This window comes from Pantoea sp. MQR6 (assembly GCF_022761075.1).
GTDB lineage: Bacteria > Pseudomonadota > Gammaproteobacteria > Enterobacterales > Enterobacteriaceae > Pantoea > Pantoea phytostimulans.
In genome coordinates this window covers 1,493,866-1,607,850 of the sequence record NZ_JAKYXB010000001.1, presented here as the reverse complement: position 1 = coordinate 1,607,850, position 113,985 = coordinate 1,493,866, and the positions used below count along the sequence as shown (strand labels likewise).

Annotated in this window: 118 protein-coding genes and 3 tRNA genes (2 of these 121 cut by a window edge); 83 read left to right on the top strand and 38 right to left on the bottom strand. The window is 51.5% G+C overall.

The genetic code is table 11. The features are described 5' to 3' along the window. On the top strand, positions 1-379 hold the 3' portion of the coding sequence (locus MUG06_RS07530; protein WP_243078204.1) for an extensin family protein. Its footprint begins 317 nt before the window's first position; only the last 379 of its 696 coding nucleotides appear in the window; its start codon lies off the left edge, out of view; it ends in the stop codon at positions 377-379. A 27-nt stretch (positions 380-406) separates the two neighbouring features. Here MUG06_RS07530 and MUG06_RS07525 read toward each other — a convergent pair whose 3' ends face one another. After that, positions 407-1,081: a DUF4396 domain-containing protein gene (locus MUG06_RS07525; RefSeq protein WP_243078203.1), complete on the bottom strand. Its 675-nt coding sequence runs from the start codon at positions 1,079-1,081 to the stop codon at positions 407-409. A gap of 555 nt (positions 1,082-1,636) precedes the next feature. Here MUG06_RS07525 and sdiA point away from each other — a divergent pair. Both sdiA and MUG06_RS07515 read left to right on the top strand, forming a co-directional pair. Then, the gene (gene sdiA, locus MUG06_RS07520; protein WP_243078202.1) at positions 1,637-2,359 is read left to right on the top strand and encodes a transcriptional regulator SdiA; all 723 of its coding nucleotides are present in this window, start codon (positions 1,637-1,639) and stop codon (positions 2,357-2,359) included. Positions 2,360-2,481: 122 nt separating this feature from the next. Further along, entirely contained in the window at positions 2,482-3,093 is a 612-nt protein-coding gene (locus tag MUG06_RS07515; protein ID WP_215848303.1) for an acyl-homoserine-lactone synthase, read from the top strand. Between the two features lie 33 nt (positions 3,094-3,126). On the opposite strand, the gene MUG06_RS07510 is transcribed toward MUG06_RS07515, so the two are convergent. After that, positions 3,127-3,351 (bottom strand): DUF2594 family protein, encoded by a 225-nt coding sequence (locus MUG06_RS07510; RefSeq protein ID WP_215847136.1) that lies wholly within the window; start codon positions 3,349-3,351, stop codon positions 3,127-3,129. 431 nt (positions 3,352-3,782) lie between these two features. Here MUG06_RS07510 and uvrY point away from each other — a divergent pair, with 431 nt between their 5' ends. The 6 genes from uvrY to MUG06_RS07480 all read left to right on the top strand — a co-directional run bounded on the left by uvrY (position 3,783) and on the right by MUG06_RS07480 (position 7,323). Then, positions 3,783-4,442 carry a UvrY/SirA/GacA family response regulator transcription factor gene (uvrY, locus tag MUG06_RS07505; RefSeq protein WP_215847135.1) on the top strand — a complete coding sequence of 220 codons (660 nt, stop codon included), beginning with the start codon at positions 3,783-3,785 and terminating at the stop codon, positions 4,440-4,442. Continuing rightward, the gene (gene uvrC / locus MUG06_RS07500; protein ID WP_243078201.1) at positions 4,435-6,267 is read left to right on the top strand and encodes an excinuclease ABC subunit UvrC; all 1,833 of its coding nucleotides are present in this window, start codon (positions 4,435-4,437) and stop codon (positions 6,265-6,267) included. Before uvrY ends, uvrC begins: the two co-directional genes overlap by 8 nt. A 68-nt stretch (positions 6,268-6,335) precedes the next feature. Continuing rightward, positions 6,336-6,884 carry a CDP-diacylglycerol--glycerol-3-phosphate 3-phosphatidyltransferase gene (gene pgsA, locus MUG06_RS07495; protein WP_243078200.1) on the top strand — a complete coding sequence of 183 codons (549 nt, stop codon included), beginning with the start codon at positions 6,336-6,338 and terminating at the stop codon, positions 6,882-6,884. Between the two features lie 152 nt (positions 6,885-7,036). Further along, positions 7,037-7,112 (top strand) — tRNA-Gly (locus MUG06_RS07490). A 40-nt stretch (positions 7,113-7,152) separates the two neighbouring features. Further along, a tRNA-Cys gene (locus MUG06_RS07485) sits at positions 7,153-7,226 on the top strand. A 10-nt stretch (positions 7,227-7,236) separates the two neighbouring features. Further along, positions 7,237-7,323, top strand: a tRNA-Leu gene (locus MUG06_RS07480). 176 nt (positions 7,324-7,499) lie between these two features. Here MUG06_RS07480 and MUG06_RS07475 read toward each other — a convergent pair. Both MUG06_RS07475 and MUG06_RS07470 read right to left on the bottom strand, forming a co-directional pair. Then, positions 7,500-8,231 (bottom strand): YetF domain-containing protein, encoded by a 732-nt coding sequence (locus tag MUG06_RS07475; protein WP_215847132.1) that lies wholly within the window; start codon positions 8,229-8,231, stop codon positions 7,500-7,502. A gap of 2 nt (positions 8,232-8,233) precedes the next feature. Next, the gene (locus tag MUG06_RS07470; protein ID WP_243078199.1) at positions 8,234-8,932 is read right to left on the bottom strand and encodes a YetF domain-containing protein; all 699 of its coding nucleotides are present in this window, start codon (positions 8,930-8,932) and stop codon (positions 8,234-8,236) included. Positions 8,933-9,232: 300 nt separating this feature from the next. Here MUG06_RS07470 and MUG06_RS07465 point away from each other — a divergent pair, with 300 nt between their 5' ends. Then, on the top strand, positions 9,233-10,117 hold the full coding sequence (locus MUG06_RS07465; protein WP_243078198.1) for a substrate-binding domain-containing protein: 885 nt from the start codon (positions 9,233-9,235) through the stop codon (positions 10,115-10,117). Positions 10,118-10,211: 94 nt separating this feature from the next. Here MUG06_RS07465 and MUG06_RS07460 read toward each other — a convergent pair whose 3' ends face one another. Then, a complete protein-coding gene (locus MUG06_RS07460) occupies positions 10,212-10,376 on the bottom strand; it encodes a hypothetical protein (RefSeq protein WP_243078197.1) in 165 nt (54 codons plus the stop codon). Between the two features lie 146 nt (positions 10,377-10,522). Here MUG06_RS07460 and MUG06_RS07455 point away from each other — a divergent pair, with 146 nt between their 5' ends. Further along, positions 10,523-10,774: a DUF6404 family protein gene (locus MUG06_RS07455; protein WP_256449291.1), complete on the top strand. Its 252-nt coding sequence runs from the start codon at positions 10,523-10,525 to the stop codon at positions 10,772-10,774. A 37-nt stretch (positions 10,775-10,811) separates the two neighbouring features. Here MUG06_RS07455 and MUG06_RS07450 read toward each other — a convergent pair whose 3' ends face one another. The 4 genes from MUG06_RS07450 to MUG06_RS07435 form a co-directional block, all read right to left on the bottom strand. Then, positions 10,812-12,317 carry a SulP family inorganic anion transporter gene (locus MUG06_RS07450; protein WP_243078196.1) on the bottom strand — a complete coding sequence of 502 codons (1,506 nt, stop codon included), beginning with the start codon at positions 12,315-12,317 and terminating at the stop codon, positions 10,812-10,814. Positions 12,318-12,456: 139 nt separating this feature from the next. Then, positions 12,457-12,717 (bottom strand): biofilm/acid-resistance regulator YmgB/AriR, encoded by a 261-nt coding sequence (locus MUG06_RS07445; protein ID WP_243078195.1) that lies wholly within the window; start codon positions 12,715-12,717, stop codon positions 12,457-12,459. Positions 12,718-13,109: 392 nt separating this feature from the next. Continuing rightward, positions 13,110-13,517 (bottom strand): DUF2000 domain-containing protein, encoded by a 408-nt coding sequence (locus MUG06_RS07440; protein ID WP_243078194.1) that lies wholly within the window; start codon positions 13,515-13,517, stop codon positions 13,110-13,112. Positions 13,518-13,556: 39 nt separating this feature from the next. Then, positions 13,557-14,405 carry an AraC family transcriptional regulator gene (locus MUG06_RS07435; RefSeq protein WP_243078193.1) on the bottom strand — a complete coding sequence of 283 codons (849 nt, stop codon included), beginning with the start codon at positions 14,403-14,405 and terminating at the stop codon, positions 13,557-13,559. Between the two features lie 146 nt (positions 14,406-14,551). Here MUG06_RS07435 and MUG06_RS07430 point away from each other — a divergent pair, with 146 nt between their 5' ends. From MUG06_RS07430 to MUG06_RS07315, 24 genes are all read left to right on the top strand, one after another. Beyond that, on the top strand, positions 14,552-14,983 hold the full coding sequence (locus tag MUG06_RS07430; RefSeq protein ID WP_215847125.1) for a MarR family transcriptional regulator: 432 nt from the start codon (positions 14,552-14,554) through the stop codon (positions 14,981-14,983). Between the two features lie 2 nt (positions 14,984-14,985). Continuing rightward, entirely contained in the window at positions 14,986-16,668 is a 1,683-nt protein-coding gene (locus MUG06_RS07425) for an MFS transporter (protein ID WP_243078192.1), read from the top strand. Next, positions 16,665-17,759 (top strand): HlyD family secretion protein, encoded by a 1,095-nt coding sequence (locus tag MUG06_RS07420; RefSeq protein ID WP_243078191.1) that lies wholly within the window; start codon positions 16,665-16,667, stop codon positions 17,757-17,759. The genes MUG06_RS07425 and MUG06_RS07420 overlap by 4 nt, the downstream gene beginning before the upstream one ends. Beyond that, entirely contained in the window at positions 17,759-19,144 is a 1,386-nt protein-coding gene (locus MUG06_RS07415) for an efflux transporter outer membrane subunit (RefSeq protein WP_243078513.1), read from the top strand. Before MUG06_RS07420 ends, MUG06_RS07415 begins: the two co-directional genes overlap by 1 nt. A 403-nt stretch (positions 19,145-19,547) precedes the next feature. Further along, positions 19,548-19,934, top strand: a complete 387-nt coding sequence (locus tag MUG06_RS07410; protein ID WP_215847122.1) for a hypothetical protein — start codon at positions 19,548-19,550, stop codon at positions 19,932-19,934. A 243-nt stretch (positions 19,935-20,177) separates the two neighbouring features. Beyond that, on the top strand, positions 20,178-20,909 hold the full coding sequence (locus MUG06_RS07405) for a beta-ketoacyl synthase chain length factor (protein ID WP_243078190.1): 732 nt from the start codon (positions 20,178-20,180) through the stop codon (positions 20,907-20,909). Then, positions 20,902-21,702 carry a lysophospholipid acyltransferase family protein gene (locus tag MUG06_RS07400; RefSeq protein WP_243078189.1) on the top strand — a complete coding sequence of 267 codons (801 nt, stop codon included), beginning with the start codon at positions 20,902-20,904 and terminating at the stop codon, positions 21,700-21,702. Before MUG06_RS07405 ends, MUG06_RS07400 begins: the two co-directional genes overlap by 8 nt. 13 nt (positions 21,703-21,715) lie before the next feature. Further along, positions 21,716-21,973, top strand: coding sequence for a phosphopantetheine-binding protein (locus tag MUG06_RS07395; RefSeq protein WP_243078188.1), 258 nt, complete (start codon positions 21,716-21,718; stop codon positions 21,971-21,973). A gap of 16 nt (positions 21,974-21,989) precedes the next feature. Beyond that, entirely contained in the window at positions 21,990-22,244 is a 255-nt protein-coding gene (locus tag MUG06_RS07390) for an acyl carrier protein (RefSeq protein ID WP_243078187.1), read from the top strand. Positions 22,245-22,251: 7 nt separating this feature from the next. Continuing rightward, positions 22,252-22,812 (top strand): hypothetical protein, encoded by a 561-nt coding sequence (locus MUG06_RS07385; RefSeq protein WP_243078186.1) that lies wholly within the window; start codon positions 22,252-22,254, stop codon positions 22,810-22,812. Further along, positions 22,776-24,143 (top strand): AMP-binding protein, encoded by a 1,368-nt coding sequence (locus tag MUG06_RS07380; RefSeq protein WP_243078185.1) that lies wholly within the window; start codon positions 22,776-22,778, stop codon positions 24,141-24,143. Before MUG06_RS07385 ends, MUG06_RS07380 begins: the two co-directional genes overlap by 37 nt. Continuing rightward, on the top strand, positions 24,130-24,477 hold the full coding sequence (locus tag MUG06_RS07375; RefSeq protein WP_243078184.1) for a hydroxymyristoyl-ACP dehydratase: 348 nt from the start codon (positions 24,130-24,132) through the stop codon (positions 24,475-24,477). The genes MUG06_RS07380 and MUG06_RS07375 overlap by 14 nt, the downstream gene beginning before the upstream one ends. Next, the gene (locus MUG06_RS07370) at positions 24,471-26,192 is read left to right on the top strand and encodes a glycosyltransferase (RefSeq protein ID WP_347568897.1); all 1,722 of its coding nucleotides are present in this window, start codon (positions 24,471-24,473) and stop codon (positions 26,190-26,192) included. Before MUG06_RS07375 ends, MUG06_RS07370 begins: the two co-directional genes overlap by 7 nt. Then, complete coding sequence (locus MUG06_RS07365; RefSeq protein WP_215847116.1) at positions 26,185-26,604, top strand: thioesterase family protein; 420 nt, start codon at positions 26,185-26,187, stop codon at positions 26,602-26,604. Before MUG06_RS07370 ends, MUG06_RS07365 begins: the two co-directional genes overlap by 8 nt. Next, a complete protein-coding gene (locus MUG06_RS07360) occupies positions 26,598-27,206 on the top strand; it encodes an outer membrane lipoprotein carrier protein LolA (protein ID WP_243078183.1) in 609 nt (202 codons plus the stop codon). Before MUG06_RS07365 ends, MUG06_RS07360 begins: the two co-directional genes overlap by 7 nt. After that, positions 27,193-29,499: an MMPL family transporter gene (locus tag MUG06_RS07355; RefSeq protein WP_243078182.1), complete on the top strand. Its 2,307-nt coding sequence runs from the start codon at positions 27,193-27,195 to the stop codon at positions 29,497-29,499. The genes MUG06_RS07360 and MUG06_RS07355 overlap by 14 nt, the downstream gene beginning before the upstream one ends. Next, complete coding sequence (locus MUG06_RS07350; protein ID WP_243078181.1) at positions 29,496-30,068, top strand: DUF3261 domain-containing protein; 573 nt, start codon at positions 29,496-29,498, stop codon at positions 30,066-30,068. Before MUG06_RS07355 ends, MUG06_RS07350 begins: the two co-directional genes overlap by 4 nt. Then, positions 30,065-31,225 (top strand): beta-ketoacyl-[acyl-carrier-protein] synthase family protein, encoded by a 1,161-nt coding sequence (locus MUG06_RS07345; RefSeq protein ID WP_243078180.1) that lies wholly within the window; start codon positions 30,065-30,067, stop codon positions 31,223-31,225. Before MUG06_RS07350 ends, MUG06_RS07345 begins: the two co-directional genes overlap by 4 nt. Continuing rightward, the gene (locus MUG06_RS07340; protein ID WP_243078179.1) at positions 31,215-31,691 is read left to right on the top strand and encodes a hotdog family protein; all 477 of its coding nucleotides are present in this window, start codon (positions 31,215-31,217) and stop codon (positions 31,689-31,691) included. Before MUG06_RS07345 ends, MUG06_RS07340 begins: the two co-directional genes overlap by 11 nt. After that, positions 31,688-32,419: a 3-ketoacyl-ACP reductase FabG2 gene (locus MUG06_RS07335; RefSeq protein WP_243078178.1), complete on the top strand. Its 732-nt coding sequence runs from the start codon at positions 31,688-31,690 to the stop codon at positions 32,417-32,419. Before MUG06_RS07340 ends, MUG06_RS07335 begins: the two co-directional genes overlap by 4 nt. Next, positions 32,416-33,651, top strand: coding sequence for a beta-ketoacyl-ACP synthase (locus tag MUG06_RS07330; protein ID WP_215847109.1), 1,236 nt, complete (start codon positions 32,416-32,418; stop codon positions 33,649-33,651). Before MUG06_RS07335 ends, MUG06_RS07330 begins: the two co-directional genes overlap by 4 nt. Positions 33,652-33,816: 165 nt before the next feature. After that, the gene (locus MUG06_RS07325; RefSeq protein ID WP_215847108.1) at positions 33,817-36,027 is read left to right on the top strand and encodes a TonB-dependent siderophore receptor; all 2,211 of its coding nucleotides are present in this window, start codon (positions 33,817-33,819) and stop codon (positions 36,025-36,027) included. 137 nt (positions 36,028-36,164) lie between these two features. Further along, positions 36,165-36,308, top strand: coding sequence for a hypothetical protein (locus MUG06_RS07320; protein ID WP_215847107.1), 144 nt, complete (start codon positions 36,165-36,167; stop codon positions 36,306-36,308). A 39-nt stretch (positions 36,309-36,347) separates the two neighbouring features. Further along, positions 36,348-36,527 (top strand): hypothetical protein, encoded by a 180-nt coding sequence (locus tag MUG06_RS07315; protein WP_243078177.1) that lies wholly within the window; start codon positions 36,348-36,350, stop codon positions 36,525-36,527. Here the strand turns inward: MUG06_RS07315 and MUG06_RS07310 are convergent. Beyond that, a complete protein-coding gene (locus tag MUG06_RS07310; RefSeq protein WP_243078176.1) occupies positions 36,515-37,678 on the bottom strand; it encodes a beta-glucosidase in 1,164 nt (387 codons plus the stop codon). The two genes, MUG06_RS07315 and MUG06_RS07310, sit on opposite strands and share 13 nt — an antisense overlap. Positions 37,679-37,833: 155 nt before the next feature. On the opposite strand from MUG06_RS07310, the gene MUG06_RS07305 reads away from it, so the two are divergent. After that, positions 37,834-39,294 carry a phospholipase D family protein gene (locus MUG06_RS07305; RefSeq protein ID WP_243078175.1) on the top strand — a complete coding sequence of 487 codons (1,461 nt, stop codon included), beginning with the start codon at positions 37,834-37,836 and terminating at the stop codon, positions 39,292-39,294. 32 nt (positions 39,295-39,326) lie between these two features. Here the strand turns inward: MUG06_RS07305 and mdoC are convergent, their stop codons facing one another. Next, complete coding sequence (gene mdoC / locus MUG06_RS07300; RefSeq protein WP_243078174.1) at positions 39,327-40,451, bottom strand: glucans biosynthesis protein MdoC; 1,125 nt, start codon at positions 40,449-40,451, stop codon at positions 39,327-39,329. A gap of 280 nt (positions 40,452-40,731) precedes the next feature. Between mdoC and MUG06_RS07295 the strand changes: the two genes are divergently transcribed. The 3 genes from MUG06_RS07295 (at position 40,732) to MUG06_RS07285 (ending at position 45,206) form a co-directional block, all read left to right on the top strand. Continuing rightward, positions 40,732-42,267 carry a glucan biosynthesis protein G gene (locus MUG06_RS07295; RefSeq protein WP_243078511.1) on the top strand — a complete coding sequence of 512 codons (1,536 nt, stop codon included), beginning with the start codon at positions 40,732-40,734 and terminating at the stop codon, positions 42,265-42,267. After that, entirely contained in the window at positions 42,260-44,812 is a 2,553-nt protein-coding gene (gene mdoH, locus MUG06_RS07290) for a glucans biosynthesis glucosyltransferase MdoH (protein WP_243078173.1), read from the top strand. Before MUG06_RS07295 ends, mdoH begins: the two co-directional genes overlap by 8 nt. 154 nt (positions 44,813-44,966) lie before the next feature. Then, a complete protein-coding gene (locus MUG06_RS07285; protein ID WP_243078172.1) occupies positions 44,967-45,206 on the top strand; it encodes a YceK/YidQ family lipoprotein in 240 nt (79 codons plus the stop codon). Here MUG06_RS07285 and MUG06_RS07280 read toward each other — a convergent pair. From MUG06_RS07280 to MUG06_RS07270, 3 genes are all read right to left on the bottom strand, one after another. Continuing rightward, complete coding sequence (locus MUG06_RS07280) at positions 45,197-45,598, bottom strand: MysB family protein (RefSeq protein ID WP_243078171.1); 402 nt, start codon at positions 45,596-45,598, stop codon at positions 45,197-45,199. The two genes, MUG06_RS07285 and MUG06_RS07280, sit on opposite strands and share 10 nt — an antisense overlap. Positions 45,599-45,715: 117 nt before the next feature. Beyond that, complete coding sequence (locus MUG06_RS07275) at positions 45,716-45,982, bottom strand: hypothetical protein (RefSeq protein ID WP_243078170.1); 267 nt, start codon at positions 45,980-45,982, stop codon at positions 45,716-45,718. 564 nt (positions 45,983-46,546) lie between these two features. Further along, positions 46,547-47,470, bottom strand: coding sequence for a Kdo(2)-lipid IV(A) acyltransferase (locus MUG06_RS07270; protein ID WP_243078169.1), 924 nt, complete (start codon positions 47,468-47,470; stop codon positions 46,547-46,549). A gap of 255 nt (positions 47,471-47,725) precedes the next feature. Between MUG06_RS07270 and MUG06_RS07265 the strand changes: the two genes are divergently transcribed. After that, entirely contained in the window at positions 47,726-48,775 is a 1,050-nt protein-coding gene (locus tag MUG06_RS07265) for a rhodanese-related sulfurtransferase (RefSeq protein WP_215847101.1), read from the top strand. A gap of 42 nt (positions 48,776-48,817) precedes the next feature. Here MUG06_RS07265 and MUG06_RS07260 read toward each other — a convergent pair whose 3' ends face one another. From MUG06_RS07260 to mdtH, 10 genes are all read right to left on the bottom strand, one after another. Beyond that, positions 48,818-49,390, bottom strand: coding sequence for a YceI family protein (locus MUG06_RS07260; RefSeq protein WP_215848299.1), 573 nt, complete (start codon positions 49,388-49,390; stop codon positions 48,818-48,820). Positions 49,391-49,394: 4 nt separating this feature from the next. Continuing rightward, entirely contained in the window at positions 49,395-49,970 is a 576-nt protein-coding gene (locus tag MUG06_RS07255) for a cytochrome b (protein ID WP_243078168.1), read from the bottom strand. 310 nt (positions 49,971-50,280) lie between these two features. Further along, the gene (gene solA / locus MUG06_RS07250) at positions 50,281-51,399 is read right to left on the bottom strand and encodes an N-methyl-L-tryptophan oxidase (RefSeq protein ID WP_243078167.1); all 1,119 of its coding nucleotides are present in this window, start codon (positions 51,397-51,399) and stop codon (positions 50,281-50,283) included. Positions 51,400-51,495: 96 nt separating this feature from the next. Next, the gene (bssS, locus tag MUG06_RS07245) at positions 51,496-51,750 is read right to left on the bottom strand and encodes a biofilm formation regulator BssS (RefSeq protein WP_215847098.1); all 255 of its coding nucleotides are present in this window, start codon (positions 51,748-51,750) and stop codon (positions 51,496-51,498) included. Positions 51,751-52,009: 259 nt separating this feature from the next. After that, a complete protein-coding gene (locus MUG06_RS07240) occupies positions 52,010-52,279 on the bottom strand; it encodes a hypothetical protein (RefSeq protein ID WP_215847097.1) in 270 nt (89 codons plus the stop codon). Positions 52,280-52,426: 147 nt separating this feature from the next. After that, positions 52,427-52,672, bottom strand: a complete 246-nt coding sequence (gene dinI / locus MUG06_RS07235) for a DNA damage-inducible protein I (protein ID WP_215847096.1) — start codon at positions 52,670-52,672, stop codon at positions 52,427-52,429. A 62-nt stretch (positions 52,673-52,734) separates the two neighbouring features. Further along, the gene (gene pyrC / locus MUG06_RS07230; protein WP_243078166.1) at positions 52,735-53,781 is read right to left on the bottom strand and encodes a dihydroorotase; all 1,047 of its coding nucleotides are present in this window, start codon (positions 53,779-53,781) and stop codon (positions 52,735-52,737) included. A 134-nt stretch (positions 53,782-53,915) separates the two neighbouring features. Next, complete coding sequence (locus tag MUG06_RS07225; protein ID WP_215847094.1) at positions 53,916-54,479, bottom strand: lipoprotein; 564 nt, start codon at positions 54,477-54,479, stop codon at positions 53,916-53,918. A 116-nt stretch (positions 54,480-54,595) separates the two neighbouring features. Continuing rightward, a complete protein-coding gene (gene grxB, locus MUG06_RS07220) occupies positions 54,596-55,243 on the bottom strand; it encodes a glutaredoxin 2 (RefSeq protein WP_215847093.1) in 648 nt (215 codons plus the stop codon). 90 nt (positions 55,244-55,333) lie between these two features. Then, a complete protein-coding gene (gene mdtH / locus MUG06_RS07215) occupies positions 55,334-56,536 on the bottom strand; it encodes a multidrug efflux MFS transporter MdtH (RefSeq protein WP_243078165.1) in 1,203 nt (400 codons plus the stop codon). Between the two features lie 257 nt (positions 56,537-56,793). On the opposite strand from mdtH, the gene rimJ reads away from it, so the two are divergent. The 4 genes from rimJ to murJ all read left to right on the top strand — a co-directional run bounded on the left by rimJ (position 56,794) and on the right by murJ (position 60,624). Next, positions 56,794-57,384, top strand: coding sequence for a ribosomal protein S5-alanine N-acetyltransferase (rimJ, locus tag MUG06_RS07210; RefSeq protein ID WP_215847092.1), 591 nt, complete (start codon positions 56,794-56,796; stop codon positions 57,382-57,384). 16 nt (positions 57,385-57,400) lie between these two features. Beyond that, positions 57,401-58,042: a DUF480 domain-containing protein gene (locus MUG06_RS07205; protein WP_243078164.1), complete on the top strand. Its 642-nt coding sequence runs from the start codon at positions 57,401-57,403 to the stop codon at positions 58,040-58,042. Between the two features lies 1 nt (position 58,043). Further along, complete coding sequence (locus MUG06_RS07200) at positions 58,044-58,964, top strand: Gfo/Idh/MocA family oxidoreductase (RefSeq protein WP_243078163.1); 921 nt, start codon at positions 58,044-58,046, stop codon at positions 58,962-58,964. A gap of 121 nt (positions 58,965-59,085) precedes the next feature. Next, the gene (gene murJ, locus MUG06_RS07195) at positions 59,086-60,624 is read left to right on the top strand and encodes a murein biosynthesis integral membrane protein MurJ (RefSeq protein WP_243078162.1); all 1,539 of its coding nucleotides are present in this window, start codon (positions 59,086-59,088) and stop codon (positions 60,622-60,624) included. An 88-nt stretch (positions 60,625-60,712) separates the two neighbouring features. Here the strand turns inward: murJ and flgN are convergent, their stop codons facing one another. The 3 genes from flgN to flgA form a co-directional block, all read right to left on the bottom strand. Further along, positions 60,713-61,144, bottom strand: a complete 432-nt coding sequence (flgN, locus tag MUG06_RS07190) for a flagellar export chaperone FlgN (RefSeq protein ID WP_243078161.1) — start codon at positions 61,142-61,144, stop codon at positions 60,713-60,715. 6 nt (positions 61,145-61,150) lie between these two features. Continuing rightward, positions 61,151-61,453: a flagellar biosynthesis anti-sigma factor FlgM gene (flgM, locus tag MUG06_RS07185; protein ID WP_215847089.1), complete on the bottom strand. Its 303-nt coding sequence runs from the start codon at positions 61,451-61,453 to the stop codon at positions 61,151-61,153. Between the two features lie 103 nt (positions 61,454-61,556). After that, positions 61,557-62,216 (bottom strand): flagellar basal body P-ring formation chaperone FlgA, encoded by a 660-nt coding sequence (gene flgA / locus MUG06_RS07180; protein ID WP_243078160.1) that lies wholly within the window; start codon positions 62,214-62,216, stop codon positions 61,557-61,559. A 154-nt stretch (positions 62,217-62,370) separates the two neighbouring features. Here flgA and flgB point away from each other — a divergent pair, with 154 nt between their 5' ends. From flgB to flgL, 11 genes are all read left to right on the top strand, one after another. Then, entirely contained in the window at positions 62,371-62,784 is a 414-nt protein-coding gene (gene flgB / locus MUG06_RS07175) for a flagellar basal body rod protein FlgB (protein ID WP_215847087.1), read from the top strand. Between the two features lie 2 nt (positions 62,785-62,786). Beyond that, positions 62,787-63,191 (top strand): flagellar basal body rod protein FlgC, encoded by a 405-nt coding sequence (gene flgC, locus MUG06_RS07170; RefSeq protein WP_215847086.1) that lies wholly within the window; start codon positions 62,787-62,789, stop codon positions 63,189-63,191. A 12-nt stretch (positions 63,192-63,203) separates the two neighbouring features. Next, positions 63,204-63,875 (top strand): flagellar hook assembly protein FlgD, encoded by a 672-nt coding sequence (flgD, locus tag MUG06_RS07165; protein WP_215847085.1) that lies wholly within the window; start codon positions 63,204-63,206, stop codon positions 63,873-63,875. 26 nt (positions 63,876-63,901) lie between these two features. Then, positions 63,902-65,158: a flagellar hook protein FlgE gene (flgE, locus tag MUG06_RS07160; protein ID WP_215847084.1), complete on the top strand. Its 1,257-nt coding sequence runs from the start codon at positions 63,902-63,904 to the stop codon at positions 65,156-65,158. Between the two features lie 20 nt (positions 65,159-65,178). Then, a complete protein-coding gene (locus MUG06_RS07155; RefSeq protein WP_215847083.1) occupies positions 65,179-65,937 on the top strand; it encodes a flagellar basal body rod protein FlgF in 759 nt (252 codons plus the stop codon). A gap of 17 nt (positions 65,938-65,954) precedes the next feature. Continuing rightward, positions 65,955-66,737: a flagellar basal-body rod protein FlgG gene (flgG, locus tag MUG06_RS07150; RefSeq protein ID WP_215847082.1), complete on the top strand. Its 783-nt coding sequence runs from the start codon at positions 65,955-65,957 to the stop codon at positions 66,735-66,737. A 63-nt stretch (positions 66,738-66,800) separates the two neighbouring features. Next, complete coding sequence (locus MUG06_RS07145) at positions 66,801-67,511, top strand: flagellar basal body L-ring protein FlgH (protein ID WP_215847081.1); 711 nt, start codon at positions 66,801-66,803, stop codon at positions 67,509-67,511. A gap of 9 nt (positions 67,512-67,520) precedes the next feature. Beyond that, positions 67,521-68,630, top strand: a complete 1,110-nt coding sequence (locus tag MUG06_RS07140; RefSeq protein ID WP_215847080.1) for a flagellar basal body P-ring protein FlgI — start codon at positions 67,521-67,523, stop codon at positions 68,628-68,630. Then, positions 68,630-69,574 (top strand): flagellar assembly peptidoglycan hydrolase FlgJ, encoded by a 945-nt coding sequence (gene flgJ, locus MUG06_RS07135; RefSeq protein ID WP_215847079.1) that lies wholly within the window; start codon positions 68,630-68,632, stop codon positions 69,572-69,574. The genes MUG06_RS07140 and flgJ overlap by 1 nt, the downstream gene beginning before the upstream one ends. Before the next feature lie 124 nt (positions 69,575-69,698). Beyond that, the gene (gene flgK, locus MUG06_RS07130; RefSeq protein WP_215847078.1) at positions 69,699-71,342 is read left to right on the top strand and encodes a flagellar hook-associated protein FlgK; all 1,644 of its coding nucleotides are present in this window, start codon (positions 69,699-69,701) and stop codon (positions 71,340-71,342) included. A 14-nt stretch (positions 71,343-71,356) separates the two neighbouring features. Continuing rightward, positions 71,357-72,322 (top strand): flagellar hook-associated protein FlgL, encoded by a 966-nt coding sequence (gene flgL / locus MUG06_RS07125; RefSeq protein WP_215847077.1) that lies wholly within the window; start codon positions 71,357-71,359, stop codon positions 72,320-72,322. 170 nt (positions 72,323-72,492) lie between these two features. Here the strand turns inward: flgL and rne are convergent, their stop codons facing one another. Continuing rightward, the gene (rne, locus tag MUG06_RS07120) at positions 72,493-75,858 is read right to left on the bottom strand and encodes a ribonuclease E (protein ID WP_243078159.1); all 3,366 of its coding nucleotides are present in this window, start codon (positions 75,856-75,858) and stop codon (positions 72,493-72,495) included. Between the two features lie 571 nt (positions 75,859-76,429). On the opposite strand from rne, the gene rluC reads away from it, so the two are divergent. Then, a complete protein-coding gene (gene rluC / locus MUG06_RS07115; RefSeq protein ID WP_215847075.1) occupies positions 76,430-77,386 on the top strand; it encodes a 23S rRNA pseudouridine(955/2504/2580) synthase RluC in 957 nt (318 codons plus the stop codon). A gap of 11 nt (positions 77,387-77,397) precedes the next feature. Here rluC and MUG06_RS07110 read toward each other — a convergent pair whose 3' ends face one another. Then, entirely contained in the window at positions 77,398-77,985 is a 588-nt protein-coding gene (locus tag MUG06_RS07110) for a nucleoside triphosphate pyrophosphatase (protein ID WP_215847074.1), read from the bottom strand. A 140-nt stretch (positions 77,986-78,125) separates the two neighbouring features. On the opposite strand from MUG06_RS07110, the gene yceD reads away from it, so the two are divergent. The 14 genes from yceD (at position 78,126) to ptsG (ending at position 90,354) form a co-directional block, all read left to right on the top strand. Then, the gene (yceD, locus tag MUG06_RS07105; protein WP_215847073.1) at positions 78,126-78,647 is read left to right on the top strand and encodes a 23S rRNA accumulation protein YceD; all 522 of its coding nucleotides are present in this window, start codon (positions 78,126-78,128) and stop codon (positions 78,645-78,647) included. A 14-nt stretch (positions 78,648-78,661) separates the two neighbouring features. Continuing rightward, positions 78,662-78,832: a 50S ribosomal protein L32 gene (rpmF, locus tag MUG06_RS07100; protein ID WP_013025362.1), complete on the top strand. Its 171-nt coding sequence runs from the start codon at positions 78,662-78,664 to the stop codon at positions 78,830-78,832. Between the two features lie 25 nt (positions 78,833-78,857). Next, positions 78,858-79,898, top strand: a complete 1,041-nt coding sequence (gene plsX, locus MUG06_RS07095) for a phosphate acyltransferase PlsX (protein ID WP_243078158.1) — start codon at positions 78,858-78,860, stop codon at positions 79,896-79,898. Next, positions 79,899-80,852 carry a beta-ketoacyl-ACP synthase III gene (locus tag MUG06_RS07090; RefSeq protein ID WP_215847071.1) on the top strand — a complete coding sequence of 318 codons (954 nt, stop codon included), beginning with the start codon at positions 79,899-79,901 and terminating at the stop codon, positions 80,850-80,852. A gap of 16 nt (positions 80,853-80,868) precedes the next feature. Beyond that, positions 80,869-81,801, top strand: a complete 933-nt coding sequence (fabD, locus tag MUG06_RS07085; protein ID WP_215847070.1) for an ACP S-malonyltransferase — start codon at positions 80,869-80,871, stop codon at positions 81,799-81,801. 10 nt (positions 81,802-81,811) lie between these two features. Continuing rightward, a complete protein-coding gene (gene fabG / locus MUG06_RS07080; protein ID WP_215847069.1) occupies positions 81,812-82,546 on the top strand; it encodes a 3-oxoacyl-ACP reductase FabG in 735 nt (244 codons plus the stop codon). Between the two features lie 152 nt (positions 82,547-82,698). Continuing rightward, the gene (acpP, locus tag MUG06_RS07075; RefSeq protein ID WP_215847068.1) at positions 82,699-82,935 is read left to right on the top strand and encodes an acyl carrier protein; all 237 of its coding nucleotides are present in this window, start codon (positions 82,699-82,701) and stop codon (positions 82,933-82,935) included. An 84-nt stretch (positions 82,936-83,019) separates the two neighbouring features. Beyond that, on the top strand, positions 83,020-84,261 hold the full coding sequence (gene fabF / locus MUG06_RS07070) for a beta-ketoacyl-ACP synthase II (protein WP_215847067.1): 1,242 nt from the start codon (positions 83,020-83,022) through the stop codon (positions 84,259-84,261). A gap of 123 nt (positions 84,262-84,384) precedes the next feature. Continuing rightward, entirely contained in the window at positions 84,385-85,197 is an 813-nt protein-coding gene (pabC, locus tag MUG06_RS07065) for an aminodeoxychorismate lyase (protein WP_243078157.1), read from the top strand. Further along, positions 85,194-86,213: an endolytic transglycosylase MltG gene (gene mltG / locus MUG06_RS07060; protein WP_243078156.1), complete on the top strand. Its 1,020-nt coding sequence runs from the start codon at positions 85,194-85,196 to the stop codon at positions 86,211-86,213. Before pabC ends, mltG begins: the two co-directional genes overlap by 4 nt. Next, complete coding sequence (gene tmk / locus MUG06_RS07055) at positions 86,203-86,838, top strand: dTMP kinase (RefSeq protein ID WP_243078155.1); 636 nt, start codon at positions 86,203-86,205, stop codon at positions 86,836-86,838. The genes mltG and tmk overlap by 11 nt, the downstream gene beginning before the upstream one ends. After that, the gene (holB, locus tag MUG06_RS07050; RefSeq protein WP_243078154.1) at positions 86,835-87,824 is read left to right on the top strand and encodes a DNA polymerase III subunit delta'; all 990 of its coding nucleotides are present in this window, start codon (positions 86,835-86,837) and stop codon (positions 87,822-87,824) included. The genes tmk and holB overlap by 4 nt, the downstream gene beginning before the upstream one ends. A gap of 18 nt (positions 87,825-87,842) precedes the next feature. Beyond that, entirely contained in the window at positions 87,843-88,634 is a 792-nt protein-coding gene (locus tag MUG06_RS07045; protein ID WP_243078153.1) for a metal-dependent hydrolase, read from the top strand. Positions 88,635-88,920: 286 nt separating this feature from the next. After that, positions 88,921-90,354 (top strand): PTS glucose transporter subunit IIBC, encoded by a 1,434-nt coding sequence (gene ptsG, locus MUG06_RS07040; RefSeq protein ID WP_243078152.1) that lies wholly within the window; start codon positions 88,921-88,923, stop codon positions 90,352-90,354. A gap of 50 nt (positions 90,355-90,404) precedes the next feature. Here the strand turns inward: ptsG and MUG06_RS07035 are convergent, their stop codons facing one another. Continuing rightward, positions 90,405-91,544, bottom strand: a complete 1,140-nt coding sequence (locus MUG06_RS07035; protein WP_215847062.1) for a glycoside hydrolase family 88 protein — start codon at positions 91,542-91,544, stop codon at positions 90,405-90,407. 9 nt (positions 91,545-91,553) lie between these two features. Next, positions 91,554-93,146 (bottom strand): MFS transporter, encoded by a 1,593-nt coding sequence (locus tag MUG06_RS07030; protein ID WP_243078151.1) that lies wholly within the window; start codon positions 93,144-93,146, stop codon positions 91,554-91,556. A gap of 359 nt (positions 93,147-93,505) precedes the next feature. Here MUG06_RS07030 and hinT point away from each other — a divergent pair, with 359 nt between their 5' ends. The 8 genes from hinT to MUG06_RS06990 all read left to right on the top strand — a co-directional run bounded on the left by hinT (position 93,506) and on the right by MUG06_RS06990 (position 99,662). Beyond that, the gene (gene hinT, locus MUG06_RS07025) at positions 93,506-93,856 is read left to right on the top strand and encodes a purine nucleoside phosphoramidase (protein WP_215847060.1); all 351 of its coding nucleotides are present in this window, start codon (positions 93,506-93,508) and stop codon (positions 93,854-93,856) included. Positions 93,857-93,877: 21 nt separating this feature from the next. Further along, positions 93,878-94,246 carry a DUF1425 domain-containing protein gene (locus tag MUG06_RS07020; protein ID WP_215847059.1) on the top strand — a complete coding sequence of 123 codons (369 nt, stop codon included), beginning with the start codon at positions 93,878-93,880 and terminating at the stop codon, positions 94,244-94,246. A 10-nt stretch (positions 94,247-94,256) separates the two neighbouring features. Next, positions 94,257-94,850: a penicillin-binding protein activator LpoB gene (lpoB, locus tag MUG06_RS07015; RefSeq protein WP_215847058.1), complete on the top strand. Its 594-nt coding sequence runs from the start codon at positions 94,257-94,259 to the stop codon at positions 94,848-94,850. A gap of 7 nt (positions 94,851-94,857) precedes the next feature. Further along, positions 94,858-95,649 carry a thiamine kinase gene (gene thiK, locus MUG06_RS07010; protein WP_243078150.1) on the top strand — a complete coding sequence of 264 codons (792 nt, stop codon included), beginning with the start codon at positions 94,858-94,860 and terminating at the stop codon, positions 95,647-95,649. 40 nt (positions 95,650-95,689) lie between these two features. Then, the gene (gene nagZ, locus MUG06_RS07005; RefSeq protein WP_243078149.1) at positions 95,690-96,730 is read left to right on the top strand and encodes a beta-N-acetylhexosaminidase; all 1,041 of its coding nucleotides are present in this window, start codon (positions 95,690-95,692) and stop codon (positions 96,728-96,730) included. 37 nt (positions 96,731-96,767) lie between these two features. Further along, positions 96,768-97,310: an alpha/beta hydrolase YcfP gene (gene ycfP, locus MUG06_RS07000; RefSeq protein ID WP_243078148.1), complete on the top strand. Its 543-nt coding sequence runs from the start codon at positions 96,768-96,770 to the stop codon at positions 97,308-97,310. Between the two features lie 212 nt (positions 97,311-97,522). Then, positions 97,523-98,827, top strand: a complete 1,305-nt coding sequence (locus MUG06_RS06995) for an NAD(P)/FAD-dependent oxidoreductase (protein WP_215847056.1) — start codon at positions 97,523-97,525, stop codon at positions 98,825-98,827. Positions 98,828-99,119: 292 nt separating this feature from the next. Continuing rightward, positions 99,120-99,662 (top strand): glycine zipper 2TM domain-containing protein, encoded by a 543-nt coding sequence (locus MUG06_RS06990; RefSeq protein ID WP_243078147.1) that lies wholly within the window; start codon positions 99,120-99,122, stop codon positions 99,660-99,662. 128 nt (positions 99,663-99,790) lie between these two features. Here the strand turns inward: MUG06_RS06990 and mfd are convergent, their stop codons facing one another. Together mfd and MUG06_RS06980 are read right to left on the bottom strand one after the other, a co-directional pair. Then, the gene (gene mfd, locus MUG06_RS06985; RefSeq protein ID WP_243078146.1) at positions 99,791-103,234 is read right to left on the bottom strand and encodes a transcription-repair coupling factor; all 3,444 of its coding nucleotides are present in this window, start codon (positions 103,232-103,234) and stop codon (positions 99,791-99,793) included. A 108-nt stretch (positions 103,235-103,342) separates the two neighbouring features. Then, a complete protein-coding gene (locus tag MUG06_RS06980) occupies positions 103,343-103,552 on the bottom strand; it encodes a hypothetical protein (RefSeq protein ID WP_215847054.1) in 210 nt (69 codons plus the stop codon). 249 nt (positions 103,553-103,801) lie between these two features. Between MUG06_RS06980 and lolC the strand changes: the two genes are divergently transcribed. From lolC to cobB, 4 genes are all read left to right on the top strand, one after another. Next, on the top strand, positions 103,802-105,001 hold the full coding sequence (lolC, locus tag MUG06_RS06975; RefSeq protein ID WP_215847053.1) for a lipoprotein-releasing ABC transporter permease subunit LolC: 1,200 nt from the start codon (positions 103,802-103,804) through the stop codon (positions 104,999-105,001). Continuing rightward, positions 104,994-105,698, top strand: coding sequence for a lipoprotein-releasing ABC transporter ATP-binding protein LolD (lolD, locus tag MUG06_RS06970; protein ID WP_243078145.1), 705 nt, complete (start codon positions 104,994-104,996; stop codon positions 105,696-105,698). The genes lolC and lolD overlap by 8 nt, the downstream gene beginning before the upstream one ends. Continuing rightward, positions 105,698-106,942, top strand: a complete 1,245-nt coding sequence (gene lolE, locus MUG06_RS06965; protein ID WP_215847051.1) for a lipoprotein-releasing ABC transporter permease subunit LolE — start codon at positions 105,698-105,700, stop codon at positions 106,940-106,942. The genes lolD and lolE overlap by 1 nt, the downstream gene beginning before the upstream one ends. A 158-nt stretch (positions 106,943-107,100) precedes the next feature. Beyond that, positions 107,101-107,934, top strand: a complete 834-nt coding sequence (cobB, locus tag MUG06_RS06960) for a Sir2 family NAD+-dependent deacetylase (RefSeq protein WP_243078144.1) — start codon at positions 107,101-107,103, stop codon at positions 107,932-107,934. 40 nt (positions 107,935-107,974) lie between these two features. On the opposite strand, the gene potD is transcribed toward cobB, so the two are convergent. From potD to potA, 4 genes are read right to left on the bottom strand one after another with little or no spacing between them, the layout of a single operon-like run. Further along, entirely contained in the window at positions 107,975-109,018 is a 1,044-nt protein-coding gene (gene potD / locus MUG06_RS06955) for a spermidine/putrescine ABC transporter substrate-binding protein PotD (RefSeq protein WP_243078510.1), read from the bottom strand. A 12-nt stretch (positions 109,019-109,030) separates the two neighbouring features. After that, positions 109,031-109,807, bottom strand: a complete 777-nt coding sequence (gene potC, locus MUG06_RS06950) for a spermidine/putrescine ABC transporter permease PotC (protein ID WP_243078143.1) — start codon at positions 109,805-109,807, stop codon at positions 109,031-109,033. After that, the gene (potB, locus tag MUG06_RS06945; protein ID WP_215848296.1) at positions 109,804-110,655 is read right to left on the bottom strand and encodes a spermidine/putrescine ABC transporter permease PotB; all 852 of its coding nucleotides are present in this window, start codon (positions 110,653-110,655) and stop codon (positions 109,804-109,806) included. The genes potC and potB overlap by 4 nt, the downstream gene beginning before the upstream one ends. Continuing rightward, positions 110,648-111,763 carry a spermidine/putrescine ABC transporter ATP-binding protein PotA gene (gene potA / locus MUG06_RS06940; RefSeq protein WP_243078142.1) on the bottom strand — a complete coding sequence of 372 codons (1,116 nt, stop codon included), beginning with the start codon at positions 111,761-111,763 and terminating at the stop codon, positions 110,648-110,650. Before potA ends, potB begins: the two co-directional genes overlap by 8 nt. Before the next feature lie 315 nt (positions 111,764-112,078). On the opposite strand from potA, the gene pepT reads away from it, so the two are divergent. Further along, entirely contained in the window at positions 112,079-113,308 is a 1,230-nt protein-coding gene (gene pepT, locus MUG06_RS06935) for a peptidase T (protein ID WP_215847047.1), read from the top strand. 45 nt (positions 113,309-113,353) lie between these two features. Here the strand turns inward: pepT and MUG06_RS06930 are convergent, their stop codons facing one another. After that, positions 113,354-113,985, bottom strand: the 3' portion of a protein-coding gene (locus MUG06_RS06930; RefSeq protein WP_243078141.1) for a cupin domain-containing protein. The gene runs 493 nt beyond the window's last position; the window shows 632 of its 1,125 coding nt (coding positions 494-1,125); its start codon lies beyond the right edge, outside the window; its stop codon occupies positions 113,354-113,356.

Genomic DNA, 113,985 nt, shown 5'->3' with positions numbered 1-113,985 from the left:
GAGCTGTCCGATGGCGGTTGCCAGCACCATGTATGTTTTACGCAGTCGCGATCAAATAACAAAACAGCAGCAAAGCCCGCTGGTGCGCATCAGCCACGTTGGCAGTTATGCCTGTAGAAATATTTATCATCGCGCTGAGGGGCGCCTGAGCGAGCATGCCACAGCGGATGCCTGGGATGTTACTGCTTTTCAATTGGCTAATGGACAGCGTCTTGAGGTAGGCAAAAACTGGCAGCAACCCGCAGCGAAGGCGCAAACGCTGCATAGTTTGTGGCAGGAGGGATGTCGGGTATTCGGTAATGCATTGGGGCCAGATTATAACGCTGCGCATGCCAGCCATTTCCATTTAGGTATGCGCGGTGCAGGCTATTGTCGTTGAGCCCGTAGTACGGCATTTAATGCAGTATTAATGTGCCGGATTGATACCGCGCTTTATCAAGAAATGATTGGCTGGCCAGGAAAAAACAAATCCAGTCATCATTGCCAGTTGCAGCATAAACCAGAAGGCATTGAGCTGCGGGTTGATTTGTTGATTTAATACAAATTTCAGGGCCAGTGCCATAAAGATAAATATGCCTGTTTGGTAAATAACCAAAGGAAAGGTTTCGATTCTTAATGCTATTAACAAGGCACGCCATAATGAATTTTTTTCACGCTGTTTAATGGCGAGCACCTGGAAAAATAAGCCGATAAGCAATGAAAGAACCAAAGAAATGATCGCTTCTTGCCATATAACTATCAGAATATTCAAATGATTTAGTAGTGAAATTATAGGTAATGTTATTACGTCGCCAAAAATACAGGCTGCTGCTGGAATAGTGGTTGAGACAAATATTGTCTGCCAGCTGTTATGACGGGCTGCTCTTTGCGGCATTAATAAAGCCAGATTTGCTTGACGAGAGGGTTGACGCCCAAGAAACCACCAAGCCAGCCATCCAATGAACGGCATATAAAGTCCGGTGATTGGCCAAATGATATTCATTACGCGAACCGGGTGAGGATGCTTGAAAATATCCTTAGCAATCATCAACGCCGTGCAAAGACCTAAAACTAAAAAAGGCAATGCCAATTTATCCATCATAATCAACCCCTGAAACAGAAAGTTAAAGTCCAGCAGCGCGGCGCAAACCTGCTCGCTAAGCTGCCCGATGCCGATTGCTGGTGAGGACTGAAGGCGGACAATGGAATAAGCGTAGCTTCAAAGCACGCGGACGGAAATGTCTCAAGCCAGTAAATTCTTTAGGTGTGATGAACAATATTTACCGCTTCGGTTATATTTTGCATACCATTAACTTACTGTATAAAAAATAATTTAGGGGTTGAACCTCTGATTTTTGCCCACAAATAATCATAACCTTTTTGTGTCGAAGGATGATGTCTGCTTTTCAGAGATTGAATTCCTATCGGAAAAATCTTATTCTGATGCAAGGTGGAAGTTTGCGGTGCTTCAACACTTTTTCACCGGTTCACCTTTCATGGTTTTTGGTTGAAGTTTATTTTTGCAACTCTTTGGATTTTTTTTACTTAAATTATTGCGCATTAAGCAATCAATATTTTTGCTCGAATCAATTAATATTTTGTGGTGAAGAATAATGAATAACAAAACGCATCTGCGTGAGAATAACGTTGAGGGAATATGACCACCGAGAATTATTTCGCCTGGCGAGCTGAGGCGGAAAGTCAATTTCAACATTTAACAGCTGCGCCTCAATTGAAGCGGTTATTACAGAGCTATACCGAATCATTGGGATTTGATTGCTTTGCTTTTTTGATTCAACATCCGGTTCCTTTTACCCGGCCGGGCATTCATGTACACAGCACTTATCCCAAATTATGGGTTAAGCAATATGAAAAGCAGAACTACTTTGCTGTAGATCCGGTGTTGCTTTTGTGTCAAAGACCAGGCAGAGGCGTTGAATGGACTGCCGATCTGTTTACTGGCGCGGGCAATCTTTGGAAAGAAGCAGGTGAGTTTGGCTTGCACAGTGGTTTTTCTTGTTCAGCAATGGCACCAAATCGAGCCATTGGTATATTATCTATATCATCGCATCAACCTTTTACCACGCAACAACGGCGCGTCGAGTTGGAAGTGAAACTGCACTTCCTGGCGGAGCTGAGTTTGCGCGTGCTAGAGCGTTTGAATGATGATTCGATGCTGGTCCTGAAGAATGACTTTAGTCAGCGAGAACTGGAAATTTTAAAATGGACCGCCGAAGGAAAAACCTCGGTTGAGATTTCGCTTATTTTATCTATTTCTGAACACACGGTGAATTTTCACCAAAAAAAGATGCAAAAACGTTTCAATGTTTCCAATAAAACGCAGATTGCTTGTTATGCAGCAGCGATCGGACTGATTTAAATAAAAAGCAACTACTAAATCTAGTAGTTCCTCTGACTGAGTCAGTTGTCTACCCTGCGCCGGAGCTTTGCCAGGCTGGCGCAAAGAAATCATTGCAAACATGGGGATGTCAAAGGCGCATGATGAAAATAATTCAAACGCAATTAAAGGATATGCCGTCCTCTTTGCTTGCCGAGTTAGGCAGCTATCGTTACAGCGTTTTTGCACGCGGCGAAGGGTGGTCAATTCCACCTCGTTTAAGTACGCCGGGGCAGGAATATGATCGTTATGATCGATCAGATGTAACCTGGCTACTTGCCTGGAGTGCGCGCGAAGGGATCAGTGGCTGCGCACGTTTAATGCCGTGGTTTGAGCCTGAGCAAAATGAAGGCATTATCTTACCTTTCGAACAAGAAAAAGTATGGGAAATGTCACGTTTCTCAGCCCGGCTGGACGTTGATTCTGAACTGCCGCTCAATATTCTGTGGCACGCTGTGCAGTTGGCTGAGCTAAATGGTATTGAATATATTATTAGCTCGGCAACGCCGATGCTGGAAAAGATGTTTGAGCAGCATCAGGTCGCGTACGAGCCACTGACGCCGGGATTGATTCAGTCAGAAGATAATCTGTTTGCGATTCGCATTCCGGTTATTCAACCTGCGCTGGCGGAAAAGTACCGTGGCACGCGTCGCTTTAGCCCGGAAGAGGTGCTGCCATCGTTGGGTGTTTCGGTTAACTGGCAATCACACGGTTAACGCTTTGCCCCCGTAATGCGGGGGCAATTCAGCTTACTGGCGATAAGCGGTTTTGATCTGCTTAATGGTGTTGCTAAAGACCTCAGCCTGCGGCTTATCGCCCAGCGTTTGGACATAACGTTCCATATTAATAATCACTTTCCCTGCGTCTGCTTGGCCCATTCCTTTCAGAATCAGCGTCACCATCATTTTCAGACAGGCAACTTCATCAGACAGTTTCTGGGTTTCCTGCGAGGTTGAAAAATCTTCGTCGCTCATAAATTCTCCTTGGTGATGTACAACGTGTCGGCAATCTGTCCGCACAGCAGTGCGTGAGTATATCACAGCGTTGATAACCTGATGTCTCGCCGCGTTTTGTTAATCTTTTACCGCTATTCCATCGCGTGAAACAATTCAAAAATGCAGCGAAATGCGTTTTTTGCCAAGGGAAATTAATAAAGCACAGCGTTTAGAAGGTTGAAGTGCGTTTATTTTTAATCAATTGAAATATATTGCTTTTTAAATATAACTTTTAAATAAGTTACCTAAGTCACTCTATTAATTATTGGGATTTGAAATCCCTTGATTTAAATCAGTAAATAGCCTCAATCTTCGGCTTTGTTTATGTGCTTTTAAGTGAAAAGCAGGTATGATTATCTTTCGCAATTGTTGATTACTTCCTCTTTATTTAGCCTGCGGAGTGCCCCTCGTTGATCAGTGTGCTTCTTGTTGATGACCATGAACTGGTTCGCGCCGGTATTCGCCGAATTTTGGAAGATATCAAAGGATTAGTGATTGCAGGTGAAGCGAACTGTGGCGAAGACGCGGTGAAATGGTGCCGCCAGAATCAAGTTGATGTCATTTTAATGGACATGAACATGCCCGGCATTGGTGGCCTGGAAGCGACACGAAAAATTGTGCGCTACAATCCAGATATCAAAATCATTATGCTGACAATTCATACCGAAAATCCGTTGCCCGCCAAAGTGATGCAGGCAGGCGCAGCAGGTTATCTCAGCAAAGGTGCCGCGCCGCAGGAAGTGGTAAGCGCGATTCGCTCAGTGAACGCCGGCCAGCGCTATATCGCTTCTGACATTGCTCAGCAGATGGCATTGAGTCAAATTGAGCCGCAAAAAACCGAATCCCCCTTCAGCTGTTTGTCGGAAAGGGAATTGCAGATTATGCTGATGATCACCAAGGGACAAAAGGTGACGGAAATTTCCGAGCAACTCAATCTCAGTCCTAAAACCGTTAACAGCTACCGCTATCGCATGTTCAGCAAGTTGAATATCAGTGGTGATGTAGAGTTAACGCATCTGGCCATACGACATGGCCTGTTCAATGCGGAGCCGTTAATCAGTAGTGAGTGACGTTTTTAATTCCAAAGCCTTTCTGAGTACGGTGACCAGCAAACCCGGCGTTTATCGCATGTATGATGCGTCGGGAACGGTTATTTATGTGGGCAAAGCCAAAGACCTTAAAAAGCGTCTAACCAGCTATTTTCGGAGTCAGGTAGGCAGCCGCAAAACCGAAGCACTGGTAAGCAATATCCAGCATATCGATGTCACCGTAACCCACACCGAAACCGAAGCGCTGCTGCTAGAGCATAACTACATCAAGCTCTACCAGCCGCGATATAATGTGCTGCTGCGCGATGACAAATCCTATCCCTATATTTTTCTGAGCAGCGATACGCATCCACGTCTGGCTACACATCGCGGCGCTAAACACGCCAAAGGTGAATATTTCGGCCCCTTTCCGAATGGGTATGCCGTGCGCGAAACGCTGGGATTACTGCAAAAAGTGTTCCCGATTCGCCAGTGTGAGAACAGCGTTTACCGCAATCGTTCGCGCCCCTGTCTGCAATATCAAATTGGTCGCTGCCTCGGCCCTTGTGTTGCTGGTTTGGTCAGTGAGGAAGAGTATGCACAGCAAACCGACTATGTGCGGCTGTTTCTGGCGGGCAAAGACGACCAGGTGCTGAATCTGCTGGTGAAGCGGATGGAAGAAGCGAGTATTGGGCTGCGTTTTGAGGAAGCAGCTCGCTTGCGCGACCAAATCCAGGCCGTGCGCCGAGTCACTGAAAAGCAGTTCGTCTCTAATCAAGGCGATGATCTCGATGTGATAGGCGTTGCATATGATGCTGGCATGGCCTGTTTGCACGTGCTGTTTATTCGTCAGGGAAAAGTATTAGGCAGTCGTAGCTACTTTCCTAAAGTCCCTTCAGGTACGGATTTGGCGGAAGTCGTGCAAACGTTTGTAGGGCAATTTTATCTGCAAGGCAGCGAAGCGCGAACGCTACCGGGTGAAATTCTGCTCGACTTCACTTTGCCAGAGCGCGAGCTGCTGGCGGAGTCGCTGAGTGAGTTGGCTGGGCGACGCGTTAACATTCAGAGTAAACCGCGGGGTGATCGTGCGCGCTATCTGAAGTTAGCACGTACCAATGCGGCAACGGCGTTAACCACACGCTTATCGCAGCACTCGACCATTCACCAACGGCTGGCTGCGCTGGCTGAATTCCTTGAACTCGACAAAATTAGTCGCATGGAATGTTTCGACATCAGCCATACCATGGGTGAGCAAACCATTGCTTCTTGCGTGGTCTTTGATCAGAACGGGCCGCTGCGCGCCGATTATCGTCGCTACAATATTAATGACATTACGCCCGGCGATGATTATGCGGCAATGAATCAGGTGCTGCGTCGTCGTTACGGCAAAGCTATCGAAGAAGATAAAATTCCTGACGTAATTTTGATTGATGGTGGCAAAGGGCAACTGTCGCAAGCGAAGCAGGTGTTTGCCGAGCTGGAGGTACCGTGGGACAAATCTCACCCGATTCTATTGGGCGTTGCCAAAGGTAGCGATCGTAAGGCAGGACTGGAAACGCTGTTCTTTGAACCCGAAGGTGAGGGTGTTTCCTTACCGCCAGACGCGCCCGCGCTCCATGTCATTCAGCATATTCGTGACGACGCTCACAATCATGCAATTTCGGGCCACCGTAAGAAAAGGGCGAAAGTGAAGAACACCAGCGCACTTGAAAGCATTGAGGGTGTAGGACCGAAACGGCGTCAGCAACTGCTTAAATACATGGGTGGCTTGCAACCTTTGATGAATGCATCAGTGGAAGAAATCGCCAATGTACCGGGCATATCCATCGCTTTGGCAGAAAAAATATACTACTCGTTGAAACACTAGCATTGAAACGGGGTGGGCAATGTAGGAACATACGTTAAATTCTACCCATTCCAGACAGTTACCGGCATATGCAATTTAACATACCGACGTGTCTCACCCTGTTTCGAGTCGTCCTCATTCCATTCTTTGTGCTGGCTTTCTATTTGCCTTTTTATTGGGCACCGTTTGCTACCGCTTTGATTTTCATTATTGCTGCCGTCACTGACTGGTTTGACGGTTTTCTTGCCCGTCGCTGGAAGCAGACAACGCGCTTCGGTGCCTTTCTCGATCCGGTAGCCGATAAGGTGATGGTCGCGATGGCGTTGGTGCTGGTGGCTGAATATTTTCATGCCTGGTGGATTACCTTGCCTGCTGCCACGATGATCGCACGCGAAATCATTATTTCTGCGTTACGTGAATGGATGGCAGAAATTGGTAAGCGCAGTAGCGTGGCCGTATCCTGGATCGGAAAAGTCAAAACCACCGCACAAATGTTTTCACTGTTTGCCTTGTTGTGGCGTCCTGACAGTACGGTTGTGGGTGTTGGTGTGGTCGCGTTGTACATCGCAGCCGTGCTAACTTTTTGGTCAATGTTCCAATATTTGAGCGCAGCGCGCGGCGATTTGCTCGAACGGTGATCGATGCGATTTAAAAAGCAGCAAACGGACACGGAGTCAGGATAATTTTATTGACTCATTGCGTCAGGTCAGTAGAATGCATCGCATCGAACGGCAGCCAGTCTGTCAGAAGATAAAGAAAATCAGCAAGTTCTGTGGAGTTGCTGAGATTTGCGGGAATAGCTCAGTTGGTAGAGCACGACCTTGCCAAGGTCGGGGTCGCGAGTTCGAGTCTCGTTTCCCGCTCCAAATTTGCAGTTCAGGGTAACCTGAAAGCACATCAGTTTAAGGCGCGTTGGCAGAGTGGCTATGCAGCGGATTGCAAATCCGTGTACCTCGGTTCGACTCCGGGACGCGCCTCCAGATATACCCTGCCCGGGTGGTGAAATCGGTAGACACAAGGGATTTAAAATCCCTCGGCTTTATGGCTGTGCGGGTTCAAGTCCCGCCCCGGGCACCATTTTCTGAAGTAAAGAAAACCAAATAAAATCAAAGCAATATGCAGTAATGTCGTAACCGCCCAAGGGCGGTTTTTTTGTTTTCTCAAAACCGCCTACCAGCCGGTTCATGTTTTTGAACCATCTGACAGAACACAAGCTGTGTCGAAATGAGAGCCAAACGCTTTCCCATACAGGCTTATTCGTTGGCCTCGGTGTCATGCTCTTTTTGGTGCGGATTATAGATTTTCTCCGTCCCAAGCCGCTTAACGGCGGGTTGCCAGTTACGATGCTGACAATAGTCGCACGGTGTTTCGGGTGCGCTGTCACTCTGTATGACAAATCCACAATTGGCACAAGCAAAACTGCCTTCCACCTTGATACGCTTATTAAAATCCTCATTCTGATCGGGCAAAAGCCAAAGACCGACATGTGGCTGTTTGTAAAGTAACAGACTTACGCGGCCTGTAGGTTCCAACCAGGCACGCCGCACTTCACCCAGATGTTGAACGCCCAATGAACGCAGCTTTGAGAGCGTTCTGTCACGGGAAAACTCCGCGTGATACAGATGCTCCAGCGCCAGCCGACCATCCATAACCAGCAGCGTGGCATCTCCCTGCGTAAAGGTTTCGATCTTGTGGGAATAAAAAGAGAGCAATGAAAGCAGGCGAAAACAGCCCAGCAGCGTAAGCAGTAACAGCACCGTGGGTAAAATGCCTTTTTCGGGCGTTTGCAGCGGCGCGCCAATGGCCGCGCCCAGCATAACCATAATTGCCAAATCAACGATGCTCAACTGACCGGCGAACCGGCGGCCCATCAAGCGCAGTACCAGCAATAAAATAAGATAGATAATGACAAAACGCAGCAGTACTTCACCCGCAAAACGCCAGGGCGCTTCACCAATCAGCCATTTATGAAAGACGTTGTTCACTTTCAATCCTCCAGCGAAACGGAAGCAGGTAGCCAGTCTTGTCCATGACAACATCGACAGGGCTGATTGTGCTCTTCTTTACTTTCAGTCAATTTGCCGCAGGAAGCACACACGTAATGATTATCATCCTGCATAGCCGTAATCAGGGCTTGGTCGTAACGCGGAATGATCGCGAGTCCGGGTCGTGGTGTGTCGCTCCACACCAGTGTTAATGAACCGGAAGGTTCAATATAAACCCGGCTAAGCTGGCCGAGATGCTGCACGCCACGGCCACGCAACAGTGAGAAGAGCTTTTCACGTGATAACACTGTACCGCGAAGCGTCTCCAGACGTAGGCGACCATCATCTAACGCCACGCGCTCTGTGCCTGCCAATACACGGTCAAGCTTACGAAAGCGGAGGCTGAGATGACCAAACAGGTGTTGTATCGCGAGCAGACCGCAAATAATCAACACTGGCGGTAATAACCCGCGTTTGTCATCCAGCAACGGTACGCCCATGGTACCGGCCAGCGTGATCACCGCCGAAAGTTCGATCAACGTATATTGTGATGCAACGCGACGTCCCAACAGGCGGAGCGTAATAATGATGAGAACAAAGCAAACGAGCGCGCGGATAATCACTTCTATCAAAAAGATCGGGGGATTTTGACCTAAGACGAGACGCGTTATATCTGACAGAAAAATATCATCCTGTTTCATTGACGGACATTCCTCCGGGTTCAGCATGTCGAGATTATTAATTATAAGCCGTTAAAAGCAGTGACCAGATTGCACTTAAGCGCAAATCTTAGTAAGCCGTATCTATTCAGAAAAAACACAGTAAAAATAATCATTCATGCAGCCAGGGCTCAGTTAATCGCGATCATAAAAGATTCGCAACTTCCGCTAGCTGGCTCACAAATGCACTAAAAATTCCTTTTCTATATCTTTTGAAATTTTCATTCTTACTTTATGCTTTCCTTTATCTAATAAGGTCGAAGCGCAAGCGAATAGTTAAACATGAAGAACACGCTACAAGAGACGCAGGGAAAAGTAGTCAAGGCCCGTTTTATTGGCGTAGTCAGCGCGGGCCTTGCTAATCCACATGCCCAAACAATGCTTGATGAGATTACCCGGCAATTGAATGCACGCGGCTACCTGACGCTGCTGCTAAATGCCGACGCACAAGATTGCTACGCAACGCTGCGTCAAAAGGCTGAGCAGTTGCCGGTAGAAGGATGGGTTTACTTGTCCAACCGTTTTGATGATGCCGCGATTCTCGATCATCATGCCGTCTCGTCCATCTATCTTTGCCACACTCAAACCCCTTCAGAGAGTATCAGCCCGGATGATTACGCAGCTGGCTTTGCCATCGGAAATTTGCTGCTTGAGCAGCAATATCAACGTTTGGGCTTTATGCAATCGCATAACACTCTCTCAAGCCCTTCAAAGCAGATGCAAGGCTATATTGCCAGCCTGAATGCAGCCGATAAAATGCTTAAAGTGGTACTGATAGCAGAGGGTTATGAGCGCGAACAAGCGTATCAGGCAATGATGACTTACCTGAAAAAGACGCGAGCAGCCGAGCGCATTGAAGCTTTGTACTGTGAAAATGATCTGCTGGCGTTTGGTGCGATGCAGGCAATACGAGATTTTGGCCAAGGCACACATATTGCCATCGTGGGTTGTGGCGATGTTGACGAAGCGCGTTCATCAACCTGGCATTTGACCACCTGGACTCAGCGCGTCGATTTACTGGTTACTGAGGCGCTAAACAGATTGTTGGAACAACGTGCAGATGAGCAGGGTGCATGGCGACAGGGTGAACTGCAGATCAGGCATTCGCACCTGGGAAAAGAAGTGCTGGGAGAAATGACAAAGTGCGGATGTGCCAGCCGCCATTGATCGCTGACAGTTCATCTCCTGAACAACAATGCCAGTGCACGGATCGCTTCTTTACACTGGCTTTTTGCTATTGAGCTGGCTAAAAGCCGCTCATTCAGGACTGTGGTTGACCCACCGGCCCACTGCCGCCCGGTGCGCCGGTGGGTTGCTGTCCGCTTGGCGGGGGAGGCGGGGCATCTCCACCGTGATGGCGTGGTGCACAAGCTGAAAGTGTGGCGGCAAGACCTAAAGCGGCAATTAAGCATGCTGTACGCTTCATATGATTTTCCCTGTTAAGTGATTTGACGATTAAGTATAGAAAACCTCATCGGAAAACCTGGGTGGCAGGGCAATAAGCGCTGCTGCAAAAGTATGTCGATTTACTACAGGATATTAGAGGTGCCTCTCAACTTTGCACTGTTAATCATGCGTTCCTCCTCACTCAAAGGTATCGTAGCGCCTCATCTTAAAGGAGTCGTTATGAATGGCATTTTGAAGTTCGTCCGGGGCTGGTTGGTTTTTTCGGTGCTGTGGGGCGTGTTCATGTGGTTTATGTCATGGCAGGCGCAAGGCAAAGAAATTGGCATGGCGATTGTGATGAGCTTATATGCAGGCCTGATTTATCAAGCATTGGCTACCATGATCGCACGTTACAAAGCACGCAAGCAGCAAGCTTAATACAGACCTGCTGCAACCTTGCAGCAGGTCTGCGTCATTAACCCAGATTTCCCGTCAGGCGACGATGAAAATCGTTACTGCGATCATCCAAACCTTCAATCGTGACCTGAGTGCCATAACGCTGATAGCGATATTCAATGGCGTCTAATGCTGCCACACTTGAAGCGTCCCATATTTGCGCGTGAGTTAAATCAATCGTGACGTTTTTGGGATCGTGGGCGTAATCGAAGTGCTCAAACAGATCGTTGCTGCTGGCAAAAAACAGCGGGCCACGCACCAGATAGCGTACTGATTCGCCATCTTCACTCAGGCTACGCTGAGCGTGAATAACGTGAGCAATACGACGTGCGAACAGCATGATTGCCACAATCACACCCGCCAGTACGCCCAGCGCCAGGTTACCTGTCCAGACGGTGACGATAACGGTCAACACCATGACCAATGTTTCTGACCACGGCATCCGTTTTAGGGTCGCTGGTTGCAGGCTATGCCAGTTAACCGTTTTTACCGCCACCACCATCATAATTGCCGCCAGCACCACCATCGGTATTTGCGCCATAATTTGGCTCAACCCAGTGACTAATAGCAACAACACTAAACCAGCGGCAACGGTTGAAACACGGCTACGCGCTTTGCCCAGTTCAACGTTAACGATAGTTTGGCCAATCATCGCGCAACCGGCGATACCGCCATAAAAACCCGCAAAAATATTGGCTACGCCCAATGCCCAAGACTCGCGACGCTTACTTGATGGTGTATCGGTGATGTCATCCACCAGCTTCGCCGTCAGCAATGATTCCATTAAACCCACAAAGGCAATACTCAGGGCAGTCGGCCAGATAATTTGTAAGGTTTGCAGGTTGAGCGACACCATTAAATGATTAAAATCTGGCAATCCAGCGCTCATTGGACCTTCATCACTGACGTTTGGCACGCGATAACCCATCAGCAGCGCAACGGCGGTCACGACCACAATCGCCACCAGCGGCGACGGCACGCTTTTTAATACGCGTGGCAACAGCAACACAATAACCAGCGTGGCGGCAAAGAATACCCACACCAACGGCGATTGCCCCCAAACATGCGGCACCTGTGCAAAGAAAATCAGCACGCCCAAAGCATTTACGAACCCCAGCATCACCGAACGCGGAATATAGCGCATCATGCGCGACAGCCCTGCAAGGCCAAACAATATTTGTATTATGCCACCCATCACCACCGCCGGCAGAATGTATTCCACGCCGTGCGCATGCACCATTGGGCCAATCACCAGCGCCACCGAACCGGCCGCAGCCGTGACCATCGCCGGTCGCCCTCCCAGGATCGATAACGTCAAACAGAGCACCACCGAAGCCACCAAACTGACTTTGGGATCAACGCCCGCAATCACAGAGAAAGAGATCACTTCCGGGATCAGCGCCAGAGCGGTAATAGTGCCAGCCAGGCATTCACGCGTGAGCAGTGCAGGCGAACGTAATACGCGCCCAACACTGAGATCGCTTTCCACAACGCGTGGCGTAGCGACATCATTCGATTTAGTCATAAGTTTGTGCAGGCTCTTTTTAATTTTGCTCTCGCGCGAGAGGCGAGAAAGGTTGGGTAAATCATGAGGCGGTAATGTTACCGGGCAGGGCGGGAAGTTTCCAGCGAAAGCCGTATAGACTCCATCCGTGGAGTCACGATTACACCGACAAATCGTCAGGCGTTTTATGCACGACTAATTCAAGCAGCTGACGATAGATATCGAGCGATGCAACATCTGATTCCAGCTCAAGACGATGAATCAGCTTCGAAATAATGGCTTTGTTGCTGATTGGGGCACCAGCTTGCAAAATCTCAGCCACCACGGCACCCAGAATTTCCATCTCGCTGGCCGGTTTGTTGGCTGCGGCGTTGAAATATTCGGCAATTTCTTTATCGGTTTGAGGTAAAGCATTTTGCATGTGTCAGCCCTTCAAAACAGCCTGAACTTCCGCTTCAGATGTCAGGACAAGAGGAAAAACCCGCGCATGGACAGATGCGTAGGAGCCCGATAATTCAAACACACAGTAATTTGCAAAAAAATAACCTCTGAAGGTGGAAATCCACTGACACCTTCAGAGGCGACGCAAGCGCATCATTCGTTACAGAGTCGTAGACAACTCACGGGGGATAAAGTTATACAAGGAAGTGGGATTTGTAAAATGATGATCTTAATCAAAAAATGCTATTTCTTATTTATCAAAAAGTTAATTTTAATTTAATTCGTTAAAACCTGTACAAAATAGCTGTACAGGTGAATAATTTATCAAAAAAGGGACTGAAAAATGCTGCTATTAAACGGTAAGTAGCGTTTTCAGCTAAACAAATTCAGTTTGGCAGTTAATTTACGTAGCACTTTCTTGTCACCCACAATGGCTAAGCCTAAAAGACGCCATTCTGCACCGGGGATGAGACGCATTGCATCACTGAACATTTGGTAATCAGTGGTGGTTTGGCCTTCTTCAGGAAACAGCACCACATCACAATTGAGCTCATCACATTTCATTTGCAAACTGTTTAACTGCTCGATGCTGGCAGCCAGTACCGGAATGCCGACCGGAATTAAACCAGGATAGCGACGCGCATTGGCATCTTCCAGGGCTTCACCGACCATTGTTGGATGGCGCTGTCCCAGCGTTAAGGCCATAACTGCTGCGGCATTGGTGGCTTTTCCTGGCGGTAGATCCGCATTCAAAATCATGACACAACGGGGTTCTTGCATCTTTTTCTCCTTACGTAAAAGCGCATTGTGACAAGGCGCTTAAGCAAGGTCTGGAAGATTTGTGCAAGCCAGTTGATAACGGGAAGGGGTGAGATGACAGGCGCGTTTAAACCAGCGTCCCAAATGGCTTTGATCGGCAAAACCCAGCGCGGCTGCGACATCGACCGGGGGCTGACCTTTTGCCAGTTGTTGGCGCGCCTGACAGAGTCGCCATTGCACCAGCCAGGCGTGTGGCGGCAATCCCCAATGCGCCTGAAAAAGGCGCGAAAGACGAAAACGATCAATATTTAGCGCCTGCGCCATAGTCTGCAAACCGGGGTTTTCAGCGTGATGCGCAATCAACCATTCACGCGCTTGCTGTGCCAGCACCGCATCCTTGTTGATGATTTCGTTTCGATGATGCCACAACGGATGCTGACTAAGCTGGACAAACAGGCGATCCAGCGCGGCATCTTTGATTATTTCTGGATGGTTATGCCACAGCGCTTCAAAAGCGTGCCATACCGCATAGGCAAGTTGTTGATCGTCCCGCAGCGTAGCGGCAAAACTGAGTTCACGCTGTTGCGTTCCCTGTTCAATTAACGGAGACAATTGCTGCTCAACCTGCTGCTGAGAAAGATACAACATGCGATAGGTAAAGCCCTGGGCATTAATGGCATCGCCATCATGCAACTCCTCAGGCTCCAACATAAATACTGTACCGGGTCGGCTTTGATGCTGTTTCCGACGTGAATGAAACTGCTGAACGCCTTGCTCGGTAACGCCAATGAGATAGCTATCATGCCAGTGCGGATCATAAGCATGGCCCGTGAAATGCGCGCGTATTGTTTCAATGCCGCTAATAGGATCGTGGCGCAAATCAACCCAATTTTGCCTTGCCTGTTTCATATCAATCCTCTTCACAGTGGCGACACCTGGACATTGTGCCGTGGATCACCCATTTTTAACAGAAGCGACTCTTTTCATTACCGTTTGGCTTTGCGTATAATAACGATATTACTTAATTAGATGTCTAACCATTAGGGTGCTAATTTTTGACGCAGCACAATCAGACTTTCACTCGTTTACTTTATCTCACCGCTCACGCGTGGCGCCTGGCTGTTGATCGTCATCTGAAAGACAGCGGTTTAAGCATGAGTAGCTGGATGGCGATTGGTATTATTGCCAGTGAGCCGGGTCGCCTGACGCAAACTGAGTTAGCCCAACTGTTAGGACTGGAAGACGCCAGCATGGTGCCGCTGGTTGATCGTCTGGTGAAGCAAGAGTTGCTGTCACGCGTTCAGCCACCGGAAGATCGCCGCAAACGTCATCTGGTGTTAACCGAAAAAGGCAATCACGCTTTCGCGAAGGTCAAAGACCAGGCCGATCCGCTGCGTGCCGCGTTGTTAGCGGATATTGATCCGCAAGAGTTAGCCGTGACGGAACGCGTGTTAGAGCAGCTGTTGGCGCGCCTGGGAACCATGTAATCATGGCCCGGCGTAATCCCTATGCCGCACGTGAATGGCTGCCGCATGAAAAACCGATGCTGCCGGGCTCGCCGTCAACACCGCTGCATTCAACACCTAAACGTATCGCTTTTGGCCTGATTGGCCTGCTGATTTCTCTGACTGGCGCGCTGAGCAATGCGCTAGTTACCGCCAACCTCACCAACCTTCAAGGCACCTTCGGCGCCTATTCTAACGAAATTGCCTGGTTACCCGCGGTCTATGTGATGGGGAATATCTCCATCAACCTGCTGCTGGTTAAATTCCGTCAGCAATTCGGGCTGCGCGTCTTTACTGAAGCATTTTTGGTGCTTTATGTCCTGGTGGCCTTTTTTCACCTGTTTGCCAACGATCTCGCTTCAGCGATCATTGTGCGTACCGCCCATGGCATGGTCGGTGCCGCGCTGAGTTCGCTGGGTATCTATTATCAAATTCAGGCGTGGCCAGCGAAACACCGCCTGAAGGCGCTGGTGATTGGATTAACTGCATCGCAGTTAGCGATTCCACTGGCCCGACTCTTTTCCAGCGAGCTTTTGCAACTGGACGAATGGCGTGGGCTTTATCTGTTCGAACTGGGGCTGGCGCTGATTGCGCTGGGTTGCGTGCTGGTGGTAAAGCTGCCGCCCGGCGACCGTATCAAAGCCTTTGAAAAAATGGATTTTGTCACCTTTATTCTGCTGGCACCGGGCATGGCGCTGCTGTGTGGCGTGCTCTCTTTAGGCCGTATTGAATGGTGGTTTACCACGCCGTGGCTGGGTATTTGCACCGCCATTGCGCTCACGCTGATCGTGGCGGCCTTTGTCATTGAGCATAATCGGCGCAATCCATTAATTAATACCCGTTGGATTAGTAGCGGCATGATGATACGTCTCGGTATCGTGATGATCATGATGCGTATCGTCCTGGCGGAGCAGAACACTGGCGCGATCGGCTTTTTACAGCAAATCGGTTTGCTTAACGATCAGATGCGTGGCCTGGCGCTGGCGATTATCTCTGGCGTCATTGTTGGCATTGTCGCCAGCGCGCTGACCATCAAACCAACCCATCTCAACTGGCCGATTGTCACTTCGCTGGTGGTGATGATTATCGCCTCGCTAATGGATGCTCAATCCAGCCCGCTGACGCGCGGTAATAATATGTATTTCAGTCAATTCCTGTTGGGTTTCGGCAGCGCCTTTTTCCTTGCACCAGCGTTGCTGATTGGTATGGGCAGCGTGGTGACGCAACCCAAAAACCTGGTCAGCTTTGTTGTGCTGTTCGGCATGAGTCAAAACCTTGGCGGTTTGATTGGCTCGGCGATCCTCGGCACCTTTCAGGTTTGGCGTGAGAAATACCACTCCAGTCTACTGGCCGACAAATTATCGCTGCTCGATCCCAACGTGACTGAACGCCTTAATCAATATAATGCGCTCTACAACAACCTGGTCGGTGACAGCGTTTTGCGCGGTGCGCAGAGCACCAGCCAACTGCAAACGGTGGCGACGCTACAATCAAATGTACTGGCCTATAATGACACCTATTTATTAACTGCTGCGCTGGCATTGACTACCTTGATGTGGGTGCTGTGGCGCTTAACCCGACGCCGTTTTCTGGACTGGCGACAAGCAAAATATAACCGGCGTGAGCAGCAACTTGCCGCCTTACAAGAACGAACGGAGCAACAATGAGTCAGCAGGATGAACTTCAGGCTGCAGAACGCGAACGCGCGAATCGTCGCCGTATTCTTTCTATCGCCGCCGGAGGCGGCATTGTGGTGCTGGGTGTGCTGGTGATCCTTTACGCCTGGCAACTGTGGCCCTTTACCAGTTCCGTGCAAAGCACCGAAAATGCCTATGTGCGCGGGCAAGTCACCTTTATCAGTCCACAGGTCAGCGGTTATCTCACCAGTGTTGATGTTATCGATCTCCAACCGGTGAAAAAGGGCCAGTTGCTGATGACGATTGATGACCGAATTTATCGTCAGCGCGTGCATCAGGCTCAGGCGCAGCTGGCAATGAAGCAGGCCGCACTGAAAAATAACCAACAACAACGTCGAAGTGCAGAAGCGACGATTCAGAGCAATAAAGCCGCGCTGGAAAATGCCAAAGCGCAAGCACTGAAAAGCGGCTTTGATCTCAAACGCGTTGAAAACCTGACGGCGGATGGTTCGCTTTCAGTGCGAGAGCGTGATGCCGCACGAGCCGCTAATGCACAAGCGCAGGCGCAGGTGCGCCAGGCTGATGCGCAAGTAGCGGTAGCGCAACAGAATCTGCAAACGGTGATTGTAAATCGCGCCTCGCTGGAAGGCGATGTCGCCAGCGCGCAAGCCGCACTGGAACTGGCGGATATCGATCTGGCTAACACCCGCATTATCGCGCCAGATCATGGTCAGCTTGGTCAGCTTTCGGTGCGCAAAGGCGCATACGTTACCGCGGGTACACGTCTGACTTCGGTGGTGCCGAATATTAAATGGATCATCGCCAATATGAAGGAGACGCAGCTGGCACGCATTCGGCCTGGTTTGCCGGTAAATATTCGCGTGGATGCCCTCGACGGCAAACACTTTGATGGCCGCGTTGAGTACATTTCACCGGCAGCGGGTTCAGAATTCAGCGCCATTTCACCTGATAATGCCACCGGCAACTTTGTGAAAATTGCCCAGCGTATCCCGGTGCGGATTCGCATTGATTCAACAGATATTGAGCAGTTGCGTCCCGGTATGTCAGTGGAAGTCAGTATTGATACTGATGCGCCAGTAAAAGATGAGGCGACGCCATGATGCGTCGTAGCGTGCTGGCCAGCATGTTGGCGATGACATTAGCAGGGTGTGCCACTCAGGTTGAAAAAGCGCCGTCATCATTGCCCATTCCGACGGCGTGGCGTGAACAGGTTGGCCCATCATCGACCGTAGAAGCAGAGTGGTGGCGCGCTTTTGGGGATGAAAATCTCAATCGGCTGGTGACGCAATCGCTGCGCAATAATCCCGATATTTTGATTGCCCGATCGCGCGTCGATCAATATCGTGCCCAACTGCGCGCGGCGCAGGGCGATAACTTTCCCACGCTCAGCGCGGGCGTCGCGGCAACGCGTGAACGTACGCTCTCATCCGTTACCGGACAGCCCTATGAAACAGCCGTGTTTCAGGGATTATTACAAGCCAATTACGATGTCGATTTGTGGGGCGCACGCAGCAGTTCCATCGCCGCGTCACAGGCTTCACTGGAGGCACAGCGTGCCGCCGCCTCTGCGGCTGAATTAACCCTCGCCAGCTCGGTGGCTTCGGGTTATCTCACGCTGTGCGCACTGGATGAACAGCTGCGCGTGACCGAAGCGACGCTGGAAACGCGTGGCAATTCGCTGAAACTGGCGCAGCGCCAGTACGAAACAGGCTATACCTCGCGGCTTGAATGGATGCAGGCCGCATCAGAATATCAATCTGCCAAAGCGCAAGTGCCGCAGTTACAGCATCAAATCGGACAGCAGGAGAATGCACTCAGTATTTTGGTCGGCATGAATCCGCGTGAGATTGCGCGTCGTCCTGAGTTTACGCAGATTTCACCACAGCAGATGCCCAATTTGTTGCCCTCACAGCTGATGAATCGCCGGCCTGATATTGTTCAGGCGCAGCGCCAGTTACTGGCTGCCGATGCAAGCCTCGAATCATCAAAAGCGGATCTGCTGCCCAATCTCAATCTGACGGCAACAGGCACTATGCAGAGTTCAATATTGCATCAGCTGGTAGACAATCCGTTCCGTCTCTGGAGCATTGGCGGCAGCGTGCTGGCGCCGCTTCTGAACCGTGAAGCGTTAACCGCGCAGGTTGATGTCTCAATGGCGACGCGCAACCAGGCGCTGTACAGCTATGAAAAAGTGGTTCGCAACGCGTTCTCAGAAGTGAATGATGCAATGGATGCCATTCGCCAGGGTGAAGCACAGCAAGAAGAGCTGCAAAAGCAGGAGAAATATGTTGCCGAAGCGCTGCGCATTGCCAGCAATCGTTATCAGAATGGCTACGCCTCTTATCTGGATGAACTTGACGCTCAGCGCACGTTGTTCAGTACACAGCTCAATTTAGTCACGGTTAAAAACAACCTGTTGTTGGCGCAAATTGATCTTTATCGCGCGTTAGGCGGCGGCTGGCAGGTTAATCCATCGCATCCATAACCTAAGCAGTAGAACATTACGCAATAATCAACGCGGGCAGAAAAGGCCAGACTGAGTCAGCAACGGGCAAAACAGAGCGCCATCAATAGCTTTTGTTAATCAGGGCCGCCTTTTCTGCCCCAAACCCTGTTTTTTATCCTTTCATCGATCCAGCTGTGAGTAAAATAGTCGTGTAAAAAAACGGCTATATTCTTCAGCCCAAACGCGACTTAACTCTCCTCTCTATTACGTAAATAACGGCAATTTACGCGTTATGCTTCGTCTTACGCGTCTTTATAAAAGGTGTTATCATGCGCCGGTTTTTACACAGCCTGAACGGAAAAATGCACATTCAGTGACGTTTGTGTGGGGCAGTTATTTATTTTAACTGCCTGAAATAACAGGGAAATAAAAAAGGAAAATCATGAAGCTTAACACTATTTTGATGCTGGCGCTGACCGCCACTTTATTAACCGGCTGCGCCGGTACCGCACCGATTCATAATGTGAATCAATCATTGTCACAACGCTACACCGATAATCAAATGAAAGTGGCGATAATTGAGGCGGGCATTGGTCGTAAATGGGTGATGACACCTGTCGCACCGGGCATCCTTAATGGCCGACTGTCTCAGCGCGGTTTCACCGCCAATATTCGCGTTACTTATACCGATCAAAGCTATAGCATTCAGTACGTTAGCAGCGAAAATCTGAAAGCGGAAAACGGTAAAATTCACGGTAACTACAACCGCTGGATTAATAATCTGGATCAAGATATTCAGCTGCGTCTGGCGGCACAAAGTATTAAATAGTGCCTTGAATACCTTGTGTGTCATCACGGAATTAACGTAATAACACGCAAGGTAATAAAGAAATAAACCTGTCTGCCGACAAATCAGATGTCCTACTCTTGCTGTCCGTGGGGTAAACCCATACCGTGATGGACCACGTCAGACGTCGCCAGGTATTTCAGGGATGATTCTTTGCTTACGCAGGGAAGGGAGTTGACGATCCCATGGACGGCAATTCCACCAAGCTTATAAAAGAACGCTGGTATGAAACTCGCTTATTCGCTAATTGATTGGCACGCCCTGGCACCGGGGTTAGCCGAACGTGAAGCCTGGCATCGTTGGGCGCAGCACGCTGCCACCTTCGACAGCACACAATCGCTTGCTAAGCCGCAGCATCTTCCGATGATGACTGCGCGGCGTCTGAGCGGCGGAAGCCGTGCAGCGGTTGAAAGTGGTTTAGTGCTGCTGGCGCGCCAACGTGTCGATGCCATCGTCTTTACCAGTCGCCATGGCGAACTGGAGCGGAACCTGCGGATACTTACCACGTTGGCGGAGCGGCAGGCGTTGTCGCCCACTGATTTTGCGATGTCGGTGCATAATTCTGCTGTTGGCAGCCTGACTATCGCAGCAAAAAAGCCGCTGGTTTCCACCTCTATTTCTGCTGGCATCGACTCCTTTCAGCAAGGATTACTTGAAGTCAGCGCACTGCATCAGGCTGGGTATCAGCAGGTGTTGCTGGTCGACTTTGATGGCACCATTCCTGATTATTATTTGCCGTGGCTACCGGAAGCAGGCTGCAACGCACCTTATGCAGTGGCGTTGCTGCTTGCGGCTGGCAGCGTGTTGCAATGCACCACCACCCTGAATACCGAGCCGGTTTCGCAGCCGATGCTGCCGCAGAGCCTTGAATTTCTACATAACGTGCTGGCGCAGAGCAACAGCTTCACCCTTCTGGGTGAACGTCTTAACTGGCATTGGGTGAATTCACATGACTGATTCTTCTCTGTCGCTGCGCCATGGCCGGCCCGGGTTTAACTATTACTGGCGCCTGGTTATGACTGCCGTCAGCTTTACACTGTTTAGCGTGGGCGGTCTGCTGATGTCATTGACGTGGTTTAATCTGCTGTTGCTGATCCAGCGCGACAAACATCGCCGCCGCCGTATCGCGCGCGCCAGCATCGCCTGGAGTTTTCGCTGCTTCCTGCGCTTCTGCCGTTTTGTTGGCGTTTACGACTATCACATTGAGGGCGCCGATCAGCTCCGTCGCGATCGTGGCTGCTTAATCGTCGCCAATCATCCTTCACTGATCGATTACGTGATGATCGCCTCGGTACTGCCGGAAATGGATTGTTTAGTGAAAGCGGAGCTGCAAAAAAACTTTTTCCTGCGAGGCGTCATTCGCGCCGCAGATTACCTGATAAACAGTGAAGCGGAGACGCTGCTACCCGACAGCCAACAGCGACTGGCGCGTGGCGATACCCTTTTGATCTTCCCGGAAGGAACGCGCACGCGTCATGGCGAAGCACTAAAGCTGCAACGCGGTGCCGCCAACATCGCGGTGCGCGCGGGCTGCGATTTACGCGTAGTCCACATTACCTGTACTCAGCGTATGCTCGATAAACAGAGCCGCTGGTATCAAATCCCGCCGGTAAAACCTGTGTTTACCGTGCGCGTACATGCGCGAATCGACAGCACGTCGTTTGGCGAAAGCAACCAAGATGCGCAGCCATTAGCTGCGCGTCGACTGACCCGCCATTTGCAGCAGGCGCTGGTTCCCCAAGATGTGTAATGCGGAAAACGGTATGGACTCATTAATCAACGATATCAAACAGATGATCATCGATACGCTGAACCTTGAAGATGTCGACCTCGACGATATCGACACAGAGGCCCCGCTCTTTGGTGACGGGCTTGGACTCGATTCCATTGATGCGTTGGAACTCGGGCTGGCGGTAAAAAATCGCTATGGCGTGGCACTTTCCGCCGAGAGCGAAACCCTGCGTGCGCACTTTTTTTCTGTTGCCTCTTTGGCGGCGTTCGTGAACCAACAATGCGCCTGATCGCTGAGACAAAATTATGATGAACAAAGATGAAATTTATCAGGAAGTCGCCTCACTGCTGATTAACCTGTTTGAAATTGAGGCGGATGACATTCGCCCGGACGCACGCCTTTACGAAGATTTGGAACTCGACAGCATTGATGCGGTTGATATGGTGGTTCACCTGCAAAAACGTACTGGCCGTAAAATCAAACCAGAAACTTTCCGTTCGGTACGTACCGTGCAGGATGTGGTGGATGCGGTAGAACAGTTGATGCGCGAAGGCGCCTGATTTCAACATGCATGCTGCGCTACGCCTGATCAACCTTCTCACGCTGTTGGCTTGGCCTTTTTTGGTCTGGTTGGCGCTGACTCAACCACAATGGCATGCGCTGTTCTGGTTACTGGCCGCGCTGTTCGGTCTGCGTTGGTTTACCCTGCGTCGGCAGAAAACCGCATTTAACAACGTGATGGGCTGGCTGGCTCTACTCGGCGCGCTGCTGTGTATCAGCAGCATGACGTTGCGCAGTCAGCATCTGCTGTTGTGGTATCCGGTGGCGGTCAACCTGGCCATGCTGATCATATTTGGCGCGTCATTATGGAGCAGCATGCCGCTGGTTGAACGACTTGCGCGACTGCGTGAATCCACGCTGCCGCCGCAGGCCGTGCGCTATACGCGACGCGTCACGCAAGTCTGGTGCCTGTTTTTTATCTTTAACGGCAGCATAGCGCTGAGCACCTGTTTGATGGGAAATCTTCGCCTGTGGACGCTCTGGAATGGCGGCATCAGCTATCTGTTAATGGGCGCGCTGATGAGCGCCGAATGGCTGGTACGCCAGCGCGTGAGACGCAAAGCATGATCGCACAACCCATTGCTGCGTGGCTAACCGGCGAGGATCGCGAAGTGGCGTGGCGTGGCGATCACACATTGATGTTGAGCACGCTGCGCCGTCAGGTATTGTCGCTTAGCCAGACGTTGCGGAGGCAGCCCGGCACGCAGTGGGCGCTCTGTTTTGATGACAGCTACCGATTTTGCGTCGCGCTGCTGGCAACCTGGTACGCGGAAAAAACACCGGTGATCCCGGGCCATTGTCGCGCTGCGCAGCTCAATGAAATGGGCGATGCGCTGGATGGCGTGATCAGCGATCTGCCGTTAGATATTCATTTGCCGTTGCAACGCTGGCAGGATGATGAAGCTGAAGGTGAACTTCCCGCTTTGCCCGCCGATGCCGCGCTGGTGCTGTTTACCTCAGGTTCAACCGGCGCGCCACGTCGTGTCGTAAAATCACTGGCGGTGCTGGAGCAGGAGTCGCGCTGGCTGGCTGCGCTCTGGGGTGAAAGGCTCACAGATTGCCGCATCCTTGCTTCGGTCAGTCATCAACATCTTTATGGCTTAACCTTTCGCATCATATTGCCTATGGCGTTGGGTCAACCCTTTGCGGCGCAGCAGCTATTCTACAGTGAACAACTGGTTGAACAGCTTCGGCACCCAGATTATCGCCACACTTTAATCAGTAGCCCCGCATTTTTGCGCCGCCTGGATGATCACTTCCCTGTAGCCGCCTGCACGTTGATTGTTTCAGCGGGCGGGGCGCTGGCCTGGCAGGATGCGCAACATACCCAGCAGACAATGCATTGTCCGGTGAGTGAAATATACGGCAGCACGGAAACCGGCGTGATCGCCTGGCGGCAGCGCGATTCGGACGCCGCAGCCTGGATCTGTTTTCCTGACGTCAGGCTACAACAGATCGACGATGATCGTTGGCAAGTCTCTTCCGCTCTGATTGAAAACGCTGCAGGTTGGCAGCTCGACGATCGCTTGCAGGTTGATGCCGCAGGCCACGTTCAGATAACCGGTCGCCACGATCGCATCGTAAAAATCGAAGATAAACGCATTTCGCTGAGTGAAATCGAACGGCGCTTAATGGCGCTGCCCGGTGTCGTCGATGCCGCCGCGCTGGCTATTACGCGCCACGATCGTCAGGGTATTGGCGTGGTGCTGGCGTTGGCGACGCCGCTTGATGATCATCAGCTAGCGGCGCAGAAAAAACGCTGGAAGCAGCATCTGCAACCTTTGCTGGAGTCGGTGGCGCTGCCGCGTTACTGGCGTGTGGTGGCGACCATTCCCGTCACCACACAAAGCAAACGCGCCTGGCCACAAATTGAGGAGCTTTTTCATGTTGCCGGTTGAACGCAGCCGCCAGATTCAGGACAACAGCGTAACCCTAACGCTTTATGTCGCTACCGATCTGTTCTGGTTTCAAGGCCATTTCCCCACGTTGCCGATTCTGCCTGGCGTAGCGCAACTCGATTGGGTTATGCATTACGCGGTGCAGTGTCTGGCACCCGGCAAACAGTTTGCTGCGGTCGAAAACATCAAATTTCAACAGCCGGTAGCGCCGGATTCGCTGTTGCAACTGCATATTGAGTGGGATGCGACGAAATCCCGCCTCAGCTTTTGTTACAGCCTGCTGCGTGACGGTAACGCGCTGAGCGTCAGCAGCGGAAAAATTCAGCTGTGTTAACACCTCAATTTTCGTCTGACTTCTCACCGTGCGTGGTGATTCCCTGCTACAACCACGGCGCGATGATGGCTTCAGTGCTGGCACGGTTGGCACCTTTTAACCTGCCCGTGATCATTGTGGATGACGGCAGCGAAGCCAGCACCCAACAGCAACTGGAAAGCGTGCGGGCTGAACAGATCACCGTACTGCGTTTAACGCACAATCAGGGCAAAGGTGCGGCGGTGATACAGGGACTGCGAGCTGCCGCTGCGCAGGGTTTTACCCATGCGCTGCAGTTGGATGCCGATGGACAGCACCAGATTGAAGATTGCCCAGCCATGCTGGCGGAAGCGCGGCGTTATCCTGAATGTTTGATCTCTGGTAAGCCGCTGTACGACAGTTCGATCCCCAAGTCACGTTTATATGGGCGCTACATCACCCATTTTTGGGTGTGGATCGAAACGCTGTCGTTTTCGATCAAAGACAGCATGTGCGGCTTTCGCGTCTACCCGTTATCGCCAACGTTGGCGCTGTGCGATCAGCGTGCGATCGGTCAGCGCATGGATTTTGACACTGAAATCATGGTGCGACTCTATTGGCAGGGCACACCAAGCCGCTTTCTCACCACGCGTGTGACTTACCCAGAAACCGGAGTGTCACACTTTGATGCGCTGTATGACAATCTGCGCATCTCCTGGATGCATACACGCCTGTTTTTCGGCATGTTGCCGCGCATTCCGCGTCTGGTAAACATGCGTCGCCAGCAAAAACATTGGTCCGGCGAACCGGAGCGTCGTGGGCAATTCGGTTTGCGCTTCATGCTGGCAGTTTATCGTCGCTGTGGCCGCTTGCCTTTTCTGGTACTGCTGTGGCCGGTGGTGGCGGTTTACTGGCTGAGCGGACAGCGCGCCCGTCACGCTTCACAGCAATGGATCACGCGAGTCAGTGATTACGCCAGCCAACAGCAGGTTGCGCTGCCCAAACCGCTTAACAGCTATCGCCACTTTTTGCGATTTGCTGAAGCGATGCTGGATAAGGTAGCCAGCTGGCGTGGCGATTTGCGTTGGGGACACGATATCGATTTTGCGCCAGGTGCAGAAGCGGTGATCCGTGCGCCCGGCGAACGCGGAAAGCTGATTCTTGCCTCGCATCTGGGTGATATAGAAGCCTGCCGCGCCATGGCAAAACAGGTCAGCGGCTTGGTGATCAACGCCTTGGTATTCACTGACAATGCCCAACGTTTCCGTGCGGTGCTGGAAACTATCGCGCCCGACGCGGGCGTTAATTTGCTGCCGGTTAGCGATATCGGCCCGGAAACAGCCATTCTGCTGCAACAAAAGCTGGATGCGGGCGAATGGATTGCTATCGTCGGCGATCGCACCGCCGTTAACCGCCAGCGCGGCGGGGAGCGTCGCGTAGTCTGGAGCGCGTTTTTGGGTCGTCCCGCACCCTTTCCCCAAGGCCCGTTTGTGTTAGCTGCGGCGCTGCGCTGCCCGGTGCTGTTGATGTTCGCCTTGCGCCAGCAGGGTAAATTACAGATTCATTGCGAACCTTTTGCCGATCCGCTGCTGCTGCCACGCGCACAGCGTCAACAGGCGCTACAGGTCACGGTTGATCGCTATGCGGATCGTCTGGCGCACCATGCACTGCTGGCACCGCTCGACTGGTTTAACTTTTTCGATTTCTGGACGTTGCCCGATGATCGGGTGCGCCATGAGGAGTCCGACAATGCCTGATCACCTGCATACCGTGGAAGTCGCGCTCACGGTCTCTTTTCACGACTGCGATCCGATGGGCGTGGTCTGGCACGGTAACTACTTCCGTTATTTCGAAGTGGCCCGTGAAGCGCTGCTGCGCAGCATTAATTACAGCTACAGCGAAATGGCGGCCAGCGGCTACATCTGGCCGGTGGTCGACACCCGCGTTAAGTATCGCCAGCCGCTGCGCTGTGAGGAACCGATCACCGTCAGCGCCAGCATCACCGAATATGAAAACCGATTACGCATCGACTACCAGGTCCGCAACGCGGCAGGGGAGATCACCACCAAAGCGCACACTTTGCAGGTTGCGGTGGAGCAGGCAACAGAAACCTTATGCTTTGTTACGCCCGATATTTTGCTGGAACGCCTAGGGGTGAAAGAATGCTAAAAATTATCGTTGCCAGTTTGCTACTGTGGGCCAGCGCGGCCAGCGCCGTCACGCTGGAACAGTTACAACAGCGCTTTGCCAGCCAACCGATCATTCGCGCAGATTTTGTTCAAACACGCACCATTTCCGGCATGGCGCAGCCGCTGGTATCACATGGCAACCTGCTGATCGCGCAACAACAAGGACTGTGGTGGCATCAAAGTACGCCGTTTGTCATGACGCTGCTGCTTGATGATAAGCGCATGGTACAAACGCTGAATAATCAGCCGCCGCAAGTCATCACTTCAGACAGTAATCCACAAATGTTCCAGTTCAATCATTTGTTGCGCGCGCTGTTTCAGGCAGATGAGAAGGTCTTGAAAGAGAACTTTACGCTCGATTTTCAGGACAAAGGCAACCAGCGCTGGACGCTGGGACTCACGCCTAAAGCCGCGCCGCTTAACATGATATTTAATCGTATCGATCTGGCGGGCAGCGAATTTCTCGAACGTATCGATTTGGATGACAAGCAGGGTGATAAGACCCACATTCAACTCAGCAACACGCGCATTAAGCCGCCGCAATTAAGTGACGAGGAGCGCACACGTTTTGCCGGGCCGTAATGATAAATTCTTCGCCGCGCTGTGGTTAGTGGTTTGCATGGTTTTAGCTGTCGCCTTGGTGCTGCTGTTGCCGCGCAGCCATCTCAACAGCAGCGTACTGGCGTTGTTGCCGCAGCAAAACCTCGGTGCCGCGCCTGCGGAGTTGCAGGAAGGTTTTATGCAGCGGCTGGATCGACAAATGGTCTGGCTGGTATTACCAGGAAAAACCGACGATCCAGAGGTGGCGCGCTGGTGGCTTGAGCAATTACGCGCTTTGCCTGCACTCAAACAGGTGCAGGGCGATCTCAATGAAAATCAGCAGCAGCAGTGGGGCCGTTTTGCCTGGCAACATCGTAACGGCCTGATTGATGATGCAACCCGTGCACGATTGCAAAACGGCGGCGATGCGCAAGCTGATTGGCTGTTAGGCCAACTCTTTTCCGCCTTTTCTGGGGTGGGCAGCAAGGAGTTACAAAACGATCCGCTGATGCTGGTACGAGGCTCACAGCTGGCACTTCAGCAAAATGCCGATCGCATGATGCTGCACAATGGCTGGCTAACGGTGCAGGATAAGCAAGGCCAACGCGGCTATTTCCTGCATGGCGAACTGGCAAATAATGCGTTTAGCATTACGCAGAGCCATCAACTTGTGTCGCAACTCAGGCAGCTTGAAAAAGCGCTAAAACAGCGCTGGCCGCAAGCACAACTGCTGACGCGCGGCACAGTACTGTTCAGTGATGATGCCAGCCAGCGTGCGCAACACGATGTTGAAACACTCGGCACAATAACCTTGGGCGGCGTGTTGATACTGGTGCTGTTGGTGTTCCGCTCGTTGCGCCCATTGCTGCTATGCCTCGCATCGGTCGCCATTGGCGCGATAGCGGGCACGGTCGCCACGCTGCTCTGTTTTGGCGAGCTGCACATCATGACGCTGGTGATGAGCCTGAGCATTGTCGGCATCTCTGCCGATTACACGCTCTACTACCTCACCGAACGCATGGTACATGGTGAACACGCCACGCCGTGGCAGAGTCTACGCAAAGTGCGCGGTACGCTGCTGCTGGCGTTAGCCACCACCGCGATTGCCTGGCTATTAATGCTGCTGGCGCCTTTTCCGGGTCTGCGTCAGTTGGCGGTTTTTGCGGCCAGCGGTTTAACGGCATCCTGTTTAACGGTGATTTTTCTCTATCCATGGTTGGTGCGCGGTTTACCGGTTCGTCCTGTGCCGTTGATGGTGCCGCTTGCGCGCTGGTTAGCCGCGTGGCGTCGTCGCAAAGCGTTGCGAATTGGCTTGCCGCTGGCGATGGCGATTTACGCGCTGGGCGGTATGGTGCAATTAAAGGTGGATGATGATATTGCCCATCTACAAAGCGCGCCGGCCCATCTGCTCGAACAGGATCGCCAACTGGCGGATTTGACAGGTCAACGCGCCGATCAAACTTGGTTTGTGGTGTGGGGAGATAACGCACAGCAGACGCTGCAGCGTTTAGCGCAGCTGGTGCCAGATTTAAAACAGGCGCAGCAGCAAGGTGCGCTGCAAAACTTCCGTTTACTGCCGTTACGTTCGCTGGAACAGCAGCAGCAAGACATTGCTACCCTGCAACAGGCCGCGCCGAAGATCGTGGCGCGGCTAAAACAGGCGGGGATCAGCGTGCCCGCACCCGATCTTCAACCGATGACGGTAACGCCAGAAGCCTGGCTAAACAGTCCGCTGAGTGAAGGCTGGCGACTGTTATGGCTGTCGCTGCCTGACGGGCGCAGCGGCGTGCTGGTGCCGACCAGCGGCGTAAAAAATAGCGCGGCGCTCAGTGCGCTGGCGCAAAAATATCCAGGCGTAAGTTGGGTCGATCGTAAGGCCAGCTACGATACGCTTTTCAGCTTCTGGCGCTCGCTGTTGAGCGGCTTACTGTTGCTGGCGTTAGCGCTGATTGCGCTGAGCTACGTGCTGCGTTTAGGCCTTAAAGCGGGTTTGCGCAGTGCATTGCCTTCATTGCTGTCGCTGGCAACCGCGTTGGCAACGTTGGGCTGGATGGGCGCGTCGTTGAATCTGTTCGCGCTGCTGGCATTGATTCTGGTGCTGGGCATTGGCATTAATTACACCTTGTTCTTTAGCAATCCGCAGGGTACGCCGCTGACTTCACTGTTGGCGGTCTCGCTGGCGATGATGACAACGTTGCTGACGTTGGGCATGTTGGTTTTCAGCAGCACCAGCGCCATTGCTGGTTTTGGCACCGTGTTGTGCAGCGGTATTTTTAGCGCCTTTCTGCTCTCACCGCTGGCCATGCGGCCCACTAAATCGAGGAAAAAAAGATGATTCGCGCAGCGATGATGTTGATATTCAGTCTGTTGCTCAGCGCCTGCGCCAGCCCTAAGCCAGATAATACGCAGCCTACCGCCTGGCTGAAGCCTGGCGTGAAGATTATGCTGCCACCGCCGGGCATCACGCCTGCATTTCAACAGCAGCAACTGTTAACCGGCCAGATAAAAGGAACCCGCCAGTCGCTGCTGGTGTTGCTGAGCGCCGATGCGCAGAAAATAGAATTAGCGGGCTTATCATCGGTGGGGATTCGCTTGTTCCGTGTCAGTTACGATGCCAGGGGCATTCATACGCAACAGCTGATGCCGCTGCCCAATATGCCGCCCGCCAGTCAGGTATTGGCCGATATTATGTTGAGTCACTGGCCGATTGCGGTATGGCAAAAACAGCTGCCGCGCGGCTGGACGCTACAAGACAAAGGATTGAAGCGCGTGCTGCGAGATGCCGATAACCAGGTCGTGACGGAGATTACCTATCTACAACGCGGCGAGCGACGTGAGCCGATCACCCTTCAGCAGCACGCGTTTGGTTACCTGATTCAAATTCAACATTTGGATGCATCATGATCTACATTTCTGCATTCGGGATGCTCAATGCGCTTGGGAACAATAATCAGCAGATTGCCGCGAACCTGATCAGCGGTATTGCGCCTGGTATGCGTGAGCATGAAGGCTGGCTAACGACGGACAAACGCTGCTGGCTGGGTGCGGTAGAGGCCAAGTTGCCTGCTATACCCGCTGCCTTTGCTGCGCATGACACCCGTAATAATCAGCTGCTGCTGGCGGCGTTAGCGCAAATTCGTCCAGCGCTGGATGCTGCTGTTGCGAAATATGGTGCCGATCGCGTTGCGATCGTGTTGGGAACCAGCACCTCGGGTGTTGACGAAGGCGATCAGCAGATTCGTGGCGATCGCCAGCGCTACCATTACCAGATGCAAGAATTGGGCGATCCATCGCGCTTTCTGGCGCAATATCTGCAACTCAATGGCCCAGCCTATACCATCTCCACCGCCTGTTCTTCCAGCGCTCGTGCGCTGATCAGCGGCGAACGTTTGATTGCTGCAGGGTTGGCGGATGTTGCCCTGGTAGGCGGTGCAGATTCACTAAGCCGCATGCCGGTTAACGGCTTCGCCAGTCTCGAATCACTTTCTGAACGCCGCTGCGTGCCGTTTAGCCGTGAGCGCGATGGTATTTCGATTGGTGAGGGGGCCGCGCTGATGCTGTTAACGCGAGAACCGCAGCCGTTAGCGCTGTTGGGCGCGGGCGAATCTTCTGATGCCTGGCATATGTCTGCGCCGCATCCAGAAGGTGAGGGCGCAGAGCGCGCCATGCGCATGGCGCTGCAACAGGCGGGTTTAGCGCCGCAGGATATCGGCTACATCAACCTGCATGGCACCGCGACGCCGCTTAACGATCAGATGGAAGCGTTAGTGATCCATCGCCTGTTTGGCAGTGATGTACCCTGCAGTTCGACGAAACACCTTACCGGGCACACGCTCGGTGCAGCGGGCGTGTGCGAAGCCGCGCTCAGCGCGTTGATTCTCAGCGAGAATCTGCCGTTGCCGGCGCAAGATTTTTCTGTCGCCGCTCGCGACGAAAGCCTGGCAGAGTGCGGCCTGCTGCTGCACTCTCAGCCGCTGGCGCGTCCGATTATCGCGTCCAACTCGTTTGCTTTCGGTGGCAATAATACCTGTTTAATTTTGGGACGGTGCGATGACAATTAAGGGTTGTGCTGCGGATTTTTTGCCGCATGAAACGCCTATGGTGCTGGTCGAACAGCTGATTGCGGTGGATGAAGAAAGCGTGCATTGCCGAGTGACAACGGCCAAAACAGGCGTGCTGGCTCCTTTTCTTAATCAGCAGGGTGAACTGCCCGCGTGGTTTGGCGTAGAGATCATGGCGCAAACCGTTGGTGTCTGGTCTGGCTGGCAAGCGAAACGTGCCGGAGCAATCCTTATCCACCCAGGCATGCTGTTGGGCGGGCGCGGCTGGCGGGCAACGCAGCCCCATTTCCCGGCTAACGCAACGCTGGATATCACTATGCGGCTACTGATGCGCGACGATCGGATGGGCAGTTTTGAGGGCGAAATCCATTATGGCGATCTGCTGCTGGCCAGCGGACGCCTGAATACCTATCAACCGAATGAAGAAGAGCTACAGCAACTGATGTCACAAGGAAATCAGCCATGAGAGGTTCTGTATTGGTAACGGGCGCCAGTAAAGGCATTGGCCGCGCTATCGCGCTGCGCCTGGCGCAGGACGGCTTCGAACTGGTGGTGCATTACAATCGCGACCGTGCTGGCGCTGAACACACGTTGCAGCACATCGTGGAGCAGGGTGGAATCGGGCGGGTGCTGGGTTTTGATGTTGCCGATCGCGCCGCGACCCGCAGCGTTCTGGAGGCGGATATTGAGCAGCACGGTGCCTATTACGGCGTTGTCAGCAATGCAGGGATCACCCGGGATGGCGCTTTCCCTGCGCTAACAGAATCTGAGTGGGATGATGTGATTCATACCAATCTCGACAGCTTTTATAATGTGATTCACCCCTGCGTGATGCCCATGATTGGTCTGCGTCGTGGCGGTCGGATCATCACACTGTCGTCGGTTTCTGGCATGATGGGCAATCGCGGCCAGGTCAATTACAGCGCGGCAAAAGCGGGCATCATCGGCGCAACCAAAGCGCTGGCGATTGAACTGGCAAAACGTAAAATCACCGTAAACTGCATCGCGCCCGGCCTGATTGATACCGGCATGGAAGGGCTTGAACCGCGAGTCGTTGAGGAAGCACTGAAAATTATTCCGATGAAACGCATGGGCGCAGCGGATGAAGTGGCGGGATTAGCCAGCTATTTGATGTCTGACATTGCAGGTTATGTCACGCGTCAGGTGATTTCGATTAACGGAGGCATGCTGTGATTCAGCGCGTAGTTGTCACGGGCATGGGCGGTGTCACCGCTTTTGGCGAGCAATGGCAGGCGGTTGCGGCACGTATTCTTGCAGGTAAAAACGCAGTGCGGCAGATGCCGGAATGGCAAGTTTATGATGGGCTGCACACGCTGTTAGGCGCGCCGATTGATGATTTTACCTTGCCTGCGCACTATACCCGTAAACGTATTCGCGCCATGGGCCGCGTCTCGCTGCTGGCTACCCGCGCCACCGAACTGGCTTTGGAACAGGCTGGGCTGATCGATCATCCGGTACTGACCAATGGTGAAACCGGCATTGCTTATGGCTCTTCCACCGGCAGCACCGGGCCGGTGAGCGAATTCGCCACTATGCTGACTGAAAAGCACACCAACAATATTACCGGCACCACCTATGTGCAGATGATGCCGCACACCGCCGCCGTGAATGCCGGTCTGTTTTTTGGTTTACGTGGTCGTGTGATCCCCACTTCCAGCGCCTGTACCTCGGGCAGCCAGGCGATTGGCTATGCGTGGGAAGCGATTCGCCACGGCTACCAAACGGTGATGGTAGCCGGTGGCGCAGAGGAGTTATGTCCTTCTGAAGCGGCGGTATTCGATACGCTATTTGCCACCAGCCAGCGCAATGACGCACCGCAAAGTACCCCTTCTCCATTCGATCAGCATCGTGATGGATTGGTGATTGGCGAAGGTGCGGGTACCCTGATTCTCGAATCGCTGGAACATGCGCAGGCGCGTGGCGCAACAATTTACGCCGAGCTGGTGGGGTTCCACACCAATTGCGATGCGGCACATATTACGCAGCCGCAGCGCGAAACCATGCAAATCTGCATTGAGCGTGCACTGAAAAGTGCCGGGCTGGAAGCCTCACAAATTGGCTATATTAATGCGCACGGCACAGCCACCGATCGGGGTGATATTGCTGAAAGCCTGGCAACTGCAGCCGTGTTTGGCGACCAAACGCCCGTCTCTTCGTTGAAATCCTATTTTGGTCACACGCTGGGCGCGTGCGGTGCGCTGGAAGCCTGGATGAGCATTCAGATGATGCGCGAAGGCTGGTTTGCACCGACGCTAAATCTGACGCAGCCTGCACAAGAATGCGGTGCGCTGGACTACATTATCGGTGAGCCGCGTAAGCTGGAAACCGATTTTATCCAGACCAACAATTTCGCCTTTGGCGGCATTAATACCTCGCTTATCTTCAAACGCTGGCGCGACGCCTGATCAAGTGCGCTGCTTCGGCAGCGCCTTCACTGTTTTTTCATCCGTTATCAGACTGTAAATCCTGCGCTTTAGCATAAGATTTTTCTTGCATTCACTTCCGCCCCGCGCATAATCGCAAACCGCAATAATAATGATTCTCAGTATATTTACCATTAGGGAACGACGATGCGCCAACTTCTTTCAACCCCAGGATTCAAACCGACGCTGCTCGCTATTTTCGTCAGCGCCGGTTGTTTGCCAGTGATGGCTCAGACTACGACGACGAATAACGCTGCCAGTGATGCAGCAGCGGACAATAAAGAACAGACCTTAACCGTGGTGGCGACACCGGAAAATGATTTTAAAGCGGGTGGCAACGATTTGGTGCCCGCTTATCTCGATGGGCAAATTGCTCACGGCGGTCGCCTGGGCATGCTCGGCGAGCAAAAAGCGATGGACGTGCCGTTCAACGTCATCGGCTTTACCTCAAAAATGATTCAGGACCAGCAGGCACATACCATCGCTGACGTGGTGAAAAACGATGCTGGCGTGCAGAGCGTGAAGGGCTACGGCAACTTTGCTGAAAGCTACCGCATCCGTGGCTTCCTGATGGATGGCGATGACATGACCTTTGGCGGCTTGCCCGGCGTGGTGCCACGTCAGGTAATGGATACGGCGTTGATCGATCGCGTTGAGATCTTTAAAGGTGCAAACAGTTTGCTGAACGGCTCAGCCACCGGCGCGGTTGGCGGTATGATCAACCTTGAACCGAAACATGCAGATGATGTGCCTTTGACGCGCGTTGGCGTGGATTACACCACCTCCTCGCAGGTGGGGACCAATGTCGATATCGGTCGACGCTTTGGCGATAACAACCAGTTCGGTGTGCGGGTGAACGCGGTGCATCGTGAAGGTGAAACTGGCGTAGATGACGAGAAGAAAAGAACCACCGCCGCGTCGATCGGCCTTGATTATCGGGGCGATCGTCTGCGCACGTCACTTGATGTGGGTTATCAGAAAAAGACCTTCCACGACGGTGGATTAGGCGTGAACATCAGCGGTATCGACTTTATTCCTGCGGTGCCGTCAAACTCGCATAACTACAGCCAAAAATGGGTGTACAGCGATATGGAGTCCGAATTTGGTATCGCCAAAGCGGAATACGATATCACCAATAACTGGACAGCTTACGCAGGCTTGGGCGCGCAGCATGCCCATGAAACCGGCAACTACGCCACGCCAAAGATCACCAACAGCAACGGTGATGCAACCATTGCCACCTTCAACACTAACCGCATTCAAGACAACATGAGCGGCATGGTGGGATTACGTGGCAATTTCGATACCGGCTTCGTCTCGCACAAAGTGAACATTGGCTATTCGGCGCTGACCACCAATGCCAAAAATGCTTACGGCATGGCGTTGAGCGGCGCATCAACCAATATCTATCACACCAACGATATCGCAGAACCCGCCGTGAACTTTAGCGGTGGTAATTTCTCTGATCCGCTGACCACCGCACGCTCGCGTACGCAAGGCTATTTGCTCAGCGATACCTTGGGCCTGTTTGATGATTCGCTGCTGTTTACAGTGGGTGCGCGTCATCAGAAAGTGGTGGTGCGTAACTACGCTTACGGCACGGGCGCAGAGGATGTCGCTTCGCGTTATGACAACAGCCGCTGGATGCCAACGTATGGCGTAGTCTACAAGCCGTGGGAGACCGTTTCTCTCTATGCGAACCACACCGAAGCATTGCAACCCGGTGAAGTCGCGCCACAAGGCAGCAGCAACTACGGTTCTGTCACGGGCATCGCGCATTCGAAGCAGAATGAAATTGGCGTGAAAACGGATTTCGGCCGGATTGGCGGCTCGCTGGCACTGTTTGAAATCAAGAAGCCTTCCGGCATTCTCAACGGTGACAACGCCTACGTAATGGATGGCGAACAGCGCCATCGTGGTGTTGAAACCAACATCTTCGGCGAGCCGGTATTAGGTTTCCGCTTGAATGCCAGCGCAACCTGGATCGATCCGGTCATGCAAAAAACCGAGGGTGGCACCTACGACGGCAAGCAGGCGGTGGGCGTTCCTCGCTACGATTACCAGTTGGGCGCAGAATATGATATCAAACCGGTTGAAGGACTGACCGCAACCGCCTTGCTGAACCACACCGGTTCACAATGGGCAGATTCTGCGAATACCAAGAAAATTGACAGCTACACCACCTTGGATCTGGGTTTGCGTTACCGCACCAAAGTTAACCAGAGCGATATGGTTTGGCGTGTCGGTGTTGAGAACGTAACCAATGAGAAATATTGGGCCAACATTGATGACAGCGGCACGTATTTATCACAGGGTGATGGACGTACGCTGAAAGTCGGTATGAGCTACGACTTCTAATCAACCTGAGTTTCAACGCAACGGGGCGCATCATGCGCCCCGTTTATTTTGCGAATAAATCTGATCAATCAAACGGATTCCTTTACACTGTTGCGCGCCGTACCTTAAACAGGTTCATCCCATTCTGTAGAGATGTCATGTCAGCACCTTCACCACCGGACAAACACGACGAACCTTTGCGTCAATCTTTAGACGATGCCCAGTTCGCTATTGTGGTGCTTGTTGTGACCTCAGTGACGTTGATTATCTTCGTATTGATGGTTACGCTCTGGATGAGTTGAGAGGTCAGGCGTGAAAAGGACATTCATCAGGAGAAGGCAATGGAAAACAGAGATGACAAACTGATTGCGATTATTGGCCTGCTGGCTGCGTGTCTCATTGGGGTTACGTTCCTGTTTACCATGACATGGCTCACCGATGTGCGCCATCCCACCGATCCTTCTCTTGACGTGCAATCCTGCTCTCCCAAGCCTCACCCGCCAATCTCTCATCCATCCTGATCGCGTTTTTCATATTTGATCTGTTGGCTACGTAATACCAGCGCCAGCCCCTCATGCAGGGTGCGATTACCATTGGGATCGCCTAATCCCAGCAGCGGATCTGGCGAGCGGCGATCATCAGCCCAGGCGGGATATTCCACCACCGGGTAAAGCGAAACGCCCTCGATGGCAATCCCATTTTCCAGCGCCACCGACACATTTTCACTGACTTCCTGCAACCAGGTTGCGCCTGCATTACCTTCTGCGCCGGTTTCTGCCAGCAGCATGGGACGTTGATAACGCTGCCAGCACTGCGCGAGCAGCGTATGCAGCGGCACCCTTGAGGGGTGATCGGCTTCCATGGGGAGATCCGGGAAAAACCAGTGATTGTCGGGATAATAATTCAAACCCAGGATGTCGAGACACGCTTCGCTGCCGCCTAACTCTTTATCGAGGCGACCCGCTAACATATCCCAGGCTTCGAACTGCGCCTGATGTTGCGCATTGGCATAAGGTTTACTGTCTGGGTTGTCGGGATGTGTGGCGATCTGCACCAGCGGATCGGTTAATACAAAGCGGGCGTCGGGATAGACTTCACGAATAGCGTGAATGGCTGCCAGCGAAGCGCGCACCAGCTGTCGCTTCAGCTCTTTACCGCGATTCGCCACGTGAGGATTAAACCAGGCAACGTCAGCGCCAGCCCATGACCAAAACGAGATTTGATTGATGGGCGTAAAGAAAGGCTGCTCGATGCCGTGGTCTCGCATTAGCTGTGCCATGGCGCGGGCGAAGCGTTCGAAATGCTCGACAAATTCTGCTTTCCAGATATTGAGATGATCGGGATAGCCAAAATGCGCCAGCTCCCAGATAATTTGCAGATTATGACGCTGTGCCGCCTCGATCATCGGCAGGAAAGAGTGCCAGTCATAGACATCGGGCGTTTTCTCAATCAAATGCCAGCGAGCACCATCGCGCGCCGTCAAAATGTGCTGTTCCACCAGCGTGGCGTAATCTTTATTCAGCAACATGTCATGACCACTGGAGATCACCATGTCCAGCCTTTTTCCTGGCGCACGACAGGCGGTGGAGCAGGGGAAGCTGCCCTGAAAGAAGCTGCGAAACAGGTGGGGATGATGGCGATGTGAACCTTCGGTAAGGGATTGCTGCGTCATTTTCCTCTCCTTCCAGGCAATTGCCGGTCACAGATGGTTCGGCTAAGTCTAGACTAAAAACATCAACAGCCGTGTAGTGAAGTAGGAAGGCTCGCATAGCGTGTTTCCTAAGACCGGTGAATAATAAAAATAACTGCATCATTCAGGGAATTAACATGACCGAAGCTTTTGACCTGCATCCGCCCACTCTTTGTGAGAGCTGGCTGGAACAGCGGCTTAAACCACAGCGAGTGCACCGTGCCGACCTCAGCGGGATTCATCCGCTCAGCGATGGGCTGGATGCCTTCGCCGCCCGCTATATGCTGATTGAAAAAGCTGAACGCTCGCTCGATATTCAGTACTACATCTGGCAAAACGACATGTCTGGGAGATTGCTGTTTAGCGCCCTGTTGGACGCCGCAGAACGCGGAGTAAAAGTCCGTTTGCTGCTGGATGACAACAATACGCCGGGCCTGGATGAAACCCTGGCGCAGCTCGATCGTCACCCCAATATCACCGTCAGGCTCTTCAATCCTTTCTCATTTCGAACCCTGCGCGCGCTGGGTTATCTGACTGATTTCGCACGTCTTAACCGACGTATGCACAATAAAAGTTTTACCGTCGATGGCATTACCACGTTGGTGGGCGGACGTAATATTGGTGATGAATATTTCGGAACCGGTAATGAACCGCTGTTTGCAGATCTCGATGTGATGGCCATTGGGCCGGTTGTAGAAGAGGTCAGCAAAGATTTTGAGCGCTATTGGAAAAGCAAACCGGTATCGCCGTTGAAAAAGGTGCTGGATGAAACCAGCGATGACAAAAGCGCGGTGCGTTTGCCGGAAGCCTGGCGCCACAGCGAAGCCGTTCAGGTCTACCTCAAACGGCTGGATAATTCTGCGTTTGTCAGCCAACTCGAACAGGGCACCCTGGAGCTGACATGGGCGAAATCTCGTTTGCTCAGCGACGATCCGCGTAAAGGTTTAGGCAAAGCAAAGCGCAAAAGCTTGCTGCCGCAGCGTATGTTGGAAGTGATAGGTACGCCGCAGCATCAATTCGATATTATTTCAGCCTATTTTGTGCCGACGCGTGCGGGCGTGGCGCAGCTACTAGCCTTAAAGCGTAAAGGGGTGAAAATCGCCATTCTGACCAATTCGCTGGCGGCGAATGATGTCTCCATTGTGCATGCGGGTTACGCTAAATGGCGCAAGAAGCTATTACGTCACGGTATCGCGCTGTATGAACTTAAACCGCAATCCGCCTTGCAGGATGCGCCACACGATCGCGGTTTGACCGGTAATTCGGGTTCGAGTCTGCATGCCAAAATCTTTTCGGTCGATCAAAAAACGTTGTTTATTGGCTCGTTTAATTTTGACCCACGTTCAGCAGAACTCAACACGGAAATGGGATTAGTGATTGAAAGCGAAACGCTGGCAATGAAAACCCATCAGCGCTTCATTGATTCAATGCGCGATCGTGCCTGGACACTACGATTGGATAAGTGGGGCAGGGTAAACTGGCTTGAGTATCCGAACGAATCAGAAGAAGTGGTGCATAAACATGAACCGGGCTGTTCGCTGTGGCAGCGATTGCAGGTGCGATTAGTCTGGCGTTTGCCTATTGAATGGCTGCTTTAAAAAAAGCGATCCCCAACGGGATCGCTTTTTTATTATTTGTTCTGCGGCTTACCGGAGAACAAGAAGCGCAGCAGCGGAATGCGCAGGTGAATCTCATACAACAGAAAGGCGATGCCAAACACCATTATCAGGCCAACGAAAAAGCCCAGCGTGTTGTTGCTGATGTGCGGCGTTATATAAATGCCATACAGCAACGTCAGGGGATGGTGGACCAAATAGATAAACAGCGAAGCATTGACCAGATACATGATGCGCGGCGAATGTGAGTTCAGCAGCTTATGGCCGAAGCAGAAGCAGACGTTGAGCATACACAAGCCCATCAGGGTGGAGATCAGCGCATCCAGTTCATATAACCAACCTTCACCACTGCTCATCCGCTGATTTGCGCAGTAGGCAACAAACACCACAATTGCGCCAAAGCACATCACGGGATTGAATCGTACAAATAACTGCTTCAGCGCCTTATGCTTCCACGACAGCGCGCCAAGCATGAAGAAAGGCATAAAGAACAGTGATTGCATCACCCCAATACTGAACAAGCCATTCATTAACCAGTCAGGCTGGAAAATAAAGATCGCACGGCGTAACAGGCACCATAACAACGCCCACGCCATAACGCCTAAGGTCAGCGAACCCCAACCCACACGTTGGTAATCAATGGCGTGTTTTTGATCGCGTAACCAGCGGAACGTCAGCATGCCCAGCGTGGTTAGCACCACCAACACCACCAGAAACCACAGGTGAGAGATTAACTCCCACATCAGGTTATTAAATTTCTCGTACAGACTAAAATTATCCCAGCCAGACAATTTCTGCGTCCACTCTTTGAGCATAAAAAATTGCGGCAGAGTGATCAGCGGAATGGCAGTAAGCAGCGGAATGCCGACACGCTCCAACCGTACTTTTAAAAACCGCTGCGGCTGATAGCGCAAATAGAGCATGTAGGAGAAATAGCCGGAGATGACAAAAAAGACCTGCATACGGAAGGCGTGAATAAAATCATTAAACAGCGTCAACCATAATGAAGCGTCGGTACTGTTAACTGCCCATTTTTGCGTGGAATAAATCAGGGAAACGTGAAATGGAACCCCTAATAACATCAAATAAGCCCGAATGGAGTCGAGAAAATATTCACGTTCAGGTTTTGCTGTACTCATAAAGTTCCTGTTCGTTAGTACGTTGTGAGTCTGTTTTAGCCAGTTTCGCCCTGAAACCGGATTATGCCGGAGTGAAATTCTACCTGTGATAAACGAGGTATACTATCAGCTAAATCTGTATCGTTTAATTGTCCTAAAATCACACATCTGGCTTACGAATAAAGGGAACATTCTTGCGCATAAGCTGTCGGAAAACCGAATAATCCTTTAAGATAAGCGGGTTTGATTTAAGCACACGAAAGGGGGGGATGTGCTGACTAAAGAGAAAAATAAACCAGAACTGAAAAAGGTGCGTTGGATTGGCGCTGCAGTTCTGCTGGCGTTGTACGCCAATAACAGTTGGGCGTTTAACATCGATGATGTAGCCAAACAAGCCAAAGCGTTGGCAGGGAAAAGCTTCGAAGCGCCTAAAAGCAATTTACCCTCTCAGTTTCGTGAAATGAAATTTGCTGATTATCAGCAGATCCAGTTTAACCACGATAAAGCGTATTGGGGCAAATTGCGTACGCCATTCAAGCTGGAATTTTATCATCAGGGTATGTACTTCGATACGCCGGTACAAATTAATGAAGTCACGGCTAGCGCGGTGCGTGAAATCAAATACAACCCTGATTATTTTAATTTCGGCAATGTGAAACATGACGCCGATTCGGTTAAAAACCTGGGCTTCGCGGGTTTTAAAGTCCTTTACCCATTAAATACCAAAGGTAAAGATGACGAGATCACCAGTTTTCTGGGTGCCAGCTACTTCCGCGTGATCGGTGCGGGCCAGGTTTATGGCTTGTCGGCGCGTGGTTTGGCGATTGATACCGCGTTGCCTTCTGGCGAAGAGTTCCCGCGCTTTAAAGAGTTCTGGATCGAACGTCCGAAACCACAAGATAAGCAACTGGTGATCTACGCCTTACTGGATTCGCCTCGAGCAGCCGGTGCCTACCGTTTTGTTATTCGTCCGGGTAATGAGTCGGTCGTTGACGTGCAGTCTAAAGTCTATCTGCGCGACAAAGTGGGCAAACTGGGTGTGGCGCCATTGACCAGTATGTTCCTGTTCGGTGCTAACCAGCCGTCGCCGGTTAATAATTTCCGTCCTTCGTTGCACGATTCTGATGGTCTTTCCATCCATAGCGGCAACGGCGAATGGATTTGGCGTCCGCTGAATAATCCGCGCCATTTGGCGGTGAGCACATACACCATCGAAAGCCCGAAAGGTTTTGGTCTGCTGCAACGTAGCCGCGACTTCAGCGCTTATCAGGATCTTGACGATCGTTACGATCAGCGTCCAAGTGGCTGGGTTGAGCCTTTAGGCGATTGGGGTAAAGGCCGCGTCGAGCTGGTGGAGATCCCTACTGCGGATGAAACCAACGACAACATCGTTGCCTTCTGGACACCGGAGAACCTGCCGGATCCGGGCAAAGAGATGAACTTCAAATACCGTCTACACTTCACGCGTGACGAAAGCCAACTGCACTCGGACGACACGGCATGGGTGAAAAACACCCTGCGTTCTGCCGGTGACGTTAAGCAGTCTAATCTGGTGCGTCAACCGGATGGCAGCATCGCCTTTACTCTCGATTTTGTGGGTAAAGCGATGAGCCAAATGCCGGAAAACAGCCAGGTTGCACCACAGGTGAGTGTGGGTAATAACGCGGATGTGGTTGAGCAGAGCGTACGCTATAACCCGGTCAATAAAGGCTGGCGTTTGGTGTTGCGTCTGCGTGTGAAAGACAACAAGCAGCCAACCGAAATGCGTGCGGCGCTGGTTAGCGGCGACAAGACATTGACGGAAACCTGGAGCTATCAGCTACCTGCCAATGAATAAATCGACTTTTACACCTCAAAGTTACGTGGAATCCCTGCCGCTGGATGCGGCAGGAAAAGCCCGTTTAAGCGCCTCGCTGCAAAATGCCGAGGCGTTTCACTTCATACACGAATCGCTGGGCCAGGATGTGGCAGCCAGCGATCGCCCTGACGATGCGCCACTGAAATCTGTTTCATCGCGGGTGAAAATGGCCTGGCCAGACTCGCTTGCTGATGGCCAACAGCTCGGCAAAGATTATCTCGATCGCACCACGCTGAAGGCCATGCCGAAAGTGAAGCGCTCGCTGATGTTCCCGGAAGCCTGGCGTACTAACCCGTTGGTGCGTGCCTGGTCTTCATTACGTGGACAAAAATCATTGCCGCGCTACGCCAATCCAGAAGAGCAGCGTGCTGAAGAGAAGTGGCGTCACGTAGGATCAATGCGTCGCTACACTTTGCTGATTTTGACGCTTTTCCAGACCGTTGTGGCAACCTGGTACATGAAAACCATTCTGCCGTATCAGGGCTGGACGCTGCTCGACCCGATGGAGATGATCAATCAGAACTGGCAGCAATCAGTGATGCAGATTCTGCCTTACGTGCTGCAAACCGGAATTCTGTTCCTGTTCGCCATCCTATTCTGTTGGGTCTCCGCCGGTTTCTGGACTGCGCTGATGGGCTTTTTACAGCTGCTTATTGGTCGCGACAAGTACAGCATCTCTTACTCAACAGTAGGCGATGAAGCACTTAACCCTGAGCACCGTACAGCGTTGATCATGCCGATCTGTAATGAAGATGTTGAGCGCGTATTTGCTGGATTACGAGCGACCTGGGAATCCGTCGTCCGTACCGGCAATGCAGAACATTTTGACGTCTACATCCTCAGCGACAGCTACGATCCTGATATTGCCATCGCCGAGCAGAAAGCCTGGATGGAACTGGTACGTGATGTTGGCGGCGCGGGCAAAATCTTCTATCGCCGTCGTCGTCGTCGCGTGAAGCGTAAAAGCGGCAACATTGATGACTTCTGTCGTCGTTGGGGCGTCAACTACAGCTATATGGTGGTGCTGGACGCTGACAGCGTAATGAGCGGTGAATGTCTTACCGGCTTAGTACGCATGATGGATGCCAATCCAAATGCGGGTATTATCCAGTCTTCGCCAAAAGCGTCTGGCATGGACACGCTCTACGCGCGTTGTCAGCAGTTCGCAACACGCGTTTACGGTCCGCTGTTTACCGCCGGTTTGCACTTCTGGCAATTGGGGGAATCGCATTACTGGGGCCATAACGCCATTATTCGCGTGAAGCCGTTTATTGAGCACTGTGCGCTAGCGCCGTTGCCTGGTGAAGGCTCATTTGCGGGCTCAATTCTGTCGCATGACTTTGTTGAGGCTGCGCTGATGCGTCGTGCCGGTTGGGGGGTGTGGATCGCTTACGATCTGCCGGGTTCATATGAAGAGCTCCCGCCAAACTTGCTGGATGAGCTTAAACGTGACCGTCGCTGGTGTCACGGTAACCTGATGAACTTCCGCCTGTTCCTGGTGAAAGGAATGCATCCCGTTCACCGTGCGGTGTTCCTGACGGGGGTGATGTCTTATCTCTCCGCGCCGTTATGGTTTATGTTCCTTGCGCTCTCCACCGCCTTGCAGATTGTGCATACGCTGATGGAACCAACTTACTTCCTGCAACCGCGACAGCTCTTCCCGGTTTGGCCGCAGTGGCGTCCTGAACTGGCGATAGCCCTGTTCTCAACCACAATGGTGCTGCTGTTCTTGCCAAAACTGTTGAGTGTGGTGCTGATTTGGTTCAAAGGCGCTAAACCTTACGGTGGCGTAATGCGCGTAACCCTTTCACTGTTTTTGGAAATGCTGTTCTCAGTATTGCTGGCGCCGGTACGTATGCTTTTCCATACTGTGTTCGTGGTCAGTGCATTCCTTGGCTGGGAAGTGGTGTGGAATTCGCCGCAACGTGATGACGATGCTACGCCGTGGAGTGAAGCATTCAAACGTCACGGTTCTCAAATGGCGTTAGGGATTGTCTGGGCGGCAGGTATGGGTTGGCTGGATCTCAACTTCCTGTGGTGGTTAGCACCGATCGTCTTCTCGCTGATCCTTTCACCGTTTGTTTCAGTGATGTCGAGCCGTGCCACGTTGGGTATTAAGAGCAAAAATGCAAAATTGTTCCTGATCCCTGAAGAGTATGAGCCGCCGAAAGAGTTGGTGGATACCGACTTCTATCTGAAGCTCAACCGCGAACGTGCGTTGGAAAATGGCTTTATGCATGCGGTATTCCACCCGGCGTTCAATGCCTTGGCAACGGCGCTTGCGACATCTCGTCACAAGCAAAGCCAGCTGCTGGAGCATGCGCGCGATCGTCGCGTCGATCAGGCATTAAGCGATGCACCCGAGAAACTCAACCGTGAACAGCGATTGCAGCTGATCAGCGATCCGGTGGTGCTGGCACGCGTTCATACCCGTTTATGGGAAAACGCAGAGAAGTATCATCAGTGGGTTGAAAGTTATCAAAAGCTGAAATTGAATCCACAGGCGTTGCCACAAAACGCCTAAGCAAAAAAGCGGCAGGGATGCCGCTTTTTTTATGGCTCAGATTCGGGTTAACGCAGCGATTTAACGCGAACTTTACGTAATTCAGTGGAAATGTAGGTGTTACTTCTGTGTGTGGGTCACTAAAATAGCGTCAATTCCATTAAGAGAAACTGTTGTGAATCGTTTCCTGAAACTATCTGTTTTAACCTTGTCCGTTTTGCTGTTGAGCGGTTGCGGTAGCATTATCAGTAGAACCGTGCCCGGTCAGGGACACGGTAATCAATATTATCCTGGCGTACAGTGGGATGTTCGCGACAGCGCATGGCGGGTGTTGACCATTATTGATCTGCCGCTGTCGCTGGTGTTGGATACGCTTTTACTGCCTGTTGATGCCAGTCACGGACCTTACGAATAACTGCGGTCTGAATCGCTGTTGTCGTCTTCCCACTCTTGCGCTGCCGCTTCACCTTCTTCGGTATCCAGCGGTGGCTCCAGTTGAAACTCACCTTCATCCCACTCGTGTAGCGTGTTTTCAGCCAGCCATTCCTGACGCAACTCAATCTCTTCAAAGTCACCATCAAAGATAGCCTGCGCTGCTTCTCCGCTGCGGATTGGCAAGCATTCGCCCGGTTCGCCTTCATCTTCAAAAAACTCAGCCTGCCACATAATATCGCCGTCCTGCATTACATACTTTTGCAGGCCAAACTGGCTAATCGATGCATCGGCTTCGTCGAGTTCGGGATGATTGGCGAGGTATTCCTCACGCGCCGCTTCAATGGCTTCTTCTAATGTACTGAACATGCTCATCGCTATTCTCCATGCCTGTTTAACGGGATTTCACAGAAGGATAGACGAAAAATGGGGGAGGGGAAGTTGCTGACAGGACAACCGGCGGGAAAGTAGACGATTCCCGCCGATTCGGATTTACATTGCTTTCTGGGGGAAATGCAAAACCGGACGTACTGATTCGCGAATTATCGGAGCAGAATAGCGAATACAGCACTTTATACAGGGTTTAACTTTCTTAAAATTTATCCTGGCGATGGATAATGCCTGATTCAAATTATAAAGCGTGCCGATAAAAATGACGTCTTCCTTAACGGGCATGCGCTTACATTCCTTGCGATGTAAATAATGATAACCTTCCTGATCGGTGCTGATTGTCACGTAATAATAAATACCTTTATTCATAAAATATTCCTACGAAGGGTTTGCTGTGGGTAATCTTCTTATAATTTTTAAATGCGCAGTTAAATAAAATTAACCGTTAGGTTGAAATTACCGGCAAAAAATTTGATATTCAAATTCCATAAGAATATATAAAAGAGTTAAAAGTTTCTAAAAAGGTATATAGGATGACTTGCCAGGACAAAGCCTTGTAAAATAAGTTAATTTTATTGGACTGATTAGCATAGCCAAAGCATTAAGGTTAATTAAATCGGAAAAGACCTGGAATTTTAAAAAACAGGGCCGAAGCAGGAGAATATTTAGGCTGAATTTAATAAGTTATCTTAACGTTTCACTCAATGTTTTTGTGCAAATATCTAAGAATTTGTGCGTGGCATTTAATCTTAAGCGGCAATTCCTTAATTATGATGCAGAAATATCAAATAATCTTTGGCTTTTAAAGAATAGTCACTCAATTTAACATTGGACAGTATACGAAGCGGTGAATAAGTTTTTTACAGTGATAGTATAGTGAGTAATTAATTTAAAATGATTCAGGAGATGAAATATTTCCCCTCCTGAATGTAATTAGTACCGTGAAGGTTCACCTTCAGGTTTGGTTTTAAATCGGCGGTGCAACCACATATATTGTTCTGGTGCTAACAATACGCCTTCTTCAACCACTTTATTCATGCGCATCGCTGTATCCACATCATTTGTAAGAGGAAAATCTCCGCTTACGTCAGGCAAAATCATTAACTCATAGCCACGGCCATCCGGTAAACGACGCGGAACGAAAGGGATAACGGCAGGTTTGCTGGTTCGCATCAGCATATGCGTACCCGCTGTGGTTGCTGCATTCTCCACCGCAAAAAAGGGCGCAAAAACACTGCTGCGTGGACCATAATCATGATCTGGTGCGTACCAAATGATATCGCCTCTTTTTAAAGCGCGGATCATCCCCTTGAGATCTTTACGGTCTAACATGTCCTTATTCGAGCGCATGCGGCCACGCACCTGAAGCCAGTCAATCAGCTTATTGTCGTTCGGTCGGTAAACACCAATACCCGGATTATGAATGCCGAACATGCGTGCGCCGATTTCCAGAGTTAAAAAGTGCATGCCAATCAACAGCACACCTTTCTGATTGTCTCGCGCCTGCTGGATATGTTCTAAACCCGAGGGCTTGTGCCATTTATGGATGCGCCAGTCTGGCCAAAACCACGCCATACCGGTTTCAATTAACCCCATGCCAACTGATTCGAAATTATGTTTTACCATCGCTTCGCGATCGTTTATGGGCATCTGCGGAAAGCACAATTCCAGATTTCGCCGCGCAATACTGACGCGACGTTTCATAAAACGCATGCCGATACGTCCAATGCCACAACCCAAAACGTAGAGCAGGGGATAAGGAAGTAGCACGAAAACATAAAGAAAAATGACACCCAGCCAGGTAAACCAATAGCGGGGATGAAGAAGTTCACGCGAAAATTGAGGCAATTGGGTCATGTGAAATAGTATTATCCTGCGTCACGCACCTTATGGCGCCGTTATCTCGTTGATTTTCCCTATTGTGCCAGTTTTTGTCCCAGGCGGAAATATTGCGAACCGGCGTAACAAGCAGCTAAGCGTTGCAGATGAAAAGCACAACCGCCAAAAATTTACACTGCATCAAATCAATTTCCCTTATGCACTTTGCATCTGGGTGTTTTCAGGTATCATGTGCGCGCTAAATTTCTCCTATTGATAACAGGAACGAACACCATGCCAGTGTTACACAACCTTGTTTCCAATAAAGAGCTGAAGGCGCGCATGTTGGCTGAAACTGAGCCGCGCACCACTGTCTCTTTCTATAAATATTTCCAAATTGCTGATCCAAAAGCCTTTCGTGATGCGTTGTATGTTGGTTTAACCGGGCTAAAAGTGTTTGGTCGTGTCTATGTGGCACACGAAGGCATTAACGCGCAAATCAGCGTGCCCGCCAGCCAGTATGAAAAAATGAAGTCATTCCTTTATGGTTTTGATCCTGCCTTGAATAATCTACGCATGAATGTGGCGCTGGATGACGACGGCAAATCGTTTTGGGTACTGCGCCTGAAGGTGCGTGACCGCATTGTGGCGGACGGCATTGAAGACAATACGTTTGATGCCAGCGACGTTGGCAGATATCTGAAAGCGGCTGATGTGAATGCCATGTTGGACGATCCCGATGCCGTGTTCGTTGATATGCGTAACCACTACGAGTATGAAGTGGGACGTTTTGATAACGCCATGGAAGTGCCCGCTGATACTTTCCGCGACCAACTGCCGATGGCGGTTGATATGTTGCAAGATCAGAAAGATAAAAAAATTGTGATGTACTGCACCGGCGGCATTCGCTGTGAAAAAGCCAGTGCGTGGATGCGTCATAACGGCTTTGAAGATGTTTATCATGTGGAAGGTGGCATCATCGAATATGCTCGCCGTGCTCGTGAGCAAGGCTTGCCCGTACGCTTTAAGGGCAAGAATTTTGTTTTTGATGAGCGCATGGGCGAACGTATTTCAGAAGACGTCTTATCACATTGTCATCAATGTGGAACATCTTGTGACACCCACGTGAATTGTGTGAATGATGGCTGCCACCTGCTCTTTATTCAGTGTCCAGCTTGTGCTGAGACCTATGAAAACTGCTGCAGTCCGCTGTGCCAGGAAGAAGCGAAACTGTCGCCAGAAGAGCAGCGCGCGCGCCGCGCCGGACGAGAAAATGGAAATAAAGTGTTCAACAAGTCTCGTGGATTGTTAAACATGACCATTCCTGCTCCGCTTAAGAAGTGATGTCATCCCGCCTGAAGCTCAGCTTCAGGCGGTTGTTGTGATCTATTGCCGAACACCTTCAACTGAAATCATCAGCTGAACTTTTTGCGAGGCTGGCCCTAAATCTTTAGTTATGTTGAAATCTTTCAATGCGATTTCACCTTCCGCCTCAAATCCTGCGCGATAGCCGCCCCATGGATCTTTGCCTTCACCTAACAGCTTCGCTTCTAGCGTTACGGGTTTGGTTACGCCATTCAGCGTGAGATCACCAACGATCTCAAGTTCATCGCCCTCTTTTTTAACCGATGTTGATTTGAACATGGCTTGTGGATTTTTACCCACATTGAGGAAATCTGCGCTGCGCAAATGTTTGTCACGCTCCGCATGGTTGGTGTCGACACTGTTGGTATTAATGGTGACATCGACTTTGTCGGCCGAAGGATTGCTTGCATCAAAGCTAAAGCTGCCATCAAAATCTTTAAACGTGCCATACAGCCAGCTATAGCCAAGATGTTGAATGCGAAACTGGATGAAGGCGTGCTGGCCTTCCTTATCAATTTTATAATTAGCAGCATTAGCGGTAACAGAACTCAACAACAAGCTCGCAGCGGTTACGGCAAGCAGGGTTTTCTTCAGCATATTAATGATCCTTTTCAGAGGGTAAAGGGATGCGCATACCTAACATCCGTTTCAGAGTGACATCGCGATCGATAAAGTGATGTTTTAGAGCAGCTAAGCCATGCAGCACGGAAAGGATGACCACGCTCCAGGCGAGCCATAAATGAATATCGCCCGCTAAATCGGCCTGTTCTCCGGCCCCACTAACTAAAGCGGGAAGCTCGAACCAGCCAAATACCGAAATCGGTTTACCGTCAGCTGTAGAGATCAAATAGCCACTCACTAAGATGGCCAGCAATAAGCTGTAAAGCAGCCAGTGGGCGACTACGGCGCTTAGGCGAACCCATGTGGTGTAACTTTTAAGGGGAGAAGGTGAGGGCGATACAACGCGCCATATCAGACGGAAAATTAAGATAAGCATTAATATTACGCCGATGCTTTTGTGTATCTCTGGCGCGTCGTGATACCAGCTATCGTAATATCCCAAGCCCACCATCCATAAGCCCAAAGCGAACATGGCATAAATGACTAACGCCATTAACCAATGCAGCGTGACGCTAATCAATCCAAAGTTTTGAGTGGAATTACGTAACGGCATAATTTTATTTCTGTAGTAATAAGTGGAAATAAGCATCCACAGATTGAAATAAAAAATCAATGAAGCTTACGCTTCTATAACATTATCTTGATGATGTGAAATTCATGAAATGATCACGCTTAATAAACGCAGTTTTATTGAATAAGGCTGAATTAATCCAGTCCGAAATAAATTAAATTTCAATTGGATTCACTTTTTGGGCGGTGCGAAGGCGAGTAGTGTGGGGTAATGTGAATAAGTGTCAGTTAACGTCAGTGTGCAGCATCATATTTAATGATGCTGCACATTTTATTTAAGACAAGAAAAGTCATTAAACGTCGAAACGCGCAAGTGAAAATGGCGTGAGGTCAAACGAGAAAGGTTTATCCTGCGCAAATTCGGCAGCCAGTTCACCTAATACGCTGGCAAATTTGAATCCATGCCCGCTTAAGCCCGTCATAATGAGTCGATTAGGTTCACCAGGTAATGTATCGATAATAAAATCTTCGTCTGGCGTGAAATCATAGCTGCACGCTTCGCCCCGCAGGCAAACGCCTACGCCAGGCAGGAACTGACGCAGAAATCCAAACGTCTCGTTGCCGTCCGCCGCTACGGTACCAAAAGGTTTGCGATCTTCTGGTTTTGTCATCGGTTGGCCGCCATCGTGGCGTCCCACTTTTAGGGCATTATTATCGGCGGGAAAACCGTAATACTGGCTGCCGTTTTCCATCTCAACAGTGAAACCGGGGAAGTGGTTGTTTTCACTGTAGCGGCCATCCGCCTGATACCAGGCAAAGACTTTGCGAGTAGGTGTTACCGGCAAGCCGGAAACCAGTTTACTTACCCAGGTTCCTGCACTGATTAACATCTTCCGGGCGCGATACACGCCATCCAGTGTTGTGACCTGTTGTAGATCGCCGTCTCGACCTATTTCGCTGACCGGGCAATTAAACAGTTGCGCGCAACCCGCCTGTTCGGCGAGTTGAATATAACTGCGAACCGCTTGCTCGCATTTTAAGTAACCCGATTGAGGTTCAAATACGCCGATATAACCGTCAGGCACGTTTATTTGCGGCCAACGTTTACGCACCTCATCGGCCTGCAGAATGTGTATATCCAGTTGCCAGGCTTTGGCGCTGTCAATCACATTGTTAATGAACTCCGACTGCAGCAGCGCCAGATTTAATATGCCGCTGCGGTGCATAATACGCTCGCCAGCCTGCTGTTCCAGTTCGTCCCAAAGCGCTTGCGCTCGCAATACTAATGGTACGTAGCGCTCGCCTTCACCATAAGCGTGGCGAATCAGTCGACTGTCACCGTGATGCGTGCCTTGGTCATGCGGTGGGTGGGCGCTGTCGATCATCAATACCGACAAGCCTGCTTGCGTTGCGTAATAGCCTGCTGCTGCACCGATGGAACCGCTGCCTACCACAATAAGATCGTAAATCATTGAGACGAAACTCCTGAAAGGGTCACACAATCAAAAGCATACCAGAAACAGAGACGAAAAAGGCACCCCTTAGGGTGCCTCTTGATGTGGCAGGAATTAATGTTTCTTGAGAAGTCGTTCTACCTGCTCGGCAGATTCTATCTTGGCGATGCCCGCTTCAAGGATAGAGATGAACTGCCTTGCCACATCCGTTGTTAGCCAATATGTCGGGCCAACGTCCGCCTCTTCTTCTGTTTGCTCTTGTGACGAAAGTGAGTGCAAACGAATCATCATGGCATCATAGCTGTCAACGGTACTGATGTCCCAGCCCACCAGCGAATGGGTCTGAATCACATCTTTATTTCTGTCCATTATAACCTCCATATTACTCGTTAAACGAAGTGCTTGATGAGGTTCAATGCGGCTTTTTTATTCCAGTAGCGAGACAATTATAACAGTAAAAGACCCGCCTACTGATTAAAAAATGCGTTGAAAAACGGATAAATAGAATAACTGCTTTTATAAGACACGAAATGAAAAATAAAATGCCTGATGAAACAGGCATTTTAACCAGCAATTTGAAAGGATAAAAAATACTATTTTTGCGAGAGAAACGTCGTTCAGTATTGCATTAAATCAGTGGTTCTGACGTTGTGCCACCGTTGCGCTTCTGCAGTGATTCTGCCAGCCGGGCAAAGTGTAGTTGCAATTGCTCATCATGGTTTTGATTTTGTGCTTCAAGAGACAGATTATGCACCAGAAGCTGACTGGCACGATCGTCAAGGCAGAAAATCAGACTGGAGAAGGCATTTTCCAGCACCGTCAATCGACGTTGCTGATCACCTATTAGCGCTAAAAGCTCGCCAAAAGTCATCGCTTCTTCAGGTTTATCAGTAGTCATGTTGTCGCACCTCCTGTTAAGCATGACGAGCGCAAGGATAGGGGATTGATCGATCAGAGTCTAGATGCAGCGGAGGCTTATGGCGAGGGAAGAAAAGAGATAAAAAAGCCGGATGGCGACACCCGGCAAAAAACAGCACAGTGGCGGTTAATCGGTGATGAACCAATCATCAGCGCTTTCCCAGGTTTGCTGGAGAATGTCACTGATTTGGTCACGGGACTCTTTATTACCGCCTAATACGCTGAGTTGGTTGGCGGTGGCATAACGTACTTTGACGTGATGCGTTGAATCAGGAAACTGTTCATCAATGCGACGAGCAAGCTCTTGGCTTAACGCTTCCATCGCGCCGGCGGGAAGAGGTTGGGTCTTGGCAACGGTAATTTCAACACGCATAAAAGCCTCCAGATAAGATACTGTATATATTTACAGTAATTATCCTCTGGAGGCAAATACTATTACGCTTTGATACGCCAGTTTAAAGTTTCACCTGCAAGGAAAGGCACCAGAGAATGTGCACCCATTTCTATGTGGCTTTCCACTGTCCACGGCTCACGTACCAGTGTGATGGTATCTTCGTTGAGCGGCAAACCATAAAAGCGCGGACCGTTCTCAGAGCAGAAAGCTTCAAGAAGGTGCAGGGCTTCCATCTCCTCAAATACCGTGGCATAAGCCGGCAGCGAGGTTGGCGCATTGAACACACCGGCACAGCCGCAGCTGGCTTCTTTCAGATGCTGCAGATGCGGGGCAGTATCAGTACCAAGGAAGAAACGAGGGTTTCCACCGGCAATGATTTTACGCAAGGCTTCCTGATGAATATTGCGCTTTAAAATCGGCAGACAATACAAATGAGGGCGAATGCCGCCTACCAGCATGTGATTGCGGTTAAACATCAAATGTTGCGGTGTAATGGTTGCGCCAAGCTTTTCGTTAGCCGCTTCAACATAATCCGCCGCGTCTTTAGTAGTGATGTGTTCCATTACCACTTTCAGTTCAGGAAACTGTTTACGCAGCGGCTCCATTACCGTTTCAATAAAACGCGCTTCACGGTCAAAAATATCGATATGCGCATCGGTAACCTCGCCATGGATCAGCAATGGCATGCCAAGTTTTTGCATGCGCTCCAGCACATTCGCAATTGAGGCAATGTTGGTTACGCCATGGCTGGAGTTGGTGGTCGCATGTGCAGGATAGAGTTTGGCGGCAGTGAACAAACCTGAGGTAAAGCCGCGCTCGATCTCATCGGGATCCAACGAGTCAGTTAAGTAACAGGTCATCAGAGGTGTAAAGGCATGATCGGCAGGTAATGCTGCCAGGATGCGTTCGCGATACGCTTCTCCTGCCGCCACGCTGGTTACCGGTGGCACCAGATTTGGCATCACGATGGCACGACCGTTCACCGCGCTGGTATAAGGCAAGACCGTTTTAAGCATGTCGTCATCACGCAGATGAATATGCCAGTCGTCTGGGCGGCGAAGAGTGAGTTGCTGAGTTTGTGCAGTCATCGATGAAGCTCCGGCAGAAAGGAAACGAAAGGCACGTTTAGGCCGGGGTCTAAGCATAAGGATTCAGGCAACCGTTTGCACCTGGTTTTTTAGGCAGAATCGAGAAAACCGCGCCAAAGGGCGCGGTGAATAAATTAGTGGGTGAAAGGGATAACCAATTGACCCGGCTTTACTTCTAAACCTTTAGCGAATTTTTTCGCCAGCGACTCCGCTTTACTCCGATCTTCACTCAGGACATAAGCCGGTTTTTGGTTGAAATAACTTTTCAGCGATTGATTCAGATAAGGTGTCAGGGTTTTCATGATTGACGCCATTTTTTCTGGCTGAACTTGCGCATCAACGATTTCGAGATCACGCAGGTAGATAGCGCCTTGCTGCTGATCGAAGAACGGTTGCGCTTTCATTTTCAGCTGCATATCTGCCTGTTGAGGGCCAAAAAGAGAGCTCACGTTAATTTTGGCATTGCCTGACAAGGTAATTTTACCGGGTTCTTCACGCCCGATCTGGCTGCTGAGATCGTTTAAAACAATGTGCGCATTCACCAATCCTGCAACGCCAATATCTTTTTCGTAGTTGTTGCGCTTTTGCAGCGCCTGATTGATTTCCTGCTCGCTAATGGTGTACTGCGTAAGTTGATTACAGCCGCTTAAGATGACGGCAATAAACAGGGCGGTGAGCCCAAGAAAGGCCTTTTTCATGTGTTCCTCATCCAGGATGTTGTGGGGCTAAAACTGTATATAGCGTGCCTGAATGCGGAGCGGGTGTCATCAAGGAAGGGATGAGAAACGCGCGTGCGTTTCTCATCAAAGCAGGTTTAATGCGCGATCGAAGAGAGCAAATTAACCTGCGTCTGTTTCGCCATGTTATCGCGGTAATCCGCTACGCGACTTGGCCATTCAATGCCGCTCACTAATGTCAGCGAACGCAACAGCGGAAATAAGTTAATGTCATCTTCTGATAATTCACCATTAACTGCATTGGGCTTAACAATCAGTTTGTCCAGTTGTCGCAAATCGTCACTGATGTTTTTAATGAAGCCCGGCGCATGTTGCATAAGTTCATGGAAATCGCCGATATTAGCCTGCTTTTTAACACGGAAATATTCGCGTGCTTCCGGGGTCGCGAACTCAGCAAATGGCGCTTCAGCGATACGCGGTAACAGCAACTTGTTTGCGTAACTGTTGACGTGACGCAGCCAGTCATTGATTGCCGGGTTTGTTTTACCCACAATCAGCGGCTCGCCATCTTGATTATCGATGAATCGCACGATATCCATGCTTTCAGGCATCGCACTGCCGTCCTGTTTTTGCAGGATCGGTGCCATTTTTTGACCAACCAGTTTGGTCGGCGTGGCTTCGTCATCGTTCAGCATGACAACTAATTCAATGGGCACATTTTTCAGGCCGAAAATCATGCGTGCTTTGACACAGAAAGGGCAATGGTCGTAGATATAAAGCTTCATCCCGTTCTCCTTTGTTTAGCAGGGCGAAAGACATTCGCCCTGTTTTCGGACTTGCGGGAAGTATGGAAGAGATTAGCGGATGGGGCAAACTCAGCTGCTAAGAATAGCGGGTGCAACATCGCGCGGTTGAAACTGCCGCCACAGCGCCAGCAGTGTGACCAGACCAATACTGCTGAGTAAAATCCACGGTAATTCAGGTAACGATAGTTGCTGGCCCATATCAAACATCCATCCACCGCCGCTGTATCCAATCAAGCCGCCTAACGCCAGCCCAAGGCGACTGAACCCCATATAGCTGCCACGCGATCGGGCGCTGGCCAACGCGGCGCTTAAGGTTTCACGCGCAGGTTCGGCGATAATGGAGCCGAGATAAAACACGGCGATCAGCGTAAACAAGGCGGTGAGATCGTGCGTCATGCCGATCGGCAGCAGGCTGAAGGTCATGAGTGTTAAACCGGCCATTAAACGCTGCTCAAGGCGAAAATGCTTTTCACTCCAGCGCGCCAGCGGATACAGCAGTGTCAATGACAGCATCGCCTCAATGGCATACATCCACTTCACTGCCGCAGGTGCCCCCGCCACCTGATTAACCATGACCGGCAGCATCAACATCACCTGTACCGCCAAAATGTAGTAGCCGGTTAGCGTCAAGACATACAGGCGGAAACGCTTATCGTGCCAGACGCGTTTTAGCCCTTCGCGCATAGCAACCCGCTCCGTAGAGATGCGCCACGCAGGCAGCCAAATCGCGTTGAATAGCGCGGCGAGAACAAACACGCCAGCGCCAACCCAACAGACCAGACGGAAATCCCAGGCCAGCAGCCAGCTGCCAATCAGTGCGCCAATCACCGCGCCTGCGCTGTCCTGCATCATTAACAGCGAGAAAAAGCGCCCACGTTCGCGTGCCCGCACCAATTTCATCACCAGCGCACTGCGTGGGGGATCGAATAATGTGCCGCCTAAACCCGATAACATACAGGCTAACCACAGCAGCCAGGGTTCGTGTGCCAGCGCCATACAGGCAAAACCCGCTGCGCGCATCAACATGCCGATAACGATCAAGGGCTTGGCACCAAAGCGATCGGCAATCGCACCGCCAAAGATGCCTAAGCCCTGCTGAATAAGCTGACGCAAGCCAAGCGCGATGCCGACCATCAGTGCCGCCCAGCCGAGCTGCTCAACAAAATGGATAGAAATGAGGGGGAAGACGACGAAAAATCCCATCACCACCAACATGTTATCAACCAAAAGAAAAACTTTACTGCGGCGTCGTGCCAGCGCAACCCGTGACATGCTGATTCCTGAGCAAGTAGATTAATAACAAAGGGAAAGAATCGGACCAGATGGTCTATTCTCCTCCGCAACATGCGGGAAAAATAGCGTTGTTTAGATGATATTTTTTTATCGAGCGAGCCCGCATTTAAGGTGCTAAATCAAGACGTTTCCTGCAGAGTTATTCGTAACGTTTTACCGCAGCCCAGGCGGCGGTTATAGTGAAGTGAAACGTTAAATAGGTGTCTCTTTCTCAGCCATGTATTTCAGGAGTCAAGATGTTTGGCTATCGTTCTGCCGCGCCAAAGGTGCGATTGACCACCGATCGGCTGGTGGTACGTCTGGTACACGAACGCGATGCGTGGCGGTTGGCGGATTACTACGCAGAAAATCGCGTTTTCCTCAAACCCTGGGAACCGGTTCGTGATGAAAGTCATTGTTATCCTTCCGGTTGGCAAGCTCGCCTTGGGCTTATCACTGACATGCACAAGCAAGGCTCGGCCTTCTATTTCATTTTAATGGATGCTAATGAGACCGAGGTGCGCGGCGTGGCGAACTTCAGCAATGTGCTGCGTGGCTCATTTCACGCCTGTTATCTCGGCTATTCACTGGGCAAAAAATGGCAAGGGCAGGGCTTCATGTTTGAAGCCCTGCAGACAGCGATTCGCTATATGCAACGCCAACAGCACATTCATCGCATCATGGCCAACTACATGCCGCACAATCAGCGCAGCGGTGATCTGCTGGCTCGCCTTGGCTTTGAAAAAGAGGGTTATGCCAAAAACTATTTATTGATTGACGGACGTTGGCAAGATCATGTGCTGACGGCGTTAACCAGCACGGAATGGACGCCGGATCGGCGCGGATAATGATGAGGAATTTTGCATGAAGATGGCTTTATCGGCGCAAGCCTTGCGTGTGATCGGTTGCCTGCTGGAGAAACAGGTCACTACGCCCGAGCAGTATCCTCTCTCTCTTAATGGTGTTGTCACGGCCTGCAATCAAAAGTCTAACCGCGAACCGGTCATGAATTTGTCAGAAGGCGAGGTGCAGGATCAACTGGATCAGTTGGTCAAAAAGCATCTGGTCACCTCAAACAATGGATTTGGTCAGCGCGTCGCGAAATATGAACAACGGTTTTGCAACTCCGCGTTTGGCAACCTGCAACTGAACAGTGCTGAAGTCGCAATATTAACGCTGCTGTTTCTCCGTGGCGCACAAACGCCGGGCGAATTACGTACTCGTAGCGGGCGGCTGCATGAGTTTGCAGATGTCTCTGAGGTGGAACAGACGCTGGAAAGCTTAAGCCAGCGCGAAGATGGCGCGATGGTGGTGCGTCTGGCACGCGAGCCAGGCAAACGTGAAAGCCGCTATCGGCATCTTTTTGCGGGCGAACAGGACGAAGCGCAAACGCACATCGACCCAGTCGAAGAGAGTGAATTAACCACACGCGTCGCCACGCTGGAGCAGCGAGTCGATGCACTGCAGGCGCAAATCGCCCAATTATTACAGCAGCAGGAGCAGTGAAATGACGTTGCGCATTGGTGTGGTGGGATTAGGCGGTATCGCACAGAAAGCCTGGTTACCGGTGTTATCGCAAGCAACCGACTGGACGCTGGTTGGCGCGTTCTCACCTAATCAGGCTAAAGCCAAACCTATTTGCGAAAGTTTTCGCATGGCCTGTTTCAGCTCTCTAAACGATTTGGCTGCGGCTTGCGATGCTGTATTCGTGCACAGCAGCACCGCCACGCATTTTGATGTGGTCAAAGCGTTATTGCTGGCCGGCAAAGATGTCTGCGTTGATAAACCGTTGGCAGAAAATCTCAATCAGGCAGAAGCGCTGGTGGCCTTAGCTGAGAAGCAGAAGCGCAAACTAATGGTGGGTTTTAACCGGCGATTTGCTCCCCGTTATCAGCAGCTAAAAGCTGAAATGCCCAACGCGGCTTCATTGCGTATGGAGAAACATCGCAGCGACAGCGTGGGCCCTCACGATCTGCGCTTCACCTTGTTGGATGACTATTTGCATGTTGTTGATACCGCGCTGTGGCTCAGTGGAAAGGCCGCGACCAGCTTACATGGGCATATAGAGACCAACGATTTGGGTGAAATGCTGTATGCCGAACATCACTTCGCTGCGGGGCGGTTACGCCTTACTACCAGTATGCATCGCCGTGCGGGCAGTCAACGCGAGCGCGTGAGCGCAGTCTGCGAGGGAAAATGTATTGATGTGCTCGACATGCGCGACTGGCAGGAAGAGAGTGCCAGCGGCTTACTGATTACACCGCCGCCCGCCTGGCAAAGCCATTTAACTCAGCGCGGCTTCAGCGGCGCGGCGCATCATTTTATTCACTGCGTGCAAAATCAGACGATGCCTGAAACCAGTGGCGAACAGGCCCTGCTGGCGCAGCGGGTAGTGGAAAAAATGTGGCGCGAGTCCGTTCGCGAATAACCCCTTGTAACACTCAGCGCTGGTGATTTCTCACCGGGCAAGTAGACTATCGCCGGGCATCAGCTGATGCCTGCGCTAAGTCTCTCTTTTTGCCGAACCTTTTCAGGATGCGCCGCTAATTATGAACTTGTTGAAATCGCTGGCAGCGGTCAGTTCCATGACCCTGTTTTCCCGCGTATTGGGCTTTGCCCGAGATGCCATCGTGGCGCGGGTATTTGGTGCCGGAATGGCTACCGATGCCTTCTTCGTTGCGTTTAAATTGCCTAATCTGCTGCGCCGTATTTTTGCCGAAGGCGCTTTTTCTCAAGCCTTTGTCCCGATTCTGGCTGAATACAAAAGCAAGCAGGGCGACGAGGCAACCCAACTCTTTTTGGCTTATGTTTCTGGCCTGCTCACGCTGGTATTGGCCGTCGTCACCCTATTAGGGATGTTTGCGGCACCTTGGGTGATACTGGTTACTGCCCCCGGCTTTGCCGATACTGCAGATAAATTTGCGCTCACCAGCGCGCTGTTGCGCGTCACCTTTCCCTATATTTTACTGATTTCCCTCGCCTCGCTGGCTGGCGCGGTGCTTAACACCTGGAACCGTTTCTCTGTACCAGCGTTTGCCCCCACCTTGCTGAATGTCAGCATGATTGGGTTTGCGCTGTTTGCCGCGCCACACTTTCATCCGCCAGTAATGGCGCTGGCGTGGGCCGTGGTGGTCGGTGGTGTTTTGCAGTTGGGTTATCAACTGCCGCACCTGAAAAAAATCGGTATGTTGGTGCTGCCGCGCGTCAACCTAAAAGATGCGGGTGTCTGGCGGGTAATGCGTCAAATGGGTCCGGCGATTTTAGGCGTCTCGGTGAGTCAAATTTCGCTGATTATTAACACCATTTTCGCCTCTTTTTTGGTTTCCGGTTCCGTATCCTGGATGTATTACGCCGATCGCCTGATGGAGTTCCCCTCTGGCGTTCTGGGTGTTGCGTTAGGCACCATTTTGCTGCCCTCGTTGGCGAAAAGTTTTTCCAGCGGCAATCACGACGAATATTCACGCCTGATGGATTGGGGTTTACGTCTCTGTTTTCTGCTGGCACTGCCCAGCGCGGTGGCATTAGGCATGTTGTCCGGCCCGCTGACCATTGCGTTGTTCCAGTATGGAAAATTCACCGCTTTTGATGCCTTGATGACGCAACGTGCGCTGATTGCTTATTCAGTGGGATTGATGGGATTGATTGTCGTGAAAGTGTTGGCGCCGGGCTTCTATTCGCGTCAGGACATTAAAACGCCGGTGAAGATCGCTATCATCACCTTGATCATGACGCAATTGATGAATTTGGCCTTTATCGGCCCACTGAAACACGCGGGTTTATCGCTGTCGATTGGCCTGGCCGCCTGTTTAAACGCTGCGCTGCTTTACTGGCAGCTACGAAAGAAAAACTTTTTTCAGCCACAACCGGGTTGGGCGGGTTTCCTGATTCGCCTGGTGCTGGCAGTTATTGCCATGGCGGCTGCGCTGTATGGCATTCTGCAAGTGATGCCAGTATGGGAGCAGGGCGCAATGTTGTGGCGTCTGTTACGTCTGGCTGCCGTTTGTGCTGTAGGCGGTGGAACCTATTTTCTGGTGCTGGGTTTATTGGGCTTTCGCTTACGTGATTACGCGCGACGTACCGTGGCTTAAACAAATAACCTGTAAGCAGACATAAAAAAGCCCGCGAGAGATCGCGGGCTTTTTTTTAGGTGCCAAAGCATGCCAGCACCGCGCTGAATCAGAACTTGCGACTCAGTGTCGATTGACCTTTTCCCATACCGTCTGGGCCGTAGAACGCCTGAGTTTGGTGCGGCTTCAACACCTCAAGCGCATCTTGGGTAAAGCGAATTTGATGCTGTAACAGCAAGCCGTTATGGACGTTGGCGTCCTGTAAACGGCGGGTGTGCTGTTGAATACTCTGCCAGCGACGCGACATGTCACTCTGACCACGATAAGGCGCCTTGGTATTCAGGCTGGCTTCAGTTGTACGGCGCATCTCGTCCAGATAATTCAGCGTTGTGAGCAGCGCGCTTTTATCTTCGGTAATACGCTGCAACAGGTTGCTGTTAATGTGGCCGGCCGACAGCTGGTGCTGCTCTTCGTTGAGCAAATCAGCCAGTGAAGACAGCACTTCCTGCATCTTATCTAATGTGGTCAACAAGTTACTCATGGGGAGTTAGTTACCCTCTAAATACGCCTTGGTGTCAGCAATCAATGCATCTGCAATCTTGCCGGTATCCATTTTCAGTTCGCCATTACGAATGGCCGTTTTCAATTCTTCAACACGCTGGACATTGATGTCCTTGCTGCTTGGTTGCATCAACTGTGACTGAGCGCTGCTCAGCTTAACCTGTGCGGCACCGGGTGTGGTTGCCTGGGTTGTCTCGTTTTGACGCACTTTGCTGCTGCTCTGCTCGTTAGTGTCGCGAGTCTGGACAGTACTAACGGGATTCAGAGGTTGTGTTCGATCGATGCTCATATTCAAGCTCCTGTACGGTCAGGGGAGTCTGCCACCTGAATCAGAATAGCGTAATTGCTTAGTTGATTCTTCTATCGGCAGAACAACAGGCTTCTTTAGCGCTTTATAGGGTTATCAGAATATTCCCATCATCGCCGACCCGACCGCTAACAATTTGGCCATTTCCCATGCGTACGCGAACCCATTGTGCGCTGGTGGCGTTGTTTAACGCCTTGCCTTCGCCACTGGCATCAAATCCGTCACCGCTGGCAATAACCATCACGTTCTGCCCGGCCTTCACTCGCCACGGTTGACGCAACATCGACAAGCTAACGGGCTGACCGGGTTGAATATCACGCAGGACAACCGCATCGGCCACTGACGCGCTATCAAACAGCGTACGCGCTGGCAATGTATCGAGACGACCGGTCTGCAGTTGAAAATCTTCTTTTGTCACGCTGCTGCCGCGCGCCAATTGGCGCTTAGCCACCAGATATTGGCCGCTGACCTGAACCTGAACCTGAATATACCGGCGATTTTCATCGCAGTTGGCCGCCACGCTGATATTGCCCCACAAACGGCTGTTTCCCGGCAGGGTAAATTGTGGCGAGTCACAACTGGGCCATTGTGCCTGTGGTGTGCGCACGACCACATTCATGCCCACGGCGTGTTGTGGATCGCGGGTTTTAAAAAATTGATTCAGTTGTGCACTGAGATCGGCTGCTTTGGCTGGCAGGGCGATCGTGACCAGCAGGCTGGTCAACAGGATGAGATATCCGCGCATGGTGCTGCTCCTCACTGATGATGGTCATAAGTGTACGGAGAGAAAAAAATATTCAAGAGCAAAAATAGCGACGATTTGGGGCGTTATTCAGACGATCGCCCTTGCATTCTCCAGATTAAGCTGCCAACTCGAAATTCTCATTCGCGGAGGAAGCATGCTCGACAAACTGGATGCGGCACTTAAATTCGGTACCGAAGCCCTCAACATGCGTGCTCAACGTCAGGAGATTCTGGCGTCAAACATTGCCAATGCCGATACCCCGGGTTACCAGGCTCGTGATATCGACTTTGCTAGCGAGTTGAACAAAGTGATGGCGAACGGGCGTGCTGAAGGCAGCAGCTTGTCACTCAAAGTCACTTCATCTCGTCACATAGAAGCACAAACTAACTCAGCGCCCTCGATGGATTTGCTGTATCGCATCCCCGATCAGCCCGCCGCCGATGGCAACACCGTAGATATGGACCGCGAACGTACGCAATTCGCGGATAACAGCCTGAAATATCAAACCGACCTCACCCTTATCAGTAGCCAGATCAAAGGCATGATGAGCGTGTTACAAGGGCAATAATTATGGCCTTGCTGAATATTTTTGACATTGCCGGCTCAGCGATGACCGCGCAATCACAGCGATTAAACGTCAGTGCCAGTAACCTGGCTAACGCCGACAGCGTGACAGGCCCCGATGGCCAACCTTACGTGGCAAAGCAAGTTGTTTTCCAGACCGATGCTGCACCGGGCGCAGCCACCGGCGGCGTGAAAGTGGCGCAAGTGGTTAACGATCCGTCACCGGCAAAACTGGTTTATGACCCAGGCAATCCGATGGCGGATGAGAAGGGTTACGTGAAGATGCCAAACGTGGATGTGGTTTCAGAAACCGTCAATACCATGTCCGCCTCACGCAGCTATCAGGCGAACGTTGAAGTGCTGAATACGGTGAAGTCGATGATGATGAAAACCCTGACGATCGGTCAATAACGGAGAATAAAAATGGGTATCTCGGTAGGCGTTAATGAGTCATTGGATCCTAGTGTTCTGAGCTCATCCAGCAGCAGCACCGGCAACAGTGCGCAAGATTTACAAAACCAGTTTCTGACCATGCTGGTAACGCAGTTACAAAACCAGGATCCAACCAATCCGATGGATAACAGCCAGCTCACCACCCAGTTGGCACAGATTAATACCCTGAGCGGCATTGAAAAACTCAACACTACTTTGGGTTCGATCTCGGGTCAGATCACCACGAGTCAGTCGCTGCAAACCTCTACGCTGATTGGTCATGGCGTGATGGTCGATGGTTCGCAAGTGCTGGTCGGCAGCGGCACCACCACACCTTTTGGTGTGTCACTGACCACCGCTTCTACGGCGACCAGCGCCACCATTAAAGATGCTAGCGGTAACACCGTCAGCACGGTGGATCTCGGTGCATTGAGTGCTGGTGTTCACACCTTCTCGTGGGACGGCACGTTGACTGACGGTTCGACTGCACCAGATGGCAAATATACGGTTTCAATTGCCGCCAGCAATGGCAGCACCCAATTGGTAGCGCAACCGCTGAACTATGCCTATGTGAATGGGGTAAGTACAACGGACGACACCACAAAACTGGATCTCGGCACCATGGGCTCCGCCACCCTTGACGAAGTACGTCAGATTCTCTGATTAACCTGTAACCAGGAGAAACAAACATGTCATTTTCCCAAGCGGTAAGCGGACTCGGCGCTGCCTCAAGTAACCTCGATGTCATTGGTAACAACATTGCCAACTCCGCGACTGCGGGCTTTAAGTCCAGCACCATTGCGTTTGCCGATATGTTCGCCGGTTCTAACGTCGGCCTCGGTACCAAAGTAGCGGCGGTGATCCAGAACTTCAACGACGGCAGCACCACCACCACTAGCCGTGGCCTGGATGTGGCGCTGAGCGGTAACGGTTTCTTCCGTATGACAGACACCAGCGGCGCGGTTTATTACTCGCGTAATGGTCAGTTATCCCTCGACGAAAACCGTAATCTGGTGAACACCCAAGGCCTGACCGTCACGGGTTACCCGGCTAGCGGCGTACCGCCAACGATTCAAACCGGTGCTAACCCGGTAGCGATTAGCGTGCCGACCACTCAGATGGCTGCGCGTGCCACCACGACAGCAACACAGGTTGCAAACCTGAACTCGACAGATACCGTGCCAACCGGCGGAACCTTCTCTGCCAGCAACGCGGATACTTATAACTCTAAAAGCACCATGACGGTGTATGACTCGCAGGGTAACGATCACACCCTGGATATGTACTACGTCAAAGATACCGCGTCCAATAGCTGGACCGTGCATGCCATCGACTCCACCACCGGTGATGCGGCTGGCGATTTCAGCATGGCGTTTGATACCAACGGTAAACTGACCAGCATCACCAGCGGCGGCACGACAACAACGGATGGCACGGTTCCTTTAACCATCAACATCGCAACCGCGCCTGCCACTGTGGCAGCGAATGGTGCAGCAGCGAACCAGGTTATTTCCCTCAGCATGTTGGGCAGTGCGCAGCAGAACACCGGTACCACCACCTTTGGGAACCCTGTTCAGGATGGTTATGCACCTGGCGATCTGACCAGCTACGCCATTAATGACGACGGCACCATCACCGGTAGCTATTCCAACCAGAAAACCCAGCTGCTGGGTCAGATCGTATTAGCCAGCTTCTCTAACCCAGAAGGGTTGCAGTCTGAAGGCGATAACGTCTGGTCTGCGACCAGCTCTTCAGGGCAGGCCGCCGTGGGTTTGGCTAACACCGGTACTTTCGGCTCCCTGACAGCAGGCGCACTGGAAGCCTCAAACGTCGACATGAGTCAGGAACTGGTGAATATGATCGTGGCGCAGCGCAACTATCAAGCGAACGCCCAGACCATCAAAACTCAGGACCAGATTCTTAACACGCTGGTTAACTTACGTTAATTCGCTAACGGGATTGTTCTATGGATCACGCGATATATACCGCGATGGGTGCCGCCAGTCAGACGCTGGATCAGCAGGCCGTTACCGCCAGCAACCTCGCCAACGCTTCAACGCCGGGTTTTCGTGCGCAGCTCAACGCGCTGCGTGCGGTGCCTGTTAATGGCTGGTCGTTACCGACGCGCACGCTGGTGACAGCGTCGACGCCGGGTGCAGACATGTCACCGGGGGCGATGGATTACACCGAGCGCCCTTTGGACGTGGCGGTTCAGCAAGATGGCTGGTTGGCGGTGCGTACCGCTGACGGCAGCGAAGCTTATACCCGCAACGGCAACATGCAGACCAGCCCGGACGGCACGTTAACCATTCAGGGCAATCCCGTGATGGGCGATGGCGGTCCAATTGTGATCCCGCAAGGCGCGCAGATCACCATTGCGGCCGATGGTTCGATTACATCACTGAACGCCGGTGATGCGCCGAACGCCACGGTACAGCTGGGTCGATTGAAGCTGGTGAAAGCCACTGGAAAAGAGATGCAGCGCAGCGATGACGGCATGTTTCGCCCGACGCAAGCAACGCAGGCAACACGCGGAGCCGCCTTACAGGCTGATGCCACCATGCAAGTTATGCCTGGCGTGTTAGAAGGCAGCAACGTCAAGCCGGTGGAAACCATGGTCGATATGATTGCCAACGCCCGACGTTTTGAGATGCAGATGAAAGTGATCACAAACGTCGATGAAAACGAACAGAAAGCTAATCAGCTGCTGAACATGAGCAGCTAAGGCGCGAGGATAAAAAGATGATTCGTTCTTTATGGATCGCCAAAACGGGTCTTGATGCACAGCAAATGAACATGGACGTAATTGCCAACAACCTGGCAAACGTCAGCACCAATGGCTTTAAGCGTTCGCGTGCCGTGTTTGAAGATCTGATGTATCAAACCATGCGTCAACCGGGTACGCAGTCGTCTGAGCAGACTACGCTGCCGTCCGGTTTACAGATTGGTACGGGTGTACGTCCGGTGACTACCGAACGTTTACATACGCAGGGCAACCTGTCGCAGACCAGCAACTCGAAAGATATTGCGATTAATGGTCAAGGTTACTTTCAGATTCAGATGCCAGACGGCACCTCTGCGTATACCCGCGATGGTGCGTTCCAGGTTGATCAAAACGGTCAGCTGGTGACCAACTCCGGTTTTCCAGTACAGCCTGGCATCACCATTCCGGCAAACGCCACCAGCATTACCGTTGCGCGTGACGGGGTTGTGAGTGTGACGCAGCAGGGACAAACCCAGGCTGCGCAAGTTGGACAGTTAACGCTGAGCACCTTTATGAACGATGCCGGCCTCGACAGCGTAGGTGAAAACCTTTATCAGGAAACGCAGGCTTCTGGCGCGCCAACTGACAGCACGCCTGGCCAGAACGGTGCCGGTCTGCTGTATCAGGGTTATACCGAAACCTCCAACGTTAACGTGGCGGAAGAGCTGGTTTCCATGATCCAGACGCAACGTGCGTATGAGATCAACAGCAAAGCGATCAGTACCTCCGATCAGATGCTGGCGAAATTAACCCAGCTGTAACGCTGGTGATTACGGCCAGCTTCGGCTGGCCTGAAGAATAGACATTTATAAGGTCGTGACTCCGTGGCGAAGCAACAGATTCTCAAGCCTGGACATTGGTTAGTAGCCACGCTGCTGCTGACTCTTAACGGTTGCGCATTAGTGCCGCGCACGCCGCTGGTTGAAGGGGCCACTACGGCACAGCCAATGCCCTCTGCACCACCTGTGGTGAACGGCTCTATTTTCCAGGGTGTCGCGCCCCTGAACTACGGCTACCAGCCGCTGTTTGAAGATCGTCGCCCACGCAATATTGGCGATACGCTGACGATCACGCTGCAAGAGAATGTCAGCGCCAGTAAAAGCTCCTCTGCGAATGCCAGCCGTGACGGCAGCAACAGCTTTGGTTTGTCCACCGTGCCAACGGCTTTGGCCGGTTTAGTCGGCGCCAGCGGCGAAAAAGCCAACCTGAGCGCAGAAGGTAAAAATGATTTCGCAGGCAAAGGCGGCGCTTCTGCCAATAACACCTTTACCGGCACGATTACCGTCACCGTGGATCAGGTTTTGTCGAATGGCAACCTGCACGTTGTAGGCGAAAAACAGATCGCGATTAATCAGGGCACCGAGTTCATTCGCTTCTCGGGCGTGGTGAATCCACGCACCATCAGCGCCAGCAACGCGGTGTTATCGACAGCGGTCGCCGATGCACGTATTGAGTATGTCGGTAACGGTTATATCAACGAAGCGCAGTCCATGGGTTGGCTGCAACGCTTCTTCTTAAACATCTCGCCGATGTAAGAGGTTACGATGAAAAAGTTAACGCTACTGCGTTTCGGTTTAGGTTTGTTGTTGGGCGTGAGCCTGCTGGCCCAAGCCGATCGTATCCGCGATCTGACCACTGTACAGGGCGTACGTGAAAACCAGCTGTTGGGTTATGGCTTAGTTGTCGGTCTTGATGGCACCGGTGACCAGACCACGCAAACGCCGTTCACCACCCAAACGGTGAACAACATGCTTTCGCAGTTGGGTATTACCGTGCCAACCGGCACTAACATGCAGTTGAAAAACGTGGCGGCCGTGATGGTCACCGCTAAATTACCGTCATTTGCCCGTCAAGGCCAAACGCTGGATGTGGTGGTTTCTTCACTGGGTAATGCGAAAAGCCTGCGTGGCGGTACGCTATTAATGACGCCAATGAAGGGCGTCGATAATCAAGTTTACGCATTGGCGCAGGGGAATATTTTAGTCGGTGGTGCGGGTGCATCCGCAGGCGGCAGCAGCGTACAGGTTAACCAGCTGAACGGCGGACGCATTACCAGCGGCGCAACCGTTGAACGCGAGCTGCAGAGCAATTTCGGCTCACAGAACACCATTAACCTGCAGCTGAACAGCGAAGACTTCTCGATGGCGCAGCGTATCGCTGATGCGATTAACGCACGTGGCGGTTATGGTGCAGCCCAGCCACTGGATGCGCGCACAGTGCAGGTGCGCGTTTCGCCAAATAATGGCGCGCAAGTGCGTCTGCTGGCCGAGATCCAGAACATCGATGTGGCGATTCCAATTGAAGACGCGAAAGTGATCATCAACTCGCGTACCGGTTCGGTAGTGATGAATCGCGAAGTGACGTTGAATACCTGTGCGGTTGCGCAGGGTAACTTGTCGGTGACGGTGAATCAGCAGCAGAACGTCAGCCAGCCTGATACGCCACTGGCGGGCGGCCAAACCGTGGTCACGCCACAAACACAGATCGATCTGCGTCAAAGCGGCGGCGCATTGCAGCGTGTTAGTGCCAGCGCCAACCTGAACAACGTGGTGCGTGCACTGAATGCCTTGGGCGCGTCACCTATCGAACTGATGTCGATTCTACAGTCGATGCAGACCGCCGGTTGTTTGCGTGCCAAAGTGGAAATTATCTAATGGTTGATACCCAATCGCTGATGAATGCGGCTTATGACAGCCGCTCACTGAATGAACTGAAGCGTCAGGCAAGCAACGATCCGAAAGGCAAAGCGTTGCAGGTGGCACGCCAGGTGGAAGGCATGTTCGTGCAGATGATGTTGAAAAGCATGCGTGAGGCGTCACCGCAAGATGGCATCTTAAGCAACGATCAGACGCGGCTTTACACTTCAATGTACGATCAGCAGCTTGGGCAGGAAATGAGTAAGCGCGGCCTCGGCCTGGCGGAGACTATCGTCAAACAGATGATGCCCGCCAAAGCGCCCGATGAAAGCGCTGGCACGGTGCCGATGAAACTGGATAACAGTTTTATTTTGAACGCCGTTCCACCCGCACAACAGCTTGAGCAAATGGTGCGTAAAGCGATGCCGCGTTTACCGGTATCGCCAACCAACTTGCCCAGCGACAGCAGTGAATTTATCGCCCAGCTTGCACAACCAGCGCAGGCTGCCAGCCAGCAAAGTGGTATACCGCATCATCTGATTCTGGCACAGGCCGCGCTGGAGTCAGGCTGGGGGCAGCGCCAAATCCTCACGCGTGACGGTAAGCCGAGTTACAACGTATTCGGTATCAAGGCCAGCAGCGGCTGGAAAGGTGAAACCACCGATATCATGACCACGGAATATGAACAGGGCGAAGCCAAAAAAGTGCGCGCCAGCTTCCGCGTTTACAACTCCTATTTCGAAGCGTTAACCGACTACGTCAAGCTGATCGCAAATAACCCGCGCTATGCCGCGGTTGCCAACGCCTCAAGCGCCGAACAGGGCGCGCAAGCTTTACAGGCTGCGGGTTACGCTACCGATCCTAAATATGCCCAAAAATTAGTGGGAATGATCCAGCAATTCAAAAACATGGGTGAAAAGGTGGTCAAGGCTTATAGCCAGGATTTAAACGATTTGTTCTGATAAATCTGCCTCAAGTTTCACTTAAGCACGCCGATAACAACATCATAAGCCAAGGGCGCTTGTGCGCGTTGGCACCCAGATTGATGACTGCCAGCCCGGTTGACGGGGAATGTAAGGAACCGAGATGTCCAGCATAATTAACTCCGCTATGAGCGGATTGAGTGCCGCGCAGGCTGCATTAAGCACCACCAGCAATAACATCACTAATTACACTGTGGCGGGCTATTCGCGTCAAACCACTATTTTGGCGCAGGCTAATAGCACGTTGCAGGGCAGCAGCTATTACGGCAACGGTGTAAATATCAGCGGTGTGCAGCGTGAATATGATGAGTTCATCACATCACAGTTGCGAGGCTCCAGTGCGACTTATAGCGCGGTTAATACGCAATATAATCAGATATCAAATATCGATGATCTGCTGTCGACCTCAACCACCAGCCTGTCGACGTCTATTCAAAGTTTCTTTACCAACCTGCAGAACGTGGTGAGCAACGCAGATGATCCTTCTGCGCGCCAATCCATGCTCAGTTATGCTCAGGGTTTGGTCAATCAGTTCCAGAGTACTTCTCAGTACCTGACCAACATGCAAAGCAGCGTTAATACCGATGTCACCTCAAGTGTTGATCAGATCAATACTTACACGACGCAGATTGCCGATCTAAACAAGCAAATTGCCAAACTGACTACCGGCAATGGCGATGCGCCTAATAACCTGCTCGATCAACGCGATCAGTTGGTCAATGACCTGAATAACGTCGTTGGCGTGTCAGTTTCACAACAGGATGGCGCTTACGTGGTGTCCATGGCTAACGGCCTGACGCTGGTGAATGGCAACAAATCCACTGATTTAGTGGCGATGAATTCCAGCAGCGATCCAACCCGCACCACCGTGGGCTACGTCGATAAAACCGCGGGCAACGTTGAGATTCCAGAAAAATTGCTGACTACCGGCTCGCTGGGAGGAATATTAGCGTTCCGTACTCAGGATCTTGATCTGGCGCAGAACCAGCTGGGGCAACTGGCGGCGGCGTTTACCACCAGCTTCAACGAAGTGCATAAAGAAGGTTTTGACAGCAACGGCGATCAGGGTGTGGATTTCTTTAACATCGGCAGCCCGACCGTATTGAGCAACAGCAAGAACAGCCAACCTGGCGCGACCGTGACAGCGGAGTGGAGTGACAGCAGCGCGCTGAAAGCCTCTAACTACACCGTAAGTTATGACGGTACAAACTGGACCGCTACACGCGCGTCTGACAATGTAAAAATCAGCTTAACGCCTGTGACCTCTGGCACCGACACTACGCTGAGTTTTGATGGCCTGACCCTGAACGTAAGCGGCACTGCGGCAAAAAACGACAGCTTTGTCGTGAAGCCCGTGCAAAACGTTATCGCGGGTATGTCGGTAGCGATCACTGATGAAACACAGATTGCTGCTGCGGGTGCCACTGGCGGTGAAAGCGACAACCGTAACGCGCAGAAACTACTGGATTTACAAGATGCTAATGTGGTGAACGGCAACGCGACGTTGGCACAGGCTTACGCCAGTATCGTCAGCACCGTGGGGAACAAAACCAGCTCGCTGGAGACCGCCAGCACCACGCAGGAAAACGTAGTGAATCAGCTCACCGATCGCCAGCAATCTGTTTCCGGCGTTAACCTCGATGAAGAGTACGCCAACCTGACTAAGTATCAGCAATATTACATGGCGAATGCGCAAGTGCTGCAAACCGCCAGCGCCATTTTTGATGCCTTGATGAGCATCCGCTAAGGGTAGAGGACACTATGCGTATCAGTACCAACATGATCTTTAACCAGCAGGTGCGCGGTATTACCGATTCGCAATCTTCCTGGCTGAAAGTCGGCGAACAGCTTTCCAGCGGTCGCCGCGTAACAAATCCTTCTGATGACCCTATTGCAGCATCGCGCTCGGTAGTGTTGTCGCAAACGCAGGCGCAAAGCAGCCAGTATGCTGTGGCTCGCACCTTTGCCAGCCAGGGTTTGTCGATGGAAGAGAATGCGTTAAGCAGCGTGACGAGCAGTATTCAGGATGCGCAAACGCTGATTGTTTATGGCTCAACCGGTACCTTGAGTGATGACGACCGTGGCTCAATCGCAACGCAGCTGGAAGGAATACGTGCACAGTTGCTCAATCAGGCTAACAGTAAAGATGGTAATGGCCGCTATATCTTTGCCGGATATAAAACGGACAGTGCCCCTTTTGTTGATGATGCGACGACGGGCGTGACCTATGCCGGTGGAACTGACGCTATCACACAGAAAGTGGACAGCAGCCGCACAATGACGGTTGGCCATACGGGTGATGATATTTTTATGTCAATCACCGGCAACTCCACGGCAGAGCCAGACGGTAGCGCCAGTGAAACCAATCTGTTTGCCATGTTGGACAGCGCCATCGCTGCCCTGAAAGTGCCGCAAGCTGATGCAGATGAGGCGACCCAAAAGACGTTTCAGGATGCAATGGATAAAACCAACCGTGGTTTGAGCAACTCCCTGAACAACGTATTGAGCGTACGTTCTACGATTGGTACGCAGCTCTCCGAGCTTGATACGCTGGATGCACAAGGCGACGATCGCGACGTGATTTACAGTACCCAGATGAGTGACTTAGTTGACGTTGATTACACTCAGGCGATCTCTAGCTACACCATGCAGCAGACTGCACTTCAGGCAGCGTATAAGACCTTTACTGATATGTCTCAGCTGTCGCTGTTCCAACTGAATTCCTAATCTGACCTGCAAATTTAAGCGTACTTTAACCGGATGCGCTTGTTTTCTCCCACGGCCTTCACAAGAGGCAGTGGGATTTTTTTTATCTGTGATTTCATGTGCCGCGCCACGTTGTAAGCAATAAAAAACCCCGGCAGGTGCCGGGGTTGGATTTAATGCATGTGTAATGCTTACGGCTTGGTGGCCGGCGCGGTCGACTGGTGAGTTGCGCTGTGACCGCCAGCGGAACCTCTTCCGTCAAACTGGTAAGTCGGACGTACCCAGTCGCTATGACGAACAGGCTCTGGCTGCCAAATTGGCGCAGGTGCCTTGGTCATCGGCGCAGAAGCGAAGTGCTTCCAGCGAGTGCCATCGTTTGGCACAGCAGGGGCGCTATCACGCGCTGCGACTGGTGCATGCGGTTCGCTTACTGGCGTAACGTCTGCATCCGCTGCAACTGGCGCATTCAGCACTTCTTCAACCTGTGCTTCAAGGCGCGGACTGACTTCAACGGCTGAATGCTCAGCAATCTCTGCTGGCTGCTCAGTGGCCGGGGCTGTGAACGCAGTAGAACGTTCGGTTTCGGTCGCTGGCTCAGAAACTGCATCAGAAACTGCATCAGGTTGCTGTACTGAAGGCGCTTCGATCACCGGAGCAGCGGGTTTTGCCTGCTCAGCAATAACTTCTGCTTTAGCTTCTGCAGCAGCAGGAATCACTGAAGGCTCTTCATTAACTGGCGCTTCGATAGCCGTGGTGTCATCTGTATTCACGATGGCAACCGGGGTTTCAGCTTGTGGTTCAGCGTATTGAACCGGCTCCTGTTGTGGTGCAACGGCTTCAGTTGATTCAACTGCAGCTGGAGTTGCCACTGCAGCGGCCGTTTCCTGACGGCTATAATCTTGCGCTTCGTTCTGAGTATCTTGTGTCGCCAGCTCTTCATTAGCCTGACTGACAGGATAACGCACCCAAACTTTACCTGAAGCCATTTCCGGTGAAGCTGCGGCAGCTTCTAATGGCATAGCAGATTGCGTTGGATAACGCTCATCACGATAGCGACGACGACGCTGTCCACTTACACGCAGATGGCGCGGTGAGCGACGTGAACGGCGCGGCATGTTGTTGCTGTCACGGCCTTCGGTATCATCCAACTGCTCTTCTACCTGCGGCGCTTCAATCAGCGGTTGAACCTGGCGCACTTCTTCTTGCTTGACTGGCGCTTCAGCCTGAACCAGCGGCTGCTCGATGGCATCACCCACACGCACTTTCTGCGTAAGCTGACGCGGTTTACGACGCGGCAGCACCTGTACGCGCTCATCTTCCAGCGCTTCGGGGGCTTCAATGATGTCAACCGATGCAACTTCAACAGGTTTTGGCGCGTCCTGTTGGGCACGTTTCTCTTCCTGACGACGACGCTGGCGCTCGGCACGCTGCTCACGGCGTTGCTGCTGCTGCTCATCACGCTGCTGGCGTGCTTCATCGCTCAGGACTGGACGCTCTTCGCGCACGTCGTTCGGCGTTGAAGGACGCTTGTTGCGGCGATTATCACCATTGTTGTCACGCGGCTCACGGTTTTCACGCGGTTCGCGATTCTCACGCGGTTCACGGTTTTCACGCGGTTCGCGGTTATCACGCGCTTGCGCATTATCACCGTTACGCGGCGTACGCTCGCGACGATTGTTATTACGACGGTTATTACGACGATCGCCGCGCTGATTACCGTTTTCATCGTCACTGGCTTTTTTCGGCTCAGTTTCGGTTTCAACAGCAGGTGCAGGCGCAGCGGCAGGCGTTTCTTCACCGGCAAACAGCTTTTTAAGCCCACCAAACAGGCGACCCAAGAAACCGGTGCTGGCTGCTGCGTTTGCTTGCGCTTCTGGTGCCGCTTTAACCGCGGGTTTCGCTTCTGCAACTGGCGCTGCAGGCGCAACTTCAACAGGCGCTGGTGGTGCATCTGGCATCACGAAAGCAGCAAGAGCAGGCTGCTCTGGACGACGGCGTTCAGCGTGTTCTTCTTCAGACGGCATCGCCATTTCTGCTTCATGCAGCTTTGGCAAATGATAACTAAGGGTTTGTGTCTCTTCGCCAGTACGGACGCGCAACACGGAATAGTGCGGTGTTTCCATCCGATCATCCGGGACGATAACCGCACGCACGCCACCCTGACGCTTCTCAATAGCATTAACCGCTTCACGTTTTTCATTCAGCAGGTAAGAGGCAACCTGAACCGGAACAATCGCGTGAACTTCTTTGGTGTTGTCTTTCAGCGCTTCTTCTTCAATCAGGCGCAGAATAGAGAGTGACAGCGATTCGTTATCACGAATAGTGCCGGTACCGCTACAGCGTGGGCAGACGTGATGACTGGATTCGCCCAATGACGGGCTCAGGCGCTGACGGGACATTTCGAGCAGGCCGAAGCGTGAAATATGGCTGATTTGAATACGGGCGCGATCCTGGCGAACTGCTTCACGCAGGCGATTCTCAACCGCGCGCTGATGGCGAACCGGGGTCATATCGATGAAATCGATAACAATCAGGCCACCAAGGTCACGCAGACGGAGTTGACGCGCAATTTCGTCTGCGGCTTCAAGGTTGGTGTTGAAGGCGGTTTCTTCGATGTCACCACCACGCGTTGCACGCGCTGAGTTGATGTCAATCGCGGTCAGCGCTTCGGTACTGTCGATAACAATCGAACCGCCTGATGGCAGACGCACTTCGCGTTGGAAAGCGGACTCGATCTGAGACTCAATCTGATAATGGCTGAACAGCGGGATTTCACCGGTGTACAGTTTAATTTTACTGCTGAAGTCTGGACGGCCCAGCGCAGCGATATGCTGACGTGCCAGTTCCAAAACTTTTGGGTTATCGATAAGAATTTCACCGATATCCTGGCGCAGATAATCGCGGAAGGCGCGCACAATCACATTGCTTTCCTGATGAATCAGGAACGGAGCAGGGCGACTGTCAGCGGCTTTTTTGATCGCTTCCCAGTGCTTGATGCGGAAGCTGAGGTCCCACTGCAGCGATTCGGCTGATTTGCCGACACCAGCGGTACGCACAATCAGACCCATGTTTTCTGGCAGTTCCAGCGCTGAGAGCGCTTCTTTCAGCTCAGTGCGATCGTCGCCTTCGATACGACGCGAGATACCGCCCGCACGCGGGTTGTTTGGCATCAGTACCAAATAGCTGCCCGCTAGAGAGATAAAGGTGGTTAACGCTGCGCCTTTATTGCCGCGCTCTTCTTTATCGATCTGAACGATCACTTCCTGGCCTTCACGCAATACGTCTTTGATGTTCGGACGACCATGTGAGTTGTAACTGGCTGGGAAGTATTCGCGGGAAATTTCTTTTAGAGGGAGGAAACCGTGACGTTCAGCGCCGTAATCGACAAACGCAGCTTCAAGGCTGGGTTCAATACGGGTGATTTTACCTTTGTAGATATTGGCCTTTTTCTGCTCGTGTCCGGGACTTTCGATATCCAGATCGTACAGACGTTGACCGTCAACCAGGGCAACGCGCAACTCCTCCTGCTGAGTTGCGTTTATTAACATTCTTTTCATCGTGACTTACTCGTTATTCTTTCATGAGTGATTAAAGCTGCGGGCATAGTTACCCTGGACGAGTATCAACCGATGGCCCCGTGACTGAGTGCAATGTCGTCAATCTCACGGTTGTCGACCGCGCGGGGGGCGCAAATAACGTCGGTGGCCTGTTTTTCATAAGGAATAACAGCACCAGATAGTGGAAATGCCAGAGAGAATTTGAAAACCCGTGCATTCCAAACTTCTGTCCAGGCCGCAACCCGCAGCCCGCTAAGTGCCTGATTTCGCATTACGTCTTACGCCATTGCTGCGTGTCTGCTCAATCCGGCAAAATGACTAATTTCGCTGTTTTCTGCCTTGAAACTCTCAAGGTAAGAAACTTAAGCATTATTCCATTGCTAACCTTCATATAGCAAGGCGACTTTAACAGCCTGATAAAGTTTCTTTACATTTAACTCGCTAATATGGCGGGTGATTAGGCGCATCGTTGAAAAAAACAGCATCCGATTCGCTTAAACCAGCAACACGAAAGAGTTAAGCACAGAAAAAGGGGTGGCGCTATCTGGGGACACTATTTAGAATCGCCGCCATGAAAACAGAGAATCCTGGCGTACACTTTGTCGCCATCACGGCTGAAAATGCCGGTCAAAGAATTGATAACTTTTTGCGCACCCAACTCAAGGGTGTGCCAAAAAGCATGATTTATCGCATCGTCCGTAAAGGTGAGGTGCGGGTAAACAAAAAACGTATCAAGCCCGAATACAAACTGGAAGAGGGCGATGAAGTGCGTATCCCGCCCGTACGCGTGGCTGAGCGTGACGAAGATGCTGTCTCACCCAAGCTGGCAAAAGTGGCGTCGCTGGCCGATGCCATTTTATATGAAGATGACTATTTGTTGGTGATGAATAAGCCATCAGGAACTGCAGTGCACGGCGGCAGCGGCTTGAGCTTCGGCGTAATTGAAGGTTTGCGTGCGTTGCGCCCGGAAGCGCGCTTCCTTGAATTGGTTCATCGTCTTGATCGCGACACGTCCGGTATTTTGCTGGTCGCCAAAAAACGTTCAGCGCTGCGTTCGCTGCATGAGCAGTTGCGTGAAAAAGGCATGCAGAAAGATTATCTGGCATTGGTGCGTGGCAACTGGCCTTCGCATCTGAAAGTGGTGCAGGCGCCGCTGCTCAAAAACATTTTACAAAGTGGCGAACGTGTTGTGCGGGTGAATGCAGAAGGTAAACCCTCAGAAACGCGTTTCAAGGTTGAAGAGCGGTTTGAGTTTGCAACACTGGTTAAGGCCAGCCCAGTAACGGGAAGAACCCATCAGATTCGTGTACACACGCTGCATGCTGGACATCCTATTGCGTTTGACGATCGCTACGGTGAGCGTGATTTTGATAGCCAGCTGGCATCGACGGGGCTGAAACGCCTGTTTTTGCACGCGGCTGCGCTGACGTTTACGCATCCTAATACTGGCGAAATCATGCGAATGGAAGCGCCGCTGGATGATGGATTAAAACGTTGTCTGGAGAAGCTGCGTCAGCAAAAAAGCTGACGCATTGGGCATCAGTCCAGCAAGGGATTGATGCCTGCCTCTCGCAACATCGCGTTGAGCGCAATAAGCGGTAAGCCAATTAACGTATTTGGATCGCGTCCTTCAAGACGTTCAAATAAACAAATCCCCATCCCTTCACTTTTAAAACTGCCTGCGCACTGAAGCGGCTGTTCTTTCTTTATATAATTTGTGATCTCATCGTCACTTAAATCACGGAAATGTACGATAAACGGTTCGCAACACTGGATTAAACGTTGGCTACTGGGATGGTATAACGCTAAACCTGTATAAAAGGTTATGCGATTACCGCTGGCTGCGCGTAATTGATTATGCGCATTTTCTACGGTATGCGGCTTGCCAGTAATTTCTCCATCTAACACACAAACCTGATCTGAACCGATAATCCAGTGTTCAGGATAGGTTTCTGCCAGCGCCTGGGCTTTTGCCACTGCAAGACGTTTCACCAATGTTTCGGCGTTTTCTCCGGGTAACGCTGTTTCATCAACGTTGGGTGAATCGGTAACAAAGGTCAGACCGAGTTTGGTTAATAACGCCTGACGAAAGGGTGAGGTGGATGCTAAAAGAATCGATGCCGTCATTTTTTTTCAATATTGATAGCGAATTGGTGACAGTCATTTTAAACTGTGTGCCGCACTGGATGCGAATAGTGGTTGAAAGATGCTGTAAACCGGCCTTTTTCTTTGACTCTATAAGATTACAAAGTTAATATGCGCGCCCTATGCAAAAGGTAAAATTACCCCTAACGCTGGACCCCGTCCGCACCGCTCAAAAACGCCTTGATTATCAAGGTGTGTACACACCTGTACAGGTGGAGCGCGTGGCCGAGTCGGTCGTTAGTGTGGACAGTGATGTAGAATGCTCCATGTCGTTTGCGGTAGACAACCAACGTCTGGCAGTACTGACTGGTACTGCTGATGTACAAGTGACGTTGCGCTGCCAACGCTGCAACCAGGTGTTTCCGCATCATGTCCACGTAAGCTATTGCTTTAGCCCTGTTTCTTCTGAAGAGCAGGCCGAAGCGTTGCCGGAAGCGTACGAGCCGGTCGATGTCAACGAGTATGGTGAAATCGATCTGTTGGCCGTCGTTGAGGATGAAGTGATCCTCGCGCTGCCTGTCGTTCCGGTGCATGATTCTGAACACTGTGAAGTGTCCGAGGCGGACATGGTCTTTGGTAAATTGCCTGAAGAGGTCGAAAAACCAAACCCATTTGCCGTATTAGCCAGTTTAAAGCGTAAGTAATAGGAGTAAGGTCCATGGCCGTACAACAGAATAAACCCACCCGTTCTAAGCGTGGCATGCGTCGTTCGCACGATGCGCTGACCACTGCAACTCTGTCAGTAGATAAAGTTTCTGGCGAAACTCATCTGCGTCACCACATCACTGCGGATGGTTACTACCGCGGTCGCAAGGTTATCGTTAAATAAGACTTGCGCTTAGCAAGGCGATACCTTGACACGTTTGACCCTGGCGATTGATGCCATGGGCGGGGACTCCGGTCCTTGCGTGACAGTGCCTGCAGCATTGCAGGCACTGGCCTCTCATACGCAATTATACCTTCTTCTGGTCGGCAATCCCGACACCCTCATGCCATTGCTTGCCAAAACGGATTCCTCCTTACTGGGGCGTTTGCAGGTCATTCCTGCCGAATCGGTTATTGCAAGTGATGCGCGGCCCGCTCAAGCCATCCGAAACAGTCGCGGCAGCTCAATGCGCGTGGCGTTAGAATTGGTAAAAGAGGGGCGTGCGCAAGCCTGCGTCAGTGCGGGTAATACCGGCGCATTGATGGGTCTGGCAAAAATGCTGTTGAAGCCGCTGAAGGGTATTGAACGTCCGGCGCTGATGTCTGTTTTACCTCATCAGCAGCAGGGCAAAACAGTGGTGTTAGATTTAGGTGCCAACGTTAATTCAGACAGTGCAATGTTGGTGCAATTTGCGGTGATGGGCGCGGTAATGGCGGAAGAGGTGCTTGGCATCAATAAACCCCGCGTAGCGCTTCTCAATATTGGTCAGGAAGAGACCAAAGGGCTTGAAAGTATCCGCGAAGCAGCGGAAACCCTAAGAGAAACCCCGCAAATAAACTATATTGGTTACCTTGAAGCTAACGAACTCCTCACGGGCAAAACGGATGTGCTGGTGTGTGATGGTTTCGTCGGAAACGTCACGTTGAAGACTATGGAAGGCGTGGTAAGAATGTTTCTTTCGCTGCTCAAATCATCAGGCGAAGGCAAAAAGCGGTCATGGTGGTTGAAGTTGCTGGGACGTTGGATCCAAAAACGTCTGGCTAAGCGCTTCGGACATCTCAACCCCGACCAGTACAATGGCGCTTGTCTGTTAGGATTGCGCGGGACAGTGATCAAAAGCCATGGCGCAGCCAATCAGTGTGCGTTCGCCGTGGCGATAGAACAGGCAGAGCAGGCGGTGCGGCGGCAAGTTTCAGAACGAATTGCTGCGCGCCTAGACGCTGTATTAGCCAGGAGTGACAAAGCCTAGATGTTTACCAAAATTATCGGTACGGGCAGTTATTTGCCCAGCCAGGTTCGCACAAATGCCGATCTGGAAAAAATGGTTGAGACTTCGGACGAGTGGATTGTTACCCGTACCGGCATCCGTGAGCGACGCATTGCAGCGCCAGATGAGACTGTTGCAAGCATGGGTTCACAAGCAGCCCAACGCGCGCTTGAAATGGCGGGTGTTGAAGCCAATGATGTTGGACTGATTATCGTCGCCACAACATCGTCCAGCCATGCTTTCCCAAGCTCAGCCTGTATGATTCAGCAAATGCTGGACATTAAAGACTGCGCAGCTTTTGACCTTGCTGCAGCATGTGCAGGTTTCACATATGCGTTGAGCGTTGCCGACCAGTACATCAAAAACGGTGCAGTTAAGCATGCGTTGGTGATTGGTGCTGATGTGCTTGCACGTACTTTGGATCCCAACGATCGCGGCACTATTATTCTGTTTGGTGATGGCGCTGGCGCGGTCGTTCTCGGACCGAGCGAAGAGCAGGGCATTATTTCAACCCATCTGCACGCTGATGGTCGCTATGCCCAGTTGCTGACCTTACCCTATCAGGATCGTGCGAAGCAGGATCAACCCGCCTATCTTACGATGGCAGGTAATGAAGTCTTTAAAGTTGCGGTTACTGAGCTGGCGCATATCGTTGATGAAACGTTACAGGCCAATAATCTCGATCGTGAGATGCTCGACTGGCTGGTGCCCCATCAGGCAAACCTACGCATTATTAGCGCAACGGCGAAAAAATTAGGTATGACCATGGATAAAGTGGTCGTAACACTGGATCGCCACGGCAACACCTCTGCGGCGTCGGTGCCAAGCGCACTTGATGAAGCGGTACGCGATGGCCGTATCAAACCCGGACAACTCATTCTGCTGGAGGCCTTTGGTGGCGGTTTCACCTGGGGCTCTGCGCTGGTTCGCTTTTGATTGACAGGAACTGAAAATGACGCAATTTGCTTTTGTTTTCCCAGGTCAGGGCTCACAATCTGTGGGTATGCTGGCTGATTTGGCCGCAGCCTATCCGCTGGTGGAAGAGACTTTCCGCGAAGCGTCTGACACGCTGGGCTACGACTTATGGCAGCTCGTTAGCCAAGGTCCGGTCGAAGAACTGAATAAAACCTGGCAAACACAGCCAGCACTGTTGGCGGCATCGGTCGCTATCTATCGCGTATGGCAGCAGCAGGGCGGTGAGCAACCGGTTTTGATGGCAGGGCATAGCTTAGGTGAATACTCTGCGCTGGTTTGTGCTGGCGTACTGAATTTTGCCGATGCCATTAAATTAGTTGAGTTGCGTGGCAAGCTGATGCAAGAAGCTGTGCCGGAAGGTACGGGAGCAATGCAGGCGATTATTGGTCTGGATGATGCGGCAATCCGCCAGGCGTGTGAAGAAAGCGCGCAGGGACAAGTTGTTTCGCCAGTAAATTTCAATTCGCCAGGTCAGGTTGTTATTGCCGGCAATAAAGAAGCCGTTGAACGTGCTGGTGCGGCATGCAAAGCTGCAGGCGCTAAGCGTGCGCTGCCTTTACCGGTTAGCGTCCCTTCGCACTGTGCGTTGATGAAGCCCGCTGCTGATAAATTAGCCATTGCGCTGCAAGACATTACCTTTAATGCACCGTCTGTTCCGGTTATTAACAACGTAGATGTTAAAGCTGAATCGGATGCAGATGCGATTCGTCATGCATTAGTTCGTCAGCTTTATAGTCCGGTACGCTGGACAGAAAGTGTCGAGGCGATGGCATCTCAAGGCGTAACACAGTTAATGGAAATGGGTCCAGGTAAAGTCCTGACCGGTTTGACCAAACGTATTGTCGATAGCCTGACTGCTGCAGCCGTTAACGATACTGCCTCGTTAAAAAGTGCGCTAGGACAGGAATAAGAGGAATAACATGAGTTTTGAAGGTAAAGTTGCGCTGGTAACCGGCGCGAGTCGCGGCATTGGCCGTGCGATTGCGGAAACCCTGGCGGCACGCGGTGCTAAAGTGGTTGGAACCGCAACCAGCCAAAGCGGTGCCGATGCAATCAGTGCTTACCTTGGTGACAACGGTAAAGGTCTGCTGCTGAACGTGACAGACGCCGCATCGATCGAAAGCGTTTTAGAGAAAATTCGCGCTGAATTTGGCGAAGTGGACATTTTAGTCAATAATGCAGGCATTACGCGTGATAATCTGCTGATGCGCATGAAAGACGATGAGTGGCAGGATATCTTAGATACCAACCTCTCTTCCGTCTTCCGTCTTTCCAAGGCGGTTTTGCGTGCCATGATGAAAAAACGCGTGGGCCGTATAATCACCATTGGTTCCGTTGTTGGGACCATGGGTAACGCGGGCCAAGCAAACTACGCTGCAGCAAAAGCGGGTTTAATTGGCTTTAGCAAATCACTGGCGCGTGAAATCGCGTCACGTGGCATTACGGTCAACGTCGTGGCACCGGGCTTTATTGAAACGGACATGACGCGGGCACTGAACGAAGATCAACGTTCTGGTATTTTGGCGGAAGTACCTGCAGGTCGCTTAGGCGACGCGCAAGAAATCGCCAATGCTGTTGCATTCTTAGCCTCTGACGAAGCAGCCTACATCACGGGTGAGACGCTGCACGTCAATGGCGGCATGTACATGGTCTGATAATCACGAAACCATTTGCATTATTTGCGGGAAAAACCGCAAAATAACGTAAATCGTGGTTAGACCAGCCGGGATTTTGTTGCATCTTTTTCAACATTTTATACACTACGAAAACCATCGCGAAAGCGAGTTTTGATAGGAAATTAAATAGTATGAGCGATATCGAACAACGCGTTAAGAAAATCATTGGTGAGCAGCTGGGTGTGAAAGAGGAAGAAGTAACCAACTCTGCATCTTTCGTAGAAGACCTGGGTGCCGATTCTCTTGATACCGTTGAGCTGGTTATGGCTCTGGAAGAAGAGTTTGATACTGAAATTCCAGACGAAGAAGCTGAGAAAATCACCACCGTTCAGGCAGCGATCGACTATATCAATAGCCACAAAGCCTAATGAATACCGTCAGGCGGTCACTCGACCGCCTGAGTTTTATGTTTGTCCCACATAGTTCTTTTTTCCCCTCCCTGGAGGACGAACGTGTCTAAGCGTCGTGTAGTTGTGACTGGTCTTGGCATGTTGTCTCCTGTCGGCAATACCGTAGAGTCTACCTGGAGTGCTCTCCTTGCCGGTCAGAGCGGCATCAGCCTGATCGACCATTTTGATACTAGTGCCTACGCAACACGCTTTGCGGGCTTAGTGAGAGATTTTAATTGTGATGACTACATCTCGCGCAAAGATCAGCGCAAGATGGATGACTTCATCCAATATGGTATCGTTGCTGGCATTCAGGCTATGCAGGACAGCGGTTTAGTTGTAACCGATGAAAATGCTGGTCGTATAGGTGCGGCAATTGGTTCCGGAATTGGTGGATTGGGGTTGATCGAAGATAACCACACTTCACTCGTAAACGGCGGCCCGCGTAAAATTAGTCCGTTCTTTGTACCTTCAACCATTGTAAACATGGTGGCGGGACATTTAACCATCATGTACGGCCTTAAAGGCCCTAGCATCTCTATCGCAACGGCATGTACGTCTGGCGTACATAACATCGGTCATGCTGCGCGTATCATTGCGTATAACGATGCTGACGTTATGGTGGCCGGCGGTGCTGAAAAAGCCAGTACACCGCTTGGTGTTGGTGGATTCGGTGCGGCGCGTGCGCTCTCTACTCGTAACGAAAACCCGCAAGCGGCAAGCCGCCCGTGGGATAAAGATCGTGACGGTTTTGTACTTGGCGACGGTGCTGGCATGGTCGTTCTTGAAGAGTATGAGCATGCTAAGAAGCGTGGCGCTAAAATCTATGCGGAAGTCGTCGGCTTTGGTATGAGCAGCGATGCCTATCATATGACCTCTCCGCCAGAAGATGGCGCTGGTGCTGCTGCCGCTATGGTAAATGCACTGCGTGATGCACAACTCTCACCAGAGCTAATCGGCTATGTCAACGCACACGGCACCTCTACGCCAGCGGGTGATAAAGCGGAAGCGCAGGCAGTGAAATCTGTATTTGGTGAAGCAGCGAAAACCGTCATGGTGAGCTCAACTAAATCAATGACAGGTCACTTACTGGGTGCTGCAGGTGCCGTAGAGTCAATTTATTCGATTCTCGCACTGCGTGATCAGGTAGTTCCACCAACGATTAACCTCGATAACCCGGATGAAGGCTGTGATCTCGATTTCATCCCACATACGGCACGTCAGGTAAATGGTCTGGAATATACCTTGTGCAACTCCTTCGGTTTTGGCGGTACCAACGGTTCGCTGATTTTCCGTAAAGTTTGATCTACCTGCTCTGCTAAAAAGGCCCGCAATGCGGGCCTTTTTTTATATTTAGTCACGCTCTGGTACTGATCACATCTTTCTGAATCGTTAAGATAGAACAAACAGGCAACCGGAGGATGATGGATGTGGATTAACGGTATCGAGCAAAATCAGCTTCCTGCCAGTGATCGTGCGGCACATTTCGGCGATGGGTGTTTTACCACCGCTGCTATAAAAAACGGGCAAATCCTGCTATTAGAACGGCATTTACAACGGTTAAAAGAGAGTTGTGAACAGCTGTGGCTTTACGATGTGGATTGGCAACAGCTCGAAAATGAAATGCGCAATGCTGCTCAACGTCAGCAGCAGGCGGTATTAAAAGTGATCATTAGCGCGGGCGTTGGCGGGCGGGGCTATAGCCGCATTGGTTGCGGTAAGCCTACGCGAATAATAGCCTTGTCGCCTTGGCCACAGCACTATATTCAACTGCAGCAGCAAGGTGTAAAGCTTGCTATTAGCCCCATTAACTTAGCGCGCAGCACACAATTTGCCGGGCTAAAGCATCTTAACCGCCTTGAGCAGGTGATGATCCGCGCTCATCTTGACCAGACAGATGCGGATGAAGCCTTGGTGCTTGATACTCAGGGCTGGGTAGTGGAATGTTGCGCGGCCAATTTATTTTGGCGAAAAGGTGAGGCTATCTTTACCCCGACGCTGGAAACGTCTGGCGTTAACGGAATTATGCGCCGCTACCTGCTATCGCAACTGAGTGCAGCAGGCCAAACGTGTCAGGTAGTTCAAAGCAAGCCTGCAGAGATTTTAGCGGCAGATGAAGTGATTATTTGTAACGCGTTGATGCCGGTTTTACCGGTCAGACAGATAGATGCGGTGAACTTTAAACAACGCACACTGTTTAACCAGTTGCAGAAAAGCTGTAAAAAAATGGAAGAAACATGAGCCGAAGTAAAAAAATTCTTACCGGAACAGTGATGATTTTGGGTCTCGCGGCTGCCTTTAGTTACTGGCAGGTTAAACAATTTGCGTCGACCCCTTTAACGTTGCATCAGGAAACCATCTATACGCTGCCGGCAGGCACTGGACGAGTAGCATTAGAAGCGCAGCTTGAAAGCCAGCATATTATTCCGCACAGCATCTGGTTTGGTGCGTTGCTTAAGCTGGAACCCGAATTAGCAAACTTTAAAGCGGGAACTTACCGGCTAGAGCAAGGCATGACTGTGCGCAGCCTGCTGCAGCTATTAGCAAGCGGTAAAGAGGCGCAATTTCCTCTACGGTTTGTTGAAGGGCAGCGGCTCAAGGAATGGTTGAGTGCGTTACGCACGGCGCCCTATATCAAACACACTTTACAAGACGATCAGTTCGCGACATTAGCCGACAAGCTCAAGGTTGAACAAAGTCAGCTGGAAGGTGGTTTTTACCCGGATACCTATCTCTATACTGCAAACACGAGCGATATGGCGATACTTGAGCGGGCACATACGCGAATGAGTAAAACGACGGATGAAGTGTGGAAAGGGCGTGCGGACAATCTGCCTTATAAAAACCAGCAACAGCTGGTCACCATGGCTTCGATCATTGAAAAAGAAACGGGCGTGAGCGAAGAGCGCGCCCGAGTCGCTTCAGTGTTTATCAACCGCTTACGGACTGGCATGCGTCTGCAGACCGATCCTACGGTGATTTATGGGATGGGTGATAACTATACCGGCACTCTGACCCGTAAAGATCTCGATGCACCAACCGATTACAATACCTATACCATTAACGGTTTGCCGCCAGGGCCGATTGCGATGCCAAGCAAAGCGTCATTAGACGCAGCGGCACATCCAGAAAAAACCAATTACCTCTATTTTGTTGCTGATGGCAAAGGCGGGCACACCTTTACCACCAATCTCGCTAGCCATAATCGTGCCGTTCAGGCTTATCGGCTCGCGTTGAAGGAAAAAAATGAAAAGTAAGTTTATCGTCATTGAAGGTCTTGAAGGCGCCGGTAAAACCACCGCTCGTAATGCGATTGTTGAGACGCTGCGTGAGAAAGGTATCCAGGATATTGTTTTTACACGAGAGCCAGGCGGAACACCTTTAGCTGAGCAGTTGCGCGTATTAGTTAAGCAAGGCATTGAAGGCGAACAGGTTACAGATAAAGCAGAATTGCTCATGCTGTACGCAGCCCGCGTTCAGCTGGTTGAAACGGTTATCAAACCAGCCTTAGCGCGTGGTGCCTGGGTTATTGGCGATCGGCACGATCTCTCTTCCCAAGCTTATCAGGGCGGTGGACGTGGTCTTGACGTTGAGCTAATGCATACCTTACGCGACGCGGTGCTGGGTGATTTTCGTCCCGATCTGACATTGTATCTGGATGTCACGCCCGAGATTGGTTTACAGCGTGCGCGTGCGCGAGGCGAGCTGGATCGCATTGAACAAGAATCGCTGCGATTCTTTGAACGTACCCGTGAGCGCTACCTTATGCTGGCTGAAAACGATCCCACAATCTTAAGCGTAGATGCGACTCAACCCCTTAAAGAAGTGACCGCGTCACTTAAAGCGACGTTGTCTTCCTGGTTAGCAGGGCAATCCGCATGAGTTGGTATCCCTGGCTGAATCAGCCTTATCGTCAGGTCATCAGTCAACATCAGGGGGGCCGCGGACATCATGCGCTGTTAATTCAGGCGATTGATGGCATGGGTGATGACGCCCTGGTGTGGGGAATGAGTCGCTGGTTGATGTGCCAACAGCGAGAAGGGCTTAAAAGTTGTGGTCATTGTCACGGCTGTCAGCTAATGCAAGCCAATACGCATCCTGACTGGTATCGGCTGGAAGCGGAAAAAGGCAAAAGCACGCTGGGCATTGATGCGGTTCGGCAGGTAACCGAAAAAATGTACCATTTTGGTCAGCAGGGCGGCGCTAAAGTCGTCTGGTTACCTGATGCCGCGCAATTAAGTGAAGCAGCAGCGAATGCCTTACTCAAAACCCTGGAAGAACCGCCCGCGAACAGCTGGTTTTTCCTAACGAGTCGTGAACCTTCTCGCTTATTAGCAACGCTACGCAGTCGCTGCATGACGTTGCATTTATCGCCTCCTGATGAAGCGCAAAGTCTGCAATGGCTGAAAAAACAGTCGCCGCAAAACGATGAATTACTGTTATCGGCGTTGCGTTTAAGTGCGGGCGCGCCTGCAGCTGCGATGACGTTACTGGAGCCGAGCCGTTTACAGGCGCGTCAAAAACTCTGTGATGGATTAGCTGGCGCGCTCCAGCAAGATATATTGCAATTGCTATCCGTGCTCAACGCGGATGATGCAGCTGTGCGTATTGGGTGGTTGTTGTCGTTACTGTTAGACGCCATGAAGTGGCAGCAAGGCGCAACCCAGTGGTTAAGCAATGTTGATCGTCAGGATGTGGTCGCGCTATTGGCGCAGCACTTTTCTGCCAGTGCTCTTAACACCAGCGCCCGCGACTGGATGCAATGTCGTGAACAGCTTTTGCATGTGGCTGCCGTTAACCGCGAATTACTGTTAACCGATTGTTTATTAAGCTGGGCTGATAAACTTAAGCCTGCTCTGGTCGGCTAAAACCAAACGAGAAAATGTATGTTTATTGTTGATTCCCATTGCCATCTTGATGGCCTGGATTATGAAAAACACCATCGCGATCTGGATGATGTGATCGCTAAAGCCGCAGCGCGTGACGTCAAGTTCATGCTAGCTATCGCTACTACACTGCCTGGCTTCCACACGCTTAAAGCGCTGGTCGGCGATCGTGAAAATATTGCGCTTTCCTGTGGTGTTCACCCACTCAATCAGGAAGATGCTTACGATGTTGAAGAGTTTCGCCGTCTGGCTGCTGACCCGCGCGTCGTCGCATTGGGCGAAACAGGGCTGGATTACTATTATCAGCAAGAAACCAAAGCGCAGCAGCAGCTTTCGTTTCGCGAACATATTCGTACCGGTATTGCACTGAACAAACCGATTATCGTGCATACCCGCGATGCGCGTGAAGATACGTTGGCGATTTTGCGTGAAGAGCAGGTTGAGCGCTGCGGTGGTGTTCTGCACTGCTTTACTGAGGATCAGGCTACAGCGGCCAAACTGCTCGACATGGGTTTTTATATTTCCTTCTCGGGCATCGTGACATTCCGTAATGCTGAACAACTTCGCGAAGCCGCGCGCTATGTCCCTTTGGATCGTATGCTGGTTGAGACAGATTCTCCCTATCTCGCGCCGGTGCCATTCCGTGGCAAAGAGAATCAGCCCGCTTACACCCGCGATGTCGCTGATTACCTTGCCGTGCTTAAAGGGGTCGATATTGAAACCCTGGCAGTCGCGACGACCAAAAACTTCTCTGACCTGTTTCATATTCCGATGAGTCGTCTGGTCGATTAGTCCTTTTTATTTTATACGCTGTAATTAATCTGTATCACGCCAGGCTGGCCTTGAAAATTGTGACAAGGCCAGCTTTTTATCGCCTATAATCCGCGCGAGTCAGTAAGAAATTCCTTAAAGCAGAGCGGTCTGTTTCTGGAAACGTGATAGCCGTCAAAGTACCCGTTAGTGATTTATTTTACCCTTCGTAATAAATCAAAGGCGTATAACGCCAACCGGTAAAGAATCCTCCCTCTTTGCCACGCGCACTGCGCGAAAACGCACTCATACTCAGGAGCTTCAGGCTATGTTTAAAAATGCTTTTGCCAACCTTCAAAAGGTCGGTAAATCGCTCATGCTACCGGTATCTGTTCTGCCGATTGCCGGTATTTTATTAGGGGTTGGTTCGGCTAATTTTAGCTGGTTACCTGCCGTGGTTTCGCATGTCATGGCAGAAGCGGGCGGATCGGTATTCGCCAACATGCCACTGATTTTTGCGATTGGCGTTGCACTTGGCTTTACCAACAATGATGGCGTTTCTGCGCTAGCGTCAGTGGTGGCTTACGGCATCATGGTGAAAACCATGGCGGTGGTGGCGCCATTGGTGCTTCATCTGCCTGCGGCAGAGATTGAGGCCAAGCATCTCGCGGATACTGGGGTATTAGGCGGGATTATCGCGGGTTCCATTGCCGCCTACATGTTCAACCGCTTTTATCGCATCAAACTGCCTGAATATCTTGGCTTCTTTGCCGGTAAACGTTTTGTACCGATTATCTCCGGCTTAACGGCTATCGCCTTGGGTATCGTACTTTCTTTTATCTGGCCTCCTGTCGGTACAGCGATTCAAACCTTCTCGCAATGGGCGGCATATCAAAACCCAGTTGTGGCTTTTGGTATCTATGGCGTAGTTGAGCGCGCATTGGTGCCGTTTGGTTTGCACCATATCTGGAACGTTCCTTTCCAGATGCAAATTGGTGAATTCACCAACGCAGCCGGTCAGGTCTTCCATGGCGACATTCCTCGCTATATGGCAGGTGACCCAACTGCAGGTAAACTTTCTGGCGGCTTCCTGTTCAAAATGTATGGCTTGCCTGCGGCAGCGATTGCGATTTGGCATTCAGCCAAGCCGGAAAACCGCGCTAAAGTGGGCGGCATCATGATCTCCGCTGCGCTGACCTCGTTCCTGACAGGTATCACCGAACCGATCGAGTTCTCGTTCATGTTCGTGGCGCCGATTCTGTATGTTATCCACGCTATCCTGGCGGGTCTGGCATTCCCAATCTGTATTTTGCTCGGCATGCGTGACGGCACCAGCTTCTCACACGGTTTAATCGACTTTGTGGTACTGAGCGGCAACAGCAGCAAAATCTGGCTGTTCCCTATTATCGGTATTATTTACGGTCTGATTTACTACACCGTGTTCCGCGTGTTGATCGCTAAACTGAACCTTAAAACGCCAGGCCGCGAAGAAACGCTCAGCGAGCAGTCTTCGGCAACCGGCACTGAAATGGCGGGTAAATTGGTGACAGCGTTTGGTGGTAAAGAGAACATCACTAACCTTGATGCCTGTATTACGCGTTTACGTGTCAGCGTGGCGGATGTCACGAAAGTTGACCAAACTGAGCTGAAAAACCTTGGCGCCCGTGGCGTAGTGATTGCAGGCTCAGGCGTTCAGGCCATTTTCGGAACTAAATCCGATAACCTGAAAACGGATATGGATGATTACATCCGCAGCTTATAAAAGCTGGAAAAGAAAAAAGCCCCGATTGGGGCTTTTTTTATGCCTGCTGTTTACAGGTAAACGCGCAGATATTCAGTCAGACAAAGCAGCGCCATTGCCTGACCATAAGGCATTGAAGTCAGCGGTACGTTGCGATAGTAATCCAGGTCTTTCCCCATCGCCGTACCAAATGAGACCTGTTTCAATTCACCTGCATCATCGATATTGGCGATCACGCCACGCAACGCTTTTTCCGCCATTTCGCCATACTCAGCCGGTAAGTAACGTTTACGCACCGCTTTGAGAATGCCATAGGCGAATCCAGCCGTAGCCGAGGCTTCTGGATAGCTCTCAGGATCATCAAGTAAGGTTGGCCACAAGCCGCTGCTGTGTTGGCAGGTTCGTAATGCTTTTACCTGACTTTCCAACACCTGCTGTAAAAACCGACGTGTAGCATGGTGTTCCGGCCAGTTCATCATCTCCAAAAAGTCAGGAATGACAATGGTTAACCAGCTATTTCCACGCGCCCAGCGCGCATTAGCAAAATTATGGCGGCCATCAAAGCTCCAGCCGTGAAACCAGAGTCCAGTTTGACGATCCATCAGGTATTGGGTATGCAGCAAAAACTGATAGCTGGCTTCTTCAACCCACTCTTCACGATTAAGCAGTTGACCGATTTTTGCCAGAGCCATCACGCTCATCATCAACGTGTCGTCCCACAACTGTTGATGATTCTCGTTGTTATAAACGATATGTTGCAGGCCACCTTGCTCAGTGCGCGGCATTTCATACATCACCCATTCAGCCCAACGCTCCAGTACAGGCCGCCAGGCTGCATTGCCAGTTTCCTCGTAGCGGTAGGCGAGCGTCAGGAACGGGCAAACAGTATTCACGTTTTTTGTTGGCGTGCCTTCAGCCAGTCTTTCGGCGAACCAGTCATCGATTACCTTCAGCGTCTGTTGATCGCCCGTCTGCTGATAATAGTGCAGCATGCCGTACAGGCCGATGCCATGTGTCCACTCCCAACCCGCCCAGCCTTTGGTATCAATCACACGGCCATCATCAAGGCGCAATAAAAATTCGCCCGTTTCATCGGTGATGTTGACTAAATTTTGCGTCAATTTTTGGATCAGCTGCACCAGTTCGCTGCGTGGCAGCAAATGTTCAGGTTGACGCAACAGGGCGCTTTGTTTCACAGGAAATACAGTCATGGTTCATTCCTATCTTTTTAACGTCGAGGTCAAGGGGGAAAGTACAGCACGCTGATTGGGCAGCGGCGGGGCAGCGGGCTTATCTCGATTGAGAAAACCAATGTTGTTATTGCCCCATAAATTTTCGTAAGGCATGCCAGCCAGTGTTTCGACAATCTGGCGTGCTTCAGGCGTGATGCCTTCAGGTACTACGCGATTCGCTTCGCGCATTTTTAGCGTTTCTTCACGCAGCACAGTATGTGTCTGCAGGTTGAGCTTGAAACGCAAAGAGACGAGGAAGCCGCAGGCCAATACACAGACCGTACCAATACTGAGAATCGCTAAAATGGTATGGCTGACGCCAGGCACCTGGGTTGCTTGTCCCGATACAAAGCCAGACAATTGCAGAACGATACCGACAAACATCACCGCACCGGCCTGAGAGGCCTTACGCGTTAATGTCATAATACCGGCGAAGATACCTTCACGACGCTGACCGGTGATCACCTCATCAACATCGGCGATATAGGTATAAGTATTCCAGGGAACGTAATTGATACCGCCACGGCCCAAACCGGCTACGGCTGAAATCAGTAGCAGTAACGAGAAGTTATCGTTCATGCCGGCGTACCACAGGCCTGCGTATGAAAGCGCTGCAAGACCAAACAGCACTACCACCAATCGGTAAGCGGGTGCCGGTCCCATACGGATACAGAGCGGAATCATCCCCATTACCGCAATAAACTGCAGAACTGCCATAGTACCCATTAAATTGGAGGCAATTTGCGCACTTTGCATCAGCACAAACACTACATACCAGGTAAAGACGGCATTAAACACGTCCTGCGCGATGTAACCACCAAGGTACATACCAAGATGCTGACGGAAAATACGAATGCGCAGCGTTGAAGCCAGTTCAACATATAAGCGCTTCAGACTCTGCATCAACGTCAGGCTTTGCTTCTCTTCTTCTGCACGTCGTGATTCTTCAGAAAAATCACTCGCATCGCGTTCCCAGGTAAAGAGCCACACCAGTGTTAGTACCACTGCGCAAATCACTGAGAAGACCAAACTGGCGTAGAAAAAGGATTGAGGATTATCTTTGCCTAGCGCACCCAACAAAATGCCCGGCAGGAAGGCGGCAAGAATTGCTGAAAGCTGAGCCAGTGCGATACGAGCACCTGAAAAACGGGTTTTTTGTTTGAAGTCATCCGTCATTTCTGGCACCAGCGTTTCGTAAGGTACCAAAATCATGGTGTAAACCATGTCGAACAGCAGGTAGGTACAGAGGTACCACCAGAAGTTCATGTCACTAATCCACATCAGGCTGTAGCTAAAGACACACGGAATACCCAGCATGATAAAGAATTTGCGACGGCCAAAACGTTTACCTAGCCAGGTTGAGCCAAAGTTATCCGTCAGGAATCCCATTAATGGGCTGATTACCGCATCGAGCACGCGTGCTGCGGCAAAGATCAGGGTCGCTTCAATAGGCGTTAAGCCGCAGAAGGTGGTGTAAAAGTATAACAGCCAGGCGGCGGTCAGCGCCGTGGTGCCCGCTCCGAGAAAATCTCCGGAGCCGTAGGCCAGATAGTGACCAAGACCAATTTTACGTGAGCGCATCACGGGTGCTCCTTGTATGTAAAAGTCTGTACATCCTTCATCGTTCCGGACTTCTTTCTCGGATTGGTTAGAAAGTAGAGCCGTCAGCGCGGGCAAACCTTCGCGATTTGGCAACCTCTTACGTGGACTTGGCAAAATAACAAAGAAAAGGACGATTAAATTCTAATTTATAAAACAGTGTTTCATTTTTGTGGGCGATTACGCACCAGAAGCGTGGGTGGCGTTGCAAGTGAGAAGGTAGAGCGAAGAAATGGTTTAAAGGCAGGCAATCAATCCAATAAAAGTGGTCCTGAGGTTGAAAGAAAACAAATTTGTCCCGCATACTGATTGATTACGACTCAGGCTAAAGGAATTGCATCATGGCTGAAGAAACGATTTTCAGTAAAATTATTCGTCGCGAAATCCCCGCTGATGTGGTGTATCAGGATGAGTTGGTCACGGCGTTCCGTGATATTTCACCTAAAGCACCCACGCATGTTCTTATTGTTCCTAACGTATTAATTCCTACTGCTAACGATGTCACCGAAGCCCACGAGCACGCGTTGGGTCGCATGTTTACGGCTGCGGCTAAAATTGCGCGTGATGAAGGCATTGATGAGAATGGCTACCGCCTAATCGTTAACTGCAATAAACATGGCGGGCAGGAGGTTTATCATATCCATATGCATCTGCTGGGTGGTGAACCGCTTGGCCCAATGCTTTCTAACTGATCCTTTGAACGGAAACGTGCTATGCGCCAATGGCTAATCAGCCTGCCGTTCTTGCTCAGCCTTGCTGGCTGCAGCAGCGACAAACCGATGATTGACACCTCGCAATCGCTGGTGATGGAGTCTGCGGTGCTGTCGGCAGGCATCATTACTGATGATCCTAAGCTTGACGAAGAGGATGGCCAGAAACGTGCCAGTAGCGTGCTCTATAATCAACGCGAAACACCGGTGATTGTGCACTATCGTTATTATTGGTATGACGAAAAAGGGTTGGAAATCACGCCGCAAGAACCGGCTCAAACCGTTACGGTTCCGCCACTTAGTAGCCTTGCTGTTACTTCTCAACTCGGCAACCTGACCGCCAGCAAGGTTCGTCTCTATCTTTATCTCTGAGGACTGTTACGTGATTCGCAGTGTAAATCGTACTGGAGTGCTACTGATGGCGCTCATTCTTACAGGTTGTGTGGTGAAACAGCAACAGCCTGCTCCGGTTGAACCGACTCAACCCGTTGAGCCGACTCAGCCTGTTCCTGCGCCGGAACCGATTCCGCAACCGCAACCGATCCCGCAGCCGCCAAAGCTTAAAACCATCAACTGGGATGCCAGCGTGCAGCCACTGGTTGCGCAGATGCTGAATGCCGCAGGCCCTGAAGCCGGCAGCGTATTGCTGGTGGATCGCATTAAAAACAGCACCAATGGCGCACTGCAAAGTGAAAAAGCCACCGATTCGATTCAAAATGCATTGAATAACAATGGCAAATATACGCTGGTCTCTTCCGATCAAATTACCCAAGCGAAACAGACGCTGGGATTGCCGGCAGACGATAGCTTAAATTCGCGCAGTAAGGCGATTGGCCTGGCGCGTTACCTTAATGCGCAATATGTGTTGTACAGCAACGCGCAGGGTGATGTGAAAACGCCAACGCTACAGATGCAGTTGATGTTGGTGCAAACCGGCGAAATTATCTGGTCTGGCAACGGCGTCGCTCAGAATTAATTCTGCAATGCAGCGGATGATTGCCCGCCATTTAGGTGAGAGTGCTCTGGCGCGTGTGACCCCGCTAGCGGGGTTAACCGGACAAAGCCAAGTCATTGAATGCGCGCAGGGAAAGTTTATAGCACGCCCTGCGCCGCAGCCTGACATCCCGTTTGTCGATCGTCAACGTGAATATCGCCTTTTGAACAGGCTGCACGCTGGCGGTTTAACGGCCAAACCGCTGGCAGGTGATCGATATGGCCTATTGTTAGCCTGGCAGCAGGGCGAAGCGATGAAACCTGAGGCATTCTCTCTACATGTGCCACAAATCGTTGCGCTGTTACGGCATTTGCATCAGCAGCCGTTAACCGGTTATCGCCTCAAACTCTTGCCACTGTTGTGGCAATACTGGCAGCTTTGTCGCCAGCGCAATCTGCCCTGGCTGCAAGCGCTTCAACGCTTAACGCGGATTGGCGAACCTTCGCCGCTGCGATTAGCCCCGCTTCACATGGATGTTCATGCCGGAAACATCATTGTGGCGCACGAAGGTCTGCATCTTATCGATTGGGAATATGCAGCTGATGGTGATATCGCACTGGAACTGGCAGCGGTATGCGCTGCCGATCCCACGCAACAGCTTCGTTGGTTAACAACCTATGCACAAGCCGCGCAATTACCCTGTGCGCAGCTACAACGGCAGGTAAACCACTGGCAGCCATGGCTGCGTTTACTCATGGCTAGTTGGTATCAGTTACGCGCCGAGCAAAGCGGCGAAAAAGCTTTGCAACAGATGGCTCGTGAGAGCTGGGAACAGATTTAATCGCTTTATGCTGATTGCGTAAAGTCACAGGATTTAGGTCATGACTACACATTTACCCGGTCCGCTGATGCTGGACGTGGAAGGTTACGAGCTGGATGCAGAAGAACGCGAAATTCTCAAACATCCTTTAGTGGGCGGGCTGATTTTGTTTGCCCGCAATTACCACGATCCTGCCCAGCTTGCAGAGCTGGTGCGGCAAATTCGCGCAGCTTCACATACGCGATTAGTGGTTGCAGTAGATCAGGAAGGCGGTCGCGTCCAACGTTTCCGTGAAGGATTCACTCAATTACCTGCGATGCAATCTTTCGCTGCGCTGCATGACAGGCAAACCGCCGGTGAATTGGCACAGCAGGCGGGCTGGCAAATGGCCGCAGAAATGATCGCTTTAGACATTGATATCAGTTTTGCGCCCGTTCTGGACATTGGGCATATCAGTGCGGCCATTGGTGATCGCGCCTTCCATGAAGATCCTGAGATTGCGCTAGCCGTGGCGCGTCGCTTTATTGCTGGTATGCATGAAGCGGGAATGAAAACCACCGGCAAGCATTTTCCAGGACATGGTGCCGTGAGTGCCGACTCGCATAAAGAGACCCCACGCGATCCGCGCGATGAAGCTACGTTGCGACAGCACGATATGGCGATATTTCGTACCCTGATTACTGAGCAGGCGCTTGATGCCATTATGCCCGCTCACGTTATTTATACTGAAATCGACGATTTGCCTGCCAGCGGTTCGCCATATTGGCTAAAAACCGTGCTGCGCAAAGAGCTGGGTTTTGAGGGGGTCATCTTTTCCGACGATTTATCGATGGAAGGGGCAGCGGTGATGGGGAGCTATCCTGAACGGGCACAGCAGTCGTTGTCTGCAGGTTGCGATATGATTTTGGTGTGTAATCAGCGTCAGGGCGCTATCAGTGTGCTGGATAGTTTGACCGTGATCGAAGCTGAGCGTGTCTCTCAGCTGTACCATCGAGGAACGTTTACTCGCCAAAGTTTGCAAGCGAGCTCGCGCTGGAAAAACAATGCACAGCAGTTGAGTTCGTTACAGCAGCGCTGGCTGGCTCATAAAGCGTCGAGGTAAATTCACAGCCCGGCGCATCATCACGTTGAGGAAAACCATGATTATTTATCTGCACGGTTTTGATTCCAATAGCCCGGGCAATCACGAAAAAGTGCTGCAACTGCAATTCATCGATCCCGATGTGCGAATGATCAGTTACAGCACGCGTCATCCTAAACATGACATGCAGTTTCTGCTAAAAGAGACGGACAAAATGATCACGTTGTGTGATGACGATCGTCCATTGATCTGCGGCGTGGGGCTGGGTGGCTATTGGTCTGAACGCATTGGCTTTTTATGTGGTATCCGGCAGGTAATCTTCAATCCCAATCTTTTCCCTTATGAAAACATGGAAGGGAAAATTGATCGTCCTGAAGAGTATGAAGATATTGCTACCAAGTGTGTAAGCGACTTCCGTGAGAAAAACCGTGATCGCTGTTTAGCTATTTTGTCACGCAAAGATGAAGCGCTTGATGGTCAACGCACCGCGCAGGTGCTGCATCCCTTTTATGAAATTGTGTGGGATGAAAATGAAGGCCATAAATTTAAGAATATCTCTCCCCATCTTCAGCGAATAAAAGCTTTTAAAACATTAGGTTAATAGTTAAGGCGCCTCTCAGGTGCCTTGATTTTATGCGTAATATTCTGAGTTTTAGCTCATAAATTTGATGTAAATCAATTTTGCTGTGCCCCGCACTTCGCAGCATGTTATTCTGCCTTCAGATAGCGATTTTAACTTCGCCAACCCTATGTTTATTAAGGTTTAATTTAACCATTGATTAACTATTGGTTCACAATTTGAGGGGGTCATTGTTGACTACATCTATTAAGAAAATTGTCATCGTCGGAGGTGGCGCCGGCGGTCTTGAAATGGCAACTCAGCTTGGCCATAAATTGGGCCGAAAGAACAAAGCCGAGATCATTTTGGTCGACCGCAATCACAGTCATTTATGGAAACCGCTGCTGCATGAAGTGGCGACTGGCTCAATGGATGAAGGGATCGATGCGCTGAGTTATTTGGCACACGCCCGCAATCATGGCTTCCAGTTCCAGCTTGGTTCCTTAACCGACATCAACCGCGAGAAGAAGGTTATCTCTCTGGCAGAAGTGCTGGATGCACAAGGTGAAGTGCTGGTTCCACAGCGCGAAGTGCCTTACGACACTTTGGTGATGGCGCTGGGCAGCACCTCAAATGATTTCGGCACGCCGGGCGTAAAAGATCACTGTATTTTCCTCGACAACCCGCATCAGGCACGTCGTTTCCATAATGAAATGCTTAACCTGTTCCTGAAATTCTCTGCAAGCGAAGGTCAGACCGGACAGGTCAATATTGCCATTGTCGGTGGCGGTGCAACCGGCGTTGAGCTCTCTGCCGAGTTGCACAATGCGGTTAAGCAATTACACAGTTATGGCTACAAAGGTTTGGGCAGTGAAGCGCTGAACGTGACGCTGGTCGAGGCGGGCGAACGTATTCTTCCTGCCTTGCCGCCGCGTATTTCGGCAGCGGCGCACCAAGAGTTGACCAAGCTTGGCGTACGCGTGCTGACGCAAACCATGGTGACCAGTGCCGACAAAAAAGGTCTGCATACCAAAGGCGGCGAATATATCGAAGCGGACCTGATGGTATGGGCGGCAGGAATCAAAGCGCCTGACTTCATGAAAGAGATTGGTGGGTTGGAAACCAACCGCATTAATCAGCTGGTGGTAAAAGATACGCTGCAAACCACCTTGGACGATGATATTTATGCCATCGGCGATTGTGCTTCCTGTGCGTTGCCATCCGGTGGGTTTGTGCCACCACGTGCACAATCTGCACACCAAATGGCTTCACGTGCGATGGAAAATATTCTGGCGCAGCGCAATAACAAGCCCTTGAAAGCCTATGTCTATAAAGATCACGGTTCGCTGGTATCACTGTCGCGGTTCAGTACGGTCGGAAGCCTGATGGGTAACCTGATGCGTGGATCGATGATGGTAGAAGGACGCATTGCGCGTTTTGTCTACATTTCCTTATATCGTATGCACCAGATTGCGCTCCACGGATACTTCAAAACGGGTCTGATGATGTTAGTAGGCAGTATCAACCGCGTTATACGTCCACGCCTCAAGCTGCATTAAGATGATAAGGCGGCTTACCGCCTTTCATATTGCTATTGCGCTGATTTAAAACTAGAAAATTTCATTTCTATGTTGAGATCAGCGCTTTCCCGCCTCGTTCGGAACTCTCCTAAAAGCTGGACCTGAAGGCTCTTGTATAGATTTCCTCCATTTATCTGATGTTGCAATTTCGGTCCATCTGTAAAACTTCATTCAACAAACACGGCGGGTCGCGCACGCCGAGTTAGGCCTCTGCTGTGAAGGATGCGACAGCGGCAGGAATGCGCGGTAACACTTTCAGGAGGAACTTCCTGTGAATAAATCAATGTTAGCGGGTATCGGTATTGGTGTGGCAGCGGCGCTGGGTGTTGCCGCCGTAGCGGGTATGAACGTGTTTGACCGCGGGCCGCAATATGCGCAGGTGCTGTCAGCAACGCCAATTAAAGAAAGCATCAAACAGCCGCGCAAGGAATGTCGCAACGTAACGCTGACTCATCGTCGTGCGGTGCAGGATGATAACCGTATTGCGGGCTCAGTGTTAGGTGCAGTCGCGGGGGGCGTTTTAGGTCACCAGTTCGGTGGCGGTCGCGGTAAGGATGTCGCAACCGTAGCAGGTGCGGTTGCAGGCGGTTACGCAGGCAATCAGGTTCAGGCCGGAATGCAAAACCGTGATACTTACACCACCACGGAACAGCGCTGCAAAACGGTTTATGACAAGCAAGAAAAAATGCTGGGATATGACGTGACCTATAAAATAGGCAATCAACAGGGCAAAATCCGCACGGAAAACGATCCTGGTACGCGTATTCCACTCGACCGTAATGGCCAGCTGATTCTTAACAACGATCAGGCTTGATTGGGCAAAGATTTGCCGCGTTAGCGGCCACACAGCAAACAATAAGAGAAGCGCATCAGGGATGATGCGCTTTTTTTTGTTTCACATCAGATATTACTCCGAGCAATGTGAATCAGTCCCTTTCAACATTAAGCCCGGTTCTGCGCCAGCTGCGCCACGAATCCCTGCACCCATTCCATACGAACCTTGCGCTCTGCCAGCTCACGGGTAAAGCGTAGACGCGTTGGGCCATCAAGCTTCCACTGCTTGGGATCTTTCTGCAATAAGCTAATCAGCCATGCTGGATCTACGCTGTTTTGCGGAGCGAAATCAAAGAAGCCGCCTTTGTCGCTGGCTTCGATTTTACGCACGCCCAGCGTTCGCGCATTAAGCCGCAATGCGGCGATATCAAGGAGATTTCGCGCCGGATCGGGTAACAAGCCAAAGCGGTCAATCATCTCAACCTTCAATTCTTGCAGCTCAGATTCGTCTTCGGCGCTGGCAATGCGCTTGTAGAGTGACAAGCGGGTATTCACATCCGGGATAAACTCTTCCGGCAGCAGGGCAGGCATGCGCAGCTCGACTTCGGTCTGATTGTTGGTCAAATCCTCAAGCGACGGCTCACGGCCCTCTTTCAGCGCATCCACGGCATTCTCTAACAACTCCATATAGAGCGAGAAGCCCAGGGTTTCCATTTGCCCGCTTTGCTCTTCACCCAGCAACTCGCCCGCGCCACGAATTTCTAAATCGTGGGTGGCAAGTGCAAAACCAGCTCCCAAATCTTCTAGCGAAGCAATGGCTTCGAGACGCTTTTTGGCATCGGTGGTCATCGCTTTGGGCGGCGGCGTCATCAGCCAGGCGTAAGCCTGATGGTGCGATCGTCCGACGCGACCACGCAACTGGTGCAGTTGAGCCAAACCGAAATGATCTGCACGCTCAATGATAATGGTGTTAGCCGTTGGAATATCGATACCGGTTTCAATAATGGTGGTACAGACCAGCACATTAAAACGCTGGTGATGGAAATCATTCATCACCCGTTCCAGATCGCGCTCGCGCATTTGACCATGGCCAATGGCGACGCGTGCTTCCGGGACGAGTTCAGTCAAGCGCTGTGCGGCCTTTTCGATATTTTCGACGTCGTTATAGAGATAATAAACCTGTCCACCACGCAGCACTTCACGCAGGATCGCCTCGCGAATCACTAAATTGTCAAACTCACGCACAAAAGTTTTCACTGCCAAACGACGTGCAGGAGGCGTTGCAATGATCGACAGATCGCGCATCCCGCTCATGGCCATATTCAGGGTACGCGGAATCGGTGTGGCGGTGAGCGTCAAAATATCGACATCTGCACGCATCGCCTTGATGCGCTCTTTATGTCGCACACCAAAGCGGTGCTCTTCATCAACGATTAACAGACCTAAATCACGCCATTTCAAGTCAGTCATCAATAATTTATGCGTACCGATCAGGATATCGATTTTGCCTTCACTGGCTTGTTCTAACACCTGTGCTTGCTCTTTGGCAGTACGGAAACGTGAAAGCATTTCAATGCGTACTGGCCAGTTAGCAAAGCGATCGCGGAAATTATCATAATGCTGCTGAGCCAGTAACGTGGTGGGCACCAGCACCGCGACCTGCTTGTTGTTTTCAACCGCCAGAAACGCCGCACGCATCGCGACTTCGGTTTTACCAAACCCAACATCACCGCAAACCAGACGATCCATGGCCAGCGGCTGACACATGTCGCTTAATACCGCATTAATGGCCTGTGCCTGATCGGGCGTCGTATCAAAAGGAAAAGCTTCACAGAACAGCTGATATTGATCGCGGTTGTGCTTGAAGGCGAAGCCTGTTTTGGCGGCGCGTTGGGCATAAATATCCAGCAACTCAGCCGCCACATCGCGTACTTTCTCCGCCGCTTTTTGTCGCGCACGTGACCAGGCATCGCTGCCTAATTTGTGCAGCGGCGCATTTTCGTCTGCGCCACCGGCGTAACGACTAATGAGATGCAGCGATGAAACCGGGACATAGAGTTTGGCGTCGTTGGCATAAGAGAGCATCAGATATTCGGCCTGAATGCCGCCCGCCTCAAGCGTGGTCAAGCCAATATAACGGCCCACGCCATGCTCCAGATGCACCACCGGTTGACCCGGATGCAGTTCAGCCAGGTTACGAATCAGGATGTCAGGATTAATGGTGCGACGTGTATCCTGGCGGCGGCGACTGACGCGCTCGCCAAGCAGATCACCTTCACAGATCAGCGCACGATGGCCTTGCGTATCAATAAAACCACGTTCACTGGCACCAATCATAAAGGTGTAGCGCTCTTCACCCGCTTCATCAAGACGATGTACCGGCTGCGGCCGAAGTTTGATGCGAGCCAACAGCTCTTGCAGACTTTCGCGACGACCTTCACTCTCTACCGAGAACGTTACCGCACCGTGGAATTGCTCCAAAAACTGGCGTAGATGGTCCAGCGGCGCTTTGGCCTGGGCCTGCACGGTTAAATCGGGAAGGGGCTGATAACCAAGATTGGTATTCGCGGCTTTTTCGGGTAACTCATCGTTGGTCATTTGCACACGCGGCCAGCTTTTTAGCTCGCCCATCAGTGCATCCGGGCGCAGCCAAAGCGTGACGGGCTCAAGCAGCGGGCGCATCGGATCAACACGGCGATTCTCATAGCGCGCATTGGCGTCTTGCCAGAAACGTGAGGCGCTGCCTTCCAGATCGCCACAGTTAACCAGCAGCGTGTTATCCGGCAAATAGCTAAACAGCGTAGGCAAAGGCTGATCAAAAAACAGCGGCTGCCAATATTCGATACCGGCGGGGAAGGTGCCTTTACTCACCTGCTGATAGATATGTTCCGGTTCACGGCGTACGTCAAAAATTTCACGCCAGCGGCTGCGGAACAGTTCAATCGCGGCTTTATCGCTGGGAAACTCATGTGCGGGCAGCAGGTTGATTTCCGGCACCGCTTCGAGCGTGCGCTGGCTATCAACGTCAAACAGACGCAGGCTGTCGATTTCATCATCGAAGAAGTCGATGCGATAAGGCTGTTCGCTGCCCATCGGAAACAGATCAAGCAGCGCACCGCGCGTGGCGTATTCGCCATGCTCCATGACTTGATCGACGTGACGATAACCGGCTTGTTCCAACTGATCGCGTAGGCGATCGCGCGACAGTTTTTGCCCTTGTTTCATCACCAAAGCGTGGCCATGCAAGAAGCTGTGCGGACACACGCGCTGCATCAGCGTGTTGACTGGAAGAATCAGCATGCCGCGCTGCAAGGTCGGTAATTGATAAAGCGTGGAAAGCCGAGCCGAGATAATGTCCTGATGCGGCGAGAAGCTATCGTAAGGCAGCGTTTCCCAATCAGCGAGATGGCTAACCGGCAAGTCAGTAAACTGGCGGATTTCATCCAGTAAACGCAAGGCGGTTTGTGTATCCGGCGTAATCATCAGCACTGGGCCAGCATGACGCTCGGCGATGTTGGCACACTCGACCGCGTGCGCGGCGCCGATCAGCTGACCGAGCTGGCGCGTATCACCGGATTTTACGGGCAGGGTATAGCGAGTCTGTTCGGACATGGGATCTCGAGGTTTCTCCATTTTTACCAAGGCGTAATCATTCCATATTACGCCAAGGGGATCACCTCTGCGGCACAATTTTAGTGCCGCGTAGCCTCTGAATGGGCTTTATTTTGTAGATTGCTGTGTGTAGTGCATACGCGGGCGGTCAACATTGGCCCAGCACAGATCACGCTCAAGGTGATAACTGTGATTGCCGTCGTCCCACTTCACGTAGTATCCGGTTGGCGCATCTCCTTGCTCAAAGACGTTAACGACTTCGCCTCTGATCTCCCCTGATTTGTGTTTAACAATACTGCCTTTGGGAAATTTGAACATGGTCGCTACCTCTTTACGTCTGCGCGATATTTAACCTCTTATCGTCTATCTGATTGTAGTCTACCGCACCCGCTGCCGGATAATCGTACAATTAGCATCATCTTTTTGTCGCATTCCTGCCGATGAACGTTGCTGATGACGTATTCTGACGCAACTTTGCCGCAGACTCAGAGGGTTAGAGGTTTCATAAAGCAAGCGGCTCCTTTATCATCCCACTACTCATTTTCAGGCAACCGCACATTGGATTCCATGTATCAACCAGTCGCGCTATTTATCGGTCTGCGCTATATGCGCGGACGAGCATCGGATCGCTTCGGTCGCTTTGTCTCCTGGCTTTCTACTATTGGCATTACGCTCGGTGTATTGGCGTTGGTCACCGTGCTATCGGTGATGAACGGCTTCGAGCGAGAGCTGGAAGGCAATATTCTCGGGCTGATGCCGCAAGCATTGGTCACCAGCCAAAAAGGCAGCATCAATCCGCAACAGCAACCTCCCGACCAGCTTAAGCTACAGGGCGTTAGCCGCGTTGCGCCGTTAACGACTTCAGATGTGGTGCTACAGAGTGCACACAGTGTCTCGGTTGGGGTGATGTTAGGTATCACCCCCGAGGAAAAAGATCCGCTGACACCTTATCTGGTCAACACGCAGCAAAGCGTGCTGAAATCGGGGCAGTACAACGTGATTCTGGGTGAACAGCTGGCCAACCAGCTGGGCGTTAAGCGCGGCGATCAGCTGCGTTTGATGGTGCCTTCAGTCAGCCAGTTCACGCCGATGGGGCGCGTGCCAAGCCAGCGTATCTTTACCGTTGCCGGCACGTATGCAGCCAATAGTGAAGTCGATGGCTACCAAATTCTGGTGAATCAACAAGACGCGTCACGCGTGATGCGCTATCCGGCGGGCAATGTTACCGGTTGGCGTCTCTGGCTGGATAAACCGCTGGAGGTTGACAGTTTGAGTCAGCAAACCCTGCCGGAAGGCATGGTATGGAAAGACTGGCGCGAGCGTAAAGGTGATCTGTTCCAGGCCGTACGCATGGAGAAAAACATGATGGGGCTGCTGTTGAGCCTGATCATTGCTGTCGCCGCCTTTAACATTATTACTTCGCTCGGCTTGTTAATCATGGAGAAGCAGGGTGAAGTGGCGATTCTGCAAACCCAAGGCTTAACGCGCCGTCAAATCGTTGCGGTGTTTATGGTGCAGGGTGCCAGCGCTGGCATCATCGGTACGCTGTTGGGTACCTTGCTCGGCGTGCTGCTTGCCAGCCAGTTAAATAACCTGATGCCAGTGATTGGCCTGTTCCTGGATGGCGCAGCGCTGCCGGTTGATATCAATTTATGGCAAGTGGTGACCATCGCTTTCTGCGCCATGGTCGTTGCGCTGCTTTCTACGCTTTATCCTTCCTGGCGCGCTGCCGCCGTACAACCCGCTGAGGCTTTACGTTATGAGTAATTCTCCTTTGTTGCAGTGTCGCGATCTGTGCAAACGCTATCAGGAAGGCAGCGTGCAGACGGATGTGCTGCGCAATGTGACTTTTAACCTGCAACCGGGCGAACTGATGGCTATTGTTGGCAGCTCCGGTTCCGGCAAAAGTACGCTGCTGCATCTGCTGGGCGGCCTGGATGCGCCCACCTCGGGCGATGTCGTGTTCGAGGGTAAATCACTCAACGAAATGTCGTCGTCAGCCAAAGCTGAACTGCGTAACCGCGAATTAGGGTTTATCTATCAGTTTCACCATCTTCTGCCAGATTTTAGTGCGCTGGAAAACGTTGCGATGCCACTTCTGATTGGCAAAATCCACAAAGCAGAAGCGCAAGCGCGTGCGCATGAAATGCTGAAAGCGGTAGGACTTGCACATCGTGCGAGCCATCGCCCCTCTGAATTATCGGGTGGTGAACGCCAGCGCGTGGCTATCGCGCGTGCGCTGGTGAATAACCCGCGTCTGGTAATGGCTGACGAACCTACCGGTAACCTTGATGCACGTAACGCTGACGCTATCTTTGAACTGTTGGGCGAACTGAATGTGCGTCAAGGCACAGCCTTTCTGGTGGTGACGCACGATCTCCATTTAGCTAAACGCATGACGCGCCAGATGGAAATGCGTGACGGACAGTTGAGCGATCAACTGATCTTTTCAGGAGCGGTGTAATGGGTTCTTCGTTATCGCTGCTGTTGGGGCTACGTTTTAGCCGTGGCAGACGTCGCGGCGGCATGGTATCGCTGATTTCGGTGATCTCCACCATCGGCATTGCGTTGGGTGTCGCAGTATTAATTATCGGCTTGAGCGCGATGAACGGGTTCGAGCGTGAACTCAATAACCGTATTTTGGCCGTGGTTCCTCACGGTGAAATTGAGGCGGTCAACCAGCCATTTCAGCGTTGGCAGTCAATGATTGCACCCATCGAACAGGTTCCCGGTATTGCCGCCGCCGCGCCTTACGTCAATTTTACCGGCTTGATTGAAAGCGGCGCAAAACTTCAGGCGCTGCAGGTAAAAGGCGTGGATCCTGCTCAGGAACCACGTTTAAGTGCGCTGCCACGTTTTGTGGCTGACAATCAGTGGTCGACGTTTGCGGCAGGTAAACAGCAAATCATCTTAGGCGGTGGCATCGCAAAATCGCTTAATGTGAAGCAGGGCAGTTGGATCACCATCATGATCCCCAATAATGATGGCGACAACAAACTGTCGCAGCCCAAGCGTGTGCGCCTGCAGGTTAGCGGTATTTTACAGCTCAGCGGCATGTTGGATCACAGCCTGGCGCTGGTGCCGTTAGCGGATGCGCAAAAGTACCTTGATATGGGTGAAAACGTTTCTGGCATCGCGTTGAAAATGGATGATCCGTTTAAGGCCGTGAAGCTGGTCCGCGATGCGGGTGAAGCCACGCATTCGTATGTCTATATCAAAAGCTGGATCGGTACGTACGGCTATATGTATCGCGATATTCAAATGATTCGCGCCATCATGTATCTGGCGATGGTGCTGGTTATCGGCGTCGCCTGCTTTAATATCGTTTCCACGCTGGTGATGGCGGTGAAAGACAAGAGCAGTGATATCGCCGTGCTGCGAACGTTGGGTGCAAAAGATCGACTGATTCGCGCCATCTTTATCTGGTACGGTTTATTGGCGGGACTGCTCGGCAGCGTGAGTGGAGTCGTGGTTGGCGTGCTGGTGGCGTTGAATTTAACCTCGCTGGTACGCGGCCTGGAAAACATAACCGGTCATCATCTCTTGGCCGGTGACATTTACTTTATCGATTTTCTGCCGTCTGAACTGCACTGGATAGATGTGTTCTCGGTGCTGATAACCGCGATTATATTAAGTCTGGTCGCCAGCTGGTATCCGGCAAGACGCGCCAGCCGCATCGACCCGGCGCGGGTTTTGAGCGGACAATAAAGGCCTGAAAGATGCGGCGCGCCAGAATGAATCTGCGCGCCGCGCACATTTTCAGGCTCAGCAGCATAGCGCTGTCATGCGCAACCGTTATTATCGGGCTTATAAGCCCCAAAATTTGTTTATAGCGGCTCGCCGAAGCCGCTGCACAAGGAGCCTTTATGCGCACACCACGTCGACGCTTACGACTCGCCCGACTCAAAAAGACCCGGAGAAAGGTGCATCAACGCTTTCGCCAACGCATTTTTGAGCGCGATCGTCAGGCTGAAATGGCTGCACATCCTCTGCCGCATGTGGTGGTTCTGACGGGCGCTGGCATTTCAGCGGAATCGGGTATTCGTACTTTTCGCGCCGCCGACGGGTTGTGGGAAGAGCATCGGGTTGAAGATGTTGCGACGCCGGAAGGTTTTCGACGCGATCCGGCTCTGGTACAACGTTTCTATAATGAACGCCGTGACCAACTGCAGCAGCCTGAAATCCAGCCAAATGCTGCGCACATTGCGTTAGCTGAACTGGAGCAGGTATTAGGCGATAACTTTTTTCTGGTAACGCAGAATATCGACAACCTGCATGAACGTGCGGGTAATTCACGCGTGTTGCATATGCATGGCGAATTGCTGAAAGTGCGCTGTGCTACCAGCGGGCAGGTCATCGAATGGACCGGTGATGTCACCGCAGAGGATCGCTGTACTTGCTGCCAGTTCCCTTCAGTGCTGCGTCCTCATGTGGTGTGGTTCGGGGAAATGCCCATCGGCATGGAAGAGATTTATCAGGCGCTGGAAAACGCGGATATGTTTATCGCTATCGGCACGTCAGGGCATGTTTATCCGGCAGCAGGATTTGTGCATGAAGCCAAACTGCAGGGTGCGCATACCGTTGAGCTGAATCTGGAGCCAAGCCAGGTTGGCAACGAATTTGCCGAAAGCCATTACGGCTTAGCCAGTGAAGTGGTGCCTGAATTTGTGCATACGCTGTTACGTGGCTTATACAAATAAGCAGTCAATAACAGGGCGGCAGCGCTGCCGCCCGTGAGCATTAACGACCTGCCTTCAACTTCTGAAACAGCGTTTCGTACTGGATGCTGGCATCACCCACGTCATTCTGCCATTCACCCTTTTTGATCACCTCAGCAGAGGGATAAAGCGATGCATCCTCTGCGACGGCTTTTGGCAACAACTTTTTGGCTTCAAGGTTAGGGGTTGGATAACCAATGGTTTCGGCGACTTTTGCTGCAACTTCTGGGCGAAGCAGGAAGTTAATCAGCTTAAGTGCGGCCTCTTTATTTTTGGCGTTCGCTGGAATCGCCAGGTTGTCCATCCAGAAAATCCCGCCTTCTTTCGGCCAAATAACCTGCAACGGTGTGCCAGCCTGGCGAGCCACATAAGCGGAACCGTTCCAAATCATGCCCAGATTCACTTCGCCTTCCATATAAGGATTGCCCGGATTATCGGAGTTGAACGCCAGGACGTTTGGCATCAATTTTCTTAATTCTTGGTAAGCGGCGTCGATCTGCTTAGGATCGCGAGTATTACCGGAATACCCGAGTTTGCGCAGCGCCATTTGAAACACTTCGCGGGCATCATCGGTCAGCAACAGGCTTTGCTTATACTCTGGTTTCCACAAATCAGCCCAGCTTGTGACGCTTTTCGGATCAATCTCGTCTGAATTAAGACCGATTGCCGTCGCACCCCAAATATAGGGAATGGAATAATCATTGTTCGGATCAAAAGGCTTATTCAGCAGGTTTGGATCCAGATTTTTAAAATTGGTTAGCTGTGACTTATCAATCTTTTGTAGCATGCCTTCGTTACGCATTTTTGCGACGAAATAGGTTGAGGGCACCACTAAATCATACGCGCCGTCTTTCCACGTTTTAAGCTTGGCATACATGCTTTCATTGGATTCGTAGGTAGAATAAATCACTTTGATGCCGGTCTCTTTAGTGAACTGCTCCAGCAGTCCCGGCGGCACGTATTCAGTCCAGTTATAGAAGTAGAGCGTTTTGCTATCGTCCGCTTGCGCGCCTTGCACACTCAACGCCAGCGCCCCAGCCGCCAGCCAGTGAGACCATTTCATCATCATTATTCCCCTTTAGGTTTTAGTTTTGTCACGCAGCAACCATTGGCTGCCAGCGACTAACAGCAACGAAAGCAGCATCAAAATTGTGGCGAGTGCATTCACTTCAGGTGATACGCCCACCTTGACCATTGAGTAAATTTTCAGTGGCAAAATTTCAAATGTTGGTCCGGTGACGAACGACGAAACCACCACGTCATCCATCGACAGGGTAAAGCTCAGCAGCCAACCAGCCGCAACCGCAGGCATCGCCAGCGGCAGAATAATTTTACGTAAAATAGTGGTTTCGCTGGCACCCAAATCTTTTGCGGCTTCCAGCATCCGTACATCAAATCCTTTGAGCCGCGAATAGACGGTAATCACCACAAAGGGTAAGCAGAAGGTGATATGGGAAAACAGCAGCGACCAGAAGCCAAGCGAAATACCCAATAACATAAACAGCACCAGCAGCGAAATAGCCATCACGATGTCAGGTGACATCATCACGACAAACAACATGCCGCTGACAAACGGTTTACCGCGAAAGCGATAGCGATAAAGCGCGACGGCGGTTAGCGAGCCAATAAGCGTGGCGCAGCTGGCAGAGAGCACGCCCATTATCAGCGAATGCTGTGCTGCCTGAATCAGGCTGTCATTGTTCATCAGCAGGCTGTACCACTGCGTACTGAAACCTTGCCAGTTGATACCGAAACGTGAGGCGTTAAATGAGTTAACGATCAAAATCACAATCGGGATATAAAACCAGGCGTAGATAACGGTCATAAAACCGCCGCGTAGCAGGCGAGCCATCATTCCAGTTCCGCCTTTTTATTCAGCAGGCGCGCTACGCGCCAGTAAATCAGCAGCAACAGCCCCATTAAAAGCGTCATCACGATGCTGGTGGCTGCGCCAAAAGGCCAGTCGCGAATGTTCAGGAACTGGCTTTTTATGATGTTACCGATGAGCAGATTTTTCGCGCCGCCCATTAAATCGGCGACATAAAATAGCCCCATTGCCGGAATCAATACCAGCAAGCAGCCTGCGACAATGCCCGGCATAGTCAGCGGCAAGATAATGCGGAAAAAAGTTTGCAGCTTGCTGGCACCTAAATCGCGTGCCGCCTCCAGGTAACTTCTATCGAGTTTTTCCAGGCTGGAGTAGAGCGGCAGCACCATAAACGGCAGCAGGATATAGACCAGACCCAAGATCACCGCTTCCGAGGTGTACATAATGCGAAATGGCTTATCGATTACCCCGATCCAGAGCAGAAAGTCGTTGAGCCAGCCGCGAGTGCTGAGAAAAATTTTCAGGCCGTAAATACGAATCAGGGAATTGGTCCAGAAGGGCACGATCAACAGAAACAGCATCAGCGGACGCAGGCGTGCAGGCAATTTAGTCAGACACCAGGCGAAAGGATAACCCAGCAACAAACAGAAGGCGGTGGCGATAAACGCCATATTCAGCGAGTGCAGCAGCACTTCGGCATACAAGGGATCAAGTAAGCGCGTGTAATTACTGAAGGTAAATACCATGCTGACAAAATGCGCATCGTCACGGGTTAAAAAGCTGGTGACAAAAATCATCAGGTTAGGCAAGAAAACGAACAGCGCCAACCAACCGACGATCAGCGCGATAACGCTCTTCTGGAAACGATTACGCATCAGTTTCATACGGCAGCACTACCTCCCAGCTTGCGACCCAATTCACTGCCATCTTTTGATTCAGCGAGTGGTCAAAGTCAGGATCGTCTTCATTGAAAAATTCGCTCACAGTGACCAGTTTGCCATTCTCAAGCTCAACGGTGGATTCCAGCGTCATCCCTTTGTAGTTGCGTTCACGTACATAACCGATCAGCCCTTCAAACATACTGTCGTCGTGAATCTCTTCAACGCGCAAATCTTCTGGGCGCAGCATGACATGCAGTTTGTCGCCGGGCTGCACCGGGAAAGGACAATGGATATCGCATTCGCGACTTTCTACGCGCGCACGCACGCGCGGCGCGTTTTCGCTGGCGATAACTTCAGCGTCGAAGACATTAATTTCGCCTATAAAGCGGGCGACAAACAGGTTTTTAGGCTCTTCGTAAATCTCTCGCGGTGTGCCGTCTTGTTCAATTTTACCATCGCGCATCACCACAATACGATCGGACATGGTCAGCGCTTCTTCCTGATCGTGCGTCACGAAAACAAAGGTGATACCCAGTTTACGCTGCAAAGCTTTCAATTCGTTCTGCATCTGCTTGCGCAATTTGTAATCCAGCGCCGACAGGGATTCGTCCAGCAGCAAGACTTTCGGGCGATTCACGACGGCGCGAGCGATAGCAACACGCTGCTGCTGGCCACCTGATAATTGATGAGGGCGGCGATCGGCAAACGCATCCAGCTGAACCATGGCCAGCACCGCGTTAACCCGTGTGGTTATCTCGGCTTCGGGCGTTTTCTGCATGCGCAGACCAAAGGCGACGTTCTCGAATACCGACATGTGCGGAAACAGGGCATAACTTTGAAACACCGTGTTAGCGTGGCGATGCTCTGCCGGTGTATCTGTGATGTCGTGATTGTCTAAGGTGATGCGACCGCTGTCGGCTTCTTCCAGCCCGGCAATCAGGCGCAAAATGGTCGTTTTGCCGCAGCCAGACGGGCCGAGCAGAGTGATAAACTCACCGTGACGAATCGTCAGGTTGAAATCTTCAATGATGGATTTGCCATCGAAAGCTTTACTGATGCCAGAAAGCGTAACCAGCGCCTGGTGTGCGCGTGTTTGCGTCATTTTAGTCTCAGTCTGTCAAAGGGCGAACAGGTAACAGCATAGCCGCATAACACGACCAGCCAGCAAGGAGGGCGGGATGATACCTGAAAAAAGACGCAATGCCATGTTTTGCCGCCCCTCAAAAGCGATAAAACTGAGTAAGGTGAACATGTTGCGAGACTTGCCGCAATAAATGCGCTTTTCAACAAGATTTTGTGCATGTTGACTTCCCGAAACAGCCTAGACAGCGTTAACCTGTTTGATAATGATTTGACGCAACCTGGCGTCTGGCTGGTCCGTTAATAATAACCGACGGCAATTTCTTAAGGATGGCAAATGGAACAGTTACTTGAGCGCTTTTTAAGTTATGTGGCAGTGGAAACCCAGGCAAAACCGCAGGCGCGTCAGGTGCCCAGCAGTGAAGGCCAATGGACACTGGCACGGCAATTACAGGAGGAGTTACTGGCGCTGGGTTTTGTTGATGTCACGCTTAGCGATCACTGCTGCGTCATGGGCACGCTGCCCGCTAATGTTGACTGGCCAACGCCGGTCATTGGCTTTATTTCGCATATGGATACTTCGCCAGACTACACGGCAAAAAACGTCAATCCGCAAATCATTGAAAACTACCGCGGCGGCGATATTGCGTTGGGTAATGGTGATGAAGTGCTGTCACCGGTTATGTTCCCGGTGCTGCATAAACTAACAGGGCACACGTTAATCACCACCGACGGCAAAACCTTGCTGGGTGCCGATGATAAAGCGGGTATTGCAGAAATCATGACCGCAATGGCGCGCCTGACAAAAGGGGATATTCCACACGGTGCGATTCGCGTGGCCTTTACCCCAGATGAAGAGATTGGCCGTGGAACGTCTTACTTTGATGTAGAGGGCTTTGCCGCCGATTGGGCGTATACCGTGGACGGCAGCGATCTGGGTGAGTTTGAGTATGAAAACTTTAACGCGGCCTCGGCGACGGTAAAAATCACGGGCAATAATGTGCATCCCGGCTCAGCGAAAGGCGTCATGGTCAATGCGCTGGAGTTAGCCACGCAGTTTCATCAGGCGGTGCCGGCTAAAGAGAAGCCGCAATATACCGAAGGCTACGAAGGTTTCTATCACCTGCACCAGATGAAAGGCACGGTAGAAAATGCCGAGCTGCTGTACATCATTCGTGATTTTGATACCGAAAGCTTTGAGCAGCGCAAACAGGTGCTGGAACAGATCGCTCAGCAGATAAGCCAGGGTTTGCATCCGGATTGCTCAGTGAAGGTCGATATCACCAACAGCTATCGCAACATGCGTGAGAAAGTCGAGCCGTTTCCCCACATTATTGATCTGGCGCTGCAGGCCATGCGTGATTGTGGCATTGAGCCGAACGTAAAACCGATTCGTGGTGGAACGGACGGATCATCACTCTCCTGGAAAGGTTTACCTTGTCCAAACCTGTTTACCGGCGGCTATAACTACCACGGCAAACATGAGTTCGCGTCACTGAATATTATGGCGCAATCGGTGGAAGTGATTGTCCGTTTGGCTGAGTTGGCGGGTCAGAAACAGCATTAATGAAGCTGTGCGCACCGGATGAAACGGGTGCGCACATTCAGGCAATTACTCGCCGCTGAAATACCAGTAACCGGCATTAACTAGCGCCGCGATCTGTGCCAGCACTGAAGGATCGTCTAGCGCGTCACCTAACTCTTCCAGCGTAATATCTTGATGATGCGCCAGCACCGTCAAGACTTCCGGGTGCGAACATTCGATACGCTCACCGTTGACGAAAACCGCATCGCCAATGGTTAACACGCGCAAGCCACCCAAGCGAGAGAGTACATCGCCCTGCTGTAGCGCATCGTAAACTTCATCAGGCTGATACGGCGGCTCCGGTGGCGCAACATCCAGCTCATGGCGTGATTGTGAAATAAACTCACCAAACCATTGGGCAAAATGTTCCGGTTGGTTGATCACATCCAGCATCACCTGACGCACGCCTTCAATTTCTTGCGGCAGGATCTGTGAAGGGCAATCACGCGAAGGAACATCAGGATCGGTAAAGCGATAACTGCCCAATTCGTTAGCCAGCGCGTAATCGGCAAAACTACTGATCAATTCTCGGCCGCTTGGGGCACGGAAGCCAACCGAATAGTTAATGGCGTTTTCCAGCGAATAACCTTCATGCGGGAAACCTGGCGGAATATAGAGAATATCGCCGGGTTCCATCTCTTCATCGATGATGGCATCAA

What these genes read in the sequence shown, in the direction of transcription:
- MUG06_RS07525 (WP_243078203.1), bottom strand. Translation starts at nt 1,081, where the DNA reads ATGATGGATAAATTGGCATTGCCTTTTTTAGTTTTAGGTCTTTGCACG.
- sdiA (WP_243078202.1), top strand. Translation starts at nt 1,637, where the DNA reads ATGACCACCGAGAATTATTTCGCCTGGCGAGCTGAGGCGGAAAGTCAA.
- MUG06_RS07515 (WP_215848303.1), top strand. Translation starts at nt 2,482, where the DNA reads ATGAAAATAATTCAAACGCAATTAAAGGATATGCCGTCCTCTTTGCTT.
- MUG06_RS07510 (WP_215847136.1), bottom strand. Translation starts at nt 3,351, where the DNA reads ATGAGCGACGAAGATTTTTCAACCTCGCAGGAAACCCAGAAACTGTCT.
- pgsA (WP_243078200.1), top strand. Translation starts at nt 6,336, where the DNA reads ATGCAATTTAACATACCGACGTGTCTCACCCTGTTTCGAGTCGTCCTC.
- MUG06_RS07470 (WP_243078199.1), bottom strand. Translation starts at nt 8,932, where the DNA reads ATGAAACAGGATGATATTTTTCTGTCAGATATAACGCGTCTCGTCTTA.
- MUG06_RS07465 (WP_243078198.1), top strand. Translation starts at nt 9,233, where the DNA reads ATGAAGAACACGCTACAAGAGACGCAGGGAAAAGTAGTCAAGGCCCGT.
- MUG06_RS07460 (WP_243078197.1), bottom strand. Translation starts at nt 10,376, where the DNA reads ATGAAGCGTACAGCATGCTTAATTGCCGCTTTAGGTCTTGCCGCCACA.
- MUG06_RS07455 (WP_256449291.1), top strand. Translation starts at nt 10,523, where the DNA reads ATGCGTTCCTCCTCACTCAAAGGTATCGTAGCGCCTCATCTTAAAGGA.
- MUG06_RS07450 (WP_243078196.1), bottom strand. Translation starts at nt 12,317, where the DNA reads ATGACTAAATCGAATGATGTCGCTACGCCACGCGTTGTGGAAAGCGAT.
- MUG06_RS07445 (WP_243078195.1), bottom strand. Translation starts at nt 12,717, where the DNA reads ATGCAAAATGCTTTACCTCAAACCGATAAAGAAATTGCCGAATATTTC.
- MUG06_RS07440 (WP_243078194.1), bottom strand. Translation starts at nt 13,517, where the DNA reads ATGCAAGAACCCCGTTGTGTCATGATTTTGAATGCGGATCTACCGCCA.
- MUG06_RS07435 (WP_243078193.1), bottom strand. Translation starts at nt 14,405, where the DNA reads ATGAAACAGGCAAGGCAAAATTGGGTTGATTTGCGCCACGATCCTATT.
- MUG06_RS07425 (WP_243078192.1), top strand. Translation starts at nt 14,986, where the DNA reads ATGGCCCGGCGTAATCCCTATGCCGCACGTGAATGGCTGCCGCATGAA.
- MUG06_RS07420 (WP_243078191.1), top strand. Translation starts at nt 16,665, where the DNA reads ATGAGTCAGCAGGATGAACTTCAGGCTGCAGAACGCGAACGCGCGAAT.
- MUG06_RS07415 (WP_243078513.1), top strand. Translation starts at nt 17,759, where the DNA reads ATGCGTCGTAGCGTGCTGGCCAGCATGTTGGCGATGACATTAGCAGGG.
- MUG06_RS07410 (WP_215847122.1), top strand. Translation starts at nt 19,548, where the DNA reads ATGAAGCTTAACACTATTTTGATGCTGGCGCTGACCGCCACTTTATTA.
- MUG06_RS07405 (WP_243078190.1), top strand. Translation starts at nt 20,178, where the DNA reads ATGAAACTCGCTTATTCGCTAATTGATTGGCACGCCCTGGCACCGGGG.
- MUG06_RS07400 (WP_243078189.1), top strand. Translation starts at nt 20,902, where the DNA reads ATGACTGATTCTTCTCTGTCGCTGCGCCATGGCCGGCCCGGGTTTAAC.
- MUG06_RS07395 (WP_243078188.1), top strand. Translation starts at nt 21,716, where the DNA reads ATGGACTCATTAATCAACGATATCAAACAGATGATCATCGATACGCTG.
- MUG06_RS07390 (WP_243078187.1), top strand. Translation starts at nt 21,990, where the DNA reads ATGATGAACAAAGATGAAATTTATCAGGAAGTCGCCTCACTGCTGATT.
- MUG06_RS07385 (WP_243078186.1), top strand. Translation starts at nt 22,252, where the DNA reads ATGCATGCTGCGCTACGCCTGATCAACCTTCTCACGCTGTTGGCTTGG.
- MUG06_RS07380 (WP_243078185.1), top strand. Translation starts at nt 22,776, where the DNA reads ATGGCTGGTACGCCAGCGCGTGAGACGCAAAGCATGATCGCACAACCC.
- MUG06_RS07375 (WP_243078184.1), top strand. Translation starts at nt 24,130, where the DNA reads ATGTTGCCGGTTGAACGCAGCCGCCAGATTCAGGACAACAGCGTAACC.
- MUG06_RS07365 (WP_215847116.1), top strand. Translation starts at nt 26,185, where the DNA reads ATGCCTGATCACCTGCATACCGTGGAAGTCGCGCTCACGGTCTCTTTT.
- MUG06_RS07360 (WP_243078183.1), top strand. Translation starts at nt 26,598, where the DNA reads ATGCTAAAAATTATCGTTGCCAGTTTGCTACTGTGGGCCAGCGCGGCC.
- MUG06_RS07350 (WP_243078181.1), top strand. Translation starts at nt 29,496, where the DNA reads ATGATTCGCGCAGCGATGATGTTGATATTCAGTCTGTTGCTCAGCGCC.
- MUG06_RS07345 (WP_243078180.1), top strand. Translation starts at nt 30,065, where the DNA reads ATGATCTACATTTCTGCATTCGGGATGCTCAATGCGCTTGGGAACAAT.
- MUG06_RS07340 (WP_243078179.1), top strand. Translation starts at nt 31,215, where the DNA reads ATGACAATTAAGGGTTGTGCTGCGGATTTTTTGCCGCATGAAACGCCT.
- MUG06_RS07335 (WP_243078178.1), top strand. Translation starts at nt 31,688, where the DNA reads ATGAGAGGTTCTGTATTGGTAACGGGCGCCAGTAAAGGCATTGGCCGC.
- MUG06_RS07325 (WP_215847108.1), top strand. Translation starts at nt 33,817, where the DNA reads ATGCGCCAACTTCTTTCAACCCCAGGATTCAAACCGACGCTGCTCGCT.
- MUG06_RS07320 (WP_215847107.1), top strand. Translation starts at nt 36,165, where the DNA reads ATGTCAGCACCTTCACCACCGGACAAACACGACGAACCTTTGCGTCAA.
- MUG06_RS07315 (WP_243078177.1), top strand. Translation starts at nt 36,348, where the DNA reads ATGGAAAACAGAGATGACAAACTGATTGCGATTATTGGCCTGCTGGCT.
- MUG06_RS07310 (WP_243078176.1), bottom strand. Translation starts at nt 37,678, where the DNA reads ATGACGCAGCAATCCCTTACCGAAGGTTCACATCGCCATCATCCCCAC.
- MUG06_RS07305 (WP_243078175.1), top strand. Translation starts at nt 37,834, where the DNA reads ATGACCGAAGCTTTTGACCTGCATCCGCCCACTCTTTGTGAGAGCTGG.
- mdoC (WP_243078174.1), bottom strand. Translation starts at nt 40,451, where the DNA reads ATGAGTACAGCAAAACCTGAACGTGAATATTTTCTCGACTCCATTCGG.
- mdoH (WP_243078173.1), top strand. Translation starts at nt 42,260, where the DNA reads ATGAATAAATCGACTTTTACACCTCAAAGTTACGTGGAATCCCTGCCG.
- MUG06_RS07280 (WP_243078171.1), bottom strand. Translation starts at nt 45,598, where the DNA reads ATGAGCATGTTCAGTACATTAGAAGAAGCCATTGAAGCGGCGCGTGAG.
- MUG06_RS07275 (WP_243078170.1), bottom strand. Translation starts at nt 45,982, where the DNA reads ATGAATAAAGGTATTTATTATTACGTGACAATCAGCACCGATCAGGAA.
- MUG06_RS07270 (WP_243078169.1), bottom strand. Translation starts at nt 47,470, where the DNA reads ATGACCCAATTGCCTCAATTTTCGCGTGAACTTCTTCATCCCCGCTAT.
- MUG06_RS07265 (WP_215847101.1), top strand. Translation starts at nt 47,726, where the DNA reads ATGCCAGTGTTACACAACCTTGTTTCCAATAAAGAGCTGAAGGCGCGC.
- MUG06_RS07255 (WP_243078168.1), bottom strand. Translation starts at nt 49,970, where the DNA reads ATGCCGTTACGTAATTCCACTCAAAACTTTGGATTGATTAGCGTCACG.
- solA (WP_243078167.1), bottom strand. Translation starts at nt 51,399, where the DNA reads ATGATTTACGATCTTATTGTGGTAGGCAGCGGTTCCATCGGTGCAGCA.
- bssS (WP_215847098.1), bottom strand. Translation starts at nt 51,750, where the DNA reads ATGGACAGAAATAAAGATGTGATTCAGACCCATTCGCTGGTGGGCTGG.
- MUG06_RS07240 (WP_215847097.1), bottom strand. Translation starts at nt 52,279, where the DNA reads ATGACTACTGATAAACCTGAAGAAGCGATGACTTTTGGCGAGCTTTTA.
- dinI (WP_215847096.1), bottom strand. Translation starts at nt 52,672, where the DNA reads ATGCGTGTTGAAATTACCGTTGCCAAGACCCAACCTCTTCCCGCCGGC.
- pyrC (WP_243078166.1), bottom strand. Translation starts at nt 53,781, where the DNA reads ATGACTGCACAAACTCAGCAACTCACTCTTCGCCGCCCAGACGACTGG.
- MUG06_RS07225 (WP_215847094.1), bottom strand. Translation starts at nt 54,479, where the DNA reads ATGAAAAAGGCCTTTCTTGGGCTCACCGCCCTGTTTATTGCCGTCATC.
- grxB (WP_215847093.1), bottom strand. Translation starts at nt 55,243, where the DNA reads ATGAAGCTTTATATCTACGACCATTGCCCTTTCTGTGTCAAAGCACGC.
- mdtH (WP_243078165.1), bottom strand. Translation starts at nt 56,536, where the DNA reads ATGTCACGGGTTGCGCTGGCACGACGCCGCAGTAAAGTTTTTCTTTTG.
- rimJ (WP_215847092.1), top strand. Translation starts at nt 56,794, where the DNA reads ATGTTTGGCTATCGTTCTGCCGCGCCAAAGGTGCGATTGACCACCGAT.
- MUG06_RS07205 (WP_243078164.1), top strand. Translation starts at nt 57,401, where the DNA reads ATGAAGATGGCTTTATCGGCGCAAGCCTTGCGTGTGATCGGTTGCCTG.
- MUG06_RS07200 (WP_243078163.1), top strand. Translation starts at nt 58,044, where the DNA reads ATGACGTTGCGCATTGGTGTGGTGGGATTAGGCGGTATCGCACAGAAA.
- murJ (WP_243078162.1), top strand. Translation starts at nt 59,086, where the DNA reads ATGAACTTGTTGAAATCGCTGGCAGCGGTCAGTTCCATGACCCTGTTT.
- flgN (WP_243078161.1), bottom strand. Translation starts at nt 61,144, where the DNA reads ATGAGTAACTTGTTGACCACATTAGATAAGATGCAGGAAGTGCTGTCT.
- flgM (WP_215847089.1), bottom strand. Translation starts at nt 61,453, where the DNA reads ATGAGCATCGATCGAACACAACCTCTGAATCCCGTTAGTACTGTCCAG.
- flgA (WP_243078160.1), bottom strand. Translation starts at nt 62,216, where the DNA reads ATGCGCGGATATCTCATCCTGTTGACCAGCCTGCTGGTCACGATCGCC.
- flgB (WP_215847087.1), top strand. Translation starts at nt 62,371, where the DNA reads ATGCTCGACAAACTGGATGCGGCACTTAAATTCGGTACCGAAGCCCTC.
- flgC (WP_215847086.1), top strand. Translation starts at nt 62,787, where the DNA reads ATGGCCTTGCTGAATATTTTTGACATTGCCGGCTCAGCGATGACCGCG.
- flgD (WP_215847085.1), top strand. Translation starts at nt 63,204, where the DNA reads ATGGGTATCTCGGTAGGCGTTAATGAGTCATTGGATCCTAGTGTTCTG.
- flgE (WP_215847084.1), top strand. Translation starts at nt 63,902, where the DNA reads ATGTCATTTTCCCAAGCGGTAAGCGGACTCGGCGCTGCCTCAAGTAAC.
- MUG06_RS07155 (WP_215847083.1), top strand. Translation starts at nt 65,179, where the DNA reads ATGGATCACGCGATATATACCGCGATGGGTGCCGCCAGTCAGACGCTG.
- flgG (WP_215847082.1), top strand. Translation starts at nt 65,955, where the DNA reads ATGATTCGTTCTTTATGGATCGCCAAAACGGGTCTTGATGCACAGCAA.
- MUG06_RS07140 (WP_215847080.1), top strand. Translation starts at nt 67,521, where the DNA reads ATGAAAAAGTTAACGCTACTGCGTTTCGGTTTAGGTTTGTTGTTGGGC.
- flgJ (WP_215847079.1), top strand. Translation starts at nt 68,630, where the DNA reads ATGGTTGATACCCAATCGCTGATGAATGCGGCTTATGACAGCCGCTCA.
- flgK (WP_215847078.1), top strand. Translation starts at nt 69,699, where the DNA reads ATGTCCAGCATAATTAACTCCGCTATGAGCGGATTGAGTGCCGCGCAG.
- flgL (WP_215847077.1), top strand. Translation starts at nt 71,357, where the DNA reads ATGCGTATCAGTACCAACATGATCTTTAACCAGCAGGTGCGCGGTATT.
- rne (WP_243078159.1), bottom strand. Translation starts at nt 75,858, where the DNA reads ATGAAAAGAATGTTAATAAACGCAACTCAGCAGGAGGAGTTGCGCGTT.
- rluC (WP_215847075.1), top strand. Translation starts at nt 76,430, where the DNA reads ATGAAAACAGAGAATCCTGGCGTACACTTTGTCGCCATCACGGCTGAA.
- MUG06_RS07110 (WP_215847074.1), bottom strand. Translation starts at nt 77,985, where the DNA reads ATGACGGCATCGATTCTTTTAGCATCCACCTCACCCTTTCGTCAGGCG.
- yceD (WP_215847073.1), top strand. Translation starts at nt 78,126, where the DNA reads ATGCAAAAGGTAAAATTACCCCTAACGCTGGACCCCGTCCGCACCGCT.
- rpmF (WP_013025362.1), top strand. Translation starts at nt 78,662, where the DNA reads ATGGCCGTACAACAGAATAAACCCACCCGTTCTAAGCGTGGCATGCGT.
- MUG06_RS07090 (WP_215847071.1), top strand. Translation starts at nt 79,899, where the DNA reads ATGTTTACCAAAATTATCGGTACGGGCAGTTATTTGCCCAGCCAGGTT.
- fabD (WP_215847070.1), top strand. Translation starts at nt 80,869, where the DNA reads ATGACGCAATTTGCTTTTGTTTTCCCAGGTCAGGGCTCACAATCTGTG.
- fabG (WP_215847069.1), top strand. Translation starts at nt 81,812, where the DNA reads ATGAGTTTTGAAGGTAAAGTTGCGCTGGTAACCGGCGCGAGTCGCGGC.
- acpP (WP_215847068.1), top strand. Translation starts at nt 82,699, where the DNA reads ATGAGCGATATCGAACAACGCGTTAAGAAAATCATTGGTGAGCAGCTG.
- pabC (WP_243078157.1), top strand. Translation starts at nt 84,385, where the DNA reads ATGTGGATTAACGGTATCGAGCAAAATCAGCTTCCTGCCAGTGATCGT.
- mltG (WP_243078156.1), top strand. Translation starts at nt 85,194, where the DNA reads ATGAGCCGAAGTAAAAAAATTCTTACCGGAACAGTGATGATTTTGGGT.
- tmk (WP_243078155.1), top strand. Translation starts at nt 86,203, where the DNA reads ATGAAAAGTAAGTTTATCGTCATTGAAGGTCTTGAAGGCGCCGGTAAA.
- holB (WP_243078154.1), top strand. Translation starts at nt 86,835, where the DNA reads ATGAGTTGGTATCCCTGGCTGAATCAGCCTTATCGTCAGGTCATCAGT.
- MUG06_RS07045 (WP_243078153.1), top strand. Translation starts at nt 87,843, where the DNA reads ATGTTTATTGTTGATTCCCATTGCCATCTTGATGGCCTGGATTATGAA.
- ptsG (WP_243078152.1), top strand. Translation starts at nt 88,921, where the DNA reads ATGTTTAAAAATGCTTTTGCCAACCTTCAAAAGGTCGGTAAATCGCTC.
- MUG06_RS07035 (WP_215847062.1), bottom strand. Translation starts at nt 91,544, where the DNA reads ATGACTGTATTTCCTGTGAAACAAAGCGCCCTGTTGCGTCAACCTGAA.
- MUG06_RS07030 (WP_243078151.1), bottom strand. Translation starts at nt 93,146, where the DNA reads ATGCGCTCACGTAAAATTGGTCTTGGTCACTATCTGGCCTACGGCTCC.
- hinT (WP_215847060.1), top strand. Translation starts at nt 93,506, where the DNA reads ATGGCTGAAGAAACGATTTTCAGTAAAATTATTCGTCGCGAAATCCCC.
- MUG06_RS07020 (WP_215847059.1), top strand. Translation starts at nt 93,878, where the DNA reads ATGCGCCAATGGCTAATCAGCCTGCCGTTCTTGCTCAGCCTTGCTGGC.
- thiK (WP_243078150.1), top strand. Translation starts at nt 94,858, where the DNA reads ATGCAGCGGATGATTGCCCGCCATTTAGGTGAGAGTGCTCTGGCGCGT.
- nagZ (WP_243078149.1), top strand. Translation starts at nt 95,690, where the DNA reads ATGACTACACATTTACCCGGTCCGCTGATGCTGGACGTGGAAGGTTAC.
- ycfP (WP_243078148.1), top strand. Translation starts at nt 96,768, where the DNA reads ATGATTATTTATCTGCACGGTTTTGATTCCAATAGCCCGGGCAATCAC.
- mfd (WP_243078146.1), bottom strand. Translation starts at nt 103,234, where the DNA reads ATGTCCGAACAGACTCGCTATACCCTGCCCGTAAAATCCGGTGATACG.
- MUG06_RS06980 (WP_215847054.1), bottom strand. Translation starts at nt 103,552, where the DNA reads ATGTTCAAATTTCCCAAAGGCAGTATTGTTAAACACAAATCAGGGGAG.
- lolC (WP_215847053.1), top strand. Translation starts at nt 103,802, where the DNA reads ATGTATCAACCAGTCGCGCTATTTATCGGTCTGCGCTATATGCGCGGA.
- lolD (WP_243078145.1), top strand. Translation starts at nt 104,994, where the DNA reads ATGAGTAATTCTCCTTTGTTGCAGTGTCGCGATCTGTGCAAACGCTAT.
- lolE (WP_215847051.1), top strand. Translation starts at nt 105,698, where the DNA reads ATGGGTTCTTCGTTATCGCTGCTGTTGGGGCTACGTTTTAGCCGTGGC.
- cobB (WP_243078144.1), top strand. Translation starts at nt 107,101, where the DNA reads ATGCGCACACCACGTCGACGCTTACGACTCGCCCGACTCAAAAAGACC.
- potD (WP_243078510.1), bottom strand. Translation starts at nt 109,018, where the DNA reads ATGATGAAATGGTCTCACTGGCTGGCGGCTGGGGCGCTGGCGTTGAGT.
- potC (WP_243078143.1), bottom strand. Translation starts at nt 109,807, where the DNA reads ATGATGGCTCGCCTGCTACGCGGCGGTTTTATGACCGTTATCTACGCC.
- potB (WP_215848296.1), bottom strand. Translation starts at nt 110,655, where the DNA reads ATGCGTAATCGTTTCCAGAAGAGCGTTATCGCGCTGATCGTCGGTTGG.
- potA (WP_243078142.1), bottom strand. Translation starts at nt 111,763, where the DNA reads ATGACGCAAACACGCGCACACCAGGCGCTGGTTACGCTTTCTGGCATC.
- pepT (WP_215847047.1), top strand. Translation starts at nt 112,079, where the DNA reads ATGGAACAGTTACTTGAGCGCTTTTTAAGTTATGTGGCAGTGGAAACC.